This window comes from Ruegeria sp. HKCCA6707, assembly GCF_013033515.1.
In the GTDB taxonomy this organism is placed as follows: Bacteria; Pseudomonadota; Alphaproteobacteria; order Rhodobacterales; family Rhodobacteraceae; genus Ruegeria.
The window spans coordinates 1-115,343 of sequence record NZ_WQEG01000005.1; the positions used below are offsets into that span (position 1 = coordinate 1).

General features: G+C 54.2%; 105 protein-coding genes, 3 tRNA genes and 1 pseudogene (1 of these 109 running past the window's edge). 46 read left to right on the forward strand and 63 right to left on the reverse strand.

Annotation, left to right across the window (positions count from 1 at the left end; translation table 11 throughout):
* Positions 1-305 precede the first annotated feature (305 nt).
* A complete protein-coding gene (locus GOW40_RS12880) occupies positions 306-2,210 on the reverse strand; it encodes a hypothetical protein (RefSeq protein ID WP_171231002.1) in 1,905 nt (634 codons plus the stop codon).
* Between the two features lie 257 nt (positions 2,211-2,467).
* Between GOW40_RS12880 and GOW40_RS12885 the strand changes: the two genes are divergently transcribed.
* The 5 genes from GOW40_RS12885 to GOW40_RS12905 all read left to right on the forward strand — a co-directional run bounded on the left by GOW40_RS12885 (position 2,468) and on the right by GOW40_RS12905 (position 11,755).
* The gene (locus GOW40_RS12885) at positions 2,468-4,591 is read left to right on the forward strand and encodes a class I SAM-dependent DNA methyltransferase (RefSeq protein ID WP_171231003.1); all 2,124 of its coding nucleotides are present in this window, start codon (positions 2,468-2,470) and stop codon (positions 4,589-4,591) included.
* Positions 4,588-5,853, forward strand: coding sequence for a restriction endonuclease subunit S (locus GOW40_RS12890; RefSeq protein ID WP_171231004.1), 1,266 nt, complete (start codon positions 4,588-4,590; stop codon positions 5,851-5,853). The genes GOW40_RS12885 and GOW40_RS12890 overlap by 4 nt, the downstream gene beginning before the upstream one ends.
* Before the next feature lie 66 nt (positions 5,854-5,919).
* On the forward strand, positions 5,920-6,627 hold the full coding sequence (locus GOW40_RS12895) for a TIR domain-containing protein (RefSeq protein ID WP_171231005.1): 708 nt from the start codon (positions 5,920-5,922) through the stop codon (positions 6,625-6,627).
* A gap of 1 nt (position 6,628) precedes the next feature.
* Complete coding sequence (locus GOW40_RS12900) at positions 6,629-9,697, forward strand: type I restriction endonuclease subunit R (protein WP_171231006.1); 3,069 nt, start codon at positions 6,629-6,631, stop codon at positions 9,695-9,697.
* A gap of 153 nt (positions 9,698-9,850) precedes the next feature.
* Complete coding sequence (locus GOW40_RS12905; RefSeq protein WP_171231002.1) at positions 9,851-11,755, forward strand: hypothetical protein; 1,905 nt, start codon at positions 9,851-9,853, stop codon at positions 11,753-11,755.
* A 377-nt stretch (positions 11,756-12,132) separates the two neighbouring features.
* Here the strand turns inward: GOW40_RS12905 and GOW40_RS12910 are convergent, their stop codons facing one another.
* The 17 genes from GOW40_RS12910 to GOW40_RS12990 form a co-directional block, all read right to left on the reverse strand.
* A complete protein-coding gene (locus GOW40_RS12910; RefSeq protein ID WP_171231007.1) occupies positions 12,133-13,311 on the reverse strand; it encodes a DUF6538 domain-containing protein in 1,179 nt (392 codons plus the stop codon).
* Between the two features lie 63 nt (positions 13,312-13,374).
* Positions 13,375-13,449: transfer RNA gene (locus GOW40_RS12915), tRNA-Phe, on the reverse strand.
* Between the two features lie 79 nt (positions 13,450-13,528).
* Positions 13,529-13,711 carry a DNA gyrase inhibitor YacG gene (locus GOW40_RS12920; RefSeq protein WP_171130660.1) on the reverse strand — a complete coding sequence of 61 codons (183 nt, stop codon included), beginning with the start codon at positions 13,709-13,711 and terminating at the stop codon, positions 13,529-13,531.
* Positions 13,708-14,730, reverse strand: a complete 1,023-nt coding sequence (locus GOW40_RS12925) for a ribonuclease E/G (RefSeq protein WP_171130662.1) — start codon at positions 14,728-14,730, stop codon at positions 13,708-13,710. Before GOW40_RS12925 ends, GOW40_RS12920 begins: the two co-directional genes overlap by 4 nt.
* Positions 14,727-15,305: a nucleoside triphosphate pyrophosphatase gene (locus tag GOW40_RS12930; RefSeq protein WP_171130664.1), complete on the reverse strand. Its 579-nt coding sequence runs from the start codon at positions 15,303-15,305 to the stop codon at positions 14,727-14,729. Before GOW40_RS12930 ends, GOW40_RS12925 begins: the two co-directional genes overlap by 4 nt.
* A gap of 12 nt (positions 15,306-15,317) precedes the next feature.
* The gene (gene infA / locus GOW40_RS12935; RefSeq protein ID WP_005978431.1) at positions 15,318-15,536 is read right to left on the reverse strand and encodes a translation initiation factor IF-1; all 219 of its coding nucleotides are present in this window, start codon (positions 15,534-15,536) and stop codon (positions 15,318-15,320) included.
* 87 nt (positions 15,537-15,623) lie between these two features.
* Complete coding sequence (locus GOW40_RS12940; protein ID WP_171130667.1) at positions 15,624-16,502, reverse strand: carbon-nitrogen hydrolase family protein; 879 nt, start codon at positions 16,500-16,502, stop codon at positions 15,624-15,626.
* 118 nt (positions 16,503-16,620) lie between these two features.
* Complete coding sequence (locus GOW40_RS12945; protein ID WP_171231008.1) at positions 16,621-18,354, reverse strand: hypothetical protein; 1,734 nt, start codon at positions 18,352-18,354, stop codon at positions 16,621-16,623.
* A 98-nt stretch (positions 18,355-18,452) separates the two neighbouring features.
* A complete protein-coding gene (locus tag GOW40_RS12950) occupies positions 18,453-19,046 on the reverse strand; it encodes a GNAT family N-acetyltransferase (protein WP_171130671.1) in 594 nt (197 codons plus the stop codon).
* Entirely contained in the window at positions 19,039-19,437 is a 399-nt protein-coding gene (locus GOW40_RS12955; RefSeq protein ID WP_171130673.1) for a ketosteroid isomerase-related protein, read from the reverse strand. Before GOW40_RS12955 ends, GOW40_RS12950 begins: the two co-directional genes overlap by 8 nt.
* A gap of 2 nt (positions 19,438-19,439) precedes the next feature.
* The gene (locus GOW40_RS12960; RefSeq protein ID WP_171101162.1) at positions 19,440-19,892 is read right to left on the reverse strand and encodes a low molecular weight phosphatase family protein; all 453 of its coding nucleotides are present in this window, start codon (positions 19,890-19,892) and stop codon (positions 19,440-19,442) included.
* Between the two features lie 3 nt (positions 19,893-19,895).
* The gene (locus GOW40_RS12965) at positions 19,896-20,375 is read right to left on the reverse strand and encodes a UPF0262 family protein (RefSeq protein ID WP_171101160.1); all 480 of its coding nucleotides are present in this window, start codon (positions 20,373-20,375) and stop codon (positions 19,896-19,898) included.
* Between the two features lie 191 nt (positions 20,376-20,566).
* Positions 20,567-21,871, reverse strand: a complete 1,305-nt coding sequence (gene hisD / locus GOW40_RS12970; RefSeq protein ID WP_171130675.1) for a histidinol dehydrogenase — start codon at positions 21,869-21,871, stop codon at positions 20,567-20,569.
* 144 nt (positions 21,872-22,015) lie between these two features.
* Positions 22,016-22,402, reverse strand: a complete 387-nt coding sequence (locus GOW40_RS12975) for a GNAT family N-acetyltransferase (protein ID WP_254444441.1) — start codon at positions 22,400-22,402, stop codon at positions 22,016-22,018.
* A 40-nt stretch (positions 22,403-22,442) separates the two neighbouring features.
* Positions 22,443-22,919: a DUF2948 family protein gene (locus tag GOW40_RS12980; protein WP_171130677.1), complete on the reverse strand. Its 477-nt coding sequence runs from the start codon at positions 22,917-22,919 to the stop codon at positions 22,443-22,445.
* Positions 22,919-24,184 carry a UDP-N-acetylglucosamine 1-carboxyvinyltransferase gene (murA, locus tag GOW40_RS12985; protein WP_171130679.1) on the reverse strand — a complete coding sequence of 422 codons (1,266 nt, stop codon included), beginning with the start codon at positions 24,182-24,184 and terminating at the stop codon, positions 22,919-22,921. The genes GOW40_RS12980 and murA overlap by 1 nt, the downstream gene beginning before the upstream one ends.
* Before the next feature lie 6 nt (positions 24,185-24,190).
* Complete coding sequence (locus tag GOW40_RS12990; protein WP_171130681.1) at positions 24,191-24,346, reverse strand: hypothetical protein; 156 nt, start codon at positions 24,344-24,346, stop codon at positions 24,191-24,193.
* 83 nt (positions 24,347-24,429) lie between these two features.
* Between GOW40_RS12990 and GOW40_RS12995 the strand changes: the two genes are divergently transcribed.
* From GOW40_RS12995 to GOW40_RS13030, 8 genes are all read left to right on the forward strand, one after another.
* Positions 24,430-24,504, forward strand: a tRNA-Thr gene (locus GOW40_RS12995).
* Positions 24,505-25,205: 701 nt separating this feature from the next.
* Entirely contained in the window at positions 25,206-27,320 is a 2,115-nt protein-coding gene (locus GOW40_RS13000) for an AIPR family protein (RefSeq protein ID WP_171231009.1), read from the forward strand.
* Between the two features lie 52 nt (positions 27,321-27,372).
* On the forward strand, positions 27,373-29,004 hold the full coding sequence (locus GOW40_RS13005; protein WP_171231010.1) for an ATP-binding protein: 1,632 nt from the start codon (positions 27,373-27,375) through the stop codon (positions 29,002-29,004).
* Positions 29,004-29,828, forward strand: a complete 825-nt coding sequence (locus GOW40_RS13010) for an HNH endonuclease (RefSeq protein ID WP_171231011.1) — start codon at positions 29,004-29,006, stop codon at positions 29,826-29,828. The genes GOW40_RS13005 and GOW40_RS13010 overlap by 1 nt, the downstream gene beginning before the upstream one ends.
* Entirely contained in the window at positions 29,821-31,635 is a 1,815-nt protein-coding gene (locus tag GOW40_RS13015; RefSeq protein ID WP_171231012.1) for a DEAD/DEAH box helicase, read from the forward strand. Before GOW40_RS13010 ends, GOW40_RS13015 begins: the two co-directional genes overlap by 8 nt.
* Positions 31,635-32,066 carry an EcoRII N-terminal effector-binding domain-containing protein gene (locus tag GOW40_RS13020; RefSeq protein WP_254444442.1) on the forward strand — a complete coding sequence of 144 codons (432 nt, stop codon included), beginning with the start codon at positions 31,635-31,637 and terminating at the stop codon, positions 32,064-32,066. Before GOW40_RS13015 ends, GOW40_RS13020 begins: the two co-directional genes overlap by 1 nt.
* A gap of 466 nt (positions 32,067-32,532) precedes the next feature.
* Positions 32,533-33,759 (forward strand): DNA (cytosine-5-)-methyltransferase, encoded by a 1,227-nt coding sequence (gene dcm / locus GOW40_RS13025; protein WP_171231014.1) that lies wholly within the window; start codon positions 32,533-32,535, stop codon positions 33,757-33,759.
* Positions 33,760-33,790: 31 nt separating this feature from the next.
* On the forward strand, positions 33,791-34,207 hold the full coding sequence (locus GOW40_RS13030; RefSeq protein WP_254444443.1) for a DNA mismatch endonuclease Vsr: 417 nt from the start codon (positions 33,791-33,793) through the stop codon (positions 34,205-34,207).
* A 924-nt stretch (positions 34,208-35,131) separates the two neighbouring features.
* Here GOW40_RS13030 and GOW40_RS13035 read toward each other — a convergent pair.
* Both GOW40_RS13035 and GOW40_RS13040 read right to left on the reverse strand, forming a co-directional pair.
* Positions 35,132-36,490, reverse strand: coding sequence for an AAA family ATPase (locus GOW40_RS13035; protein WP_171231016.1), 1,359 nt, complete (start codon positions 36,488-36,490; stop codon positions 35,132-35,134).
* Between the two features lie 81 nt (positions 36,491-36,571).
* On the reverse strand, positions 36,572-36,784 hold the full coding sequence (locus tag GOW40_RS13040) for an AlpA family transcriptional regulator (protein WP_171231017.1): 213 nt from the start codon (positions 36,782-36,784) through the stop codon (positions 36,572-36,574).
* A 653-nt stretch (positions 36,785-37,437) separates the two neighbouring features.
* Here GOW40_RS13040 and GOW40_RS13045 point away from each other — a divergent pair.
* Positions 37,438-38,997, forward strand: a complete 1,560-nt coding sequence (locus tag GOW40_RS13045; RefSeq protein WP_171231018.1) for an acetolactate synthase large subunit — start codon at positions 37,438-37,440, stop codon at positions 38,995-38,997.
* A gap of 195 nt (positions 38,998-39,192) precedes the next feature.
* Here the strand turns inward: GOW40_RS13045 and GOW40_RS13050 are convergent, their stop codons facing one another.
* On the reverse strand, positions 39,193-40,314 hold the full coding sequence (locus tag GOW40_RS13050; RefSeq protein WP_171231019.1) for a helix-turn-helix domain-containing protein: 1,122 nt from the start codon (positions 40,312-40,314) through the stop codon (positions 39,193-39,195).
* A 38-nt stretch (positions 40,315-40,352) separates the two neighbouring features.
* Here GOW40_RS13050 and GOW40_RS13055 point away from each other — a divergent pair, with 38 nt between their 5' ends.
* Both GOW40_RS13055 and GOW40_RS13060 read left to right on the forward strand, forming a co-directional pair.
* Positions 40,353-41,162, forward strand: coding sequence for a class I SAM-dependent methyltransferase (locus GOW40_RS13055; RefSeq protein WP_171231020.1), 810 nt, complete (start codon positions 40,353-40,355; stop codon positions 41,160-41,162).
* Positions 41,163-41,240: 78 nt separating this feature from the next.
* On the forward strand, positions 41,241-41,987 hold the full coding sequence (locus GOW40_RS13060; protein WP_171231021.1) for an SDR family NAD(P)-dependent oxidoreductase: 747 nt from the start codon (positions 41,241-41,243) through the stop codon (positions 41,985-41,987).
* Between the two features lie 145 nt (positions 41,988-42,132).
* Here GOW40_RS13060 and GOW40_RS13065 read toward each other — a convergent pair whose 3' ends face one another.
* Together GOW40_RS13065 and GOW40_RS13070 are read right to left on the reverse strand one after the other, a co-directional pair.
* Positions 42,133-43,386: a site-specific integrase gene (locus tag GOW40_RS13065; RefSeq protein WP_171231022.1), complete on the reverse strand. Its 1,254-nt coding sequence runs from the start codon at positions 43,384-43,386 to the stop codon at positions 42,133-42,135.
* Between the two features lie 1,082 nt (positions 43,387-44,468).
* Positions 44,469-45,245, reverse strand: coding sequence for a hypothetical protein (locus GOW40_RS13070; RefSeq protein ID WP_171231023.1), 777 nt, complete (start codon positions 45,243-45,245; stop codon positions 44,469-44,471).
* A gap of 717 nt (positions 45,246-45,962) precedes the next feature.
* On the opposite strand from GOW40_RS13070, the gene GOW40_RS13075 reads away from it, so the two are divergent.
* Together GOW40_RS13075 and GOW40_RS13080 are read left to right on the forward strand one after the other, a co-directional pair.
* Positions 45,963-46,148, forward strand: coding sequence for a hypothetical protein (locus GOW40_RS13075; RefSeq protein ID WP_171231024.1), 186 nt, complete (start codon positions 45,963-45,965; stop codon positions 46,146-46,148).
* 19 nt (positions 46,149-46,167) lie between these two features.
* A complete protein-coding gene (locus GOW40_RS13080) occupies positions 46,168-47,139 on the forward strand; it encodes a DUF4238 domain-containing protein (RefSeq protein WP_256367857.1) in 972 nt (323 codons plus the stop codon).
* A gap of 515 nt (positions 47,140-47,654) precedes the next feature.
* On the opposite strand, the gene GOW40_RS13085 is transcribed toward GOW40_RS13080, so the two are convergent.
* Together GOW40_RS13085 and GOW40_RS13090 are read right to left on the reverse strand one after the other, a co-directional pair.
* Complete coding sequence (locus tag GOW40_RS13085; protein ID WP_171231026.1) at positions 47,655-48,545, reverse strand: hypothetical protein; 891 nt, start codon at positions 48,543-48,545, stop codon at positions 47,655-47,657.
* A 67-nt stretch (positions 48,546-48,612) separates the two neighbouring features.
* Positions 48,613-49,479, reverse strand: coding sequence for a hypothetical protein (locus GOW40_RS13090; RefSeq protein ID WP_171231027.1), 867 nt, complete (start codon positions 49,477-49,479; stop codon positions 48,613-48,615).
* Positions 49,480-49,703: 224 nt separating this feature from the next.
* On the opposite strand from GOW40_RS13090, the gene GOW40_RS13095 reads away from it, so the two are divergent.
* The 6 genes and pseudogenes from GOW40_RS13095 to GOW40_RS13120 all read left to right on the forward strand — a co-directional run.
* On the forward strand, positions 49,704-50,213 hold the full coding sequence (locus tag GOW40_RS13095; protein WP_171231028.1) for a hypothetical protein: 510 nt from the start codon (positions 49,704-49,706) through the stop codon (positions 50,211-50,213).
* 871 nt (positions 50,214-51,084) lie between these two features.
* Entirely contained in the window at positions 51,085-51,489 is a 405-nt protein-coding gene (locus GOW40_RS13100; protein WP_171231029.1) for a hypothetical protein, read from the forward strand.
* 1 nt (position 51,490) lies between these two features.
* Entirely contained in the window at positions 51,491-52,546 is a 1,056-nt protein-coding gene (locus tag GOW40_RS13105; RefSeq protein WP_171231030.1) for an STING domain-containing protein, read from the forward strand.
* 40 nt (positions 52,547-52,586) lie between these two features.
* The gene (locus GOW40_RS13110; protein ID WP_171231031.1) at positions 52,587-52,985 is read left to right on the forward strand and encodes a hypothetical protein; all 399 of its coding nucleotides are present in this window, start codon (positions 52,587-52,589) and stop codon (positions 52,983-52,985) included.
* A 654-nt stretch (positions 52,986-53,639) separates the two neighbouring features.
* On the forward strand, positions 53,640-53,822 hold the full coding sequence (locus GOW40_RS13115; protein WP_171231032.1) for a hypothetical protein: 183 nt from the start codon (positions 53,640-53,642) through the stop codon (positions 53,820-53,822).
* A 459-nt stretch (positions 53,823-54,281) separates the two neighbouring features.
* Positions 54,282-54,428: pseudogene (locus GOW40_RS13120) on the forward strand (transposase); the annotation flags it as partial.
* 16 nt (positions 54,429-54,444) lie between these two features.
* Here GOW40_RS13120 and GOW40_RS13125 read toward each other — a convergent pair.
* Positions 54,445-55,869 (reverse strand): S1C family serine protease, encoded by a 1,425-nt coding sequence (locus GOW40_RS13125; RefSeq protein ID WP_171231033.1) that lies wholly within the window; start codon positions 55,867-55,869, stop codon positions 54,445-54,447.
* A 526-nt stretch (positions 55,870-56,395) separates the two neighbouring features.
* Between GOW40_RS13125 and GOW40_RS13130 the strand changes: the two genes are divergently transcribed.
* Positions 56,396-57,748, forward strand: coding sequence for a hypothetical protein (locus GOW40_RS13130; RefSeq protein ID WP_171231034.1), 1,353 nt, complete (start codon positions 56,396-56,398; stop codon positions 57,746-57,748).
* Between the two features lie 175 nt (positions 57,749-57,923).
* Here GOW40_RS13130 and GOW40_RS13135 read toward each other — a convergent pair whose 3' ends face one another.
* From GOW40_RS13135 to GOW40_RS13200, 14 genes are all read right to left on the reverse strand, one after another.
* Positions 57,924-58,241, reverse strand: coding sequence for a hypothetical protein (locus GOW40_RS13135; RefSeq protein WP_171231035.1), 318 nt, complete (start codon positions 58,239-58,241; stop codon positions 57,924-57,926).
* On the reverse strand, positions 58,231-58,560 hold the full coding sequence (locus tag GOW40_RS13140; RefSeq protein WP_171231036.1) for a hypothetical protein: 330 nt from the start codon (positions 58,558-58,560) through the stop codon (positions 58,231-58,233). The genes GOW40_RS13135 and GOW40_RS13140 overlap by 11 nt, the downstream gene beginning before the upstream one ends.
* Position 58,561: 1 nt before the next feature.
* Positions 58,562-58,861: a hypothetical protein gene (locus GOW40_RS13145; RefSeq protein WP_217352304.1), complete on the reverse strand. Its 300-nt coding sequence runs from the start codon at positions 58,859-58,861 to the stop codon at positions 58,562-58,564.
* Between the two features lie 14 nt (positions 58,862-58,875).
* On the reverse strand, positions 58,876-59,319 hold the full coding sequence (locus GOW40_RS13150; RefSeq protein WP_171231038.1) for a DUF5681 domain-containing protein: 444 nt from the start codon (positions 59,317-59,319) through the stop codon (positions 58,876-58,878).
* A 146-nt stretch (positions 59,320-59,465) separates the two neighbouring features.
* Positions 59,466-59,993 (reverse strand): hypothetical protein, encoded by a 528-nt coding sequence (locus GOW40_RS13155; RefSeq protein WP_171231039.1) that lies wholly within the window; start codon positions 59,991-59,993, stop codon positions 59,466-59,468.
* The gene (locus GOW40_RS13160; protein WP_171231040.1) at positions 59,994-60,200 is read right to left on the reverse strand and encodes a transcriptional coactivator p15/PC4 family protein; all 207 of its coding nucleotides are present in this window, start codon (positions 60,198-60,200) and stop codon (positions 59,994-59,996) included.
* Positions 60,201-60,300: 100 nt separating this feature from the next.
* The gene (locus GOW40_RS13165; RefSeq protein WP_171231041.1) at positions 60,301-60,678 is read right to left on the reverse strand and encodes a hypothetical protein; all 378 of its coding nucleotides are present in this window, start codon (positions 60,676-60,678) and stop codon (positions 60,301-60,303) included.
* Positions 60,679-60,779: 101 nt separating this feature from the next.
* Positions 60,780-60,953 (reverse strand): AlpA family transcriptional regulator, encoded by a 174-nt coding sequence (locus tag GOW40_RS13170; RefSeq protein ID WP_171231042.1) that lies wholly within the window; start codon positions 60,951-60,953, stop codon positions 60,780-60,782.
* 82 nt (positions 60,954-61,035) lie between these two features.
* A complete protein-coding gene (locus GOW40_RS13175; protein WP_171231043.1) occupies positions 61,036-61,617 on the reverse strand; it encodes a hypothetical protein in 582 nt (193 codons plus the stop codon).
* A gap of 12 nt (positions 61,618-61,629) precedes the next feature.
* The gene (locus tag GOW40_RS13180; RefSeq protein WP_371731848.1) at positions 61,630-62,796 is read right to left on the reverse strand and encodes a tyrosine-type recombinase/integrase; all 1,167 of its coding nucleotides are present in this window, start codon (positions 62,794-62,796) and stop codon (positions 61,630-61,632) included.
* A gap of 726 nt (positions 62,797-63,522) precedes the next feature.
* Complete coding sequence (locus GOW40_RS13185; protein ID WP_171101150.1) at positions 63,523-64,434, reverse strand: glycosyltransferase family 4 protein; 912 nt, start codon at positions 64,432-64,434, stop codon at positions 63,523-63,525.
* A 13-nt stretch (positions 64,435-64,447) separates the two neighbouring features.
* Positions 64,448-65,434: a glycosyltransferase family 2 protein gene (locus GOW40_RS13190; protein WP_171130708.1), complete on the reverse strand. Its 987-nt coding sequence runs from the start codon at positions 65,432-65,434 to the stop codon at positions 64,448-64,450.
* Between the two features lie 20 nt (positions 65,435-65,454).
* Complete coding sequence (locus tag GOW40_RS13195; protein ID WP_171130710.1) at positions 65,455-66,369, reverse strand: glycosyltransferase family 2 protein; 915 nt, start codon at positions 66,367-66,369, stop codon at positions 65,455-65,457.
* Positions 66,366-67,604 (reverse strand): oligosaccharide flippase family protein, encoded by a 1,239-nt coding sequence (locus GOW40_RS13200; RefSeq protein ID WP_171130712.1) that lies wholly within the window; start codon positions 67,602-67,604, stop codon positions 66,366-66,368. Before GOW40_RS13200 ends, GOW40_RS13195 begins: the two co-directional genes overlap by 4 nt.
* A gap of 195 nt (positions 67,605-67,799) precedes the next feature.
* Between GOW40_RS13200 and GOW40_RS13205 the strand changes: the two genes are divergently transcribed.
* On the forward strand, positions 67,800-69,029 hold the full coding sequence (locus GOW40_RS13205; RefSeq protein ID WP_171130714.1) for a polysaccharide biosynthesis/export family protein: 1,230 nt from the start codon (positions 67,800-67,802) through the stop codon (positions 69,027-69,029).
* 1 nt (position 69,030) lies between these two features.
* Here GOW40_RS13205 and GOW40_RS13210 read toward each other — a convergent pair whose 3' ends face one another.
* The 4 genes from GOW40_RS13210 to GOW40_RS13225 all read right to left on the reverse strand — a co-directional run bounded on the left by GOW40_RS13210 (position 69,031) and on the right by GOW40_RS13225 (position 74,497).
* Entirely contained in the window at positions 69,031-71,481 is a 2,451-nt protein-coding gene (locus tag GOW40_RS13210) for an ATP-binding protein (protein WP_217352307.1), read from the reverse strand.
* A 132-nt stretch (positions 71,482-71,613) separates the two neighbouring features.
* The gene (locus GOW40_RS13215) at positions 71,614-72,120 is read right to left on the reverse strand and encodes a molybdopterin-dependent oxidoreductase (RefSeq protein ID WP_171118605.1); all 507 of its coding nucleotides are present in this window, start codon (positions 72,118-72,120) and stop codon (positions 71,614-71,616) included.
* 101 nt (positions 72,121-72,221) lie between these two features.
* The gene (locus GOW40_RS13220) at positions 72,222-73,103 is read right to left on the reverse strand and encodes a UTP--glucose-1-phosphate uridylyltransferase (RefSeq protein WP_170636891.1); all 882 of its coding nucleotides are present in this window, start codon (positions 73,101-73,103) and stop codon (positions 72,222-72,224) included.
* Positions 73,104-73,123: 20 nt separating this feature from the next.
* The gene (locus GOW40_RS13225; protein ID WP_254444445.1) at positions 73,124-74,497 is read right to left on the reverse strand and encodes a WecB/TagA/CpsF family glycosyltransferase; all 1,374 of its coding nucleotides are present in this window, start codon (positions 74,495-74,497) and stop codon (positions 73,124-73,126) included.
* Between the two features lie 252 nt (positions 74,498-74,749).
* Between GOW40_RS13225 and GOW40_RS13230 the strand changes: the two genes are divergently transcribed.
* From GOW40_RS13230 to GOW40_RS13250, 5 genes are all read left to right on the forward strand, one after another.
* Positions 74,750-75,364 carry a response regulator transcription factor gene (locus tag GOW40_RS13230; protein WP_171130718.1) on the forward strand — a complete coding sequence of 205 codons (615 nt, stop codon included), beginning with the start codon at positions 74,750-74,752 and terminating at the stop codon, positions 75,362-75,364.
* A gap of 114 nt (positions 75,365-75,478) precedes the next feature.
* Positions 75,479-76,960, forward strand: a complete 1,482-nt coding sequence (locus GOW40_RS13235) for a hypothetical protein (protein WP_171130720.1) — start codon at positions 75,479-75,481, stop codon at positions 76,958-76,960.
* The gene (locus GOW40_RS13240; RefSeq protein WP_171130722.1) at positions 76,957-78,234 is read left to right on the forward strand and encodes an O-antigen ligase domain-containing protein; all 1,278 of its coding nucleotides are present in this window, start codon (positions 76,957-76,959) and stop codon (positions 78,232-78,234) included. The genes GOW40_RS13235 and GOW40_RS13240 overlap by 4 nt, the downstream gene beginning before the upstream one ends.
* Positions 78,235-78,438: 204 nt before the next feature.
* Positions 78,439-78,720: an HlyU family transcriptional regulator gene (locus GOW40_RS13245; RefSeq protein ID WP_170752088.1), complete on the forward strand. Its 282-nt coding sequence runs from the start codon at positions 78,439-78,441 to the stop codon at positions 78,718-78,720.
* 378 nt (positions 78,721-79,098) lie between these two features.
* Entirely contained in the window at positions 79,099-79,998 is a 900-nt protein-coding gene (locus tag GOW40_RS13250; RefSeq protein WP_171130724.1) for a sterol desaturase family protein, read from the forward strand.
* 306 nt (positions 79,999-80,304) lie between these two features.
* Here GOW40_RS13250 and GOW40_RS13255 read toward each other — a convergent pair whose 3' ends face one another.
* The 4 genes from GOW40_RS13255 to GOW40_RS13270 form a co-directional block, all read right to left on the reverse strand.
* Positions 80,305-81,225, reverse strand: coding sequence for a hypothetical protein (locus GOW40_RS13255; RefSeq protein WP_171130726.1), 921 nt, complete (start codon positions 81,223-81,225; stop codon positions 80,305-80,307).
* Positions 81,226-81,327: 102 nt separating this feature from the next.
* On the reverse strand, positions 81,328-82,308 hold the full coding sequence (locus GOW40_RS13260) for a GTP-binding protein (RefSeq protein ID WP_171130728.1): 981 nt from the start codon (positions 82,306-82,308) through the stop codon (positions 81,328-81,330).
* Between the two features lie 14 nt (positions 82,309-82,322).
* Positions 82,323-83,789 (reverse strand): guanitoxin biosynthesis MBL fold metallo-hydrolase GntH, encoded by a 1,467-nt coding sequence (gntH, locus tag GOW40_RS13265; RefSeq protein WP_217352309.1) that lies wholly within the window; start codon positions 83,787-83,789, stop codon positions 82,323-82,325.
* A gap of 25 nt (positions 83,790-83,814) precedes the next feature.
* Positions 83,815-84,027 carry a hypothetical protein gene (locus tag GOW40_RS13270; protein WP_171231045.1) on the reverse strand — a complete coding sequence of 71 codons (213 nt, stop codon included), beginning with the start codon at positions 84,025-84,027 and terminating at the stop codon, positions 83,815-83,817.
* 98 nt (positions 84,028-84,125) lie between these two features.
* On the opposite strand from GOW40_RS13270, the gene GOW40_RS13275 reads away from it, so the two are divergent.
* Positions 84,126-85,466: a hypothetical protein gene (locus tag GOW40_RS13275; protein WP_171231046.1), complete on the forward strand. Its 1,341-nt coding sequence runs from the start codon at positions 84,126-84,128 to the stop codon at positions 85,464-85,466.
* A gap of 171 nt (positions 85,467-85,637) precedes the next feature.
* Here the strand turns inward: GOW40_RS13275 and GOW40_RS13280 are convergent, their stop codons facing one another.
* Positions 85,638-86,063 (reverse strand): GFA family protein, encoded by a 426-nt coding sequence (locus GOW40_RS13280; RefSeq protein WP_171130734.1) that lies wholly within the window; start codon positions 86,061-86,063, stop codon positions 85,638-85,640.
* A 278-nt stretch (positions 86,064-86,341) separates the two neighbouring features.
* Here GOW40_RS13280 and GOW40_RS13285 point away from each other — a divergent pair, with 278 nt between their 5' ends.
* The 6 genes from GOW40_RS13285 (at position 86,342) to GOW40_RS22455 (ending at position 94,835) form a co-directional block, all read left to right on the forward strand.
* On the forward strand, positions 86,342-87,904 hold the full coding sequence (locus tag GOW40_RS13285; RefSeq protein ID WP_171130736.1) for an arylsulfatase: 1,563 nt from the start codon (positions 86,342-86,344) through the stop codon (positions 87,902-87,904).
* A gap of 126 nt (positions 87,905-88,030) precedes the next feature.
* On the forward strand, positions 88,031-88,405 hold the full coding sequence (locus tag GOW40_RS13290) for a DUF4345 domain-containing protein (RefSeq protein WP_171130739.1): 375 nt from the start codon (positions 88,031-88,033) through the stop codon (positions 88,403-88,405).
* Positions 88,406-88,421: 16 nt separating this feature from the next.
* Entirely contained in the window at positions 88,422-89,279 is an 858-nt protein-coding gene (locus tag GOW40_RS13295; RefSeq protein ID WP_171130741.1) for a DUF302 domain-containing protein, read from the forward strand.
* Positions 89,280-89,614: 335 nt separating this feature from the next.
* The gene (locus GOW40_RS13300) at positions 89,615-93,199 is read left to right on the forward strand and encodes a PAS-domain containing protein (protein WP_171231047.1); all 3,585 of its coding nucleotides are present in this window, start codon (positions 89,615-89,617) and stop codon (positions 93,197-93,199) included.
* Complete coding sequence (locus GOW40_RS13305) at positions 93,196-93,582, forward strand: response regulator (RefSeq protein ID WP_171130745.1); 387 nt, start codon at positions 93,196-93,198, stop codon at positions 93,580-93,582. Before GOW40_RS13300 ends, GOW40_RS13305 begins: the two co-directional genes overlap by 4 nt.
* Entirely contained in the window at positions 93,579-94,835 is a 1,257-nt protein-coding gene (locus tag GOW40_RS22455) for a response regulator (RefSeq protein WP_171130747.1), read from the forward strand. Before GOW40_RS13305 ends, GOW40_RS22455 begins: the two co-directional genes overlap by 4 nt.
* 178 nt (positions 94,836-95,013) lie before the next feature.
* Here GOW40_RS22455 and GOW40_RS13315 read toward each other — a convergent pair whose 3' ends face one another.
* The 4 genes from GOW40_RS13315 to GOW40_RS13330 form a co-directional block, all read right to left on the reverse strand.
* Positions 95,014-95,250, reverse strand: coding sequence for a hypothetical protein (locus GOW40_RS13315; protein WP_171231048.1), 237 nt, complete (start codon positions 95,248-95,250; stop codon positions 95,014-95,016).
* A gap of 889 nt (positions 95,251-96,139) precedes the next feature.
* Positions 96,140-96,216 (reverse strand) — tRNA-Arg (locus GOW40_RS13320).
* 21 nt (positions 96,217-96,237) lie between these two features.
* On the reverse strand, positions 96,238-96,714 hold the full coding sequence (locus GOW40_RS13325; protein WP_171130751.1) for a GNAT family N-acetyltransferase: 477 nt from the start codon (positions 96,712-96,714) through the stop codon (positions 96,238-96,240).
* Positions 96,715-97,026, reverse strand: coding sequence for an ETC complex I subunit (locus tag GOW40_RS13330; protein WP_171101126.1), 312 nt, complete (start codon positions 97,024-97,026; stop codon positions 96,715-96,717).
* A gap of 267 nt (positions 97,027-97,293) precedes the next feature.
* On the opposite strand from GOW40_RS13330, the gene uvrB reads away from it, so the two are divergent.
* Both uvrB and GOW40_RS13340 read left to right on the forward strand, forming a co-directional pair.
* Positions 97,294-99,480: an excinuclease ABC subunit UvrB gene (gene uvrB / locus GOW40_RS13335; RefSeq protein WP_171130752.1), complete on the forward strand. Its 2,187-nt coding sequence runs from the start codon at positions 97,294-97,296 to the stop codon at positions 99,478-99,480.
* 90 nt (positions 99,481-99,570) lie between these two features.
* Entirely contained in the window at positions 99,571-99,999 is a 429-nt protein-coding gene (locus tag GOW40_RS13340; RefSeq protein WP_171130754.1) for a hypothetical protein, read from the forward strand.
* Positions 100,000-100,119: 120 nt separating this feature from the next.
* Here the strand turns inward: GOW40_RS13340 and GOW40_RS13345 are convergent, their stop codons facing one another.
* Positions 100,120-100,383 (reverse strand): hypothetical protein, encoded by a 264-nt coding sequence (locus tag GOW40_RS13345; RefSeq protein ID WP_254444446.1) that lies wholly within the window; start codon positions 100,381-100,383, stop codon positions 100,120-100,122.
* A 250-nt stretch (positions 100,384-100,633) separates the two neighbouring features.
* Between GOW40_RS13345 and GOW40_RS13350 the strand changes: the two genes are divergently transcribed.
* Complete coding sequence (locus GOW40_RS13350) at positions 100,634-101,341, forward strand: ORF6N domain-containing protein (protein ID WP_171130757.1); 708 nt, start codon at positions 100,634-100,636, stop codon at positions 101,339-101,341.
* A 6-nt stretch (positions 101,342-101,347) separates the two neighbouring features.
* Here the strand turns inward: GOW40_RS13350 and GOW40_RS13355 are convergent, their stop codons facing one another.
* The 3 genes from GOW40_RS13355 to GOW40_RS13365 all read right to left on the reverse strand — a co-directional run bounded on the left by GOW40_RS13355 (position 101,348) and on the right by GOW40_RS13365 (position 102,667).
* Complete coding sequence (locus tag GOW40_RS13355) at positions 101,348-101,788, reverse strand: excalibur calcium-binding domain-containing protein (RefSeq protein ID WP_254444447.1); 441 nt, start codon at positions 101,786-101,788, stop codon at positions 101,348-101,350.
* Positions 101,789-101,868: 80 nt separating this feature from the next.
* Positions 101,869-102,276 (reverse strand): universal stress protein, encoded by a 408-nt coding sequence (locus GOW40_RS13360; RefSeq protein ID WP_171131220.1) that lies wholly within the window; start codon positions 102,274-102,276, stop codon positions 101,869-101,871.
* A 73-nt stretch (positions 102,277-102,349) separates the two neighbouring features.
* On the reverse strand, positions 102,350-102,667 hold the full coding sequence (locus tag GOW40_RS13365; RefSeq protein ID WP_171101114.1) for an antibiotic biosynthesis monooxygenase: 318 nt from the start codon (positions 102,665-102,667) through the stop codon (positions 102,350-102,352).
* 13 nt (positions 102,668-102,680) lie between these two features.
* Here GOW40_RS13365 and GOW40_RS13370 point away from each other — a divergent pair, with 13 nt between their 5' ends.
* Complete coding sequence (locus tag GOW40_RS13370; protein WP_254444448.1) at positions 102,681-103,481, forward strand: hypothetical protein; 801 nt, start codon at positions 102,681-102,683, stop codon at positions 103,479-103,481.
* Between the two features lie 41 nt (positions 103,482-103,522).
* On the opposite strand, the gene GOW40_RS13375 is transcribed toward GOW40_RS13370, so the two are convergent.
* From GOW40_RS13375 to GOW40_RS13385, 3 genes are all read right to left on the reverse strand, one after another.
* Positions 103,523-105,808, reverse strand: a complete 2,286-nt coding sequence (locus GOW40_RS13375; RefSeq protein ID WP_171130759.1) for a glycosyl hydrolase family 28-related protein — start codon at positions 105,806-105,808, stop codon at positions 103,523-103,525.
* Positions 105,809-105,939: 131 nt separating this feature from the next.
* A complete protein-coding gene (locus tag GOW40_RS13380) occupies positions 105,940-106,341 on the reverse strand; it encodes a DUF4864 domain-containing protein (RefSeq protein ID WP_171130761.1) in 402 nt (133 codons plus the stop codon).
* Positions 106,342-106,389: 48 nt separating this feature from the next.
* Positions 106,390-107,964 carry a lysine--tRNA ligase gene (locus GOW40_RS13385; RefSeq protein WP_171130763.1) on the reverse strand — a complete coding sequence of 525 codons (1,575 nt, stop codon included), beginning with the start codon at positions 107,962-107,964 and terminating at the stop codon, positions 106,390-106,392.
* Between the two features lie 169 nt (positions 107,965-108,133).
* Between GOW40_RS13385 and GOW40_RS13390 the strand changes: the two genes are divergently transcribed.
* Complete coding sequence (locus tag GOW40_RS13390; RefSeq protein ID WP_171130765.1) at positions 108,134-109,885, forward strand: adenylate/guanylate cyclase domain-containing protein; 1,752 nt, start codon at positions 108,134-108,136, stop codon at positions 109,883-109,885.
* A 93-nt stretch (positions 109,886-109,978) separates the two neighbouring features.
* Complete coding sequence (locus tag GOW40_RS13395; RefSeq protein ID WP_171101105.1) at positions 109,979-110,401, forward strand: tellurite resistance TerB family protein; 423 nt, start codon at positions 109,979-109,981, stop codon at positions 110,399-110,401.
* Between the two features lie 18 nt (positions 110,402-110,419).
* Here the strand turns inward: GOW40_RS13395 and dacB are convergent, their stop codons facing one another.
* The 3 genes from dacB to GOW40_RS22460 all read right to left on the reverse strand — a co-directional run bounded on the left by dacB (position 110,420) and on the right by GOW40_RS22460 (position 112,866).
* On the reverse strand, positions 110,420-111,898 hold the full coding sequence (dacB, locus tag GOW40_RS13400) for a D-alanyl-D-alanine carboxypeptidase/D-alanyl-D-alanine-endopeptidase (protein ID WP_171130767.1): 1,479 nt from the start codon (positions 111,896-111,898) through the stop codon (positions 110,420-110,422).
* Positions 111,899-111,964: 66 nt separating this feature from the next.
* Complete coding sequence (locus tag GOW40_RS13405) at positions 111,965-112,585, reverse strand: nicotinate-nucleotide adenylyltransferase (RefSeq protein ID WP_171130769.1); 621 nt, start codon at positions 112,583-112,585, stop codon at positions 111,965-111,967.
* Between the two features lie 32 nt (positions 112,586-112,617).
* Positions 112,618-112,866, reverse strand: a complete 249-nt coding sequence (locus GOW40_RS22460) for an MOSC domain-containing protein (RefSeq protein ID WP_371731849.1) — start codon at positions 112,864-112,866, stop codon at positions 112,618-112,620.
* 442 nt (positions 112,867-113,308) lie between these two features.
* Between GOW40_RS22460 and GOW40_RS13415 the strand changes: the two genes are divergently transcribed.
* Positions 113,309-114,592 (forward strand): reverse transcriptase family protein, encoded by a 1,284-nt coding sequence (locus tag GOW40_RS13415; RefSeq protein WP_171231049.1) that lies wholly within the window; start codon positions 113,309-113,311, stop codon positions 114,590-114,592.
* Positions 114,593-114,668: 76 nt separating this feature from the next.
* Positions 114,669-115,343, forward strand: the 5' end (the start) of a protein-coding gene (gene ettA / locus GOW40_RS13420; protein ID WP_171130773.1) for an energy-dependent translational throttle protein EttA. It continues 981 nt past the right edge of the window; 675 of the gene's 1,656 nt are visible here — the first part of the coding sequence; the start codon lies at positions 114,669-114,671; its stop codon lies beyond the right edge, outside the window.

A 115,343-nucleotide genomic window follows, 5' to 3' on the forward strand; every position in this document is an offset into this window, starting at 1 on the left:
TGGTGCCCGGGGGCAGTGTTCTATTCCCGTTACAGGCACCCTCATCAGGTCTCCCGTCAGCAAAACAAGGGGTATCGCGACAACCAAGCCAAGGTCAACAGGCGCGTTGTGTACTACGGTTAGTACTACGGCAGCCCGAAGACCCCGTGCCAAGCGCTATGCCAGTGCGGTTCCCGGGGGCGTACTCACATTGCTTCTGCTGGAGCGGTGAACATAGTTGTCTGCTGGAGGTCTGAGTTGCATTGAGGCCATGGGGGGAAGTGCGAACGCCCCGATGTATGTTGAGGCGCTCATATTTTTCTGGCTCAAACATCCGCGATGAAGCAAGGGTCTTGCACAAGGCCGATACCTCCCCACGTCATTGCGAGAGCATTGCGGTATCCAGCGTTACCTGTGGTGACTTCCTCAATCCCCATATCTGCCAACCCGAGCTTGAAGGTTTCGTGGTTGCGGATGCGGCGTCGGAAGTTGGAAGCGTCATATCCAAGAGCGGATCGCAGTTCGGTGAACGGTAACCTCCCCTCAGGATGGCCATCGAAGAACCTCTCGATGTAGGTCAACGCTTCTTGGACCTTGCCTTTGGGCTTGCTCTTGCCGGGCCTCCATGACCTGATCGCGCAGCCGGGGAAAACCTTGGGTAGTAGAGTACGAATGCCTGACCGCTTCGGGGCGATGATATAGGCGTTGCAGGGACCGCACTCGGAGCCAGTGCCCTGCCTGACTGAGGATCGACACAAAGCCTGCAGGATGTGGTGCATGTGCTCTCCTGCTGCCATCTCTTCCACGAGGGTCTTGGAGACCTCCTGATCATTCGAGATGCCGCAGTAATATCGCGCTTTCACCTCATAGTCCGTCTCCGGGTGGTTGTTCAAACCTGCCAATATGACGTTCTGGACATGGCGGTACTCGTTCGTTCCCTGATGCTTGCCCCAGTTAAGGAAGCTGACACGGTCGGGGTTTGAACTGAGCAGCCCCCTAATCTGATCGGGAATGGCCCCATTCTTGACCCCTTTGTGATACACAACCAGCCACGGCTCCTCGGGCTTGCTGTCGATCAGTTGGGCGATCTCCTGCGCTAGAGCTTCGCCGTTCTTCAACCACGCATTCTTCCCAGACCCCTTGTTCATGACGTTGACAGTAAGGCTTCCGTAGCTCTTGGCCGCTGAGGGCAGTCGTAAAAGGTTCCCCAGATGCTTCTCCCACAGCTCATAGGTTGCACGAACACGCCCAGAGGCGTCGAGGATCACCATGGGGGCCAGATCGCCTGGTATCGCGTCTCGGCTGTCGAGCGCAGTGATGACCGGGGAGGCGTTGTTGGGCTTTCGCAGGAGAACGCATCGACCTGAAAGAGCGTACAGGGCGTCGAGATAGGAGGCATGTCGTTGATCCAGACCCCTCCGGACCGACAACAAGCTGATCCCAGTGGTTGCTTCGACGTCAGGCCAAGTACAGGTCCCTTGACCAAATGAGGCTTCAATCTCACCCTCCAGCTTCTCGATCAGTTCAACCAGCGCCGGATGTGAGAACCGAAGCGGATCACGCAAGGATGCAAGCTGATCCGCGTTGAGGGAGACAACCTCGCCTGGAAGCACCGCCTCGTCCCATACCCGGACAGCGCGGACCTTGCCTCGATACTGGAAGACACCAACATCCCCAAAACAACGGCCACGGCAACGGCTGATGACCATGGCGTGAGTGGTGAACAGAATACGGGCCTCGCTTGGCGGTACAGAACTCATACGGTTGACCTCTTCGTCAGACGTCAGGACCGCGAAGTCAGCCTCGTCGAGGTTCATCTCCTTGGCCAGGCGAGCAATCTCCTCCAGACGGGTGACGCAGAGCAGGACCGCCACGCCGTCATGGTGTTCGGACCTCAGAAGGTGCTGGACGAAATGGATCAACGTCGTTGTCTTCCCGACACCAGGATCGAGGCTCGACAGGAAGAAGTAGGTACGCGATGTCCCATCAGCCATAGCGACCAGTGTAGCAACAAGTTCTCGCAGGGCTATAGCGACATCCTGCGGTGTAGTACCCCCTGCCCGTTGAGCCAGTTCTTTCAGCAAGGAGGTGGTCGTCGCTTCAGCCAGGTCGCCCAAGCCATAGCTGGTACAATCTCTATAGAAAGGTCTTAATGGTGTTTGTACCACCGAGCTTGACCCATGCTGAGAAGCACAAGCCAGTCCAGTGGTCAAAGCAAATGCTTGAGCCATGAGCAGGTCCTTGATCTAGTTGTTGTCGAAGAAGAGGTTGAAGTAGAAACACTCCCACCGTCACCAAAGGATCACCTAAACAAAGCGGGTGATCTCAATGGTGGGCGGCTAGTTTGCTCTTGCAGTTGTCTTGATTTGACTGCGACACAAAAGCCTTTGAACGGCCTCGACTTGTTCGCTTTCTGGTTGCTAAATGGCCGCAGAGAAAAACTACCCGCTGTTTGCAGGCGGAATAACCATCTGAGGGGCAACAAGAATTGAACGTTCAGCAGCACAAAAAACTAACGGATGACATATGGGAGATAGCGAAGCGGCTTCGCGGTCCTTACCGCCCCCCTCAGTATCGCCTTGTAATGCTGCCAATGGTGGTTTTACGACGCTTGGATTGTGTTCTTGAAGATAGCATCGATCGCGTTCACGCGGAATACTCTCGCCTCAAAGCTGCAGGAACACCTGAAAAGGCGATGGAGCGAATGCTCGCGAAAGTCGCCGACCCGGATCGAAAACAGCCGCTCTACAACACGAGCAGGTACACCTTTGAAAGGCTGACCGCTGACGCTGAGAACATTGCCCCGAACCTAGTTGCCTACATTAACGGCTTCTCACCTACGGCCCGCGCTATCTTCGAGAAGTTCAATTTCGCCGAGCAAATTGAGAAGCTCGAAAATAGCAACCGACTGTTCAACATTGTGCAACAGATGGCCACAATCCCGTTGCATCCCAACGAGGTGGACAACCTTCAGATGGGATACCTTTTTGAACATCTGGTGATGAAGTTCAACGAGCAGGCCAATGAGGAAGCAGGGGACCACTTCACTCCGCGTGAGGTCATCGAGTTGATGGCAAACATCATCTACACAGGTGAAAAGGACGTTTACAAACCCGGCATCTACAGGACGATTTATGACCCCACTTGCGGTACGGGTGGGATGCTTTCTGTCTCAGAGCAGCATATCCGAGCGGGTAACGGAGCGGCAAACCTGGCGCTTTTCGGGCAGGAGTACAATGATGAGAGTTGGGCAATCTGCTGTTCGGACATGCTCATCAAGGATGAAGAGACAAACAATATAATCCTTGGAGACACCCTAGGTGACGGTAAAACCCGCGACGGTTTCGAGGGGCGCCAGTTTCATTATATGCTCGCCAACCCCCCGTTTGGCGTAGACTGGAAAGACCAGAAGAAAGTTGTCGAGAAGGAGCATAAGACGCTAGGTTTCAACGGTCGCTTCGGCGCGGGAACACCAGACATCGACGACGGCTCGTTACTTTTCCTTCAGCACATGATTTCCAAGATGCACCCGAACCCGGACGCCGGCGGAGATGGCTCCAAGATCGCTGTTGTGTTCAACGGATCACCCCTTTTCTCTGGTAGCGCAGGCGGTGGTCCGTCCAGTATCCGTCGCTGGATTATCGAGAACGATTGGCTGGATGCGATCATCGGTCTACCAGACCAGCTCTTCTACAACACCGGCATCCACACCTACATCTGGTTGGTGACGAACCGAAAGCCGCCTGAAAGACGTGGCCAGGTTCAACTGATTGATGGCACCTTGTTCGCCGAGCGAATGGACAAGAGCCTGAACAACAAGCGCCACTGCATCACTGACGACCAGATCGCCCAGCTGACACGCATCTACGGCAACTACCTCGACGGTGAACGGGCAGAAGTGGTGGTGGACAAGAAGACCGGCGAAAAGGTGAAACGCACTGTCTCTCGCGTTTTCAAGAACCACGAGTTCGGCTTTCTGCGTATCGTTGTGGAGCGTCCCTTGCGTATGAACTTTCAGACCTCACCCGAGCGCATTGCCCGGCTTGATCAGCTCGACCCAAACAAGCACCCCGTTGGCGACTTTCGCGAAGTGGCAGAGGCAATGGATGCAGATCATCTCTACATGGACCTCGCCGAATTCGACGCGGATGTTGTAGAGGCAGCGGCAAACCTGAGGATCAAGCTGAGCAAACCCGAGCGGAAAACCCTTTGGACTACCATTGGTGATAAGGACCAGAAAGCAGAGGAATGTATCTGGGTCGGTAATCGACCAGAGCCTGACGCCGAACTACGAGATACAGAGAACGTTCCTTTGCCCGATGCGACTGAATTACCTCTGCCCATGGCATTTGGACCCGACCCACAGAACAAGCTGAATGGCGACGTGGTCAACATGATGACCCCGGCCATTGATGCATACATGGAGGCCAAAGTTAAGCCACACGTGCCCGATGCCTGGGTGGACTACAAAAAGACCAAGGTCGGCTATGAAATACCGTTCAACCGACATTTTTACGTCTACAAGCCCCCGCGTGAGCTGAACGAGATCGAATGCGAGATTGAGACGTTGGAAGTTGAGATCGCCAAACTACTGGAAGGTCTGACAGGATGAGCTTTGTCGCCCGACCAGATAGCAGCCCCAAATGGGCCGACGACCTGCCAGAAGGTTGGACCGCTGATTGGGTCAAATGGTCCGTCGCTTTCGCGTCGGCCAAGCCCGATGGCGAAGACATAGAAAAGCTGCCCTATATCTCGAACGAGGACATTGCGTCGTGGACCGGAAGGTTGCTGAAGGAAGACCCGGAGCCTGCCGATAAAGAGGGGCGCCTCTTCCGGCGCGATGACGTGCTTTTCAATAAGCTGCGCCCCTATCTCGCCAAGGTCTATCATGCCGATTTCGACGGGATCAGCTCGGGCGAGTTACTGAACTTGCGGGCGTCAGAACGTGTCCTACCTCGTTTTCTGTTTCATTTGCTATCATCCTATCCGTTTGTCGACATCATCAATTCCGAGAGCTTCGGAACGAAGATGCCCCGCGCAGATTGGGAGATTGTGGGTCACCAACCGTTGCCACTTCCCGACCTGGATACACAGCGGCGGATTGCGGGGTATTTGGATAACAAGACGAGGCAGATTGATGCACTGATCGAGAAGAAACGGGCGCTGCTGGACCGTCTTTCTGAGAAGCGTCAAGCCCTCATTACACGCGCTGTCACTCGCGGCCTCAACCTCGATGTGCCTCTGAAAGACAGCGGTAGCAAGTGGTTGGGTAACATCCCGGAGCATTGGGCGGTAAGGCCATTGAAATGGCGTGTTCGGGTGCAGAGCGGGCAAGTTGATCCCGTGGCAGACGAATTCAAAAGCTTGCCGTTGATCGCGCCAGATCACATCGAACAACGTACTGGCAGGATTGTTGAGGTGAGGACCGCGGACGAACAATCGGCCATGAGTGGAAAGTACCTGTGTGCTCCGACGGCAGTACTTTACTCAAAAATCCGTCCGGCTCTACGAAAAGCCGCTGTCTTCGGCAATGAGTGCCTGTGTAGCGCCGACATGTATGCGCTCAATCCGGGCGACGAGGTTATGCGAGACTACTTGCTGTTCTTCCTACTTACCGAAGCATTCTCTGCCTATGCGGAACTCTCATCGCTGAGGGTGGCAATGCCGAAAGTAAACCGTGAAGCACTTGGCGTAGTCGAAATATGCATTCCTCCGCTCGATGAGCAAAGGGCAATCGCAAGTTACTGCAGCGAAGAGAACAGCAAGCATCTCGTTGCGATTGATACGGTTGAGCAAAGTGTGGAACGCCTGATCGAATACCGAGCTGCTCTCGTCACTTCAGCCGTGAAAGGTGAAATGGCGGCACTGCTATAAGATGAATATTTCAGTTATTGAAATGGGGTGCACTGCTACCCCTAGCTTGATTAAAGAGGAACCGAGATGTCTAAAAAGTTCTATGAAGGGATAGACGCGCTGAAAGGGCTGATTACGGCAAGCGGTATCCAAGGCGCGTGGCAAGAAAACAACGGCGGGTTTAATTTTCGCTCACAGAAAGGTGGTGTTTTGGGCTTTTGGCCTTCCACTTGCACTGTCAGTGTTCAAGGCAAATCGCCAGGCAAGGAAGAACTTGATGCTGTACTTGCTGGGGCAGATACAGCGGCTCCTGCAGCTGAGGCAAAGGCTGACAAACCCAATAGAAGGGTGTTTGTTGTTTATGGACATGACGACGGCGCTCGAACCCAACTAGATGCGATGCTGCGCCGTTGGGGATTGGAGCCGGTTATTCTCGACCAGTTACCTTCAAAAGGACAAACGATCATCGAAAAGCTCGAAGACTATACCGAAGATGTCGGGTTTGGTGTTGTTCTTGCGACACCGGACGACATGGGTCACGCAAAGGATCATGAAGATCAAAATGCATATAGGGCACGTCAGAATGTGGTGCTTGAACTTGGAATGCTCTTGGTGAAACTTGGACGTCCCAAGGTAGCCATTCTGCTTGGTGCTCAAGTTGAAATGGAACGCCCTTCTGACATCCAGGGCCTTATCTACATCCCATTCAAAGACAATCTAGAGAAAGAAGCCGGAACGCTCCTAGCCAAAGAAATGGCTGAGCAGGGTTACGAGATCGACGTGAAGAACCTTTGAAATGGCAGGACACACCGAAACGGACTTCGAGAAGGCGATCGAACATGGACTTACCTCCGCAGGAGGCTATTCCAGTCGTGCGCCCGGTGATTTCAACGAGGACCTGTGCCTTTTCCCGTCTGATGTCGTTGGCTTCCTCAAAGACACCCAAAGTCAGAAATGGGACCAGCTGGAAACCCTGTTGAAAGGTCAAACCGAAGATCAGGTGCTGTCCGACCTGGCCAAGGAACTCAAGACAAAAGGCACGTTGCATGTACTGCGCCACGGGTTCCGTTGCTATGGAAAAACCCTGCGGCTTGCCTATTTCCAACCGAACACGGGCATGAACCCAGAGACCACCGCGCTCTATACTCAGAACCGCCTGACGATCACTCGACAGGTTGCTTTCACATCGGTGAAGAAAGCACCAAGCGGCAAGCCGAAGCGATGCATCCTCGATGTGACACTTGCGGTGAATGGGTTGCCGGTGGTGACAGCTGAGTTAAAGAACCCACTGACCGGCCAACGTGCGGCAGACGCCAAGAAGCAATACGTGCGGGACCGTGACGAACGTGACCTGATGTTCAAGTTCAAGGAACGAGCCCTTGTGCACTTTGCCGTGGACCCAGACGAGGTGTGGATGACAACGCGGTTGAAAGGGGGAGAGACGTTCTTCCTACCGTTCAATAAAGGGCATGGCAGGGGCGCGGGCAACCCGCCAGTCGAGGACAACTGGAAAACCGCGTACCTGTGGGATGAAGTCTTGGCAAGGGATAGCCTTTTGGACATCCTGCAACGCTTTATGCACCTGGAGGTAAAAGAAAAGAAGATCGCCACCGACAAGGGGCCGAAGACTGTCAGCAAAGAAACGATGATCTTCCCCAGATACCATCAGCTTGACGCAGTGCGAAAGCTAGTGAGGCACTCCAAGGAGCATGGTGCAGGACGCAACTACCTAGTGCAGCATTCTGCGGGATCGGGAAAGTCGAACAGCATCGCGTGGCTGGCCCACCGATTGTCTGGGCTGCATGACGCATTTGACACCAAGGTTTTTCACTCGGTCATTGTTGTGACAGATCGGCTCGTGCTGGATCAGCAATTGCAGAACACGATCTATCAGTTTGAACACAAGACTGGGGTCGTGGAGAAAATCGACGAGAATACGCAGCAGCTTGCCCGCGCAATCTCAAACGGTGTGCCTATCATCATCTCTACGATCCAGAAATTCCCCTTCATAGCCCAGGCACTGCGGACGCTTGCTGACAAGGGCGAGGAACTGTCGCTTTCCACCGAAGGCAAGCGCTATGCCGTGATCGTCGATGAAGCACATTCTTCCCAGACGGGTGAAACTGCATCTGCTCTGCGTGGGATGTTGAACAAGGATGGTATCGAGGCCGCGATCGCCGAACAGTTGTCAGACGTGGAAGACGAAAACCTGACCGAAGAGGCCAAGCGGGCAATCTTGCGCGACACCCTGCGAAGAGGTCGACAGCCCAACCTCAGCTTCTTTGCCTTCACAGCTACCCCTAAGTTCAAAACAAAAGCGATGTTCGATGAGCCGGGGTCGGACGGACAATCACCGTTCCACGAGTACACCATGAAGCAGGCCATCGAAGAGAGCTTCATCATGGATGTTCTCAGGAACTACACAACTTTCAAGCGCTTCTATGGGTTAGTGAAGCAGGTCGAAAACGACCCACAGGTACCGAAACGAGCGGCAGCGAAGGCGCTCACGCAGTTCTTAACATTGCATCCGCACAATATCGATCAAGTTGTGACTATCATTGTTGAACATTTCCGATCCAACGTAATTCATGAGATCGGTGGGCGAGCGAAAGCAATGGTGGTTACTGGCTCACGTCTCGAAGCGGTGCGCTACAAGCTGGCTTTTGATCGGTACATCGAAGATCAAGAATACAGCGGCATTCGTTCGTTGATCGCTTTCTCAGGAACAGTTGAAGACCCAGAAATACCAGAAAGCTCATTTTCCGAAGTGGGGATGAACAATGGTCTACCGGAAGCCGAGTTGCCCGAAACCTTTGATAGCGATCAGTTCCGGGTCTTGCTGGTCGCTGAGAAGTATCAGACAGGTTTCGATCAGCCCCTGCTTCAAACCATGTACGTAGTGAAACGATTGGCGGGAGTGCAAGCAGTTCAGACCCTCTCAAGGCTGAACCGCATGGCACCAGGCAAGTCACGAACTTTTGTCCTCGACTTTGCCAATGAAGAGGAGGACATCTTCAACGCGTTCAAGCCCTACTATGAAGAAACGCCAGTCGGTGAGAACGCGGACCCACAAAGGCTCAACGAGTTGCAGCACCGTTTGTTGGAATGGGCGATCTTCACCCATGAGGATGTGAGTGCTTTTTCCTCTGTGTGGTACGGGAAAACAAAAGAGCACACGACTTCTGATCATCGTGTCATGAACGCCGTCTTGGATCGGGCGGTGGTTGCTTTCCAGGGGCGCGAAGAAGAAGAGCGAGAGGAGTTCAGAGGGCAGATTACAGCCTTTCGCAATCTCTACGCCTTTCTTTCGCAGATCATCCCTTATCAGGACAGCGAACTTGAGCAGTTCTACACGTTTTGCCGAAACCTGATTTCAAAACTCCCGCCTCCAGGAGATGGCTCATCGTTCACTTTGGATGATGAGGTAGCCTTGAAGTACTTTCGTATACAGCAAATGACGCAGGGTTCAATCGACCTCGATGATGGTGATGCGGACCCGCTCAAGGGGCCCACTGACGTCGGAACAGCGGGAAGAAAGGATGAAGAGGTCGGACTTCGAGACCTCGTCGACCGGTTGAATGAGCGGTTCGGGACAAACTTCACTCGTGCTGATCAGCTTTTCTTCGAGCAGGTCAGAGAAAGTGCAGAGAGTGACGAGCGCATCGTAGAGGCCGCACTCGCCAACAAATACGATAACTTCTCATCTTTCTTGGAGCGGATATTGGATGAGTTATTTATTGACCGCATGGATGGGAACGAAGAAGTGTTCTCGAAGGTCATGAGCGACCAACCATTCCGGGCCGAAGTACACAAAGGATTGTCGCGTGAGCTCTACGAGAGGATCAGAGCTGGCAGACGGCACTAAAAAGCCCCAACTAATCTGAACTACAAATATTACCCTTCGAATTTAGGGCCCACCATTGAGATCACCCGCTTTGTTTAGGTGATCCTTTGGTGACGGTGGGAGTGTTTCTACTTCAACCTCTTCTTCGACAACAACTAGATCAAGGACCTGCTCATGGCTCAAGCATTTGCTTTGACCACTGGACTGGCTTGTGCTTCTCAGCATGGGTCAAGCTCGGTGGTACAAACACCATTAAGACCTTTCTATAGAGATTGTACCAGCTATGGCTTGGGCGACCTGGCTGAAGCGACGACCACCTCCTTGCTGAAAGAACTGGCTCAACGGGCAGGGGGTACTACACCGCAGGATGTCGCTATAGCCCTGCGAGAACTTGTTGCTACACTGGTCGCTATGGCTGATGGGACATCGCGTACCTACTTCTTCCTGTCGAGCCTTGATCCTGGTGTCGGGAAGACAACGACGTTGATCCATTTCGTCCAGCACCTTCTGAGGTCCGAACACCATGACGGCGTGGCGGTCCTGCTCTGCGTCACCCGTCTGGAGGAGATTGCTCGCCTGGCCAAGGAGATGAACCTCGACGAGGCTGACTTCGCGGTCCTGACGTCTGACGAAGAGGTCAACCGTATGAGTTCTGTACCGCCAAGCGAGGCCCGTATTCTGTTCACCACTCACGCCATGGTCATCAGCCGTTGCCGTGGCCGTTGTTTTGGGGATGTTGGTGTCTTCCAGTATCGAGGCAAGGTCCGCGCTGTCCGGGTATGGGACGAGGCGGTGCTTCCAGGCGAGGTTGTCTCCCTCAACGCGGATCAGCTTGCATCCTTGCGTGATCCGCTTCGGTTCTCACATCCGGCGCTGGTTGAACTGATCGAGAAGCTGGAGGGTGAGATTGAAGCCTCATTTGGTCAAGGGACCTGTACTTGGCCTGACGTCGAAGCAACCACTGGGATCAGCTTGTTGTCGGTCCGGAGGGGTCTGGATCAACGACATGCCTCCTATCTCGACGCCCTGTACGCTCTTTCAGGTCGATGCGTTCTCCTGCGAAAGCCCAACAACGCCTCCCCGGTCATCACTGCGCTCGACAGCCGAGACGCGATACCAGGCGATCTGGCCCCCATGGTGATCCTCGACGCCTCTGGGCGTGTTCGTGCAACCTATGAGCTGTGGGAGAAGCATCTGGGGAACCTTTTACGACTGCCCTCAGCGGCCAAGAGCTACGGAAGCCTTACTGTCAACGTCATGAACAAGGGGTCTGGGAAGAATGCGTGGTTGAAGAACGGCGAAGCTCTAGCGCAGGAGATCGCCCAACTGATCGACAGCAAGCCCGAGGAGCCGTGGCTGGTTGTGTATCACAAAGGGGTCAAGAATGGGGCCATTCCCGATCAGATTAGGGGGCTGCTCAGTTCAAACCCCGACCGTGTCAGCTTCCTTAACTGGGGCAAGCATCAGGGAACGAACGAGTACCGCCATGTCCAGAACGTCATATTGGCAGGTTTGAACAACCACCCGGAGACGGACTATGAGGTGAAAGCGCGATATTACTGCGGCATCTCGAATGATCAGGAGGTCTCCAAGACCCTCGTGGAAGAGATGGCAGCAGGAGAGCACATGCACCACATCCTGCAGGCTTTGTGTCGATCCTCAGTCAGGCAGGGCACTGGCTCCGAGTGCGGTCCCTGCAACGCCTATATCATCGCCCCGAAGCGGTCAGGCATTCGTACTCTACTACCCAAGGTTTTCCCCGGCTGCGCGATCAGGTCATGGAGGCCCGGCAAGAGCAAGCCCAAAGGCAAGGTCCAAGAAGCGTTGACCTACATCGAGAGGTTCTTCGATGGCCATCCTGAGGGGAGGTTACCGTTCACCGAACTGCGATCCGCTCTTGGATATGACGCTTCCAACTTCCGACGCCGCATCCGCAACCACGAAACCTTCAAGCTCGGGTTGGCAGATATGGGGATTGAGGAAGTCACCACAGGTAACGCTGGATACCGCAATGCTCTCGCAATGACGTGGGGAGGTATCGGCCTTGTGCAAGACCCTTGCTTCATCGCGGATGTTTGAGCCAGAAAAATATGAGCGCCTCAACATACATCGGGGCGTTCGCACTTCCCCCCATGGCCTCAATGCAACTCAGACCTCCAGCAGACAACTATGTTCACCGCTCCAGCAGAAGCAATGTGAGTACGCCCCCGGGAACCGCACTGGCATAGCGCTTGGCACGGGGTCTTCGGGCTGCCGTAGTACTAACCGTAGTACACAACGCGCCTGTTGACCTTGGCTTGGTTGTCGCGATACCCCTTGTTTTGCTGACGGGAGACCTGATGAGGGTGCCTGTAACGGGAATAGAACACTGCCCCCGGGCACCATTCCCAACAGGTAAGCTACTGTTTCCCTTCAGCTTTCACTGGAGCTGAACAAGGGCGTAGTACATGCTGGAGCTATGCCGTTGCTTCCAGCCATTTGCTCAGCACTTCAAGCGGATAGCCCTTGCCATATCCATGCCCTACGCCTTCGGTTTGCCAGCCACCTATCTGGTCGACGATGTCGGACGGACACTCGACAGCGCGAAGCCTGTCACGCATCGAATGACGAAAGCTGTGCATGGTGCAACGGCTTGGTACATATGGCTTCATCCATTTGTTCAGCGCGGCACTGGCAGAATTAGCGTTCGTGGTTTTCGATTTGTTGTACCGGGGAAAAGCGAACTGGCTGTCAGTGTTCTCAGAGAGCAAGCGCTTGGCGGCCCATAGTGACGCCCCGACCAGAGGCACCTTTCGGTTGCTGCCTGATGTCTTCAGCCGACGCCAAGGATGCTCTTGGACAACTACGTGAGGCAATGGGTCATTCAGCTCGAAATCCTCTTTGAGCAAACCCGCAGCTTCTGCAAGCCGCATCCCTGTGTCCGAGACCAACGCAACCAGCCATCGCAAGTCGTCATCAAGGGACCGGCATTTGGATTGCAGAGAGCGGATCGCTTCGATTGGCATAGGTTCACGATCTTCGACACCGGCACTTCTGTCGTAGTACACACCAGCGAATGGGTTGGTCAGTGTGATACCGGCTTCAGAAGCAGCGAAGTTGATGACTGATCTGACGGTCCCAAAGATGCGGGTTATACTGCTACCCGCTAATTCTCGCTTCACCAGCTCGTCGCGAAACGCATTGGCATCCGCCTTGGTATAGCTTCTGATGTCTTTGTCCCCGCAGACATCCAAGACATAGCCACACGACCGCTCAGCAGCCCTGTGGAAGGTGATTGGACGTCCTTGCCCCTTCAGCTGCAGATAGACTGACACGGCTTCTGAGAGCTTTACGGCGTCAACGCTGGCTTGATCGGTGCATGACATCGAAGACCCAAAGTCGACCGCAGCTCCCATCCTCAGAAGATGCTTGCCCGGCAGGTCTACGTCTTGGATGCGTAGGTGATACCAGTGTTCATCCAGTTGCTGAGCAGCTCTTTGCGCTCGGGACTTTGCAACCGCTGCTGATCTTGTCCGCAGCGAGAACGATATTTTTCCGGTGGTGTAGTGGTGATCGAGGTCCTTCGGGATCCGTCGTGTGAAGTAGAAGATCCCTGCTTTTACAAATGAGAAGGGAACGGTTTTGTTCTCCAGCATGTACTACGCCCTTGTTCAGCTCCAGTGAAAGCTGAAGGGAAACAGTAGCTTACCTGTTGGGAATGGTGCCCGGGGGCGGAATCGAACCACCGACACGAGGATTTTCAATCCACTGCTCTACCCCTGAGCTACCCGGGCACGGGAACGGTGTTTGCCGTTGGGTGGACGCGTTCTATGATTTGCCACGGGGAGTGTCCAGAGGCTTTTTTACATTTTTTCAGTGTGGTCCTGTCACTGGCGGAACTTGTGCTTCGGGCTCAGCATCAAGGTCTTCTTCGCGTTGCGACGGAACTGCGTAGGAACCGTTCAACCATTTGGCCAGATCGACATCCGCGCAGCGTTTTGAGCAGAAGGGGCGGAACTTCTGAACCGTGTCTTCTTGGCAGATCGGGCAACTCATTTCAGGATCTCTGCAAGGGGGGCTCTGCCCCGTTTTCGATGCAGTTCAAAATGGCCCAGCGGGGTCCAGCCTGCAAGCGTTGTCTCGTCCGGGTCGGATCGGAACGCAGCTTTCAAGGCCGCTTCGAACCCGCGCCTATCTTTCTTGGGCATGGGGGCGAGATCCAGGGTAATTTGACCGGCCAACCCGCGCAGGCGCAAAGCGCGGGGCAGCCTCTTGGCGCAGGCGAAATTGGCCTTGGTACCTGCGGCCAGTGATGAATCAGCCCCCGTGTTCACGTCTACCGCAACCAGGGCACGCGTGGGCTCGATATAGAGCGTTCCGGCACCTGGGAGCGGTTCGGCGATGCCACGCGCCACGTCCAGCGCATCCAGAACCCCATGGGTTTCGAACCCGCCTGCCTTGGTTTCGACCTCTGCCGGATCGGTCCAGTCGCGCCAGGCCAGAAGATGGGGACCATCGCCTTCGCTGAGCAGTTCGGGTTCGGTTCCGGCGTCACCCATCACCTGCTCGGCCTGGGCCTGCATGGCCGAGATATCTTCGGCGATTTCGTCGTCATCCGCGCTGGCACAGCACGAGCGCAAGATCAGGCCATAAGCGCTGCCGTCCATCTGCGCGTGGGCAATCTCAATCAAGCGGTCCCGCGTGTTGTCATCCTTGATGCTGCGCGAGATATTCAGGCCAGGCGCGTCGGGTGTGACGATGGCATAGCGGCTTTTGAACAGGATACGATTGGTCACCGGGATGGCCTTGCCCGGCTCAGCATATCCGCTGACCTGAACCAAAAGCAGGGCACCCGGGGCCAGCCCTTTGACCTGACGCAAAAAAGCGGGGCCGTCGGGGGTGGTCAGGAACATGCCGCCTTGCCCCTTCACCGGGCGATCCGCGCGGGCGCGGTAGATCGTGCCCGGGGCGGGCGCATCCGCTTCGATCAGGAAGTCGTCGAGCTTGCCGTCAACCATCAGAGCCGCAGCTTCGCGTCCCTGTATATGGTCCAAAACGATTGTGCGACCTTTCATGATGCCTCGCGATACAGAGGATATCCGATGCCTTGCAACAGCGCTGCTGTTTCGGACAAAGGCAGCCCGACAATGCCGGTGAACGAGCCTGAAATCCACGGGATGAACGCACTTGCAGGGCCTTGAATCGCATAAGCGCCGGCTTTGCCCTGCCAATCATTGGTTGCCAGATAGGCGTTGATTTCGACATCCGACAGGCGTTTGACTTTGACCTGAGACACGACATCGCGCTGCAAAACGCGGTCTCCGCGTCGCACTGCGACCGATGTGATCACACGGTGACGGCGGCCGGACAGCGCGTGCAGGAACTCAGCTGCTTCGCCTGCGTTTTCAGGTTTGCCGAGGATGCGGCGCCCCAAGGCAACCGTGGTATCGGCGCATAGGGTGATATCGTCAGGATCGGCCTCAACCGCCTGCACCTTTTCGCGCGTTATGCGGTTGCAATAGGGCAGAGGCAATTCGGCCTTCAATGGCGTTTCGTCAATGTCGGGCGGGCGAATGGCATCCGGCTGCACGCCAAGCTGCGCCAGCAGGTCCAGCCGCCTTGGGCTGCCCGATCCAAGAACAAACGCCATAAGTTCAGAGCGTTACTTAAAGCGATAGTTGATCCGACCCTTGGTCAGATCATAAGGGGTCATCTCGACCTGCACTTTGTCGCCAGCCAGAACACGGATGCGGTTCTTGCGCATCTTGCCTGCCGTATGTGCGATGATCTCATGGCCGTTTTCCAGCTCGACCCGAAACGTCGCATTCGGCAGGAGTTCCTTCACGACACCGGGAAATTCGAGCGTATCTTCCTTGGCCATGTTGTCTCCATCTTTACGTTGCACTCGCAGAATCTGCGAGGATGTGCGCCTAAATGGGCCTATTTGCCCCTTATTTCAAGGGCGGAATCACCTCAACGAAGAGATTGTGACCGATTCGACTCGGGGCTGTTGCTCGTCCCAATGGGTGCGGTTCAGCACATGCCCGTCGGCGCGAACCTGAGAAATCGCCGAGAGATCAACCTCGGCATAGGTCCATCCCGGCTGGTTCAATTGTCCTTGGGCCAACACGCCGGTTTCAGGGAAACCTTTGTCAGGTGGACCAAAGACACCGCCCGCACCGGTATTCATATCCACGGCCTCGGACCAGTCATTGTCGCCCACCAACGAGGCCATGACCGTCACGCATTGGTTTTCCAACGCCCGGGCCATGGCGCCGATCCGAACGCGCCAATAGCCCGATAGCGCTTCGGTGCAGGATGGAACAAGGATCAGATCAGCCTCGCTCAGCGCGCGACCCAGCAAGGGAAACTCGCTGTCATAGCAGATTAGGATGCCGATCCTGCCCAGCGCGGTGTCAAACAGTTTCAGCGGACCACCGGGTACGATGTCCCAGGTCTCACGCTCGAACCGGGTCATGATTTGCTTGTCCTGATGATCCTGCGCGCCCTCGGGCGTATACAGAACCGCGCGGTTCGCAGGCCGACCGGGTCCGTCCAGCACTGGGGCTGAAGCCCCCAAAATGTGAACCTTATGCTCTTGAGCAAGGCGCTGGTGCAGCGCCTCTGCGGCCTCCATCCGATCCGAAACCGCGCGGATCGAGCGTTCGAGATCCCCTGCCGCTTCCGCGCCGTCCAGCGTCGAAAGCTCCATCGCGCCGTATTCGGGAAAGACAAGCAGGGCAGCCCCCTGCCCAGCAGCCTCAGAAACCCAGCAGTGCAACTTGTCTTCGTACTGCGCCCAGCTGTCCAGCCAGGTCAGATCATAAGCAGCAGTTGCGATTTTCATTGCCCGGCCTTTCCCGAATACACCGGGACAGTAAAGAACGACGCCGCGCGCTGTACAAGTTGATTGCGGTTCCGCGCGACGTCATCGGTGCAGCATTGTTAAAGCCGCAGGGTGGGAATCAAACCCAGGCAAACTCGTCAGCTGCGCCAAGCAACTGGGTTATCGGGTCTTCGACGAGATCGGCAAAGCTGTCTACAGCCCCGTTCCCAGCGCCCTCAAAGACAAGAACGGTTCCGGTGTCCAGCGTTACAATCACATCAGACCCATCGTCCTGAAAGGTTGAGATTGCATCCAAATCATCCACCAAACCCGGGGCGCCATTATCGTCCAGATCCGAAAACACCAGAATATCTTTTGATTTCTGGAAATCCCCCAGCGTTTTGGTTCCCTGATCCAAGGACGATTTGAAGATGAAGGAGTCAGCATGCTTGCCACCGAACAACCAGTCATCGCCCAACCCGGCATCCAGCTTATCTTTGCCGGCACCGCCTACCAAAGTGTCGTTGTTGTCACTGCCATAAAGAACATCGTGCCCCGAGCCGCCGTCCAGCAAGTTGTTGTTCCCGCCATTGGCAACAAGTTTGTCATTGCCCGCACGCCCCAAGAGCGTGTTCTTTCCGTCAGATCCAGCAGCGATTGTGGCCTTTAGCACATCATCTCCGCTGCCACCGTCGAGGTGGTTGAAGGCCTCTGCCAAGGCTGAGGGATCAAAGGCATTTGTTGCAGATGCATATGCGATTATTTTGTCGTTCCCGCTCTGGCCGAAGAGAGTGTTTTCGACCACCGAGCTTTCATCATAGAACTCAGCCGTGATCTCGGCACGAATCTTGTCGTTCCCGGAACCACCTGAGACATTGTTCGACGCGTCGACGCGAAGCGTGGCAAGAGTATCTATCGAGACTTTGATCTTGTCAGAGCCAGACCCACCATGAATGTCGTTGTTGGCGATTGCATCTCCTTCAAACGACAAGGCCAGAGATGTAGCTGTAATCCGGTCTTCCCCTGAACCACCGCGCATCTTGTTTGTGACGTCGGTCACGCCGTTCTCACCGTCGGTGTCCTGGCGCGCTTCGAGAATATCGTTACCCGCACCGCCGTAGACTTCGTTCAAACCGACAGGAACGCCAGTATTGGAATCAGTCAAAACGCGAGCGATGATGTGGTCATTCCCTGCTCCACCGTAGAGATAATTTGCCGCCAACTCACTGTTGTTCGTGGTAACTGAGGCCCCTGCCTCTATCAAATCGTCCCCTTGTCCGCCCCATACCTTGTTAACAGATGTTGCAGGAACGCCCTGCACACTACTGCCGGACGAAACACGGACAACATCGTCACCCGTACCTGCGTGAATTAAGTTCAGAGCCGAACCTTGCCAATAGCTGGCGCGAACCTCGATATCATCGTCTCCGCTTCCGCCAAACACGTAGTTTTCCATTTGGACATCGCCCAGTTGGTCCTGGCTACGAACCAAAATAAAGTCGTCTCCAATACCGCCGGACGTGTGCGTTCGCATCGTGCCGAACGAGAGAAATCCAATCGTGTCGATAAACGTCGTCAGTCTATCGGAACCTAAGCCTCCGCTTTGACTAGAATTTATGTCTAACGGATTTACGCCATCACCGGTTAGGTTGATATTGGTTTCCAGCTTATCTTCACCGGCACCACCGTGAAGGGCGGTATCGTTGAACATACTTGAAAGGTGGTCATTTCCTCGGAAGCCGAAAACCCCGGTTCCTGCGTTTGGCGCCGCCAGGGTATCGTTCTTGGCTGTGCCGAAGATAAATTTGGTAAAAGTGGAAGTATTTGCCCACGGGGCAATTGTTTTACGAAACATAACGAAATTCCAAAACAAGAAAAATTACACGACTAACAGGAAACAAACTTACAACGGTTTAGGGAAAACTCAAAACCGAAATCAAACCTGAGATGCGTTGACGCACGCAGATTGCGTCAAAGATCGCGGATCCAAAACTGCAGTGGCTTTGACGTCTCGCTGTCGTGTCCGACATCTTTCCACGAAAAATTCGCGATCACGCCCGGCAAAGGCTCGTATCCGCGCGCGCGCCAAAATGCGTCAAGCGGGCGATAGTTGTCAGGCCGCTCTGGGTGGTCTTCAGGGCGCTGAACCGCACAAAAGGCGCATTTTCTGAAACCGTTTTCGCGGGCATGCGCCTCGCGTAGATCAAAGAATGTGTGGCCCACTCCCTGTCCCCGGTAGTCGAACAGTAATACCGACTCGGCACAGTAGAATATGTCAGACAGATCAAGGCCGGTGCCCTCAAACGCCGCTGCAAAATCATCGGCGTGATCAGCCAGAGGGGCACCGGTAGAAGCGCCAACCAGGATGGGGCCATCAAAGGCACCCACGACTATGGCTTTGTCACTGTCCCGGTAGGATTGCAGATAGGTCCGCTCGTAAGCCAGATCGCCATCGTACAGGTAAGGCCAATCGCGAAACACTTCGATCCGCAGCTTCGCAACATCGTCCAAGACCGCCTCAAGCGCGGTTCCTGTCAAGGCGCGAACCTCCGAGATCTCAGCCATTTGCAACCTGCCTGGTCCAGTCGGCCAGATTGTAAAAGGTCGTCACACGGGTGATCTTGCCGTCTTGGAGGTCAAAAAACGATCCGGCGGGCAGGCAATAGCTTTGGCCATGTGCCTCAGGCAGCCCGTCATCGGTTTCAAGATAGGTTCCGTTGACGATGAATTCGGCGGCGGCCCGGGTACCGCCCTGGGCCTCGAACACCACGATATCCGTCAGGTGTTCGCGATAGCAGCGGTTCATATGGGCGCAGAAATCAGCAAATTTTTTCTTGCCGACGCGTACCCGACCTTCATTCACATGATGTGCCACATCATCCGACAGACACGCCAGCATTCCGGCAACATCGCCTGCATTGAATGCCTCGAAATAGGTTTTCACAGTCTGGTTCATGATCACTCCGTCGGTGGGCCCCAACGTTTGCTAAGATGTTGAATGATTTGATCCCGTGTTTGCCGGTAATGATGCAGCTTTTGCTCGCGGGTCTCACCCATCCCTGTCGGGTCCATGATTGGCCAATACTCGACATCCAGGTGGAAGATCCGGGTCAGTTCCAACGCCCGGCGTTGGCTTGCAGGCGAAAGCGCAACGATCAGATCAAACGAGCTTAGATCATCGCCCCATTCTTGCATCTCGTCGAACGAGCGCGAGCGGTGACGCGACAGCTCGACCCCGATTTCGTGGCAGACCGAAATACAGAAGCCGTCGATCTCAAGGTCGTTATGAACACCGGCAGATTGCACATAGGTGCCGGTGCCATAGAATTTCTTCATGATACCTTCGGCCATGGGGGACCGAACCGAATTGTGGTCGCAACAGAACAGAAGGGACTGTGGCAGAGGCGTCACCCGTCATCCCCCAAAGTGCAACACGCAAATCAACGTAAACAGGCGGCGGGCGGTATCTGTATCAACCTCTGCCTTTCCTTCCAGCCGTTCTTGCAAAACGCGGCTGCCTTCGTTGTGGATACCGCGCCGGGCCATATCGATGGTTTCGATCTGGCTGGGGGGCAGATTCTTGACCGCATTGAAATAGCTTTCACAGATCTGAAAATAGTCTTTGACCACCTGCCGGAAGGGCCCAAGAGACAGATGGAACTCTGCTGCTTTTTCTTCCGCCTCGGTCGCAATGTCGAAAACCAGTCGCTTGTCGCGGATCGAGAGCTGCACGTGATACGGCCCATCCGGGATCGCCCGATCATCGCGCGCCGGTAGGGTAAAGGTGTTGTCCTCGAGCAGGTCATAGATGGCAACCTTGCGCTCCTGCTCGATCTCGGGGGTCGGCGGGGGAAGGTTACTGTCGTCCAGTTCGATATGCGAGATTCGGGTCATGTGTGCTGCGATCTATTCAATTCGGCTAAGACCTATATCAACCCCATCAGATGGGCAACGGACAGTCAGACGCACCGGATGCATCACAGCAAACACTGAAGGCGCGCTTCGACCTTACAACTGCGCTAAGTGACAACTACCTCAAAGCCCAAGGTCTTTCCGCAAGGTTTCCGCCTTTCCTCAAGCCGCCATCACTGCTGATTCAACCGCTCGAGCCGCGCCAGGACGGATAATCCATGGGCTTCCAGGCTTTCCGATGCAGCCAGCGTTGCGGCTGACGGGCCAACACGGCGCAAGGCTTCGGGTGTCATCTGGCTGATCGTCGTGCGTTTGAGGAAATCCATCACGCTCAACCCCGAAGAAAACCGCGCTGAGCGGGCCGTCGGCAGCACGTGATTTGGCCCACCAACATAGTCGCCAATGGCTTCGGGAGTGTATTGACCCAGAAAAATAGCACCCGCGTGCACCGTCTTGGCGCTGAGCGCCTGTGCGTCGGCCACACAGAGTTCCAGATGCTCAGGCGCAATCCGGTTTGACAGGCTTGCGGCCTCTTCGAGATCGCGAACCGTGATCACTGCGCCAAAGTCGCGCCAACTGGCCCCGGCGATGGCACGGCGTTCCAGGGTTTGCAGACGCGCCCCGACCGCCTGCGCCACGGCGCGGCCAAACTCCGCGTCATCCGTAATCAGGATCGATTGCGCGCTTTCGTCATGCTCGGCCTGGCTGAGCAGATCCAAAGCAAGCCAATCCGGGTTGTTGTCTTTGTCAGCGATCACCAAAATCTCGGACGGGCCTGCGATCATGTCGATCCCGACCTTGCCGAAAACCCGGCGTTTCGCAGCCGCAACAAAGGCGTTGCCGGGCCCGGTGATCTTGTCCACCGGCGCGATTGTCTGAGTACCATAGGCCAGCGCCGCGATCGCCTGTGCGCCGCCGATGCGATAGACCTCATCAACGCCCGAGAGCTTTGCCGCCAGCAAAACCAATGGGTTGACCTGACCATCTGGCGTTGGAACGGCGATGGCCAGGCGACCGACACCGGCAACCTTGGCCGGGATCGCGTTCATCAACACCGAAGACGGGTAGGACGCCAATCCGCCAGGCACATAAAGGCCTGCAGCCGAAATCGCCGACCACCGCCAGCCCAGTGTTGCGCCAGCCTCATCCACCCACTGTTGATCCGATGGCATCTGACGTTCGTGATAGGCCTGGATCCGTTCAGCCGCCAGTTCCAGTGCGGCGCGTTCGTCGTCCGATACGCTGTCCACGGCCGCGTCGATCTCTGATGCGCTAAAGGCCATTGTTTCCGGTGTCAGCTCCAGCCGATCAAACTTGGCCGTCAATTCCAGCACCGCCGCATCACCCCGCGCCCGGACATCTCCGATGATCTCAGAGACAACAGCATCGACATCCGGGCTGTCTTCACGCTTTGCACCAAGCAGCGCGGTGAAACCCGTCTCAAAGTCGGGCGAGGTCGTGTCTAAGAAAACGGGCATGATCGGGCTCTCCAGGGCGTTTCAACGGGTCTTATCGCCCAGCCCGCATGCCCTCAACCCTTACTCGGCTGACTGCAGCGATTTGCGCATCGGGAATTGCGAGATACCATGCCAATCCTCGGGTGCAGCGGATTGGGTCCAGCCTTAGCGCAGATAAAACGCCCGCGCGGTTTGAGTTGCGACAAGACCGGCCTCAGAACACCCCTGCCCGACCAACTCTTCTTCCAGCCTCTGCAGCAGGGCCTGACCAACGCCAAGCCGGACATGCGCAGGATCGACATAAAGCAAGGTCACGAAATCACGGTCTTTCAGGCCACCCACGGCAGCGATCTGGCCGGTGCGCTCTGCCACCCAGATCTCAGCGCCCGAATGCAGCCAGTTGCGAACCGATTCCGGATCTTTGTTCCGGGTCCAAAGCGCAAGAAGATCGGCGTCGTTTCCATGATCCGCAACACAAAGTAGCGTTATCGACCGGATGAGTGTCTGGCTGATCCCGAACGCGTCGAACACGGTGGCGCGGCGTATTGCCAACCCTACCTTGGGCCGGGAAAACGCGCCGGCTATGCCGCGCTTATTCCGGATGGTGCGGGGCGTGACCCGATGGCGCCCGATACGGCCGGGTGACGTCCTTCAGAGTTGCGTCCAAGGCCTCGGCCCGCAAACGGATCGCACCGTCGCCGGCCAAGGTCAGCATAATATGACCCGCGCCGTCTTCACCTGCCTCGAAATCGACCGACAAGAGCGACAGGATCATGTCCTTGTCGCGCCGGTCTATCCCTTGGCTGGATACAGACAGCACATCATCGAATACCAAGACCGATTGCACCCGTTCAAATGGGCGATTGCGCTGCGCGGCAGCGTCTTTGTCCTCCCAGCGGAACCGGTTCAACAGCAACGCAAACCGGCGCTCGGATGGGCGCCAGGTCATTTCGGTCACCGGAAACACCGCATCCTGCACAAGTGTCGAGATCACCTGAAGGTCATCGCTGTCTTGCGCACCCAGATTAAGCGGGGCCTCGCGGCCATCATCAAAACTTGCGTCACTCATCAGCCTTTTATCCGTTCTATCTTGGCCCCTACGCCTTCCAGCTTGCGCACCACATGCTCATAGCCGCGATCCAGATGATAAACACGGTTTACCCGAGTTTCACCTTCTGCCGCCAGACCGGCCAGGATCAACGACACCGATGCACGCAAATCGGTGGCCATCACCGGTGCACCTTTGAGCTTGTCGACCCCGGTTACGGTGGCCGTCCCGCCCTGTACATCGATCTGAGCCCCCATGCGGATCAGTTCAGGCGCATGCATGAAACGGTTCTCAAAAATGCGCTCTTCCAGAACAGAAACGCCGTCCGCCGTGCACATCAACGCCATCATCTGCGCCTGCAGGTCTGTCGGAAAGCCCGGGAACGGCTCGGTCACAACATCCACCGCGTTCACGCGCCCGTTCTTGCGGGTCACTTTCAACCCCTGTTCGGTTTCACTGACAGCGATCCCGGCCTCATCCAGCTTGGCCGCGAAGGACTCGACCAAAGCCATGCGCCCCCCCAACAGCTCGACCTCACCGCCGCAAATGGCCGGAGCCAGCATATAAGTACCCAGTTCGATCCGGTCGGTCACAACCTGATGCGTTGCACCGTGCAATCGATCAACACCCTGGATCTCGATGGTCGAGGTACCCTCACCCGCAATCTGCGCGCCCATCTTGCGCAGACATTCCACCAGATCGACGATCTCAGGCTCACGCGCTGCGTTTTTCAACACGGTCGTTCCCTTGGCCAAGGTGGCGGCCATGACGATGTTTTCCGTTGCACCCACGGAGGCAAACCGCAACTCATGCACTCCGCCCTTCAGACCACCCGGTGCTTTGGCGTGCAAATACCCGTCTTTCAGCTCAATCTCGGCGCCCAGCGCCTCAAGCCCTTCGATATGTAAGTCCATCGGTCGCGCACCAATGGCACAGCCGCCGGGCAGAGACACAACGGCTTGCCCCAGCCGCGCCAGCATCGGGCCCAGCACAAGGTTCGAGGCCCGCATCTTGCGCACGATCTCATAATCCGCCGTGTGGCTGGTCAAAGCGTGGCTAGACATCGCCAGAACCTGCCCGTCCTGCAAGGCCGACACCTCGGCACCCAGCGATTGCAACAACAGCGTCATTGTCTTGATGTCACTCAGCCGCGGCGCGTTGGTCAGCGTCAGCGGTTCTTCGCTGAGCAAGGTCGCTGGCATCAGCGTCAAACACGCATTCTTCGCCCCGGCAATCGGAATCTGCCCGTTCAGCGGGCCATTGCCCGTCACCAGAATCGAATCCATCTGCTCTTAGTCCTTGTCCTGCTCCGGCCTTGCCTCCGAGGTCGCCCGCGCCTTGGCCTGCGCTTTGCGTCGCGCCAGATTGGCCTTCAATGAGGCCTTCAACCTGTCTTCGCGTGCATCCCCGGATTTGCCCTGTTTTTTTGGTGAGTTTTTGTCTGCCATTGTCTTTCTCTACAGCAGACACAAAAAACCGTCCAGACACCCTTGCGCCGCGTTTCGTTTGAGTCTAATCACCCGCCCACAGCGCTGCTGTAGCTCAGAGGTAGAGCACTCCCTTGGTAAGGGAGAGGTCGAGAGTTCAATTCTCTCCAGCAGCACCACCTTTTCAAAATGTTACGCTATCTTTTGGCTTTAGCCGTGTCGCCTTGGCGACCACATGGCGACCACGGACCAAGCTTTGATGTAAAGTTGTAGCGTTGGAGGACACATCCAGTGAAAAAGCCTCTTTGCCTCGTCGCCGATATCGCAACTTAACTGGACTGCTTGTAAGGGACTGACCTCCGCCCCCTAGCTACCCTCTTTGCTTGATGTTCCCGAACAAGCGAGGTTCTAATGGCAGCCGAGCCGTATTTTTCCTCAAAGGCCATCTACTCTGGGGTAAGCCCACTCAAGAAGATCGCGCCGACCTTCGAACCTCGTTTCGGGGGCGAAGAGTTATTCACAAGAAGACAAATGTTCATTGGCCCAGACAGATGGCCTTAGATGAGCAAAAGCCACAGAGTCTGCCGCTGTGTGTATTTTTTTGAACGGGCGGTTGGGAGCAAAACTCGTAAGCATCCCCGCGGTGCCGCCGGCTCTGTTCGGTAATGCATTGTTTTTATTATCGGCCATTCTTTTTTTACTTTCTGCCAATGCATTGAAATTTGACCATCAAATCTTCACATTTGTGTGAGAGCGACACAACCTGTGATTGGGTTGGGCTCAACCGGGTGAAAGGGTCCGGGTTCCGTTTACGACGGTTAGAAACGTTAAGTGTGTCCCACAATTTTGGTTGTAGGACGATGTGGTTTTGGATTGGGATATGCAAGAACTTCAAGAGTATTTCGAGTATCTATCTGCTGAAATTAGCGCAGAAGCCAGCGATTTGGGTATCGACGTCGAAGCAGCATTCCTCGAGCGCATGGGATCGCAGCTTGAAGCTGAAGGGGAATTGGTCACTCTGGATCGTGTTGGCTTCCAATGTACCCGCGCTGGTAAGACGCTTCGAATAGATGGAATTGGTGGGGACCCGAGAGAAGCCGAAAGCGTTCTTAGCGTTGTCGTAAGCGACTATCACTCGGATGCATCACCTCAAAAAATCAACGCTGCCGAAGCAAAGAGACGCTTCTCTCACCTAGTTAATTTTATCACCGCTGCTCTTACGGGTAAGCTTTCAAATGAACTAGAAGAAGGAAGCCTTGAAGCTGGGGCGGCGAGCATAATTGCCGACGCTTGGAGCTCGACTACCAAGGTTAAACTAATTGTTTTAACAAACGACATTTATAGTGCTTACACAGATGCGGTTCTGGCGGGAAAAATCGCGGATGTGCCAGTAACATATAATATTTGGGACCTTACTCGTTTCCACCGCTATGAGACATCGGGGCAGCTTCGAGAGAAACTTACTGTAAACTTCGCCGAGGAATTCGGAACTCCAATACCCGCACTGGCGGCGTCCTCGAACGAGGAGTCTCTTCAAAGCTACTTGACTGTTGTCGGCGGCGAGCAGCTCGCAGAGATCTATGAAAAATGGGGTGCCCGATTACTTGAGTCGAATGTGCGCAGCTTTCTCCAAGCTCGTGGCGCGGTAAACCGCGGTATCAGGGATACCATAAAAAACGAGCCTAGTATGTTCTTCAGTTACAACAACGGCCTTAGCGCGACCGCGGATAGCGTTGAACTTAAAAATACGCCAGAAGGACTCCAAATCGCGTCAGCAGTAAACCTTCAAATTGTGAATGGCGGTCAGACGACAGCGTCGCTGCACGCAGCACGGAAGACGTCCCCTGAGACTCTAAAAGACGTATTTGTGCAGATGAAGCTTACCGTCGTTCCAGAGCAAACCTCTGAAGAACTTGTTCCAAATATTTCCAAGTACGCTAACAGCCAGAATAAGGTGAGTGCGGCTGACTTCTTTTCGAACCATCCCTTTCACATGCGTATGGAAGAGTTTTCGCGACGTGTTTTGGCCCCAGCTGCCGAAGGCACCAACCGAGAAACCAAGTGGTTCTACGAGCGCGCGCGCGGTCAGTACCTTGTTGAACGATCCAAGAGATCTCAAGCTGCGCGGCGTCACTTCGATATGGAGTACCCGAAAGCCCAGTACTTCGTCAAAACTGACTTGGCTAAGGTGGAAATGAGTTTCAGAATGCACCCGGACATGGTCAGCAAGGGTGCTCAAAAAAACTTTGGAGCTTTTGCGCAGGAAATCGGCGCCGCATGGATAAGAGGCGAGCGGCAATTCGATAGAACCTGGTTCCGGCGGTTGATAGCCAAACTCATTGTTTTTCGCCACTTGGAGAAAGCTGTTCCAAAACAGGATTGGTACCCCGGTGGTTTTCGCGCGAACATTGTAACCTATGCGATTGCCAAAGTTATGGCTGATGTCGCAGACACCGATCTTGAGATCGATTTCGATGCAATTTGGCGCAAACAGGGCCTCCCAGACGAAATTGCTGTGATTTTTCTGAGAGCTGCGGAAAAGGCTGCAACTGTGATCACAAATCCAGAGGCGGGCATCAACAACGTTACTGAATGGGCAAAAAAGCAGGCTTGCTGGGCTACTCTGAAGCGCCTCGACGTTGATTACCAAGTGGACCTTAAGTCTTTCTTAATTGAGCCAAGCGAAGCCGAGGTAGAACGCCGCGATGAAATCAGGGAAGTAGCCCTCGTTACTGGAATCGAAGCCCAAGCAAAAGTAGTAGAATACGGTGGTGATTTCTGGAAAAGACTTAAACAATGGTCGGCTTCAAAGAAAATCCTCTCCGAGAAGGAAGCCGGAATCCTAACCACGTGCGGCGCGGTACCAAACCGAATTCCGAGCGAAAAGCAGTCCTTAATAGCTGTTGAAGTGCTGGGTAGAGCCCGTTCCGAGGGCTACCTGGATAGAGATGAGGCGCCCAAAATCAAGATTAGTGCCATGAGCAGAGTACACTAGCCACGGCTCAAAAAAACCGCCATGACACAGGTTGAACTATCAAGGTAAGACAATGAACGATCTGATAAACGAACCGGATGCAACCCGCTTGATATTCGGACTCCGGGATACTGGATACAACGTCCGAACCGCAGCCGCCGATATTATCGACAACTCAGTTGCCGCAAAGGCTGACAAGATTAATGTTGAAATCGTGCTCCATCAAGATGGTCGGAAACTCGTATACTTCGGCGACAATGGTGAAGGCATGGATGCGGCCGGAGTTCATCGGGCGATGCGGTATGGAGCGCCGGTAAGAGATAACCCAGAAAGCCTTGGTAAATTCGGTCTCGGGCTCAAAACCGCTTCGAGTTCAGTTTGCCGAAAGTTCACCCTTGTTTCTCGGGCGAGCGTTGATCAGCCTCTTGCGAAGTTGGCTTGGGATCTCGACCACGTGGCTCAACTAGACAGATGGGAAATGCTGCGGGAACCCGTAACTCCGGATGAAGACGAAATGTTCGAAGAACTGTGCGGCGAGACAGGAACACTCGTTGTATGGGAAAAATGCGACCGGATACTTTCTAAAGAGTACGAAGCCGGCGGCGCCCGTGAGCAGGCTGCGATAAAAAGACTAGCCGACACTCTAAGTAAGCACCTATCGCTAGTTTATCATCGTTTTCTAGAGAAGACCGATCAACGCGAACGTGACATTGATATTTTCGTGAACACAAGCCCCGTGGTGCCATGGAATCCATTCTACCCACAACGTTCCGACCAAGTTTTAACTGAAGCCAAACAGAAACTCATCATTGAATTGCCAGACGGCACTGAAGAAATCGCAAATATCAAAGCTTGGATTCTTCCACATCGTAGCGACATGACAAAAGACGAAGCGCGAGACTATGCAAGAATTAGCAATAGGGCGCAGGGCTTTTATGTATTCCGTGAAGGTCGCTTGATCCAAGATGGTGGTTGGATGGATGTATTTGGTTCACCCGAACCTCATACATCGCTCCTTAGAATTGAGTTTGATTTCGGGCACCGATTGGATGACGCGTTCAGAATAGACGTCAAGAAGTCTCGGATACTATTTCATAGAGACCTCGAGGACGGGTTGAAGGAGCTTTTACAACCCATCTATCGGGAGGCTGGAAACAGATACAGGCGAACAAGCCGTGCTCACGCAAACACGGCCAGACAAGTCGATCACAGTAGCGCGAACAACAACATCGCTGGCACGCCCAATGCAGCAAAGCCTTTAGTAAGCTCTGTGGATGTTAGCTCGCAGTCTGCAATTGTCTCAAACAACATGGGGCAACGGATACGAATTAAGTCGCCAATTGAGAACAACGTCAGCCCGCAAACGGTCCATGTAGAGGCTGTCGAGACAATCAACAGCGGAGAGCTGTGGCAGCCGGCGCTTCGGAGTTCAAGCGAAGATGGTCATGTGCCTTCTGTCTTGCTCAACAAACACCACGATTTCTATCAAAAGATTTATCATCGAGCAGCCGCCAATGGGTTTGCAGTTGAGGGAATGGATCTATTACTTTGGGCGTTTGCCGTTGCGGAGCAGAACAATACCAATGATGAATTGGAGCCAGTTTTTGAGGATATTCGGACTGAGATCTCAAATAATCTAAAAAAGCTTCTGCGTAGCATGCCGGATCCCGAGCCGAATGAACTCACCGACGACGCCAATTCCTAATGATCATTGAGAAAAAACGCCTGATCATTGACGAGCTCGAAAAAGGTACAGGTGCTGTATTCGACCTTGAACCGGACACTTCTGGCATTCGCTCAGCGATGAAAGTTTGGTTTGCGGAACTTGGAAAAAACGGAGGCCCAATTGCGTCTCTGAAACCGTACGGATTGAAGGGGCACAAAGTTACCCTCAGTTTTGGGTCATTCGCTGGGGGATTAATCAACCAGATTCAAAGAGCAAGTGCAGAGGACATCCACCTGGCTAGAGCCTTGGTGGACTCTATTGACGGTAGTTGCAGTCTCGAGATCGCCGGTCAGGAACGCCGGAACTGGTGCGTCGCCGATGGTAGTTTCCTTGTTGAAGCTACTGTCAGAGACTTAAATGCGCCCAATTCTGACGCTGCGGTTGTCAAGACTTGCCGTGAGATCATAATCCCTTTGATGGCGGCAATGGCGGAACTGATCGGTTATGACGTCATCGAAGAACCCGATGAAAACGATATTGCTCTTCTTGAAGGGGCCATCAAACAATCAGTGGTTACACGTCGCGAACGAAACCCAAGAAGCAGGCTGCTTTGTGTAAGAATGCACGGATATGATTGCACAGCTTGCGGGAAAGATCCTCGGAGCATCTATGGTAGTGCGGGTGACATAATTGAAGTGCATCACTTGGAACCTCTTTCTTTACTGAATGAACCCAAGCCTTACGATCCAAAAACAGATCTTGTTCCACTCTGTCCATCATGTCATCGAGCTGTCCACTCCAGACGCCCAATCCCATGGTCAATTGAAGAAATTCGAAATTTCTTAGAGACACAAAATGGTTAATTATTCTGACTTGCCACGTAGTTTCGAGGAACTGAAGGATTCTTTGCCAGCAGACCACGTTGTGTCTGAAAGACTCATAGAGCCCACTATTTTACTAAGTCGCAAAGCCAATAGACTAATTGCTTGCCTTGGAGGCACGCGCAAGAGTAAGGGTCAGAGATACGAGCTTGTTGCTCCCTCAAACGAGCACTGCTGGGTCGTAGACGGTGCCGTCGTTCGCCCACTGCCTCGCGACGCAGCAACGCTTTTTGCCGACATTCTTGCCGACGCGGATCCGACAAATCTGAGTTTCGCTAAAGCAATTCAGCTAATTCGGGCCGAGGATTCCCTTTTCTCGGTTAATGCTGCGAGAAATGTTCTCCAGACAGGCAACGAAGCTGCGAAACAAAACAATGGGGCAATTTCAATCGCTGGGCTTGAAGCCAAGCTCTTTCCGTATCAAGCTCGAGGTGTGCAATGGATGAATGACACCATTACTCGCACGAATGGCCTCATTCTAGCAGACGAGATGGGGCTTGGGAAAACTCTACAAATAATTGCACTTCTTTTGATTTCGCCTCCGCAGACTTCTTCTCCTGCCCTAATTGTTTGTCCGACCAGTTTGATTGCCAATTGGGTTCGGGAAATCGAGCGTTTCGCACCAACACTTAGCTACATGGTCCACAGAGGGGCGCACCGCACCGGCATCGTCTCGGGTCTTCAATCCGCCCAGGTCGTCATTACGACCTATGACACTCTGGTGAATGATGTAGCCGTATTTACCTCGATGGAGTGGTCTTGGGTGATTTGCGATGAAGCGCAGGCTATAAAGAACCCAAGCTCTAATAGGCGGAAGGCACTTGCCGCAGTTCCGCGTCGCTGTTCTATACCAATGACCGGCACTCCAGTTGAAAACTCACTAATGGACCTTTGGTCCCTTGCGGATTTCGCAGTTCCCGGTTTGCTCGGGACAAAGACCGAGTTCGAGTTCGAATTTCCCGACAGCCTTGAAGCTGCGCAGCAGCTAGGCCAACTGACCGACCCAATAATACTTAAGAGGCGCGTATCAGAAGTTGCTGCAGATTTGCCAGAACGCCTCGATATCGACATCCCGTTGGAGCTGGATGACAGACTAGTAGATCACTACCGGGAAGTGCGGCAGGCTACTCTTGCGAAGTACCCAGTGGCAGGGGCACTTGTAGCGACTCTTCAACTCCAGTTGCTCTGCGCTCATCCTTGGTTGAGAAAGGAAGACGACGGCGATGAGGAGAATGCTTCACTGATCCCTTCAGACTCCATGCCCATAACGACTCCAAAGGTCGAGCGCGCGCTTGATTTGCTATCTGAGGCGTTTCGAAATGGGCGAAAGGTTCTAGTCTTTTCGCTCTTCAACAAGATCGGCGAGATCCTGAAGACAGCTGGCAGCGAATTGCCTTCAGCGTTTTGGGGTGCAATCAATGGAGGGACAGCGCAAGAAGACCGCCAACAGATTGTGGACCAATTTGCGGAGTTTGATGGGCCTGCCTGTTTGGTTCTAAATCCAAAAGCGGCCGGCGCAGGATTGAATATTACAGCTGCAACTGTGGTCATTCACTTTACCCCTGTCTGGAACCCCGCACTCGAAATGCAGGCAAGCGCGCGTGCACACAGAAGAGGGCAAACTGAACCGGTCTCGATCTATCGGCTTTTTTACAAAGAAACCGTTGAAGAGGTCATGATCGAACGGTCAGCTTGGAAGCAAGATCTGGCTAATGAAACAGTCCCAGTGTCAACGCGCGATGCCGGAGATCTGAACAAAGCGCTTGAAATCATGCCAAGGAAACAATGATGAAAAAGACGTTCCGAAAGACACTTACCGCCAATGACGTCGGCGCGACTGGGGGGCACCAAGCTGGTGTGCATATCCCAAAGAAGGAATTGGAATTACTAGATATGTTGCCACCTTTACCACCTGAAGTTAAAAATCCGGATGCGTGGATATTATGTATTGACGACGCCGGTAACGAGCTGAAATTTCGCTACATTTACTACAATAACAAGCTGCACGACGAAAAAGGCACAAGAAACGAGTACCGCGTCACACATATGATGAAGTGGTTCAAAGATGTTGGGGCCAGTGCCGGGGATGAGTTTGAGATATCCCGTGAAGAAGAATCTGATCAGTTCTCAATTAGGTTGCTCAAGAAAGAACGCGCTGCAGCCACGAATGATGAGGGTGCTGTAAGAATTAGACTGACCAACTGGCGAAGAGTGCACTAAAAAATTACTCATTTTGCGAAACTAAAACCAAAACTGATTTGCTAGGCGGACCGAAGGTGGACAGGCTAGCAGTTTCCCGCCTACTTGGGAGCAAAGGTGTATCCTCGCATAGGCAAAGTATTCATCGTTGTCCCCGGTGAAAAATTGTCTTTCTTTTTGATTTGGATTTGGTACCACCCCCCAACACTGCTCAGACCGGCAAGCAATGTTGTTTTCCAACCGCCTTATGCTGATGGCTTTGGCCCTATCAACTTTGGCGCTGAGTAATTCGATGCTAAACTGCTGAAGGCATAAGACCCGCGTACAGGTTTAGTATTTTCGTCATCATTGAGCTTTCATGCAATCCTGGACCTTCCGCTAGATAAGGTAAGCGCACACAGCAAATCACTATATGTGCTCAGATTGTTCTTGTTGAGCGGGCAACTTACAGCCATAGTGTCAGAAAAATACCCAGGGTGGAGCAGTTATGACGGATTTCGAAATCCTTCTTCGGAAGGCGGGATATTCTGCCCCCGAAGCAGCGAAATACCTCGGTTACTCTGAAGGTCATATCTACAGATGGATCCGCGGTGATGAGAAGCCAAGGGATAGCATAATCCGATTGCTTAATATTGAAATCGAACAGCGCCGTCCGGTCGACAGCGAAGCCAGTTTTTCGTTTGTCGATCTCTTTGCCGGAATCGGCGGGCTTCGGAAAGCTATGGAAGGAGCTGGCGGACGTTGTGTGTTTACATCCGAATGGGACCGTTTCGCGCAGCAGACCTATATGGCGAACTTCCCTGACAACCGGTCGATAGCTGGTGATATTCGCGACATTGACGCAAGTACGATCCCAGCGCACGATGTGCTTGTTGCAGGATTCCCGTGCCAACCATTTTCGATCGCAGGTGTTTCAAAAAAGAACGCGCTTGGTCGCCTACATGGATTTGATGACGAAACCCAAGGCACCCTCTTCTTCGATGTCTTGCGCATTTTAAAGCATCATCGCCCCGCGGCATTCCTTTTGGAAAATGTCAAAAACCTAAAAAGCCATGACAAAGGTCGAACGTTTGAAGTCATTAAGCGGAAACTTAAGGACGAACTCGGATACTCAATCCATACACGGATCATAGATGCGGCCCACTTTGTTCCGCAACACCGCGAGCGGATAGTGATCGTTGGGTTTCGGGAAGAAGTGCCGTTCGACTTTGACGAGATACATCTCCCCGAGCGTGGGCATCGGTTAATGAGAGATATACTGCACCCAGAGAATGGGCTTGAAGACCCTGAAGCGCACTACACACTAGGAGAAAACGCGGCCGTCAGCGAGAAGTACACCCTTTCTGATAAATTGTGGCGTTACCTGCAAGACTATGCCGCCAAGCACCGGGCGAGAGGTAACGGGTTCGGCTATGGGCTTGTTGAACGGAATAGCATCGCACGAACATTGTCAGCGCGTTATTACAAGGATGGTTCAGAGATCCTTGTGAACCGGGGCAAGGCCCGGAACCCACGTCGGTTGACCCCTCGTGAGTGTGCTCGCCTCATGGGCTACGATGAAGACTTTCGAATCCCAGTCTCAGATACTCAAGCATACAAACAGTTCGGAAATTCTGTTGCAGTTCCGGTATTCGCTGAGGTTGCACGTATTATGCGACCGCATATTCTGTCATTGATAGAAATCGAAACGGAGTCCTTACTCAGATTTGGTTGATGTACACGACAACGCCGCCCGAAGCCGTAACATGGCTGCAATACGTGGCGCCGACACGAAGCCAGAAATGTTTATCCGTCGCGGATTGCACGCCCGGGGTTTCCGCTTCCGCCTACATAATCGGAACCTGCCTGGGCGCCCTGACCTGGTTTTCCCAAAATACCGTGCGACGCTTTTCGTGAATGGTTGTTTCTGGCATGGCCACGGCTGCAATCTCTTTAAGTGGCCGCAGACCCGGGTGGAATTCTGGCGTCAGAAGATCGAAACTAACGTCGCTCGGGATAAGACCAACACACTGATGCTAAAGGAAACAGGCTGGCGCGTAGGAGTCGTTTGGGAGTGTGCACTTAAAGGGCGCAAACGACGAAGCGTTGAAGATGTGCTAAACATAGTATCCGATTGGCTTAACGAACCGAGTGGCGATTTGGAACTAAAGGGGCTGCCTTAAAATAAGAAATTGGCGACATTCTCTTGAAGGTTAACGCGCTGCTAGGCCTTTCTGAAGCGCGGCTACCAAGTTGCCGACCGAGGTCCAAACAGTTTGCCACGGGTCAGTCTTATTGCACCGCGGAAGCTAAGGATTGTGAAATGCACAGCGTTAGGTTTTCTCCAACGAAGTACCCCGAATTGCAATGTACCGCCAAGTCCAAACGTAGTGGTAACCGCTGCAAGCGATGCCGGCGACCCGGATGGAACGTGTGCCGGATGCATGGAGCCGGGGGACGAAACCCTCGAGCGCGCCAGACACCAGAGCCTGCCAAAGGTCCAAACAACGAGCGCAACCGGATGATTAAGATGCAACGGCGCTTTGCGCGCGCGGAAACGGGACATGTACCAAGGGATGTCGAGCGTGAATTCGCTCGTAATTGGGCAACGCGAATTTCACACGCTGATCATGAGAGATTCTTGCTTTCGCTTTGGGCGCGCATGGAAGGCCGATTGCAAACACGTGATTGGATCGACGCTCAGAGGCAAGTTGGCCTCTTGGATGAGAGGTTGAAAGCTAGTTAGGGGGGCTTGCGGCGATGAAAGAAGCGCAGATGTGCCCATCACAATCGTCAGGTGGCGCAATTGTGGTGACACCGGCGCCTTCTTATGTCCCAGATCATAGGATGGAATGTCTCGAGAATGACCAAGAGAAATCAAAAGAATTTGGTTCCTAAATTCCTATTAGCGCGCTCTCAACTTCAAGAGACACTAAAAAACACATTTGATTGAAAGCAGATCGGCATGAACCTATCTGTTTTTCGCTAATTTTAAGCGGAAATTTTAGATACTAAACTAAATCCAGTGTTGATTAACTCAATATCGAACACACACAGAAACGCACACACAAAACCCTATAGGGTTTTTGTGTGTGTGCGTGCCCGTGTTAGGTCATTGACTTTCTTGTGGCGTAAAAATCGAGGGTGGTCCCACCTGACTTCACGCGCGGCCTTCCGTCCTTCCCATCACCTCTCACAATCGCTATGCGTCCTGCTTCCAGCAGCTGATCGATGCCCGCAACCACGTCCACCTTTTTTCGACCGTCGAGCCTCTGCATAACTATCGAAATTAGGCCACTTTCGGCGCGAGTTTGTGTCGTGGGGTGTTTACCCAGCCTCTCCTGCCCTTCAAGTATATCATAAACTTTGTTTGCGAGTTCCGCCCGACGCGTTTCGATATGCATGTGAGTGTCTTCGGGTAGCATGACATCAATGGCGCCATCTTCCCATTTAGCGAACAGCGCTTTGGCTTGTTGTGAGTACTGATGTTTTTTCTGTCGCAATTCCACCGTATGTGTGTCTCGGTCGAGCCTTGCCCAAATTCGGTAACGTGCCTTGTTGTTCCATGCGGTAGAACCAGAATACTCGCTGTCCTCTGACTTTCCAGGGTGCCCGATCAAGATGATGGCTATGTTTTGATCTAATGCCAGATTGTGCATTAGACGCATGAAGCTGCTGACCTGCATGCGGTCATTCTCGTTCAGCTCGAACAGATCGCTCAAAGGATCAAGGATGACGATGTCAGGAGCTTCCTGTTTTATCACGTTCAATAGAACGTGATAAAATGCAGATGGGACAACAGTCGATCTGGCACTTTTGTCATTGGTTTCCCTAACCATACTCATATTGACCCGTTCCACATCCGGCAGGCGCAGGTTTTCTTTAAGCGTTTCGTATTCTTCACCGTCTATCCCCAACCTTGAGATGATCGATCGCAGCCTACGCCCTGTTTGTTTCCGACCATCCTCAGAAGAAAAGAACAACACCTTAAATGGCAGCTGCGGTAGTTCATTGAAAACCGAGCGACCGATAGCGAGACGTGCGGCGGTAGTTAGCATAAGGGCCGTCTTGCCGGTTCCTCCGGCTCCGTACAACAACGTCAAGCACCCACGCGGCACCCAACCGGGAATCACAAACTCTTCTGGGACGCTCCCTGCCAATAAAAGCGCGTCCAAGTCCGGGATTTGCAACGGCTTACCGAACGCGTCTACCGATTTCAGCTTGCGTCTGGACAATCGCTCTTCCATTTTTTCCTGATAGTCCGGCAAAGCACTCAACCCGCCCAGAGGTTCATTGATGAAAGTAAACTCCTGCCCTTCTTCGTTGGTCAGGGTGATGGTTGAGTGCCCCTCGTATTGTCCCTCTTCACGCGTCCAACCGTCAGGCAGGTCGCGCCCTCCATATAGCGCTTTTATTATTTGTGTGGGTTTGCTCCACTGCTCTCGCGGATAACTCTTCTGCTGCATTCGCTAACTCCGCTCAGGCCAGTTTTTTTGGCCTTCACCGTATTTCAAAGTCTTTACCATTCTTTGAGAATTCCGATTGGTTCAAACGCCATCTTCCGAAATGGCATTGCCGGCTGGCAGCCCGTTTACCCAACGCATTATGTCGGTGCCGCGGTATCGGATCTTGCGCTGACCAATGCGTACGAACTGCGGACCGGTGCGGTTTGCCCGCCAACGACGAACAGAATGCACCGACACTCCACAAAATGCGGCTACGTCGTGATCAGCATAGAGATGGTCAGGTTGTATGGTCATGACTGTCTTCTCCCGGGAGGAAGCAGACAATTTCGGCATACCGCTCCTCCCCTCGTGTTGGGGATGGATGAGGATGCCGAACGACCTCTACAAGCTATCTAAACCTGACGTTAACGCTTCATATCCGGTTGTCAATGCGCGGAAGACTGCAATCAGTGGCGCTGAAATCGAGGCCGCCCGACCACTACTCATCTGAATACACTAGGCGTAGGTTCGATGGTCGCGCCGTGCAGGTTAGGGAACATGTGTTGGATGCGTTTCAGACGCTGTAGATCGAGCCAGAACAAGTGCGACATGGACAATCCTCCTACCGCCCTTGAAACATGATGGCGTCACCGATGGAGTCGGATAAACCAATGGCCGCTCAGAACGGCGAACCCGTCGTCCGACGAAAATCTTTAGATGACGGCAGTGAGCCCAAAGCGGCCGTGCTCGCGCGGTGTCTATCTCACCAAGTGTATGAATGCTTTCGCTCTAAGTTCTGGCCCCGCCAGAAGGCACGGCCTTAAGTCCGGTGACTGCTCTACGTCGCGAGCGGTTGCGGTGCCATGCGTCGTAAAGTGTAGTGTCGAGAGGAAAATATGTTCAGAAAGAAGGTCTTTTCGTGCGAGCATTGTCATCAAATGATCGCTTGAAATCAGGCTAGGGTTAAAATGAACGGCGCTCAATCACTCGTAAAAACCCTTTTGAACAATGGTGTGAATACGGTTTTTGCAAATCCCGGCACCTCGGAAATGCACTTTGTCGCTGCCTTGGATGAACACTCAGAGATGAATTGCATTCTTTGCCTGTTTGAAGGCGGCACGACGGGTGCTGCAGACGGGTATTTTCGCATGAAGCGAAACGTCGCGGGCACGCTCCTGCATCTTGCACCCGGCTTTGGCAACGCCTTTGCCAATCTGCACAATGCCCGAAAAGCGGGGTCCGGGATCGTGAATGTTGTGGGCGATCACGCAACGCATCACCTGCATTATGAAAGTCCTTTGAAGGGAGACATCCTAGGTATCAGCCAGGCGGTCAGTCATTGGACGCGTGTGTCGTCCAATGCCACTGACGTAGCAACGGACGGAGCGGCTGCGGTTCAGGCGGCCCGCGCGCGCAACGGTCAGATTGCAACGCTGGTCCTGCCTGCCGACACAGCTTGGAACGCAGCGAACGCAGCGGCAAACCGATTGGACAACCGAGAACGCCTCCATAGACCGTCAACAAGCGATTTAGAGGCCGCGGCGGCCCGGCTTGTGACGCCGAACGCCGCGCTGATGATTGGCGGATCAGCTCTGTTTGGACCCCAGCGTGAACTGGCTGGCAAGATCGCTGCCGCGACGGGGTGCCGTTTGTTGGCTGATACTCTGATACCGCGCATTTCCAAAGGCGCAGGAACAGCAAGGCTAGACCAACTGGTCTATCCGATATCGCCCAAGATCGCTCAGCTTGAAGCAACCTCTTCGATCACTCTGCTTGGCACAGATAGGCCAGTCGCCTTTTTTGCCTATCCCGGGAAACCGAGCGTGCCCGAACCTCCGCATTGCCCCATTACGGACTTGTGCAAGCCCACAGATGATATCGAGTGGACGCTGCAAGCGCTCGCCGACGCGGTCGGGGTCACAAGCAAAACGGCGACAGAAACCCATCCGCTCGACCTGCCAGACATTCCCATCGGACAGTTGACCCTCGAAAAAGTTGGTTTGGCGTTGGCCGCGTTGATCCCGGAAAACGCGATCATCTGCAATGAATCCGTGACGTCCGGGTTTCATGTCATACCACCGACAGCTACCGCCCACCCGCATGACCTACTCGCAGGCACCGGCGGCGCGATTGGGTTGTGTTTGCCTTGTGCGACGGGTGCGGCTATCGCCTGCCCCGACCGAAAAGTCATCGCCCTAACCGGCGACGGGTCCGCCATGTATACTCTTCAATCATTGTGGACCATGGCCCGCGAAAACCTGGACGTGACAATCGTTGTGTTTGCGAACCGCGGTTATCAAATCCTGCGCGATGAACTCACAAACGTCGGCGTGGCGAGCTATGGTCAGAATGCTCAGGCTATGTTTGACGTGGTGAACCCGACGTTGGACTGGGTTTCGCTGGCGAAAGGCCATGGTATTCCGGGGACACGCGCAGATGACATGGACAGCTTCGTAAAGGCGCTCTCCGCCGGTCTCTCCAGCGAAGGGCCATCGCTGATTGAAGTTGTGTGTCCACCGACCGCATGAGTGTTCTGACACGGTACCTGAAAAGCAGATGAGACTAGCGGTGCAAATCGCGGATCAATTTTATTTGATATTGTGAAATGACTTTGCGATGGACCAAACGGTGGCCAGATTACCGCTTTGTACACAAGGCAGCCATTCACACACCGCACAGCGAACGACTGGAACGAGCCCTCAGCTGACGTTGCCAAGGAGGCCTCAGCGAGCCGAAAGAAAGCCTCTGCTGGAAAATCGTCGTCGATACTCAGCAGGGCTAAGACCAGTCATCTTTTTGAACAGGCGCCGGAACGCTCGGGAATCTGAATACCCGACGGCCTCTGAGACAGCTTCGACACTGTGGTCGTCCATCTCCAGAAATTGCTTGGCCTCCTCGACCCTAAGCGACTGCACATAGTCTTTGGGGCTGTAGCCCGTTGCCGCGCGGAAGCGTCGGTCGAACGTACGTCGCGGGAGGCCAGAGCGAGAGATCATCCGCGCTACTGCGTCACGCTTTCCATAAGCATCGGCGAGCCAGGTCTGGCATTCCTGAATGACTGCGTCGTCGCTCTGCGACCTTCTCTTGGGAGCTGCGTAGTGTCTTTGGCCGTCGGGTTTTGGATCGACACAATAGAACCGCGCTGATTTCGCTGCGTGCTCCGGTCCGATGTAGCGCGCAATCAGGTAAAGCGCGAGGTCCTGCCAGGATGCCATACCACCTGACATCACGATGCAGTCTCCCTCTCCTGCAAAAGTAAGCGTGCGGTCCGGACAGAAAGCCACGCGCGGATAACGCTTCTCAAAAACCTCAGCCATGGACCAGTGCGCCGTTGCCTCTTGATCGTCAAGAAGCCCAGCGTCCGCCAAGAGCGCCGAGCCAGAACATGCCGTTGCCAGGCGCGCGCCTGCCGAATGTCGCTTGACGATCCAGTCGATCTCCGGCCCCAAAACTTCTTTCGGCGAGGTCATCATACCGATCCTGAAGTTTGGCAGGCAGATGATCTCTGCGTCGTCTGCTTCTTCAAGCGTCGCGTCAGGTGCCACTGGGACGCGGCTTATGCAGCGGAATGGCTCCTTGGCTCTGGCGACGATCCTAACTCGTGTCATCGGCGGGGTGGGGGCGCCCTCGGTGAGGTAGGACCACGCAGACCCTACTGACGTCAGCAAATCATAGATGCCGTAGAGAATGGCGCCCCGGCAACTCTCGGCCGCAAGGATGTCGATCCGCAGAGGTTCAGCGATGAAATCCCTAGTTGTCATTTTCATACTCTCCTCTTCGAATCCGATGGCCGATTTGGCCCTCTTGTGGCCGGTTCGACCCTGACAAATGCGTTTTTCGTCCACCAGTTTGGAGCAGACTACAAAAGCACGCGAGGAAAATCATGACCTACGAAGCTTTCAAGTTTGCGGAAAAAGAGGGATGGGACGCCCGCGCTGCCGCCTATGACGACTTCACCGGGCGGGTGACAACCAGCGCGATTCCGACGCTTCTAGCGATGGCCGAATTGGCCCCTGGCAAACGTATTCTAGACCTTTGCTGCGGCACCGGAAGGGCTGCGGGCGCAGCAATCGCACTTGGCGCTGACGCCGAAGGCGTTGATGTATCTGCGTCGATGGTCAAGGTGGCGCAAAGCGCTTTCCCCGCGGCACGCTTTGTAACCGGCGATGCCGAGGCGATACCGAAAGATGATGCTATTTTCGATGTTGTGATTTGCTCGTTTGGGATAATGCATGTGGGCAGCCCGGAAATCATGTTCAACGAGATTGCGCGCGTTTTGAAACCCGGTGGGCGAGTAGCACTCAGCCATTGGATTGGACCGCCACAGTCACCGTTGTTCCGGATCGTCTTTGGCACGATGCAGAGCCTTGCGGACATATCCGTCGTGCCTGCGTCACCGCCCCCATTCGCTCTTTCTTCGGAAGATACCATGCGAGAGAAATTGGAAGCGGCTGGATTTAGGGAGTTTTCAAGCTCCAGAGTTCCACTGGTCTTCAAAGCTCCGAAAGGACAGTTCGTTAAACATTTCCGCAACTTCGCTGCAAGGGCGGCCATAATTCTCGACAATCAGAATGAAGACGTCCTGGAAGAAATCTACTCCTCTTGGGATACCCAGTTAAAGGATTTTCTCGATGGCGAGGAATACCACGTTCCGATGCCTGCCATAGCAGCGACTGCCGTCCGAGGTGCGTAGATCCATGATGATCTTTCGACCTATGCTCGCACCGAACGGAGTTGGAGTAACCCGGCTCAAGAACAAGGAGCGCACGACATGGATATTGCGGGAAAGCCAGCTCTCGTCGTCGGCGGCAGCGGAGGCCTCGGCCGCCGATTGGTAGAAAGGCTCGCCGAGGCAGGCGCCGACGTCGCCGTGGGTTATAGCGGCGGCCAGGATCGCGTGGCCGAGGCCTGCGACGCTGTCGAAAAGCGCGGACGCCGGGCGGTTGCTGTTCGGCTCGACCTGCGCGACCCAGCCTCGGTCGAAGCAGGTGTAGCGCAGGCGGCAGAGGCACTGGGCGGCCTCGCAATCCTGATGAACGCCGCCGGCGCGGCCGGGGGGCCGCCGGCGGGCGATCTCGTCGCCTACGACCCCGAAACCTGGGACCGCATCAGCGACATCAACTTCCGTGGCCCCTTCCTCGTCTCCCGAGCCGCGGCACCGCATCTGCGTGCCGCACGGGGCGCTATCGTCAATTTCGGCTCGACTATCGGACACGGGACCTGGGGCGCCGACCGGGCCTTTCAACCGACGAAGGCCGCCGTCTCGGGCCTGACCCGGTTCCTTGCGGCCACGCTGGCGCCGGAAGTGCGTGTGAACTGCGTGGCGCCGGGTTTGATGGAGAACACGGTTATGAGCAGCGGGGCGCCGGAAAGCTTCGTTTCAACGTGGCGCGAGGCGGCGACACTGAAGAAGACCACTTCCATCGACGACGTGGCGGAGCAGGCGCTGACCTTTTGCAGGGCGGAGACTGTCACCGGGCAGACGCTGGTCATCGACGGGGGGCTGACCTTCCGATAGTTCCTCACTCAGTATCGAGAAGCTAACCTGACACTCAATTCACGGTGGCTTTGTCCCGCATTGCGGTCTTTGCCCCGTTTTCAGCCAACGTCCGCTTCTAATAAGAAGCCGACGTTGACGTTAAGCCTTTTTGTGGATCCTTACCCTAGGGAACTAACCAGAACTCGCCGAGTTCAGACAGCGTATCCTCCCATCGAAATTGGGCTTCGAAACGCCGGTCGATAATGGTGGATTTGTCATAGGTTCCAGCTAGCCCAGGGCGCTTGTGGCCGATCATTCTTTCGGCAGTGTCAAAGTCGATCCCAAGTTCGCTCAAGCCGGTACGGTATGTGCGGCGCAGGCCGTGGATAGACAGGCGGTCGTCGCCGAATGCTTTACGGACCGGAATGATCCGCTTTGACCAGCCGGACATTGGCGATCCGGGTTTGCGATGACTGGAGAAGATCAAGTCGTCGGTTTCACCGATGATCGCGCAAGCAACCTCCGCGAGATTTTCCAGCAACGCGCGGGACAGAAGACCCAGCGGGACTGTGTGTTCAGTCCCGCTCTTGGTACGGTCTGCGGGGACTGTCCAGATCGAGAGATTGGCGTCGAGCTCCGTCCAACGCATGTGAGCGACTTCGTTGCGGCGTTGGCCGGTCAGAAGTGTGAAGCGCAGAAATGCTTGGAATATCGGATCATGAGAGGAGCTGACAGCCTTCAGGAACCGCTTAATCTGGTCTGGGGTATTCATGGTCCATTGGCCGCCCGAGAGGCGCTGCGCGCGTGTCTGGCGCGGTCTACGGTAGCCTGCGAGGGGCGAGACAGGGATATGTCCCTTGTCTGCTGCGAAGTTCAGAAATCCAGTGGCGTTCTTGCGGAAGTAGTCGGCAGCGCCGGGACGACCGGATTTCTGGATACCGTCAATGATCGCGGTCAGGTCGAGGCGTGTCAGATCACCGATTGGACGCGAGCGGTGCGGGTTTAGGTTCGCGCGCAGCGATTGCATCATGTCGTTCGTACGGACGATCTGGCGCGCGATCAGGTCCTGTTCGTAAAGGTCTAGAAGCTGGGCGGTTCGGATCGCGCCGATCTGAGGGACGCGCGGATCGATACCGTTGCGCAGATCGAGGATATTGGCGCGTGCGAGGTCGCGCGCCTGTTTGAGAGTGATTGCGCGGGTGTCACCGATCTTGATCTGGACGCGCTTGGCTTGACGACCGGTCCCAAGGCGTGAGCGGAGGATGTAGACCTTAGTGTCGGTCCCGATGCGCACCGCGAGGCCGGGAACATCCGTGTCATTGATTTCGTGTCGTTGGGCGCCTGGTTTTGCTGCGCGGACCTTAGCTTCGGTTAGGGCCTCGCGCTGGGCGCTGGGTTTGGGGCTGACCGGAACGATCTTTAGGGCAGTTTGGGTCATAAACCGTTTTCCTTTTTTTGGCGACCACATGGCGACCACCGTTACGCTCACTTATCGCAACATAACATAACCTAACGCAATAAAATGATAAAGAATTCAATTGATTCTAACTACTCTACGCGACCCAGCGCATGTCAGAGCACTCCCTTGGTAAGGGAGAGGTCGAGAGTTCAATTCTCTCCAGCAGCACCACTTCAAACTGAAATTTTCATTTTTATCAATTAGATACTCTTTATTCTGACGATTTGACCCCCCTTTTCATCCCCCCGAAAGTGTGGCACTATGCCGATGCACATACTAATTCGAAAAGGCTTCTTGCCTCGCCCATACCGCATCATTTTCACCACAGCAAATTGGTCGGGGCATCGTGTTTGCGCTCTTTCAGATTGGGGAAAAAGCCCCGATTCCATACCAACAACCGGAAGAATACTCTGTTCCTTTCTATCATTGTGGAAAGCGACGCCGCCTGGATAATATGCCCCATCAGGCAGGCTTTGAAGATTTTGGGCGGTATCACTGCATTCAGTAAAACAACCCGAACATTCCTGGACCGGCTTGCAAGTCAGGTTTTGTCAGGCTCTCACGACAAACGCCCCTGTGATGTGTGATTGAGTTCAACATTCCTAAACAGCGTCTCGGCGTAATAGTTTTAGCATTGGGCAGTGTATCCGACTGCGCCCCTTGGGGTTTTGATGCAAATTGCACCGAAACTGAACGAGTCGCCCAAAGCTCGTTTCCCCTGGCTGGGTGCTATTCCATTTCGGCTATCCAGTCTTTTAAGGCCTCGCAAAATTTCATGAGGTGCAAAAGGTGATATCCGCTCGCCTTTACCGGCTGCTGAAAATTAAGCCCGATATTTCCCGTCATAAAAACGGCGTTCACGATATCCCGGTATCGGATTGCCTGGGTATTGTGTGTGACGCGCTTCACTGACGCACACGACAGAATCAGCAACATTGGGTTCAGTTAAAGAGTTAGCGCTCATGTTGTGTTACGAGCGCAAGGTTTTTCACTGTCTTCCCTGTCAACTAGGGCGCGTTTGGTTAGAGCGCGCCCTTTTTCTTTCTTCATCAGCAGTCACTTCACTCAACTCTTTGGTACGCCTTTCGGCGCTGAACGAATGGTATAGCCCCTTCACTACGTACGTTGACCAGTGCCGGTGGTATTATCGAGCGCTTGCCGTCGTAGAGAATCCGCTCGTGGGCACGTCTCAAGTGAGGCCGGGGGCTGGCGCGTGTGCCACCGCGATCCACGCTTTCTTTTGTGGAACTGAGGGCAGTTAAATACTCACTTGCATCAGTATTGTAGTGCGCAGGGATGGGAGCCTTGCCGAGTCGCTTACGCCTTTTATTCGTCACGCTTGGCGCGCGTTTCAAATCTACCTGGCAGCCCCGCGTGTTTAGGATGGCTACAGCGAGCGGGTAATACGGTATTGCCGCTGATTTCCCTGTTTCGCCATCTCTCATTAACGATTTTGAGACCTTTGTATACATACCCGTTTCGGTATGGTGGAACACTAGTTCGGCCATGAAGGGAGCACGGCCTTGCTTCAGTACAAACTGATTGACCAAAACACTGGCATCAGGTTGAGGTCTGACGACTTCCAAAATCGTAAGCGGCTTGCTTTCACCTTGCGCTTCTGAGGGGGAGTAGTCCAGCACGAACGCCCAGGGATGTAATCCGAACGGCTGCAAAACCTGATCCTTGAGTCCTTGCAGTACGTCCACCACGCGAGCGAGGTTCAGTTTAGCGCTGCTGAATGAGCCGAGAGCAAAGATTCGACCTTCATCAACGATGCCTTGCGGAACTACTTCGTTACCCAAGCTGGGAACTAGCTCTAATGCGCGCTTCAATTTCATGCCAGCATCAATGCTCTATGTCTCTACCGAGCGCCAGTGGGCAATTGGACAAAAAACCAATATCGGGGGCTTGGGCCTTCTAATCCCGCTATCTTTTTCAGCCTGCTTATGTTGCAGCCTGCAACACTATTCGACCGCGCCCCTCAAAACTGCGAAGAGCGTTCGTGGTTTCGACTGCAATCTGCTTGTTGCCGTTGCCCGGATAAAGTGGAACCGACAGTTCCACTTTTCTTACGGATCTCACAAAGCTCTTTGCGCTTCGCCGGATGCTCGGACCTCTGAAGTTGATCCAGTTTCGCCCGTATCAGGCAGGCAGGTGGAACTGGCGGTTCCACCAGTGGGAATAGTTGGCCCACTGCCCCGAGCCTCCCAAAGTTCTTTTCTTTTAGCTAGGTGCTCGGACCTTTGAATTTGATCCCACTCCGACCGCATCAGGCAGGCTGGTGGGAACAGATGGCCCACCAGTAACCCGTTGCTCCAAAGCCCTTGTTTTCACCCGGCCTACCACCACCAGCGGAACTGATGGTTCCACTGCTCCGCGCCCGGCTTCAATTGGCTCAACTTGAGCCGATTGATTTTGCCGTTGGTGTGAAAAACTTAGATTTGAACCTGACCCCCTGCTACATCTGCTACTTCTGCTACACAGGCCGTGTAGCAATTACGTGGATTCTTCCACTGCGGATTGAAAGAATTGTGTTATTCAAATAGCAAATCCGCATGAAACACGAACCAGCAACACCCGGCACGGCTGCCCTGAACGCATACTCAATGAGGGAATCCGATGAAGAGCGAAACGCCGCTATGTGGGCTGCCTGTGCTTTGATGGCCTTGCACGATAAAAGGTCAGACGTGTTTCAGGAATATGATGAAAGCTGGGCCAACAAGCTGAGGCCATTAGGTTAGCGGATCTGTAGTGCCCGAAATGTCCTCCCGAACTAAGAAACAGCACATTGTCCCGCGATTCTATCTGAGCAAGTTTTGCGACGCAGATGGGATGGTTTGGACCTACTCAGGTGGAGACAAACCGCGCGGGGATAGACCTGAGGCAACAGCCGTCGAAACAAACTTTTACAGCCCAATCGGCGCAGAAGGTGAAAGGTTCGATGAGGCTGAAAAACTTCTGGCACAAATCGAAAGTAACGCAGCGCCACTTTGGGACAATCTCTGTGCAGGCGAGGTATTGGTCGGTGAACAGCGCGAGCACATTGGCGTGTTTCTAGCTGCCCAATATTTGCGCTCACCTTCTGCCATCCGGGCGGGTGCTGAATTGATGGCCTCGTTGGCGCATCACACAGCTCAGTCCATCGCCGCAGATAAAGAAACTCATGACCGATCCATCGACAGTTTCGAAAAGGATACCGGCAAGAAGATTTCCCCCGAAGAACGTGAAAAGATGAGGGAGTTTGTGAGAGACCCGAACAACTTTTCAATGAACGTCCTGCGCTCAGCTGGACTACCGATGCTGACGGGCTTGGAACAGCTTGCAAATATCTTCTTGAACATGAAGTGGGCTGTTGGGCACAGCGGGGAGCAACATCTGATTACATCGGACAGCCCGGTCACAAGAATTTCCGATCCAACCACTCACCATCCGGTGCATGGTGACGGCGCTTTCGCCAACAGAACAGTAAAGGTCCAATTCCCGCTTACACCAAATCGGCTCATTGAAATGACATGGCGGGGAGAAGAAAAAGAGGGGGTCGCCGAGATACCAAAGGCGTTGGCTCGAGAATTGAACGGCATTAGAGCGGCTCAGGCCGAACGCTTCGTGTATGCCTCGGAAAAAGACTACGGCATAACAAAGCTCTGCAAAAAGTGGTTGGAGCGAGAAAAACCGCCCAAGATTGTTGCTGCTGGCGATTCACCTGTAATCAATGTGAAACGTAAGCTTTAGTGAGGGTCGTGTTTCCCGACCTCTCGCCAAGGGGCATTTATTTTTTGTTAACCATTGTGTGCAAATTCTAACTACGACACCCGATTAGGATTTCCCAAATGGATCATGAATTTCTTCGTCGAGCAAACGAGGTGGAGCTAAGGCTGAAGGCGGATGGCTTGCTTGGAACGGCTGCGTCAATTCGACAGTTGGTATTCAGTTCTGGGAACACGTTGGAAAGCCAAACTACACAAGCGAAAGAAGATGACGCGTTATGTGGACAAGTTACCTCAACTGGCTAGACCACCAAATTTCCGCATTTCTACAATCAGCTTCATCATACTACCGCGACCCAAACAGATTTTCTCGCAAGGCGGCGATGGCGCAAAAGAAACCCCACGCCGAAAATGGAGGATGGATCGGCATGGGGCTATTTGCGGGGTTTTCGACTTTCAGACGTAGGCCACTCTCACACAGACCTACGTCTTCATTCGTCCCCGGGTATTGCAACGCTCGTTGAGAAACGCACAACCTGTTCAGTATATGATAGTCTTAGCAAATTGTTGTCCGAGTTTGGCAAACCCACCAAGGAAGATAGCCAGATTGGTTAAAACACCTTTCTTGGATTGATGGAAACGCAGCAAGATGAGCATTACGGGCGGGAACACTAGTGGTTTGCCAAGCTTCAGAATGAACCTGATAATAAGGTATGCCAAATACGTTGCAGTCGGGAGACAAATTAATACGAGCGAAACGTATCCAAGCAGCTCTCTAACAGCTTTGTCTGGGTTGGCATCTCCAAAATCTATGAAATATGTGTGATTGATCAAATAGAAAATCCACTGCGATAGAACCAGCGCCATGGAAAGGAGTATGTCCAAAAGAAAGAAAAACATCTTCTTAAGACTGGACCCAGGAGAGTAAAGCCTTTTCATACAGAAAATTGTGAAAGACACTGAAAAGAAAAGCGAAATAATCCAGGTCGGGATTGAGAGAAGCACAGGCCGAAGGATATCAGTAAAATTAACATCGACTTTGACAGGTGGGCAAGGCGCAGCACTATTGCTGAGAATCTGATCCCAGCAAACTTCAGAGTAAGAAAGTTCTCTTGGAAGCCAAAAGAAGAAAAAAGCCAACAGACAGATTAATACAATCAGTATGAAAGCTGTTACGCGTAGCAATCGGTTCATGGAGAAAGCAGGCGTACCGAAAACAAGAAGTGCAAGACTGCGAACATACTGAATGTCCTCCAAGAATATTTCTCCATAACGTGCCTCTCCTAAGTGTAGCCAAGCAGAACCTACCCATTCCCGAATGGCTGCACGTTTTTCTTCCCCCAACAACCAATCGAGAAATACTAGGATTGAGACAATAGAAGCCACGGCAAAGAAAAACTCGTCAGCAAAACCCTCAAAGAAAGTTGCCATGTCTCATTTGCTCCAAGTACTGGGCTGCTTCGAGTGCAAATTATTGATAGGCCCGGGCATCTCAGTTTTATGGCTGTATAGAGAACTTCGCCACAACCGGTCTATGGTCTGGCCCTCCAACCTTTTCAGCATCGCAATACGCGCTTTCGGTTTCGTATATCGTGACATCGATTGTATTTATGTTTGGACCTTCCTTTAAGAAGAAGTGATCCAGCATGGAGTCGAAATCGTCACTGCATTGCGTTTTTATTGGGTTTTGCGGTCGCTCCCACGTCATCACGCTTTCAAGGGTTTTGAACGCGTCGGAGTCCTGATTTCCATCGGCGCTGGATGGTTGTACCGGAATGTTGAAATCACCGGTCAATATCACCTGCACATCGGACCTTTCGATCCATGCTTTGATGATTTCTGCTTGATGTGCGCGGGTATTCTTACCGTCACCGCAGCATTTCAAATGAACATTTCCAACGTAGAACTCGACACCAGTGTCTTTGTCCTGCAATCGTATGAACAATGCTCCGCGAAGGTTCCAGTCTGGCTCACCCAACCGTCCACCTATCGCTCCAGGCTTGGACCTTATGCCATGGAGTTCAACGTTTTCGACCTGCCTGAACCGGGATGAATTGTAGACGATAGCCAGTTGGTCATCTCTGCGGTGCTGCTGAGAAATCGTACCGCTTTCGCTCACGATGGCGCGGTAACTGCTTCTGCGCCCGACCGCTCCCGCCGCAACTGTGTATTCTTCCACTGCGCTAATGCCAGCCACCTCTTGCAATGCCCACACATCAACCTTCCCGACGCCGCGTATTGTGCGGCTCACCATGAATGGCTGGGTATCTGAGGCGGATTCGGTGTTTAGCGTGCCAACTGAAAAGTCTTGGGCGTAGGCAGATGTAAAAGGGAAAAGCATCAAAAATGCTGCTAAGAACCTCATAGAAATCTCCAATATTCATCAATCAATGGAACGACAATACATGCCTTTCGTTGGTTCTTCTAAGGATTTTTTCCGACACCTGACTGTCCGTTCATTGCGTCCTTCGCGGCGCAAGACGACAACCTAGATTCCGAAAAGTCGCTAGATTTTGGAACAAGCAGGTTTTGCTAGCTTAATCCGATAAGTGTTACGCTTGTCTTTGTTTAATACCTGGAAATTTGATTATGCCCCGAGAAGACAGACATCCCAACGCAGAAATAAACCCGCTGATTGCTAAGCTCCAGGAGCGGACTCTAACCATCCTTCAGGACCCATTGAGTGAAGAAACCCGCAAGGCTCGCCGGAACCTTCTCACCTTTTGTGCTGTGTCTATGTTCTTTGCATTGGGAGGAATTGTACCAAAAGAAATCAGTGCGCTGGGTGTTGAACTGACGGTCACGAACCAGAAGTACTTGTATTTGGTTGCCGTGCTGATTGTGGTCTATATGGCGGTGACCTTTTTGGTGTACGTCGCAGCAGACACCCAACGCCTCCTGATCGCCTACCGGGCTTTCAAAGGAGACTTCAACATGGTGAAAGACGCAGCGAATGACCGTTTCCAAGACAGGTTGCTTTTAAGAGGAAGGGCTTGGAAAGGAACTGTCTTGTTACGCGCGGTCTGGGAATTGCTTGTGCCTTTACTGGTCGCCCTTGCGGCGATAATCGCTCTCCAGAACACGACCATCCCAATGTGACTCTGTGCTGCACGCGCAGTTAAGAAATTAGGCAGCAGCTAAGGGATGAAAAGGTAGGTGAAAGTTGCAGGGAATTGGCAGTTCAATTCAGAAGGGCCTGAACTGGTATACGGGAAGGCTCGCAGTGTTTTTTGCGGCATTTGTGCTTTACGCAATTAGTCAGACGCTCGACGACCTGACCCGGTATGATTTTGACGGGCCAAAAAATATTACGTTTTGAAAATTCTTCTGGGGTACAAAACTCGACGAGGTCTGGACGGATGGCTACTGGATCACATCAAAGATATCCTTGCTTTTGTGCTACGCTATTCTTTTTCTGAATTTCTTTGCAGGAGGCTTAACAGTCACGGAAGTTATTCAAAGCAAGGCACTACGGTCCCTCCCAGAACACATTGCCGACAAGTGGGAACTGCTGATGTGGTACGCCATCGGTGTTCCAATGATGACAATTTTCTATTTTGAGTTGAGAATATTCAGCAACATCGGTGGAGCATTTGTTTCAGGGTTCGCAGGAGGGCTAGATTGGTAAATTTGCCGGTGAATCTTTGTTTGTGGCTATTGGCTGACGTGACCTCTATTTGCGCTGCTCTGAAGGCCCGCAGGTCAATCAACCACCAATTTGTTACCGACCGCCCATCTGGCCCCGCGTGGCCGTAGAACATCCAGTCTCAATGGTCGTTCACTATCTTGGAAAGTTCCGTCTCGGCTCCGGTGGGTAGCTTGGCCCGTATCGAGAATTGATGCGGGTATCTTGACGCATATTCAACCGTTGTAGAACAATGATCCAAATGAGTTTTGGCAATGACTGCCAGCTTTGTTCGTTGTGCAGCACATTTGCAAGGATTGTCAGATTGGTTTTGGAGTGAATGCGGTGAGCCACGAGAACAGAAACAAGCACCTAGACTTCATCATGGCTTCAATCTCCCGAATGGCGCAAAACTCCTTCCTTGCCAGAGGTTGGTGTGTGACGCTTACAAGTGCACTTTTGGCGGTGCTTTCCAGACTTGAGGAACCACCGACATACACATTGGTGCTTGTTCCAATCGTACTATTCTGGGTAGTGGATGCATATTACCTTAAACTGGAGCGAGAGTTTCGTGGATTATATGACATCGTAAGGCTTCTCCCCGAAGGTGAAATCGATTTCTCCATGAATGCTCGGCAAGCCCAAGGAAACGTATCAATCGCCAACACTTTGTTTTCTGGTATTCTCGTGTTCATCTACGGAGGTCTAATTCTCTTAGTGGTTTTCTTTATTTTTTTCTTGGAAAAGTGACATGCGCCCATTGAAAATCTTCGTCGTCGGCCCTCATGAACCAGAGCGCTACCGAGCAATCAAGCTATATGTTGAGAGGTTCGTCAGTAGAGCTCAAGGAGAGCACGAAGTTGATGTGGTCACACCAATCGACAACCCCACCACAGACAGATTCAACGATTGGATCTTCGGTCAAATTGATACCTGCGACCTCATTATTGCCGACATGACGGGCTTTAATCCGAATGTTGTCTATGAAGTTGCTTTTGCGCACACACTTGGAACACCATGCATTTACCTACAGTTCGGGCAGGACGAAAGCGACCGCGAGACCGCCCTACAGATAAGTCACTATTTCAAATTCAGTCTTATGGCTGAGGCCGACGAAGCCAGCCTATATTCTGAGATAGATGCAGCTGATTTGGAAACTGGTCGCGTAGATAGTTTAGATAGATCACTATCGCTTTTTCTGAACGAGAGCTCTATTTCAGGAGAAACAATAATCTCCGAATACTACGGAGCTTTTCCAGCCGACGCGGAGTTCATGCGTGGACTGGCAGAAAGCTACTATCGGAATTACCTCGGCTTCATACTGGAAGCCAGACCACCTGAGGAATTCAAAGACCTAGACTTCAAAATTGTTGTGCCCGACACGTTCGAGGTTACAGACGCGGACATAAACCGCGTAAAGGACGACAAGCTACCGAGCAAATATACCATTTTTCCGCAGGCGTTGAATTCAATGGAACGCGCTCTTGGGGTTAGTAGACACAGCAATGAAAAAGCCGAGTTCTTCTACGACATACCAACCATTATTTTGACTGTCACTTTGAGCTCAAAGTACAAGAAAATTGCTGACAGTGCCTACTTTTCCAGCGTCGATAGAGACGCGCTTACGGACCGTCTGGCAAGAAAATTCGTGTCTGCAATCTGGGACTCCATTCGCGACCATCGACGGTCGATTAGGTTTCCCACTAAGCAACTGCATTTTGTTTGGCTCAGCGAACTGACGGGATATTGGCACGACGATGTCGCTTTGATGAACGATGTTCCATTTGATAGACCTGATGGCTTCTAGCAAATGTCATTGCTGAACATCGAAAAACAGGAGACTTTCGATGAGTGAATTTGGCTGGAGTTACGGCAAAAGCGGGCTCGGATTGCGTGAAGACGAGTTCTCCTGGCAGGCGTCAATTGAAGCGGACAAATTCTTCTTTCTAAGACGCCTTAAGAATGAACCAAATGTTCTGTCGGACTTTGCCCTTGGGTCTGTCGACGAACATACGGCTTCCAAACATGTCGCAGAGTTTCTTTCAATTACTGGATCAAGCTCACTGGGCGAGAAAATAGTTCTGACTTCAATTGGGTCTGCGGATTCGGATAGACAACGGGCCTTGGCGGCATCCGAACCTTTGGTCAGAGTTCTAACGCACGCACTAAATAGGCTGAGTTTGGTTCCTAAACACGTTGGCATCGATAAGCTTCGCAGCCAGTGGTGTTTGGTTGTGTCTGTCTGATATCCAACGACTCGCGATTTCGCGACAATTGAGACTGTCTATCCTCAAATATGAGAAATAGCCGTCGATGCGCACGTGCTCCGGCAACCGGTCTGCATCAGCGCAGACTATAGCATTGAACTTGTTGCCAGTCAGGTCGCCTCCCTGTCAACTGGCGCGCGCTTGATTTAAGTGCGCCCTTTTCTTTACCAACGGAGCTCTGAGCTGAGCGCTCTTTCGGGGAAAAACCTCGATGCATTCATAGCCGCACTAACAGCAACCAACGAGTTCCGTATGCTAGCCAATTGGTCCAGGCAGGGACGCCGCTTGTAGTAGTTGCGAAACAATTGGGTCATTCTAACACAGATACGGTTAACCGGACCTATAGGCATCTTTGCTGTGACTCGATTGAATCGGAGATTGCTCGCAGATTTGCTCCGTTGAAGAAGGCTCATAACGATCCGCGTCTTAAAGACCTTAGAAATTCCTTGCAGGAGAAAGCTGAGCTCTGTTGGTCGTGGCCAGAGAAAAACAGGAGCCGAGCTACCGGATCCGTAGTCAAAGTCCTCAGACGCAAAGAAGACGAGTTGCGAGAATGAGGAAGGAAGGGGCATTTACTTTTTGTTAACCATTGGGTGCAAATTCTAACTACGAGACCCGATTAGGATTTCCCGAATGGATCATGAATTTCTTCGTCGAGCAAACGAGGTGGAGCTAAAGCTGAAGGCGGATGGCTTGCTTGGAACGGCTGCGGCAATTCGACAGTTGGTATTCAGTTCTTGGAACACTTTGGCAAGTCAAACGACACAAGCGAAAGAAGATGACAAGTTACTTGGGCAATTTACCTCAACCGACTAGACCACCAAATTTCCGCTTTTCTACAATCAGCTACATCATAACACCGCGACCCAAACAGATTTTCTCGCAAGGCCTCAGTGGCCCAAAAGAAACCCCACGCCGAAAATGGGGAATGGATCGGCATGGGGTTATTTGCGGAAATTTCGACTTTCAGATGTAGGCCACTCTCACACAAACCTGCGCCTTCACTCTCAAAACGTCGAACTCCAAATTGAGTTACTCGAAACATAGAACTCGTAAACAGTACTTGATACTGGCAGTAGCACCCTGCGACCAAATCCAAAGTAAAAGCTTCTGAAAGGGCAATATTTGCGCTTGATTGGAGTGCAATCCGGCAACAGTGGAATCATGCAGCGCTACTGTTCAAGTTTTGTAAACGGAATGGTGGCTGTTACGAAATGGCTTGTTATCGATTAACTACTTTGCGCAGGATAGAGTCTGGCGACTCAAATAGTGCCTAAGCTTCGCTACAAACGCCGCAATCGGATCGAGATCATGTTTGGCAGATTGAAGAACCGGCGCTGTATGGCGATGTGGTAAGACCGGAGCCCCAACGCCTTCCTCTCGGCAATCGCTCTCGCTGCTTTGGTCATCTATTGCCTATGAGTCTCGAGCCTAACGGTTAACGGCATTCTACGAATGTTGTAAAGCCGGCGGCTAGATCCGCAACTTCTTCTGGTTCTAATTTTTTATCGTCTAGGCTAAGAATGGGGATGATAGCATTCTGTGCTAAGAATAGTTTTGCAATTTCTCCTCGAACAGCAAAATTTACATTCTGTGGTGTGTCTCCTAGAGCGTCGGCCACTAATTGTTCGTTCAATTTTGAGACGACCACGCCGACGACCTCACCGTCCGATGCAAGCAACGGACCACCTGAGTTTCCGCTTTGAATCGGACTAGTAATTTGCATGGTGCTAAAGTCGCCTCCCACACCCTTCAAAGAAGAAACAGATCCGCGAGTGACATTGAGACCGCCGAGGAGGCCAGCATACGGGTAACCAACTGCGGTGACATCCGAATTCAATCTCGCAGGACTTGCCGAAAACACTGCGACACCCTTATCAACTGGTGCGTCGTATTTTAGTAGCGCTAGGTCGTAGTCTTCAGACGAAGCGACCACAATTGCTGGCCTATTATCAACGAACACTTCTTTACAGCCGTATACGACATGCTGGTTCGTAAGAACATGTCCTGCTTGCGAAACAATAAAGCCACTTCCAGCACTTGCTTTAGTGCTGGTGCCTGAAGCCTCCGGGTTTTCAATAGTTGGTTCATCCGCTTCTTCGAGGGCAGCGACAAGTTGCTGAATAACTCTATCAAGTTTGCCGTTGTTAGAAATATCTAGTGGATCGGCCCGACCTTTTGAAATGCTAGAGGCCACAGCTCCAAGAACGTGGCCGTCCAGTTTGCTCGCAGACAGCATAACGGTTGACCAACTCCCATTTACGAAATCCGACCTGGTATAAAGCGAAGAGCCATCTTTTTTTGTTGCTGAGGAGACGGCGAGGTCTTTTTTCCTAACTGTGTAGGGATTGCTGACCAACTGATGAGATTGGACGGTATAGTCATGAAGACGTTGGGCGGTTTCAACCGAGTGAATGCCCACGGAAATGGAAAAGCTGCTGTTTGTGTGACGGTAATTCAAAAAGTAGTCGGAATCAGTTTCGCGATCAATGGTATCTACCGGCCATAGGAAAGATAACCCCAAGCTCTCAAAGTACTGGATATCCCAACCGTCTTGGGACATGCGCTCGAATAGGGTCCAAGCCAGAAACGCCATGTGCCAGTCTTCGGGCGCTGAATCGAACACTTCTCGAGAATAGTCGTCAAGCGCTCGATTACTGATCTCGCCCCACGCCCCATCTAACAGGCCATGATAATAACCCTCAAATGCAAGTGCAGTCTGCAGAAATCGCCTGTCTTCGTAGCTAAGATTGGCCGCGTCAAACCCTTGTAGCAACGCTTCAAAGTCTTGCGAACGTGCAATTGAAGGAAAAAACACGCCGGCAAGAGTAATAACTACAATCAGCTTACGCAGTACTTTCATCAAACAACTCAGCAGTCCGAACGATTTTTGCAATAGTCTACATGTTAGAAAGGGTATTTCTAAGAGGGCAACGATTGATTTCTGAATCGCATGAAAGATCAAGCATTGCTTGAGCCCCGCGCCACAACGAAGGGCGGTTCTTTAGTAATCGACCTAAGGAAGAACCATTTGAAGCATGTTCCTTCAGCGTTTCGCTTGTCGCACATCACAAGTTTCGCTGCATTCGCCTCAGTAGTCCCGTGCCTGATCAGCGCCAGTCAGAAGTCTCGAAGGTCAATTAACCATCAGCTACCAACAACTTGCCCATCTGGTCCTGTATGGCCGTAAAACACCCTGACTCCGTGGGGCCGTTCGCTATCTTGGAAAGATCCGTCTCAGCGCTTGTCGGCAGCATAGCACGTATAGTCAATTGATGCGAGGTTCTAGTAGCGTGCCAGGATCGTCCCATCCTAGCGGTGCTACACATGGACACTAGCCAAAAGTTTGCGTAACACTCGAAGGTAGGGGAAGCACGTGTTTAAGAAAAATGACTGAATTTTTTTTGAAGTTTTCCAGTTTGTTCGCCGGCGCTGTTTTGTTGGGAACTTTTGTCGACTCGAAGCTGGCGGCGATTGACAATTCTATCGGAACAAAAAGAGCAACTCTCGCGGCAACGCTAAGAGCTGCTGAGAATGAGATATTTAAGAAATTTCTGCTTTCGGAGAATAGCGTCACCTCCTACCTAATTCGTTCCGTCCAAGTTTCATTGATCTTTTCGCTCTCAGTTATCGTCTTGCAATCAATTTTCTACTCGGAAACGCCTGATGAAATTTCAGCATTGTTGTATAAATTTATGGATTTTCCTTTGCTCTTCGTTCTGCTGTTAGTCGGGAATTGCCTAATAGACTCATTATCATATTATCAAACTTCAGTAGTTGTTTCCTTCATGACTGCTAAACAGAAGTTTGAAGAAGCGGTGCCGAAACAAAGGGTCCTTTTGCTGCACAGATTCAAGTGCTTCATTCTTGCCTTCTGTGACCTTGTGGCTTCAGTTAAGATATTCACATTGACTATGCCGCTGGTAGTTATTCTTGCGCTATTGCCCGCAGTGTCGAGTTTGAATTCGGAAGCTGACAACTTTGAGGTTGCAGTGACCTCAAGTGAAATGATTGACTACACCGGTCGTTCAGCAACTGCTGCAAGCAGTATTCGTCTCTTTGATGGAACTTGGCACACTTTCCATATCACGGTGGCAGCCTTGCCAAGCGGCATAGGTCGCGATTTTGTTAAAGGCATTCTGCTAAATGGCCACGACGCTGAATTACTGCGAACCGAATTTTCTACGCCGTCCCGCGATGAGTTGTTGGAGTCCTTCCCAAATATCGGATCTGAATTTGTTCCGACAGAGCAGGTGACGGATTATTTTTCAGTAGCACAGATGCAAATTGAAAGGACACCATGGCAAATCTATCAAACGTCTTTCTTTCAATACGATTTTCTTGAAAACCTCTTCTTAAAGGTACTGTGGAAAGAGTTTATCTTCATAGATGTACGGTATTTCTTAGGGTACGGAGACGGAATGTCCGCACCTCGCCGTGGGCTATGCATATACGAGTCGACAGACCATGAAGAGTGTTCCAGTGTAATATTGATTCAAGAGGACTCGCCTAGCGAGGAGTTGGTCGGGCTCCAGTATGCAGTTGATTTTATGTCTGCGGATGTACCCTACAGTTCGTTTTTCATATCATCTATTTTGGCTTCCATACTGTTTTATACCTCTGTTATTGGCCTATGGGTACGCCGGGCCGCTTTAATTAAAGTTCCTGTTTTAGGCAGCGTTATGAGTAGGCCGATAACGAGTTTACTCGTTGTATTGTCGTTTTTTTTAGCCATAGCTTAGGCTTAGAACCCACAGAAATCAGTACGGGCCGACCATTGATGACTCTTGGCGCTGCGGACAAACCCCCTTTTGAGGACTCAGCAAAAATCACCAACGCGCAGCCTGTTCCGCCTCCCCGATGCTTCCATTTTGAAGTGATCCGTCGTTGTCTCGATCAAGAACCCAAAACATGCGCTTAACTGGCATTGCTTTCGTCCCTTAATTCTTGCGCGGCGATTTCAAAGGCTTTTGCTCGCTCTGCGTCGGTCATTTCTTCGACGCGCTTGCCAATCGTTTTGGCGGCATAGGCACGGCGCTTGAACTCGAGCTCGGATTCGCCCTCGCTTCGCATAATTTGACCTAAATTGGTTCCAGCTATGATGGCATGGTGAATCACCGAAGGACCGCTCTGCCGCCCATCTTTTGCTGGAACTATGCAAGTGAAGAGAATTTTGCGCGGGAGGAAAGTGTGCGAGGCAGTTTCCAGTTTTTTCAATCTGTTTTTAATCGTCATCACCGCATTCCTTCAGTTCCTGATCCGCGACGGCATAGGCAGCCGTCAGTTCTTCCGCATTCATATTTTCAGTGAGCTTGCCGCCCGCCCTGATGGCATGGACGCGTCTCCTGAACTCAATTTCGGACTCCTCGTCATGGGGCTCTATCCACTCGAAACCGAACCCTGGGATGCTTGCTAGTCCAATGGATTTTTCGATAATTCGACTAGTTTCCTCAGTGCCCTCTTTGATGTCGTGAATCTGATAGAAAACGATGAGCGGAACAGTTGCGACCGTCGAACGTGCCTCCAGTTTCGTCAATCGACGTTTGATGCTCATATCAACTGTTCTCCGTCAGATTTGTTTGGCTGCACCCTGCGGCATCCAAGAAGCATTGGAAAAGTTTTGCGTTCGAGACTGATTGCTTAGAAAGCTCGATGCACTTACGAGCTACTTCCTCATCCACCCGGCCATCCAGAATAAGGGCTGCAACCTCAACGGGGGATACATTGGCCGTCAACTGACTCAATGGGGTATCACGCATCCGTTCTGCAGTATTTTGCAGCTGCTTGGTAAGCTGTTCCGCTGCGCCTGATTTCGATACCGCCGTCATCAGCTTTCTGCTTTCGAGCGCTGCCAATCTGTTCCTAATACTCATTTTGCTGCCTCCAATGCCGCTATCCGGCGTTCCAGTTCGGTTGTTTCCAGCACCCGCCTGTACTGCTCAACGAGCCCCATGACGGTCGCACCCTCCAGTGGTGTAATCTCACCATCTGAAACTGCCTTCAGCACCGCCTGCGAGGCTTTTGAGGCCTCGCCAGCAGTGCTGATAGGCGGAAGCTCAAAGCTAATCGGAGCGTCCTTTCTGGTGGGCGCTATCCGCTCCAGGCAGAGACGCAGGGCCGTGCTGTCACCCTCCAGCGCCATCTGAACCGCCTTTTGCGTGATTTGCTCAGATTGGCCCTCAAGAAGTTCCTCGACGGCCCGTGTAACCCTGTGCCGGGTTCCTCTGGGCTTTCCAGGGTTGCCTTGCGCAAATTTACCGCTCTCGTCCGTGTACGTATTGGCCACGTTTTTTCGTTCGGATTCATCCGTCATTGCTCTTGCCTCGCTGTGTTGGGTTGTTGGTGCAGAAGGTGTCCGTTTCCCCCAGACCCCATGGTAGATAAGGATGTCATCAATATTGAGCCGGGGACCCTTCCCCAAAGGGGTGTTTCCGGCGCAGATTTTGAGCCGCCCTGTCATCATTTTTGAGCCGCCTTTTTCTTCTCCGGCGCAAATTCTAAGACGGTGCTGTCATCATTTTGATGACGGGGTTTTTCTTTTCCATTAGTCCCTTTGGGGTTGTGAGTTGGGGCTTTCACCACAGGGAAATCCGCCCCCTCCGACCACTGCTTGTATAGCCGACGACCGCTGTCTCCGTGCGCGGTAGGCAGGGATATCTCTGTCAGTTCAAATAGGGGTGAAGTCGCAACACCACTCTCACCAAGCTTTGGAGGTTTGGTAACCGCTATGAAACCCTTGGCCTGCAATTCACGGAAGGCATTCGCGACCGTATTGCGAGCGACACCCTGACGCTCGGCGGCCTGCCGAACGCTTAGACTGATCCTGCCGTTGTTGTTTGCCTGAGGTCCGCGCCACTCAAGCTTAAGCCATGGATACAGCGCCTGCGCGGTTGAAGAGAGGGCCCGCCAAGCGGGCTCCTCCATCATGTTGCGAACAAGCTTTGTGAAGTGCTCGCCGCGTTTCTCGTTTCGCTTGTCGCGCCCCATCTACGCAGCCTCCACCTTGCTGAGCGCGTCTATGAACTCAGGCAGCAGCTCAGCCTTGAAGGCGACTCCTTGCTTCCCAGGCAGCATCTCTCCATCTTTTGAGATGAAGAACACGCGGATGTTGATAAGGTCATGCCCTTGGAAGTCGTCTCGGCTGACGCGGAATTCCTCACGGCTGTTCTTCGGGATCTGGGAGATGAGGGCCATTAGCGGCCCTCCCCATAGTACAGCGTTGCGACGATACGTGCAGCGGCTTCAGAAAGGCCGTGCTTGCGGCGAAGTGCGTGGATTTGAAGGTCGCGGGTTCTCATGCCGCCACCTCGCCGGTCTCAATCAGTTCCACTTTGCTGACGAGGAAATAGATGCCGAATTTCTGGCGTCCGGTGTCTGCATCGCCCCGATACATCCTGCATTCGATGTTCACGCCATCATCGCGGCGCAGAGGTAGAACCTGATCCGAAAGTCGGCAATAGCTGGCTGCAAAGAGCGGCGACTTCATCAGCCCCTCAAGGACTTGGCGCTTGTGCTTGGATGCGTAGATTTCGCGCGGTTCTTGACCCGGATCAGTGACCCGGTACAGCGCCGGGGCCGTGAGATTGGGAAGGTCTGCCCAGCGATACACGCGCAGTGCATTTGCGGGTGGAAGTTCAGTTTTGATTGTTTGGTTTTGCTCGAAAGTAACCATTTATTGTCCTTCTTTTGTTGAAAGACATCGGGCTTTCGGCTATCCTCTCAGTACCACCTAAAAGAATTCGCCTCCGCCCGTGCCTCGGGTGGGGGTTTCTTTTAGGCGGCAACCTGTTTCTCGATTGCGGTGTCGATATCGGCCTCATTCCAATAGAGACGAGAGCCGAACTTGATGGGTTCTGGGAGACGGCCCAGTTCAACGTCGCGGTAGACGCTAGAGCGGCTGCGACCGCCCAACTTGGCTTGCAGGTCTTGGAAGGAAAGCAGTTTCATTGCTGTGCTCCATGGTGGGTCATGGAGCAAGAATGGCAGATTGATTCAGTTTTTCATTGGTAGCTTGCTTAGACCGAGATACCTACAAGTGCGGAATTTCATTTTCATATTCTTGCAAATAAGCGCGACGTCTCCATGCGTTCTCCACCATCGTGTAAGAAACATCATATTCCAATTTGGAAAGACCAAGAACAACTGCGTCTATTGCACACTGCGACTCCGATGCCGGGTTCCTCGTTGCCGGAAGACCGAATGTCATTGCTATTTTTACTGCACTAACTAACAGAACATCTCGCGCCGTCGAAGCCTTTGGCTCGTGACCTCCTTTTGACGCGGGTATGGAGACCTCTTTCGTTAGTATGCCAGAAATCCAAGCTACCATCGCTTCGTTGAGTTTCTTACCTTGAGAAACTCGAAGTCCCAGCGCATAGTTTAAGCCCTCAAATTTACTTCTGTTTGTTTTTGCCACGGCCAGCATTTGGTAAAATCTTTCAACACTGACTTCTTCTTCCATCCACAAGGCGGCAAACTCAACTAGGCGAGTAGCCAATAGGCGGCATTTGGGGTCAGGGTCGAAAATCCCCACTTTTCGCAATAGCTTATATGCTTCATCGGTTGCGATTCTTTCCACTGCTTGGTCGAAGTTTTCGTTGAAGCGTCCCACTGTGTTGACGTCCTAAACTGATACAATCGGAAATTTTTGCACGAAGACTGCCCACTTACCCATCAACGCACGTCTCTGTTCCAGAAAGTCAGTACGCTTGTACGCGCGCTCGACTGACCCACCGACAACGTGACCCAGACAGGTTTCAGCAACTTCGAACGGTACACTTTGAGTCTCTGCCACCCAGTCTCGAAAAGACGACCTGAACCCGTGTGGACGCTCAACCATCCCTCGCCGCTCCATGTATCTTCCCATGGTTGCATCGGAAATCACCCCTTTTCGAATGCTGGGAAAGAGGAACCCATCACGCTCAAAAGGCTTAGCCTGTTCTATGACAGCAAGAGATTCATTGGATAACGGCACCCGGAAATCAACGGTAGCATCCCTTCGACCCTTCATATTCGCCGCAGGGATCGTCCAGACGTCGCCTTTGACTTGTTCAATGCGCAGATTTCTCAACGGGAATGACCGCACAGCCGTAAGTACAAGAAGACGAAGCGCCAACTCAGTGACGGTGCCCTTGTTGAGGCTCTGATAGAATTCTGGCACTTCCTGCCACGGTACAGCCGGTATGTTCTCTGTCTTGTGACGTTGCCTACCTAACAGCGCCCTAGCCTTCTCCGTCGCCTGCAAGTCAACGTCCAGACCGAGCGCAGCCGCATGCCGCATACAAATGCCAAGTCTGCTAATCGCCTTCTTCGCCGTATGCGCTTTGTCATGCCAGATTGGCGCGAGAGTGTCTCGAATATCCCTCTGATCGATTTGAGAAACAGGGACCTTACCCAGTTTTGGTAGCACGTGGTTCTCCAACGGCGAAAACCACCGCCCTGCCTCACCATCACCTTTGAGCTCTGCCTTACGGCTTTCAAACGCGTCCAACGCTATGTCTTTGAGTAAATGCATGTTGAGCGCATCCTCGCGGCGTTGGCGTTCCCGCTCTTTAATTGGGTCGAGCCCTTTCCTAACCGACGTCCTCCATAGCTCAGCTTGTTCTCTGGCCTCATTGAGTGAGACTTCGGGAAACCGACCCAAGCCCATTTCCCGTCGTCTGCCATGGACATGAACGCGAAGGACCCATTGCGCACCGCCGTCCTGGCGTTTGTACAGCCACAATCCACCTCCATCTGAATACTTGCCCGGCGGATGCGCCTTGGCAGCAGCAGTAGTCAGCTTGTTCAATGCTCGGGCCAACCTGATCCCCTCTCCAATCCCCCTTCAACATATAGTATACGCTGAAGCATGGTGGAACACCCTGGAGCATGTTTTATAATGGGTTAGCAAAAAACCTGAAGAAAATGGAGCGCGCTGAAACACCGAGATATAGTAGTTCAATTCTCTCCAGCAGCACCATGAAATCAAAGACTTATAGGATTGTCCGCGTGCTCCCACAGTGGACAGGCGACCACATGGCGACCACATGGGGCCATCGCACAGGATTGCTCATCCGATGGCTACGTTGCGCCGATTGGCTTGACCATTCGATGATAGGCTGCACCTACCTGACTAACCCGCCCCCCGGCCTACCCCCACAGTCAGCCTTGCGTGTGCCATTGAGGCTCGCCGACTTTGCGGGGCATGATTTTCAAAGGGCCATCCCCCCTGAGGTAAGGCTCTTGGTGATCTTTGAAGGCTGTCGAATTGGGGGCTAGGGACGAATGCCCGCTTCAGCCCGACAGTGGATGTTCACACAAGACGGAGCTACGTCCGAGGTGCGGACATAGCTGCCGTCCACTTGGCACAAGGCAATAACCGCTCGCAGTCCACAGAGGGCACCAAGATTTACTGCGCTAAATAGGCTCGCGCACAAAACGCAAAGCTGGCCTCAGGCAATTTCTTTGAAATCACAATTGATTTTGCAGCGAATGGCTCGGCTAAAACACAAAAGATCCAGTGTCAAATTTTGATTCAGCTGCTTTTCTCAATAGTGTTGGAAAGCAGAAAATTATTGATCGCAAGTCGCCAATCATAAGGGTCAAGGTTGCAGAATGAAACTCTCGTATCTCCTTCACGGTCACGTAACCCATCAACTTTACTGGCGATCACATTGCGCTTCGCGGCAAGCGCTTCGTCCAGCACAAGTCCGTAGGCCTCCCAACGCGACGGAATCGCAACGATATCGACGGCTTGATAGGCCTCTGCAGGGTCCTCGGCGTGGCCCCGAAATTCTATGCGCGGGTCACCCTCTGCCAGTGTCTCAAGGTATAAACGCTGACTGCCTTCGCCAAAGATCAACAAACGCGCGGCCGGCGTTCGGGTTAACCGAAAGCCTTGGATCAGGATGTCGAAGCCTTTCTGCTGCTCGAGCCGCCCGATGGCACCAATTGTGGTCTTTGACTTGGGAGGCATCGTGTTGCGCGACAACTGCTCAAGATCAACGGTCGGAGGAATGACGGTCAGCTTTTCCGAGGCGGCCAGGCGTCTTTCCTTCATCCAGCCCGACTGCGAATGGCTGACCGCGACCACCTGATCGAAGAAGGAATAGATCACCCTCAGCATTGCAAAGAACCGACGTTTGTGTGGGACATTCAGAGTGGTGAATGCCCGGGTGTAACTGTGCTCGACATGGACCAGTCGAGTGTCCAGATGCATTGCGCGAAGCGCCGAGAACGCGGGTAAGCTTCTCCAGCTTGGTACGACGTGGGACACGATGACATCCGCATTCAGTTTGCCCCAAGAAAATGCAGTCCGTTTGACCTTCAACACCTTTTGATCGACCGTTTCGGACAGATCTGATTGCGCCAAAAGATGGTCGAGCATCCGCATCACGCCGCCCGCTGTCGTGTCGTCCACCAGGTGGAGTATCTTTTTCTGTTCCATGATGACGCCTCTCTCAGATCGATTGCAGTTTGGATTTCATTTGTCCCAGCCGGGTGATCGGGCCGGGTCCAAACGTTTTCAACACAAGGGCTGCGGCGAAAGTGCTGAACGTTTTCATAGGTTCCTCAAACACCGGGCGGAGGCTTTCCTGGACGCTGCGTGCAAACAACTCCCAAGCTTTGTCCCGATCGAGGTTGGTGATAGCCCGCCGCGCCAGATAGCGCAGCTGATAAGCACGGGACGAGGGTTCGTGCTGGGCAAAGAATTCAGGGTTCAGCGGGCGCAGCTTCGCGACCATCCTCTCCCACGCCTCTAACTGGCGATCTAAAGCCGCCGAAAGCCCGCCTGCATTGATCCGGTAGTGGGTCAGCAGCCCCGGAACACCTTCGATCTGCCAATCGGTCTTCAACATCAGCCGCATCCAGCATTCGATATCTTCGGACTGCCGGAAGGTCTCATCGAAGACCCAATCCCGCTCGGTTTCAAAGCTCGGGCGGTAGGCCAAAGCCTCCAGCACTGTCTTTCGAATAACGGCCGCCGATCCGTTGCCGATCGGGTTGCGGTTCAGAACATGTGCTGCGGTCACATTCTTCAGGCGGGGTGCTTGTTTGATCCCCATCATGCACCCCGCTTCGTCGATCAAGGCACTGCCGGAGTAACTAACCCCCACGTCCGGTTCGGCCTTGAGATGGTGAACATGAGCCGCCAGCTTCTCGGGCATCCACAGATCGTCGGCGTCGCAAAAGCCGATTAATGTACCCCGCGCGGCAGCGATGCCAGTATTTCTTGCCCCCGCCAGCCCACGATTGGCTTGCCGGACAAGTCGTACGCGTGTGTCGCCTTGATGCGCGCGAGCAATCTCGGAGGTCGCGTCCTGCGATCCATCGTCGACGATGATGATTTCGAAATCGTCATAGGTCTGCGCCTGCAGTGAGGCGAGCGTTTCGGCCAAGGTTGCTTCGGCATTGTAAGCGGGTACGACGATTGATGCTGTGGGCATGGTGATCTCCTTCAGAATTCTTAAGAAAACAACGCGCTTTTGATCGCTTGCGGCAGGATCGGGGCCAGCGCGGCCCCTGCGGCGGTAGGCAGTCCTCGGCGCAGGGGCAGCAGAAAACTGCGCGCATGCAGGCTCAAGCCTTTGCGGGTGTAAGACAGCGCCTGACCCTGATGCCCTAAGCGCAACGCCCGGCGGGCGAGATAGCGAAGATAGACGGCCTCGGACGACCGCGACGGGAACACGCCATATGATGCGGCTGTTTTGACCGCGTAGGCCCGCCCAGCGCGCATGGCGGCCAAATCCGAGGACAAGCCCCGGGCGCTGGTGCGATACCAGACCTGAAATTGATCCACCCCTTTGATGGCGAACCCTTCGCCTGCTAGGCGGATCAACAGCTCCAAGTCTTCGTTATGCACCGTTCTCGCGTCCAACCCGCCAACGGCGTTAAAGACCTCGCGACGGATTGAAAGGTTGGACATGGTGCAGACCGGGTTCTCAGCCAACAGGTCCTGAATGGTCAGTGGTGCGTTAGGAACCCTCGAGCATGTCTGAGAATCTCCGAACTGATCGGCGAAGAACCTGATCTGCCCAAAAACCGCATCCGTCGAAGAGGATTGGAAGGCTTCGTTCAGCTGCGCCAGCTTGTCCTTGTGCCACAGATCGTCTGCATCGCAGAACGCCAGCATGTCTCCCTTGGCCAGTTCGGCCCCATAGTTGCGGGCGGCACTTGGGCCATCGAAGGGGCTGCTTGCGATCCGGATACGGTGGTCTTGGGCAATGTGATTCAGCACAATAGACAGGCACGCCTTCGAGGGACGATCGCCGACGCAGATCGCCTCCCATTCCGTGAAGCTTTGCGCGCGAATGCTGGTCAACGTGTCAGCAATTGTGTCCGCATCGGTGTGAAACGGCACGATGATGGTAAAGCGGGTCATTGGAAGCCGAACCTCTCTGTTGTCTTTTGATCCCGAGGCAGCAGAACCCAAGAGGCGATCAACATGAGGGCAGCACTGGTCATCAGGTATCCCATCGCCAGCGGCATCAGCCCGAACGGCGCCATGATCGCGGTGTTGAGGATCAATGCGAATGCAAGGGCCGTGCTGACTCGTAGCTCGGTGATCGCGCGGTTCTCGGACCGCAGCCAGCCGGCCACGGCGGACCAGATGACGCTGGGCAATGCGGCAAGGCACAAGACCGAGACCACCGGTGAAATCTGCTGCCACTCAGCACCCAGCAGCAGCGGCACGTAGATCGGTGCAAGCGCGGCTTGCAGCAAAACCAACGGGCTCAGCACCAGGAGGGACGTGCCGAGCCCATGACGCAGCGCCTTGGTTTTATCCGGGGCTGCGCAAAGATGTGGGAAAAGAACGACTGAAAAGGCCTGCGTGAACGATGTCGCCAAGCCGAGCCCAGCATTGAAAGCCATGAAGTAGATGCCAAGGCTCTCGGCCCCCAGCATCGCGCCAACCACAAGCTTGTCGGCCTGCAAACGCAGAACTTTGACAACCTCAACCCCCAGAACAGCCCAGCCAAAGTCAACAAAGGGGCGAAGGGCGGCAAACCCGCGCGGCGCGTTTGATGCCCAGGGACGTAGACGGCGCATCAGGACCAGCCAAATCGGGGCGGCCAGCAATCGGGGCAGCACCAAAGCCAGCGGCGAGGCCCAGAGCAGCGCCAGTAGCGCGGCCATAGCATTTGCGCCAACCACCTGCCCTCCGGCAACAGCGGCTGTCTTTTGTAGCTTGCCCTCACGCATCGCAAGCGCGGCCTGCACCAGACCGGCGGGCATGAACAGGTACTCTCCGGCCAGAATAGCGAGCAGCAGCGCCAGGGTCTGGTGCCCTATCGCATAGAGGGCAATGGCGATGGTCACCTGCAGCAAAAACAGCGCCCCGCACCAGACCCAGAAGATACGATGCGCGGTGTTGCAGCGCTGTTCCAGCTCGGAATGCGGGGCTTGGATGATCCTCTGCCCCACGCCGTTCTCGGTTAGCGCCTTTAGGATATCCCCTGCCGCGAGGGCAGCGGCAGCCAGCCCTATAGCCTCGGGGCTGAGAGTGCGGGCCACAACCACGACCACCGCAAGGCGTGAGGCTTTTGCCGCCACTTCGGACACCGCATAGGCTAGCAGGTGCCGCAGGAAACTGGAATGTACCAATCGCTGAGTCATATCGCCAAGTGTCCAAAAACAGTGTTGGGATAAGTTCTAGTTGGCAGCGACATCCCTGTCCCAGACGCGGGCGGACAGCCAGACGAACCATCGGGCGAGCGACCTATCCGATTGGGATAAACGGCAATCCCGATGCCGGTCTGACACACATCAAGACACTGCTGTAGCTGTGGATGCAGTTCAGGAGAGTTCAAAATGAAACGACATTTCAAAGTTTTGGTTTTAGGGGCCGTCAGCGCGATTGCTCTGTCGGGTTGCAGCAGCATGAAGACCCCGCGCAACATCGAACCCGTCGCAAAAGGCGAAAGCTATCAGGCCCAGTACCGTGCCCCATCACGGCGCCGGGCAAATGCGCCCTTGCTGCAAGCGGAACACTTGAACGGGCGCGCCTGTATGCCTCCGACCAGGGATCAGGGCAAAGATGCCTTTGCCAAATGGTCTAAACCCGCGCTTAGCCCTTTGCTGGGCGAGAAACTTTCGCGCAATGATATGGTGCAGATCACCATCGACGGGGATGAGCTTCTCAGCGACACCTATGTTGTGTCCCGCGATGGCGACCTGAAGCTGCCGTACCTGCCGCCGGTGCGCGCGCAGGGCAGAACGACCGAGCAGGTCGAGCGGGACGTGGCCCGGGTTCTGGTAGCCGCACAGTTCTACGACAGTACCCCGCGCGTCACGGCGCGCATCAGCGATTTCGCCTCGGTCACTGTCGGCGTGAAAGGCGCGGTGTTTGAACCCCATTCGGTCGAGATCGGAGGCATCCCCGGCGACGCACTGGATCGAGGGCGTCAGGGCGTGCTGGGTGCCTCGACCGAGGCGCGCAACCTCTCGGTCGCCATTCGCGCTTCCGGAGGTGTGCGCCCGGATGCGGATCTGTCAGCAGTTGAGCTGCACCGGCAGGGCACGATCTACCGGATGGACCTGCGCGGGGTGTTCGAAGGCTCGGATCCGACCGACATCATGCTGCTGACCGGGGATCAGATCGTGATCAACAGCCGAGGGTGTTTCCAGGATGATTTGATGCGTCCCAGCCCGATCAGCCCGCCCGGCGTAACGCTTTATATGTCCAACCTCACGCAACCTGCCACCGGCAACGCAGAGTCGGCCATTGGAAGAGACGTGCGTGAGGTACCCTATGGCACGCGCTACCTGCAGGCCGTAGTCGATACCAATTGCGTCGGTGGGGCCAAGACCACCAATGCCAATCGCAGCGCGGTCCTGTTCACCCGCAACCCGATGACCGGGAACTCGATCGTTATTGAACGCAATATCGAAAAGCTGCTGCGACGTGGGGATCGCGATGACTATGACCCCTATGTTCTGCCAGGAGATGCGATTGCGTGCTACGACAGTAAGGTTACCGGCCTGACCGAGGTCGCCCGCGCGGTTGGCATCGTCGGCGCAGCGGCACTGCTGGCGCCCTAAGTCAATCCCAAGCGGGCGATGATTTCGCCCGCTCCCAAGCAGTGGAGACTGCAGCGAGTTTGTTCGTGATGTCTTTGTGTTCTTTGGCTGCAGTCTCTACCGCAACTAACGCCTCTCGAAACTCTTCCACGCCGAAGGTTGCTGCACTCCCAGCCAGTTTGTGACAGGCCTGAGCTATTTGATTTAAATCTGTCTGGTCAAATGCCCCGGTTTCTAGCTGTTCAACCAATTCATCCCCTTCGGCAATGAACTTGGCATGCAGGCGGGCAAAGACTTCAGGGCCGAGGCTGCCTTTCAACTCCGCTAACGGATCTGGCTGCGCATGCTCCGAAATCTGCCCGTCGGTGCGCGTGACCACCGAAAGCGCCCTGCGCAGGGCATTCAGCGAAATCGGTTTTCCAATGAAAGCCGTCATACCAGCGGCGCGAAAGGTCTCAACCGCATCTGGCAGGACATTGGCCGACACAGCGATAATCGGCACATCGGTCGACTGCCCCTGACCGCCACGAATATGGCGTGCAGCGGTTGGTCCATCCATCACCGGCATGCTGATATCCATCAGGATCGCGTCGAACCGCTGACTGCTGGCCTTGTCGACGCCGACCTGCCCATTTTCCGCTGTCGTTACACAATGACCGTCCAGCGCCAGCATGTTGCAGATGACCTCGAGGTTGATCTCGTTGTCTTCGACCACCAACAAGTTCAGAGGGCGAACGGTCTCGGTATTGATCTGAGCAGCTTCTAGCAGTTGGTCGCGCGCCGACGGCTGCAACGGTATCCGCAGCCAGAAAACACTGCCTTCGCCCAATGTGCTTTCCGCCCCGACCTCACCGCCCATGGTCAGCGCGAACCTACGGGCAATTCCCAGGCCAAGCCCGGTTCCTCCGACCGTGCGACCGATAGAGGGATCGCTGGTGTAGAAGTCATCAAAAATGGCGTCGATCTCATCATCGGCGATGCCAGCCCCGGTATCGATCACACGCACTTCGTATACATGTGCCTTACCCTGATCTTCAGGTTCACATCTTTCGACCTCAATAGAAACACGGCCATTTTCGGTAAACTTGATCGCATTACCCACGAGGTTCAGCAGAATTTGCCGCAACCTTTGCGCATCAGTCGCGACATGCGGATAGGCTCCACCCACCCATTGCCAAGAGATTGAGTTGCCGCGCGAGGCCGCATTGCCGCTTTGACCATCCACTAGGTTCTGCAGCATCGCGTTCAGGTCGGTTGGCTCGTGCGCGACTGACAGCTTGCCGGCCTCGAACCGAGCAATATCCAGCACCGCATCCACATGGCTTTGCAGAACCTGGCCCGAGATCTCCATGTTGCGGACAAACTGAGACTGCTGTTTGGTCGTGCGCGTATTCTTGAGAAGGGTGAGGTTGCCCAGCAGCCCGTTCAACGGGGTTCTGATCTCATGGCTCATAACAGTCAGAAAATCCGACTTGGCCTTTTCCCCGGCAAGGGCACGGTCGCGGGCTGAGACAAGCTCTTTTTGATCCGCAACGCTTTGTGAGATATCGCGGACGAAACCGATGACGATTTCCTCATCCCCGGCCTGGGCGGATTGCAACGCGAGTTCAACGGGAAAGACATCCCCATTCTTGCGCATAGCCTCAAGTTGGACGCGACCCTTGCCAACGACGTGACGGTCGCCTCCGCTCTGCATCCGCTCCATGCCTTGGTTGTGGGCCTCGCGTAGATGCGAAGGCACAATCAATTCACCGATCGAATGCCCTTTGGCCTCTGCCTCGGAATACCCGAAAATCGATTGTGCAGCCGCGTTGAACTCCAGCACTGTGCCGGCGGCGTTCACAACGATCACGGCATCCAATGAGGTCGACAGGATTGTATTCATGCGTTGGTTTGCCTGCTGAATCGCCTGCCCCCGCCGATCAGCTTTGCGGTTGACCACCAAGAGGTAGGCGCTGACCGCAGTCAGCGTCAAAAACAACCCACCGGACAAAACGGCCAGTTGAAACAGGCTGAGCGCGGTTTCCTCACGGCGATGATCCGACTGGCTTGCAAAGTACGAGATCGCCGAGACCGAAAGCTCTCGCACCTTTGGAGCGATCCCCTGCGCGCCGTCATAGAGATCCGGCAGCCCCGCAATGAGCCCAGGATCCCTAGCGTCGATTGTAGGCACCGAGGCCTCCAGATAGGCGGAGACGTCACTCAGAGGTTCAGTGAATTTCGGGTCACTTCGCAGCGTTTCAAACAGACGCGAGGTGTCCAGAATATCGATACGGCTGTAAAAAAGATCGAAACGGCGGCGGATAAGGTCCAGGTTTTCGGTGCTTACCTCTGCATCCGATACACCAGCCTCTAGCGCGTTGAGGTAGAACAGGAACTCGACCTCGACCTGCGTCAGCGTCCATTGCACGTTGTCTGTCCGGGCTGACTGCCGGTCGCGCAGATCGGATATCACCTTGACGGACAGCAACACGACCAAAGCTAGGGCACCCAGAACGGCGATGCCGATGAGCCCGAAAGCCCACCGGCGACGCGAGTGGTTTTGGAAATTTCTTGTCAATGTTTGGCCCGCATCGCCCACTTCATACTGTATAGTAACCCCACGCTATTTAACGATTTCCAACCTGTCGAGTTGCCAAATGCTGCGAGAGTAAATCACCTCGGTCTGGTACTTGGTGTCACTGTCGTATGGATATACGATCCATAGCGGACCTTTCTGCCGCCGTGACATCGCCGCACCGTCCATCTCATAGGCGACAATTGGGTCCTGTTCCGAGATCGAATCCACAGGGATCTCAACCGCGTAGTCGTTGATCGCCGTTGCCCGGATCGTCTCACCTTCTGCTCCGATCCGTTCCAGCAATACAGACAGGGGAACGCCGACAAAGCTGGTCTCGCCTTCAGTCCAGATCGTCGAGGTTTCAAAGCTGCGTTGCGGCAGCGCCTGCAACATTTCCATATCGAACTGCGCCGCCCCGTCGGGCCTGGTCTGCGCGATGTTGCCTGAAATGGTCAGAATTACCTCTCCTGACGGAGCCGCCAAGTCTTCGGCGTGCGCAGACGTCAGGCAAAAGGTGAACGCCGCTGTGAGGATCGCAAAAAACAGACGCATCTTAGTCTCCATTTCTTTGACCGTATGAAACCAGAAAGAGGTCCACAGTGACAGATGGGCATGGGGATACGCACCTATCCGAACGGATAGGTGCCTCGGTCTCATGCAGCAGCAGACAGGAGGTTCATGCGCTGACGCAACATGGATTTGAACCCGTCCCGCAGCTCGGCACGTTCCAACGCAAAAACGGTGGTTGCCTCAAGGTATCCGGCGACCGATCCACAATCGAAACGCTCTCCCTGAAAGGCGAAGCCGTGGCATCCGGTCCTTTTGATATCGGCCGCGATCGCATCGGTCAGTTGGATTTCGTTGCCTGCGCCAGGTGCCAAACCTTCCAGCTGATCGAAGATCGACGGGTGAAGAAGATACCGCCCGACAATGCCAAACTCGGACGGTGCCTCATCGGCGGATGGCTTTTCAACCAACCCTTTGAGATGTTGCACCTGCCCTTTGCTATGCTCGATATCGACCACGCCGTAGGCACTGATCCGGTCGAATGGAACCTCTTCGGTCGCGATCATGTGGCTGCCTTCAAAGTTCTGGACCATTTGCACCAGGACCAGGCGCTGCGCGTGGATCACATCATCCGGCAGGATCACCGCGAAGGGTTCATCACCGACATAGTCTCGCGCCAGAGAGACTGCGTGGCCCAGACCACGCGGGCTCTCTTGTTGGATAAAGCTGTATGTCTCATCCTCAAGGTTCGTGCTGCGCAGACGGTTCAGCAGGGTGGTTTTGCCGCCATCCTTCAGTTTGCGCTCAAGCCCCGAGTTCCGCCCGAAATACGTCTCCAGCGCGGATTGGCCGGTTGAGGTGATGAAGATGAATTCATCAATCCCGGCGGCACGGGCCTCGTCCACTGCATATTGGATCAAAGGGCGGTCGATCAGCGGCAACATCTCCTTGGTCACCGATTTGGTGGCGGGCAGAAACCTTGTGCCCAGACCTGCGACCGGGAAAACAGCTTTGCGAATACGTGTCATATTAATGCTCCTAGGGTTGATTAGTAAGCGCCGCGCCCCGACACGACGGCACGTGCAGTCAATGCGATGAGGAAGAGATTCAGAAGGGGCGAGCGGGAGCGAACATAGGCTGTATCCAGTTCGATCATGCGGTCGAAGCCGATGCCCGCGCGGCCCGAAACCTGCCACAGGCCAGTGATACCGGGACGAACCTGCAGGCGCTCCAGCGCTTGGTCAGGATATGCGGCAACCTCTTCGGGCAAAGCCGGGCGCGGTCCGACCAGCGACATATCCCCTTTCAGCACGTTGAAGATTTGCGGCAGTTCATCCAGAGAGAACCGACGCAGAACCTTCCCAACGCTAGTGATGCGTGGATCATTTTTGACTTTGAAGCACACGCCCTCACGATCCGAATGGTTGAGCAGATCCGCACGCCGCGCTTCTGCGTCTTGCGTCATCGAGCGGAACTTGTACATCGCGAAGGGCACCCCGTTTCGGCCGATACGTGTCTGCCGAAAAAAGGCGGGGCCGCGACTGTCCAATCGCACCAATGCGGCGATTGCGGCCATGGGCAGGGCCAGAAGAGACAGCGCGACCACCGCCAAAGTGAGGTCCAGCAGGCGACATGCTGAGACCTTAGGGACAGAATTCTGCGCGGCACGCCCGAGGAATTCGAAATTGCCCATTAGATATCTGCGGGCCATGCGGCGGGGCTCCATCGCCAACCGCCATGCCCACTCCATTCGGGCGTGCCGAACGATGCGCGGTGCCCGACGTACATTGCCGGCCAGGAAGTCGAACAAAGCCCCCACGCCCAGCACGATGCGAGGGTCAAGCCGGTGGCGGTTCCGCGTTATCCACAGCTCCTGCAGTGGGACGCCCATTGCGACCATCAGAATGTCTGCGCCAGATTGGTTGATATCGTCGATCGCCTCATCAACCCGCGCGGCCTCTTCAAATCCATCGCGCGTGCCAGCCACGGCCAAATCGGGGATCATGTGCTGCAACCGCGCCGCCGCTGCCTGAGCTGTTCCGGGAAGGCCCCCCAACAGGTAGACCGACTGCCCAAGACGCGCGGCCCGTTTCAGCAGCTTGGGCACAAAATCAGTGCCGTTCAGATTCTCAGCCAGCTGGACACCTTGCAACTTTGCCGCGACCTCCACCCCAATTCCGTCAGGTAGGACCATATCTGCCCGGGCCAAAGCTGCTCGATATGTATGGTTGCGGGCCCTTATATTTGCGCAATGTGCATTCAGGAAAAACACAGTCCGGCGGGTCCCATCCAGCAGTTTTGAGATCACCTGTCCGGATCGGGCGTTCACAACTGGCAGACCCAAAATCTCAGGCTTTTCCAAAGTTGGTATGGGTGTTGGCTGCGCGCCTTTATGCATATCTTGGACTGACAGGAACTGCATGGAACTCTCCGATCAACGATGACAATCTGTGGCTTCAGACTGCCAATGAGACCCTGCAACCGATAGGCGAGCATCCGGAGAGGGATCGGAGAATAGGTCTATTCAAACGACCCCGCAGCACATAGCGTGGTGAAAACGGCCCGCTGACCTATCCGATTGGATATTCACCTGTCCGTCAGGAAGGCTTCATGCCATGGGTTCAATGTTTTACTAACGCATTTGGGTGTGTTTGGGGGCAGACGGAGATTTGAGATGAAAGTTCTTATTGCTGACGACCACGACCTTATTTTGGATACGCTCGTTGCCTTCATAGATGCAGCAGGCGGGATCGAGGTGGAGACCGCGCCGGATTTCCCAGCCGCGAAAACTTTGCTTGAGAACGACGGAGCCTTTGATCTGGTTCTTCTGGACCTGAACATGCCCGGCATGAACGGGTTGGCCGGACTTGAAACCTGCATCGCTTTGGACGGTGCCCAGCATGTGGCCCTGTTTACCGGCGACACCTCACGTGATCTGGCGCAACGCGCGCTAGAGCTTGGTGCAGCCGGTTTCGTCCCAAAAACTTTACCGGCTAAATCTCTGGTCAACGCGATCCGCTTTATGGCGATGGGGGAACAATACCTTCCTGCGGGTTTCATGAACGCAGAGCAGCCGGAAGACTCCCACCCCATGGCTCAAAAACTGACAGAGCGTGAGCGGCAAGTTCTGAAAGGGCTGACTGAGGGCAAATCCAACAAGGAAATCGCTCGTGATCTGGATCTGTCAGAGCCGACGATCAAACTGCATATGAAGACTTTGTACCGAAAAGTTGGTGTCAGCAATCGAACGCAGGCCGCACTGGCCGCGCGCGAGGCTGGGTTGTTCTAGGCCTAACTATCCGAAGGGATAGGGGACGCTCCCAATCCCCTCGGCCCCTAGCCTGCTGAGCGAATGATCAGCAATCAGATGCGGTGTATCTCCCTTGTAAGAAAGGGTTTTTCCATGCCGCAACAGATTTCGAACTCCTCTGAGTCCACGCGCGACATGCAATTTCTGCATTGGGTGCGCATTTCCCGATCCAATTTCAGAACGCTCGGGTGGCGCCGCATCTTAAAGGGCGGGCACCTTAGCGACGTAGGCCGCCTGCCTCGTTACGTGGCATTATACCTTCTTGGGGCGAGTTGCATCTGGGCCCCGATCAGCGGCTATTTGGCGACCGCGCCTGTAAAATACATCTCTCACGCATCATTAATCCTGCCAGGATCTGGCGCTTCGGCATCGGTCAATCTGGCCAATATCGGTCAGGCATCATCATACGCGAATTCCGCCTTTGCCAACGGGTCAATCAGCCCGACCGAGACGTATAAACGTTTGTTGTCGGCCGACCGTATACTCGACGCGGCAGCCAAGACGGTAGAGGCTGACCGGGACGCGTTTGGAAAGCCGCGGGTGCAACTGGTCGATCAAACCAGCCTGATCCATATCGAGCTTCAAGCGGCCTCTCCGGCAGACGCTCAACAATATGGAGACGCCTTGGTGGCCGCCTTTTTCGCTGAGATTGACGCCCTGCGCGCCGATGAAATTGCCACCCGTGAGGCCAGCAATACCGGCGCGATCGAAGACTACACGAGCGCAATTCAGGCCACGCGGGCCGAGATCAAACAGCTGCAATCGCAAGGCGGTCTGATATCAGTCGCGCAATACCAAGAGCAGGTCGCCGCTAATGACCGTGCAAAGCAGGAGCTGCGAACGCAGGAGAGCGAGCTGGCACGCCAATCGGAACGTGTCGCCGCGCTTCAAGTCGCGTTGAATCTGCCCTCTGACGCAGCGGCGGCAACGCTGAAACTCTATGCTGATGCGCAGTACCTATCGTTGCTTGCGGATGTGTCGGTGGGGGCTGCAAAGCTGGCGCAAGCCGACGCGACCTACGGATCGCGCCACCCAATCTATGTGAATGCCCAAAACGAATATGAAGGGGCGCGTTCGGTTGCTTTAAAGCGCGCGGCGCAGGTGACTGGTCTTGAGGTCGAGCAGCTCGGTGGACTGGATCGCGCGCCGGAAGGGCAACGGGCGCAGTTGCTCAGCGAGTTGGTGCGCGAAGATGCCTTGCGCGCCGGATTGGAAGAGCATGTCGCGACACAGCGCGCGCAAGTTCGTTTGGAAACCCTGCGCCTGTCAGACCTCGCCCCCATCGCCGCTGAATTGGAGGACCGGCAGAGAGATTTCGCCGTGGCAGAAGCCGTGTTCGCCTCTGCCATCGCGCGGTCCGAGTCGAAAAAGACCGATGTCTATGCCTCCTATCCCTTGATCCAAGTTCTGGAGAACCCGTCTCTGCCGACTCGCCCGTCTTCGCCGAACAAGAAGATCTCGATTGCCGCCGGGATCGTTGCAAGCCTTATGCTGCTGATGGGTTTGGTTCTGGCATGGATCCGAAACCCGCTGATCTCAAAGCTGCTGAAAGACCAGAAAGAGGCCGCAGTTTGACGCGTGTTGCCCCTCAAACGCCAGCCGAAAAGATCGTCTGGTGTACGCTGATCTGGACATGGCCGTTCTACGGGCTTGGCGCGCTGTATGTTGTCGGTCCAGTGCTAGGTTGGATGTTGGCTACGATAGCCGGGGTGTCACTTTATCTCGGCCCGGTGATCCGTTTGGATATGCGTGCAACGGGCCCTGTACCTGCTCTGGTCTGGATCTGGAGCGTTGGCATGCTGGTGATGCTGGTCTCACTTTGGGCAGGCCACGCGGACTGGAACCTTGGCACCACCAAAACGATCAAATCGAGTATCGGATGGGCAAAGGGTTGGGCGCTGATCCCGTTGTTTATCCTAGCAGGGGCGGTTTTGCCAATACGGCGCGAGGTTTTGGTTAGAGGGCAATGTGTAGTGGGCCTTTGGACCTTGTGCCTTCTGCCGTTGCTCATTGCCGCCCCCTATGCCGGTCTGCCGCATCTGCTGTTTACATCTCCCCTTAAAGCAGTGGGCGGCCCGGGACCTGAATATTTCTCGGTCTACCTGTATACAATCGACCCCGCCAGCGGCACGCCGCGGTGGCAGTTCTTTGCGCCCTGGTCGCCATTCGCAGCCTTGTTGGGTGTCTGCATGGTCCTATTTGCCCTGGAAGAAAAGCACGGCAGCTGGAAGGTCATCGGCTTGGCTGCCGGAGTTCTGATGATCCTTATGTCCAAGTCCCGAATGGGTATGGTCGGATTGGTGATCTGCTCGCTGTCACCCCGCCTCTTGCCAATTGTCGCCCGCAGCTTGGGGTGGATTCTATTGTCTGCAGTCACCACCACCGTAGCCGTTTGGGGCGCAGTCTTTGTCGAATTCGGCAACCGAGCCCTTTACAGGTTCAAATCCGCGCGCGCCGATAGTACCCGCGTACGCGAAACTCTGCAGCGTATAGCGTATGAGCGCTGGCAATCGGATGCGATGGTTTTCGGGCACGGCACAGTCAGACCCGGTGCGCATCTTGTTGAGTACATGCCGATCGGCAGCCATCACACCTGGTACGGATTGCTATTCGTGAAAGGGCTGACCGGATTTGCCGCGTTTCTCGTTCCTTTCCTCGGTCATTTAGCAATCGTCACCCTGGACGCCATAAGGTCGGAACGCGGGAGGCTGCCGCTCGGGCTGTTGCTCACAGTTCTCCTGCTGACCTTTGGAGAGAACGTTGAAATCCAAACCTATCTACTCTGGCCGACCTTACTGATGCTCGGATTGCATTTGCGAGAGGTCAAATCAGTGTGTCTGGGAAGCTGATACGCCGCTAGGATTGTTGCGACACCAGCGTAGTGTCAGACGTCACTCTTTTGGGTTGGTTCTTCACTGCTGATAGGGACATTTTGACCCTGTAAAGTGAGTACTTTCACATCGGGCAACCAACGAATTGACCGTGAAATGCTCTTCAGCCCGGCATTTAGTGGCACTAGTCGCCGACTAGAGCCGGCTGAAAGGAGCCGCTCGTTGTCTCTCTACTCAAAACTCTTCGGCGGCGTTGAGAAGTCCAAGCCGGACCCGCTCTCTTACAAAGGGTTCGAGATCTTCCCCGACCTGATGGCGGAAGGCAGCAAATACCGTCTGTTGGTCCGTTTGGAGAAGACCATCGACGGAGATCGAAAGACCCATACTTTGATCAGGGCGGACGTGTTTGACAGCCGGAATCAAGTCGAGAGCTTTAGCATTGCAAAGCCGAAGCAAATGATTGGTGAGCAGGACGAAAACGTTTTCGACTTGGCAAGCCGGTAGCTTGAAGCTCGATCTATGATCGGGAGCACTATATGAGCGGCACCGTGCGCGCCGCTAGGCATGCTTCTACGTCCAAGATTGAACGGACGGCTTAGGTTATCATTGGTCAACCATTTGTTGGGCAAAGGAGACTGTTTATCCGTCCTGTTGGTTTGTTAACGGATTCCGCAAAGCGCGGAAAGCGAACGTTCGCGTAAAACACTGTAAGACAGGTTTGTGCCGCATCGCAGTCATTAATGTACTGCAGAGAGAATGGCTCCTTTGCGGACCAAGCCGCTCTCAGATGGTATCGCTTGCATGTCTGCGTTACATTGGAGCGGTCGTCGCCTAGAACAGCTTGCAATTCTATCGCGACGGAAACCCGAATGGTGGAAGTCCATGTCCGACACAATCCTTGTTGCTGAACCAACTATCCGCCTTATTGCCTTCCTTTCCGTCCTGGCCGCGATGGCACTTTGGGAAGTGGCCGCACCCCGGCGAAGACGGGATATTCCGCGCGTTATCCGATGGACAAACAACCTTGCGCTCGTGGTGCTCGACACCGCCATTCTGCGGCTGACCTTTCCAATCCTCGCAGTCGGTCTCGCAGCCATGGCCGAGGATCGCGGATGGGGGCTCTTCAACAACATCGAGGCGCCGGTTTGGGTTGCCATCTTGGTCTCCATGCTGCTTCTCGATCTCGCAATCTACCTTCAGCATGTGATATTCCACGCCGTACCTGGGCTTTGGCGTCTACACCGGATGCATCACGCCGACCTCGATTTTGACGCGACCACTGGCTTGCGTTTCCATCCGGTAGAAATCCTGATCTCGATGGGGATCAAGCTGGCGGTTGTAGCAGCCTTAGGGCCGCCCGCTGTCGCCGTACTCCTGTTCGAGGTGATCCTGAACGCTACCGCGCTTTTCAATCACGCAAACATCGATTTGCCGCGTCCGGTGGATCGAATTCTCAGATGGCTCGTTGTCACTCCAGACATGCACCGAGTCCACCACTCCGTCGATCCAAGCGAGACCAACTCGAACTTTGGCTTTAACCTACCGTGGTGGGACCGCCTTCTAGGTACTTACATTGCGCAACCCGAGAAGGGGCATAAAGGCATGGAAATCGGCATCGAGCAGTTTCGCACACGCCGAGACCTCTGGCTCGACCGAATGCTGCTTCAGCCGCTGCGCGGCCCGGCGAGCGGAGGTGCCCTCGACGCCCCGAGCCAACGGAGGCGATCTTCATCTGTCTCGTCCGGGCGAACCAAGCTTGGCACTGACCAAATAGACCAATAGCGTTGAACCAAAGACTGCTTTGCCGCGCTTGAGTGTCCTTCGCAAGGCGTTCAGCATCGGCAGAAAAGTCCCGCAAAACGGTCATTCGTCGCAACTTTGTTCAATGTCTGCTTCGCGGACTTTGCAGACTTCCGCAGTCTTGCTCCAAAGGACCGCAGTCAGCCCAACCCGGACCTTCAAAACCGAGTTCGCAATGTCCGATAGGCGAACAATCCGTTCATTCGCGTTCACCACTGGAATGCCCGCAACCGGCCCGGCCAGGCATTTTCGGCTAAGAGTCCAATCGAACAAATTTAGAGCGGTCTCTTAATTGGGTTTTGTGAGAAATACGCTAGTTTCAGGGTTCAGATCATCATTCGGATCAGTCAAAATACCAGCCGGGAAGGAAACCGAGATAGGTCGATCCTTTGTATCAAGGCAAAGCATGTGGTTATTGTCTCCGTCACCCAGATCGGCAAGCGCCGCGGGTGTTAATATGCGCTGAGATCCATCCTCGGACGCTACAGTAATCCTGTACAGATCACGTTCCACATCGCCAGGCTCCTTGCCATTCGCCAGCGTAACGCCACCCGCCCACGTTACCCGAATGGCCTGTACGATGTTGTCACTTGGACAAAGGCTTCCTCTGGTTCGGCGTGGCCCCAAGTTTCCGATCAAAGTCCAATCTTCGACGACCTCGGCAAAGATCATTGACGGCCCGTCTTCCAGTGAAGTCACGGCGACAGTGGCACCGCGAAAATCAAGTGTCCCATCGATGGAATAAAGGTGTCCAATGACCTCGACTGCAACCGGTGGATCCTCGGAAACACTTCCAAAATTCCCGATGAGAAGCACCGTACGCAGTTCACCGGGATCGGTAGCGGGCAACACTGACGCGCAGTGCATTGTTCCGATCTGGCCAGACTTTGTTACGACTCTGAAGTCACCTGCCTGCAAAGTTTCCAGATCTAATTCGGTTGAAAAGATAACGGGCATCCCGTCTTTGCCCCTGGAACCTCTGCAAATAAGATTTGCTACGCGGGGCAACGCCTCGAGCCCGTGGAAAGCAGAAAACAACTCGGCATCTTGTTTTCCAGCTGAACTCGGCAATCCGAGGTTTGGGGTTGTATCTTCAAGTTCTCGACTTGAAACATCCTGCGCGCATAAAGCCGTTCCCGACAAGACAAATGCAGTGGCAGGTGCAAGCAATCTGATCGCTTGGCTCCATTTCCTAAACTGCTTCAGCAATTAGGTTTTTCTCCATATTTGGTCCGCGTTGCTGCGGGCTTTCGAGCTGTTGCGTGTTGGAGTTTTACAAACGCACGCAAACAGGTTTGGTCTGACTTGCCGTTATGCGGTTGACAACAACGCATCAGAAAGCTCGTTTTCCGAAAGGGCCCCTAGTGCACCTATTGCAACAAGCCTTGTTTCAGGTTTTCGGTGGCCCCATGCGCCATCCCTTGCGATGTCCATGCGCTTTCCGACAACCTGTACAAGAATGCGATGATCTGGGTCCTCCTCGCTAAAAACAAAACCCTTGAGGCGATAGACATCGCCCGGAAGCTTTCGAATTGCACTCCGAAGAGAAGATAAGCTTATCGGGCGTTCAGCCTTCATCATCGTTGTTGAGAAGCTGTCCGAGTGATCAGAGTGGTGGCAACCACAATCGGGCCCATGTTCATGATGATCGGGTATTTCTGTTTCGAGCTGTTCGGCGGCAAAGCGACCAACTGAAAGAAGTATATCCAGTGGGACATCTGCGTTGACGGCTTCGACGAGGCGATATCGACGAAAGCGAGACCCGAGCCAATCGTGCACCCTTTGAACAGCCGCCCTGTCGACGAGGTCGACCTTGTTCAAAATAACCATGTCCGAGAACGCAATTTGACGGAGTTTTAGTTCCATTTGTTCTGGTGCAGCAAAAAGTTGTTCCGCATCGACAAGACACATAAGGCTGTCTAAGCGGATCATGTCCCGAAACTTTTGATCAGTAAATGTCATCGCGATTGATGATGGATCCGACACTCCACTTGCTTCAAGGACGATATATTCCGGTTTCTCAGGCCGGGCGAGAACGGCTTCCACGGTTTCGATCAGGTCATCTCGTATCGAGCAGCACACGCAGCCGTTTGCCAGACTCATAACATCATCTTCCAAGCCAACTACGAGATCAGCATCGACATTAATGGATCCAAAATCATTCACCAGGACTGCCACACGTAGTCCGTGATTGCCGGTGAGGATGCGGTTCAGAAGTGTTGTTTTACCGGCTCCTAGAAAGCCGGTAAGGATCGTTACGGGGATCGCAGAAGTCGAACCAAATTCAATCATTGTTCGATCTCCTCTCAGTCTTCATCACTCGAGCCGATTACATCCGAAACTTTGATGGTAAAGTCCTGCGGCCAGTCCCCGCCGGGTGCTCGGAAAACGTCAGTTGGGTAGTATTCGCGTGGATCGATCTCCATATCACGGTACTTCTGGTCTTGTTGATCTGCTCGCGTAAGCCTCGGATTCGGCAGTGTTATTTCATCCGGAAGCTCAATGCGCCCAGCCTCGGCTGCCGCAGCAAGTTCACGAAATGGTGGGACAGTACCGGATTTTCCGGGCAGTGCGGCTTTCCTGTACCAAATCGCATCCTTGGTCACGTTCACAACGGCTACATCGAGACCCCATTGGAAAAGACCGTCGTAGTGGGCGCGAATACCAGCCAGCATTTCAGCGTCGATGTCTTCGTCCTGGGTATAGTGTGTGACCATTCCCAAACGCGGCCTTGTGTCAGCAAAGAGTTTACCTACGGCATAGTGGGAGGTGTGATGCGTATCGATAGTGTAGTTAAAGAGATCCTGTGGGATACCGTATTTGTAGGTCATCAACTGGCCAATATCTTGTCCCGACATTTCGGTTACAAAGACATCAACGCCTTCGCCGTATTTCCGTGAGAGCTCATCCGGACGACCATCGCCGGTCCATACAAAGCTCAGACCGTTCCAATCGAGCCGATACCCAACTGCTCCGTCCTTGGCATGACTGCGCGGCCAAGACCGAACAGTCACACCGTCTTCGTCATAAACGATGCCACCTTCCTGGCGGAAATCGAATTCATTGACTTCGATCTCGTAGCCGTCCCCAATCGGGAACACATCAAAGGCCTCTAGATGCCATTTGAGCATCTGTTGCATGCCTTCAACCATTCCAGCTGTGCCAAGTTCGGGTGTCCGACCAGAGGGACCATGGATGCGTAGTGGCGTGTAACCACCCGACCAGGCACGGAATGGGTATATATAGGGAATATCGGCGTAGTGGTCGACATGAAGGTGAGAGATGAAGATGTCGTTGATCAGCTGCCCCGGCACTTGCATAGCAATGATATTGCGTACACAACCGGATCCAAAATCGAAGAAGAACCTTTTTCCGTTACCCAGCTCGACCATAATACAGGTGCCCGCTTGATCTTCGCGCGGCGGATATGGTGTTGAGCCACAGAATGAGATTCGCATCTCATCTGGCCCCAACTCCTCACTCAGTGGAAAATAGTTCGCGTTTGAACCAGTCATGTACTTCGTAGGACGGAAGTACTCCGGCAAAGATATGCCGCCTGCGGGTCGACCACCATATGGGTTTTTGAGTGTTTCTCCTAGAGGGCCGTCTCCTTCGTGGGCCTCGGCACTTCCTGCCGCAAACCCAGCTGCCCCTGTCGCAGCCGCTCCAGTAGCCAAGCCCCTTAGAACACTCCGCCGCGACGGGTCTTCAATTTGGTCTGACGCCTGAGCCTGTTTGTCGTCCTGGTCTTTTCTATTGTCTTCCTTGGTCATGGATTGGTCCTCAGTTAAAAGTATCTCACAGTTTGCGCTTCAATATCCGGCGAAGCTCGTTGATGAGTTCAGATTTGATGTGGGCCCATTCGGCGCGCTCTGAGGCCGTGATCGATGCGTCTTTCGAAAACGCAGATGCTTTCTTCAGGTCTTCGATGACCTCGCCGAGAAGCGAGTCCGTTTCGATGCGCCTCGACAGCACATCGGAAAGTTCTGGAATTTCTTCAATCAGGTCCACCGTCACTGGAAAATCCGGACACCCACTATCTATTCTCAAATCAAGATGAGTGCGGTTGACCGCAAAGGCCAAGTGAGTCACCGTGAGTTGGGGGTGAGTTGACATTGAACAAATCCAACGAATTGCCAATAAATCAACATGTTGGACAGCCTTCTCCGGAGCTTATCCGGGAAGCTCTGAGTCGAATTGTATCGAGCGACGGGTTTCAAGCTTCACCCCGACTCACACAATTTCTCACCTACATAGTCGAGGAATCTCTATCTGGTCGAAGCAATCAGATTAGAGGTAAAGCTATCGCTGTTGAGGTCTATGGACGGCGCATCGATGGTACTGGTGGTCAAAACCTGGTTCGCGTTGAGGCTAGGCGACTGCGTCGTCTTTTGCATCAGTTCTACGAAGATCACTGGGACGGCAATGGAGTTCGCATCTTTGTTGACCCCGGCGGATACAAGCCGCGGTTTTCATACGTACCTACAAATGAAGATCGCACATCGAGTGCGTGGGACAGCAGTGAGCCTGAAGAGCGTCGGCGTTCGCTGAAACTGCTGCCAGCCGGACTGGGTGTTCTTGCATTAGTCGCAGTGTTTGGAATCTGGACGAGCCAGGATAACAGGGAGGTTGTGCCAACAACTCGATCCATCGAAGAAGCAGAACGTGTGGCGCTTGGTGAACAATCATTGACAAGACTCCAGGCCGCTAACCTTGCGGACCAAGCCCGAGGCATGTTTTTTCCCGTTTTTGATGTCAAACGTCAGCAAATAGCGCTGGGAATGTTCCAGCACGCGATGGAACTCGACCCGGCCCTGTCTGATGGCTACGCTGGATCAGCGCAGGTCCTGGCGATCCTAGCAGTGTTGTCGCCGGATGAAGCACAAAGGGAGGATCTCTTCAACCAAGCCTCAGAAAAATCTGAACAGGCGTTGAATTTGTCCCCCACCGACGCATGGGCCAATGCCGCAAAAGGTTGGGTCTTGGCTGTCATGGATGAGCCAGGCGAGGCTTTGAAATACGCAAGAATGTCCGTCGAACTGGCACCGAAGGATGGCCATATTCTCGACCTTGCAGGTATCACTGCCATCATGGCGGGCGCCCCAGATCTTGCGGCTGAGGTTAGCGATCCAGAAAGACTCAGGTTAGGTTCAGGCCGCTTTGGCGCACGAAACATCTGGGGTGTATCGCAACTGATGCTCGAAAATTACGAAGGCGTTGTGGACGCCTTTAAAGGAGCGCCCGCAACCGGTGCGCCTGTAAGTGCTCCTTCTCTCCTGTTCCAAGCCGTTGCGCAGGATCAGTTGGGATATACCGAAGAAGCTCAGCGACTTATTTCCGAAATGCGCAAAACGTGGCCGGAGTTTCCATCTGAGTTTCTCGCCGGCAGGATTTTCCAAAATAATGAGGTAACGCGGCAAGCGATACTGGATACTCTGATCAGATATTGAAGAAGCGCGTCGCATGTTTGTCGACGCAAAGTCTGCTTTCCGCGGATTGCTGTCATTGGTGCAACGCGCAGCACCGGCCAAAGTGGGCTCGGTGCGGTCATTCACCGAAATGTCGCGAGCGACCGCTGTGCGGACAAAGCCGTCAGTTGGTAAATTGGGTGGCTTCCCGATTTACTGATATCCGTCTGGGTCGTTGGGGGTGTTCAGTAATGTGCCTTCAAAAGCGTTGAGATCATCGGTCATTTGCAACCAAGACAACCTACTTTGATTGTTAACGTGAAAAGTCGGTTTGAAATCTTCCGGGTTTTCGAGCGATCCAGCATAGAGGTGCATACCACCCGGATAGTGATCGGCTTCAAATCCAATGGGTGACCCACACGTCCCGCAAAAGTGCCTGAAAACGCCTTTGGAACTTTCGTAAGTGCGGGTTTTTTCACCGGTCCACTCAAAGTTCTCTATCGGCACACCAAGCCACGCGACCACCGGCGCCGCACAATTCCGACGGCAATCATCACAGTGGCAATAGCATGCCCATGCTTTATGACCCTGGTAGACCCAGCTTGTTTTTTTACAAAGACAATACCCGCGCGTCGCCATTCGATTTTCCTCCCAACCTCCAACAACATAGGACGCAGGCGAGTTTTTAATATGTACTTAATTGGACGTTTCATCAGCTGAAAACGTCGAAGCTCAGGGTCAATTCGACTCTGCCGCAGACGTTCGGCAGAATTAAGCAAACGTCTGCTGCGCGGACTCGGTGGCAGAAGAAATTTTTTGCACCAAGGTGCAGTGCCCTAAAAGTTAACAAATTAGACCGTTCCTATAAGCCGATGTTTTTCCTATCGTTGGTAAAAATTACGTGTCGGGAGGTCTTAATGAACAAGCTTTTCTTAGTAGCGGGTGCGGTCTGTTTTGCTTTCACTGGAGCTTGGGCCGACGAACATACCCCGCCCAACATTCTTGTCATCATGGCAGATGACGTAGGTTGGGCGAGCGTCGGCGTTTACCACGGAGGTGTCAAAAGCATTGAGACGCCGAACTTGGATCGCCTGTCGTCTGAGGGTGCTCGTCTCACAGATTATTATGCCGAGCCAAGTTGCACCGCCGGTCGATCAGCCTTCATGACCGGACAGTTGCCTATTCGGACTGGTATGCACACCGTTGGACTGCCGGGAGATCCGATAGGTTTAAACCCAGATGACCCAACGCTTCCGATGTTCCTGAAAAAGTTGGGGTACACGACGGGGCAATTCGGAAAAAACCACCTGGGCGATCTCAATGAGTTCCTACCGACTACAAAAGGTTTCGACGAGTATTGGGGTTGGCTCTATCACTTGAATGCTATGGAATATACGTCTGATCCGGATTGGCCAGACGACCCAGAATTCAACGCGCAATTTGCGCCTCGCAACATTATTCATTCATTTGCAACAGAGGAAGTAGACGAAACAGTCGACCCGCGATTTGGAAAAGTCGGGAAGCAGCGCATCATTGATGACGGGCCTGCGCCTCCTGAGCGCCAAAAGACTTTGGATGACGAAGTGACATCTTACACGAAGGACTTCATTTCTCGTGCAGTAGAATCGGACACTCCATTTTTTGTCTGGATGGCTCCAGCCCGTGCACACGTCTGGACCCACCTCAGCCCCGAATACGAAGCTATGTTGGGCAATGGGCGCGGACTTCAGGATGTTGTCATGAAGGAGTTGGACAACAACGTTGGTAACGTTCTCAGCCACCTTGAGGATCTGGGAGTCGCCGATAATACCATAGTGATGTTCACCGCAGACAATGGCCCGGAAACACTGACGTGGCCTGATGGTGGTACGACACCGTTTCATGGGGAAAAGGGTACTACTTGGGAAGGTGGCTTTAGAGTTCCTGCGATTATTCGCTGGCCGGGCAAAATTCCAGAAGGTCAAGTCTTGAATGGCATCTTCAGCGGAATGGACTGGATGCCAACATTTGTAGCAGCGGCTGGAGGTCCGACAGATCTAAGAGAAAAGCTCCTAGAGGGATATGAAGGCTATAAAGTGCATCTCGATGGCTACAATCAACTATCTTACCTGACGGGTGAGGATGAAGAGAGCAATCGCCGCGAGCTGATTTACTATCAGGGTACGGACCTCCAAGCAATACGCTACAACGATTGGAAAGCGCACTTTGTCGTTCAAAACCACGGCTGGTCAGGCCCGAAGGAAGAACTGGTCGCCCCCTTGCTTTTCAACCTCCGCCGCGATCCCTACGAAAAAGCTGCGGAGGAAAGCGGTATGTACGTCCGCTGGATGGGTGAGAAAATGTGGGCATTCGGCCCAGCCGCCCGTTTAGTGCAGGCACATCTCGCTACTTTCGAGGAGTTCCCTCCGCGCGGGAAGCCGGTCGCCAATCAAGACCATGTTCAAGAACAAACATCAACCGAAGGCGGCATCTCTCAGTAGAGGAAGCGAGGCAACCAATACGCCTTTCCCTCCGCAGCGTGGGCATCCGGCTCGGATCATCGGATGCCCAAAATAACCGACTACGAATTTCGCAAAAAGCGAAACCTCTACGCGAAGGAGTCCTCCATGAGTGCCAGATTTGTCCTTCTGCTTGCTGCTGTCGGCCTCGTGCCAATTGCGTTATCATATGGCCTGATGCCGGGTAGTTCGATCCCAGTTTTACTGGGATTTCCAGTGGAAGGAACGAACCAAACCCACGTGTTCCGAGCGATTATGGGTCTTTACCTGGCAAACGCGTTGTTTTGGTTGGTGGCCGCTTCGAAACCAGAATTACAACGCCCTGCGCTGTGGGTTCTATTTTTGTTTATGTCAGGACTAGCCGTTGGACGCATACTAAGTATTCTCATCGATGGAGTTCCGAACGGGATACTTCTCTTTTACCTTGCGGCCGAGGTAGCTTTTGCGGCTCTGGCGGCGGTTTCCCTGAAAAAAGTACGATGAAATGGGAAGCGGTAAAATGGTGAGGTTTGGCTTTGTTCTCTCGATGATTGCAACTTTATTAGTTTCGGCATCCGCTTTTGCACAATCTTCATCTGTCCAGAAAGCCGTGGACGAAAACTTCTTAGAGCTTGAGACTGCCGTTGCCGAAGGGGGAGCTACTCCAATCGCATCAATAGATCATTCGCGTCTGGCCAAAGCCGAAGGCGTAGAAATGCCAGCGTCTCGTGTACTCATTTTCTCTGATCCAGAGATAAACACGCCTATTCTGGAAGAGAACGTACGAGCAGGTTTGGACCTTCCTTTTCGCGTGCTTTCCTTCGATCAGGATGGTAGCCCACAGAACGCTTACACAGACTCTCAGTTTCTCAAAGCCCGGCATGGACTCACGGACGCTTCTTCGTTGCGTGAGTTTCAGAGCAAGGTGCTTGAAGTTCTAAACGACTTGGATGCAACACCAGCGCCTACCAACGGGTTGTTTGCCGACTACGGGATCATCGAGCTGCGATCTCAGCTCAGCGTACCAGAGGCAGTCGAACGTCTCAGGACAGCCGTGATGGGGCAGGACGATACTGTCTGGTTTGGGGAGATCGATTTTGCGGCCGAAGCGTCCCAACTAGGGGCGGAACTACCGGATGCAGTTCTCTTACTGTTTGGCGGACCAGCACCCGGTGGCGTGGCTATGGCGGGCTTTCCGGCAATTGGTTTGGATGCCTTTTGCCAAAAACTATTGATTTACGCGAATGAAGAAGGCGGCTCCGTTGTCATTTTCAATGACATCGCTGCCTTGGCGGAGTTGCACTACGGTTCTTCGGCCGAACCTCATCACGGTTTGAACAAACGGCTTACCGAAACATTTCGCACGGCAATTGAGTAGCTTCTGTTTCGAAAACACAATAGAAGCCCGATACCGACTGGCCATCTTTTGGTCGTCCGCGTTGGGCTCGAAGTGGTCGCTCGCAGAGTTTGGGCGAATTTCTGCTCTGTGGGACAAAGCGGACCTTACGGGGATGTCGTAACTAACGCACGTGACCTAAAGGCTGGTAGAACGGGTTGGCCGGCTTGGTAAGCTCTGGAGCGGCAAGCTACGTCACCCTTTGAATTGCAAGAACTTTCTACAATAGCTCGTGTTCTCTAAAACCAAGCTTCTACGGTTGATTTTTTGACTCAACTCTTTGACTCAGTCATTCTTCTCCAGGGGGGGAACGCGATATGAATGGCGCTGACCAGAAAAGCCAAGCAGACAGGTACGAAGAAGGTATAGCGCTTCTGGATGTTGGTGTCGGCATATTCGATGACGCACTCCGACTGGTTTACTGCAACCCCGCATTTCGCGAGATGCGACGCTATCCACAAGAGCTCTGCCGCCGTGGTGTTAGTCTAGAAGATTTGCTGCATTTCAACGCCGAACGCGGAGATTTTGGCGCGGGCAAAACTGATCGGCTAGTGGCCGATCGAATGGATGAGATTGGTGCCTCTGGTGAGCGCGCGCTCGAGCATGAGATGGCAGACGGGCAGATTCTAGCGATCAGCTATCGCAGAACGGCCTCGGGAGGAACGATGGTCACCTATCAGGACCGCACCGCCGAACGAAAAGCAGAAAGAGCATTGCGAGAAAGTGAGGAGCGCTACGCGCTTGTTTCAGACGCTGCGGAAGAGGCAATCTACGATTGGCACATTACCGACGACCAGTTTTATGCGTCCCCACGACTTGAGACTTTCCTAGGGCTTGAGACCGGTCCTAAGGGAGAGAGAACGTGGGTATGGCAAGACATTATTCATCCCGACGATTTGCCCTCTTACTTGTCAGCGTTGGAGGCGCATATATCCGGCAAGAAGAAACGATGGGAATGTGAGTACCGACTCAAAGTAGCCAGCGGAAAGTGGCGCTGGGTATCGGATCACGGCACCTCGATTCGCGATACTAACGGCTACGCGACGCGTATGGTTGCCGCAATTCGGGACATTACACCCAAGATTGAACGGGATGCAGCCCTTGCCGCAAGTGAGGAAAGATACCAGTTGGTCACTCAAGCTACCAGCGATGGAATTTATGATTGGGACGTGACCAATGATGTTCTGTTTGTCTCTGCTGACCTGAACGATCTACTCAGTTTGGACGAGGCCAATTCGTCTTCGACACGATGGGCCGAGCAGATCCATCCGGATGATTACGACGCTTATGTCAAGGCAATCATTAACCATTTCAAGGGCGGGACTGATGCCGTTGAATGTGACTACCGGCAGAGGGCGCGTGATGGCGGTTACCGTTGGGTTCACGACCGAGGCGTTGGTGTGCGAAACGCCGAAGGCCGGGTCGTTCGGCTTGTCGGTGCCGTGCGCGACATAACTGAAATCCGGGATGCACGGGAACGAATTGCCCGAATTGAAGGTCGGCTACTCGGAGCAATTGAAACGATCGCCGATGGTTTGCTTTTGGTGGGACCTGAAAATCGCGTCGAGTTATTCAACGACCGCTACGTCCAGATCTTCAGCGACGCCGCTGGCGGCGCCGATTTGAGCAACCTTATTTATGAGGGCCGCGAATTCTTCGACATGATCCGCAACGGCTATGAGCTTGGGATGTTTACCGAACATCCAGACGGCGTTGACGGTTGGATCGCTGCCCGCCGCGTCGCTTGGGAGAAGCCAAAGGCGAACTGGGAACTAGAGTTGGGCAACGGTGTGTGGATCATGCTCAACGAACGTCGCCTGCCTGATGGTGGCCGCATCATGGTTTACAACGACATAACCGAATTCAAACGCAGGGAGGCAGATGCGCAGGCCGCACGGCAGCGGTTTGAAGACGCAATTGAAGCGATTTCGTCTGGTTTTGCATTGTGGGATGCCGAGGATCGGCTAGTTGTGTGTAACGAGCGCTACCGCACCTACATGAACGAACTCGCCGACAAGGTCGTACCCGGCGTGAAATTCAAAGAGATCATCGGTGCCGGCATCAAGCGCGGCCTATTTCCACTTTCCGAAGGAGAAGTAGAAGGGTATCTTGAGAGAATTGCCGAAAAACGCAAGAAAGCCTCGGGCGAACCACGCGAACAGCTAGTCGCCGGGTACTGGCTGCAGATTACGGATCACCGCACTTCGGATGGTGGCATCGTCTCGATCTATACCGACATTACCGAACTGAAGACCAAACAGCTGGAGATCGAACAACAATCAGCGATCCTCGAGTTAACAATGGAGAACATGGGCCAGGGGATTACGCTGGTGGATAAAGAGCTGCGCACAATTGCGTTGAATTCGAAATTTCTTGACCTCATGGAGTTTCCTCGCGAACGCTTTCGCCCCGGATTCACAATGGAAGAGGCATTTCGGTTCAATGCTGAACGAGGGGAATATGGGCCGGGCGACATTGATACCCAAGTGCGCGAGCGGGTGGAACTGGCCGCAAAATTCTTACCGCACAAATTTGAGCGTATTCGTCCTGATGGTACGGTGATTGAGATTATCGGCAACCCTATCCAAGGTGGCGGCCTAGTTGCAACTTACACTGACATTACGGACCGCAAACTCGCTGACGAAGCACTGAAAGCGGCACTGGCAGAATTTAACGCGGTCATCGATCACGTCGACTATGGAATTCTGTTCATGGGACCGGATTTACGTGCGCGTATAATAAATCGGGCATTTGCGCGAATTTGGAACATCGATCAGAAATTCATCGACCAGCGCCCAACTATGCAGGAGCTGATAGAGTACAACAAGGGCACAGGAGTCTATGATGTCGCGCCGAAGGACTGGGATGACTGGCTGTCCATGCGGGTCGAGGCAATACGGGCAGGAAACATGCCACCGGGCGAGTTGTGTCGGGCTGATGGCATGACGTTGAGTTTCCAATGCGTGGACCTGCCGGATGGCGGTCGCATGCTGACCTATTTCGATATCACCGAACTAAAACGGCGTGAAGCGGAGATTTCCAACGCGCGTGATGCGGCTGAGCAAGCCCTCAACGATCTGCGGCAAGCCCAAGAACGGCTCATCCAGTCCGAGAAGATGGCCAGCCTAGGCCAACTTACTGCCGGCATTGCCCACGAGATCAAGAACCCGCTGAATTTCGTCAACAACTTTGCCAAATTGTCTGGCGAGTTGTTGGAAGAATTACACGAGATATTAGAAGACCCGATCGCGGCTCTGGAGGAAGAGGATCGCGAGGAAGCTAAGGACCTATGGCAGACAGTACGCGGCAACTTAGGCAAGATAAACCAACACGGTCAACGTGCTGACAGCATCGTTAAAAACATGCTTCTGCATTCCCGTGAGGGGCCGAGCGAGTTGCAACGTGTTGCACTAAACCCGATCGCAGAAGAAGCGCTGAACCTTGCCTATCACGGTGCTCGGGCGGAGGATTCCAGTTTCAATGTCGAAATACGAGCCGACATTGATCCCGACGTTGGCCAAATCGATTGCTATCCGCAGGATTTGATGCGTGTTTTTCTTAATCTCATCAGCAACGGCATGTATGCGGCCAACAAACGTAAAGACGCGGAAGAAGGTGACTTTTCACCGACGATCTGGCTATCGACGCGAGCCAATGGTGACCGCGTCAACGTCACTATTCGCGATAATGGTACGGGCATTCCAGAAGAAATGAGGGAGAAAATTTTTCTACCGTTTTACACCACAAAACCCGCGGGTGAAGGCACAGGGCTCGGCCTTTCGTTGAGCTATGATACCATCGTCAAGCAGCATGGTGGAACTTTGACTGTGGACAGTAAGCCAGGGGATCACACGATTTTTGTCGTTTCGGTCCCGGTCCATTCTCAGGGGGACCCAGCATGACAGGACAAATTCTGATGGTAGATGACGAACCCGACGCACAGGACCTAATTCGACAAAATTTTCGGCGGGAGATACGAAAAGGAGTCTACAGTTTTGGGTTTGCCGGGTCTGGCGAGTCCGCCTTGGACGCAATAAGTCATTCGACAGAAGAAGTGATGTTGGTGCTTTCGGACATCAACATGCCCGGCATGTCAGGAATCGAGCTTTTGCAGGAACTGCGCGCTCGCTGGCCTGAATTACCGGTTATGATGATCACCGCCTATGGTGATGCAGCGACCGAGGCGAAAGTCCGGGAACTGGGAGCGGAACAGCTCCTGACCAAGCCCGTCGATTTTGTTGAACTGAAAGAGCGGCTCTCACGATTTGTCGGAGATGCGACGTGACGCCGCCACGCATTCTAGTTGTCGATGACGAGCCCGACCTTGAAGCGTTGATTTCGCAAAAGTTTCGGCGTCGCGTACGCAAAGGGGAACTCGATCTATTGTTTGCTCATGACGGCAAACACGCCCTCGAAGTTCTCGAAAAGAACCCTAAAATAGATATCGTCCTTTCCGACATAAACATGCCCAGGATGGATGGTCTCACTTTGCTTGAGCGGTTGAGCGAGATGGAAACTGATCTGCAAACTGTTATGGTTTCGGCCTACGGCGACATGAACAATATCCGCGCGGCTATGAACCGCGGGGCTTTCGATTTCGTGACCAAACCGATTGAGTTCGAAGATCTCGACCGGACCATTGCCAAGACGCTGGAACACCTTGAGTTGCTCCGCCAATTGCGCACGGCCCGTGATAATGCCGAGCAAGCGAGATTGACGCTGTCACGGTATTTCTCTCCTACGGTGGTTGAGACGTTGTCGCGTGATCCAGAGGCAATAGAGGCCAAGGGCGAGCGCCGCGTAGCAACCTTTCTATTTACTGATCTGGCCGATTTCACTCAGCTGGTAGAAAGCTCGGATTCCGACCTGATCGTCGAAATTCTCAACGAATACCTAGATGGCATGACCCGAACAATCTTTTCGCACGGCGGAACAGTCATGAAAATCATAGGCGACGCCATCCAAGTAATATTCGGTGCGCCAGTTGACGACCCGGAACATGCCGCGCACGCGGTGGCCTGCGCCTTGGCGCTCGACGAATTTGCCCAAGGTTTTCAGAAGAAACTACTGGATCGCGGCATCGCGTTGGGAGACACGCGCATAGGTGTGAACAGCGGCGGTGCGATTATTGGCAATTTCGGCGGCAAGAGCTATTTCGACTATACAGCGTATGGCGATGCTGTGAACACTGCGGCAAGGCTGGAACAGGCTAACAAGACGATAGGGACGCGCATCTGCACTTCGGAAAGTGTTGCCAAGGGGATCGTCAACTTTTCTGGCCGCCCAATTGGAAGACTCTTGCTGAAAGGCAAAACGCAAGCGGTGACCTGCTATGAACCCTTGTCAGAGGCGCTTGTCGACAGCGATCAAGTGAGAGATTACAAGGCGGCGTATGAGCTGCTAGAGGCGAGTGACCCCAAAGCGCGCCAATCCTTTGCGGCGCTTTTGGTCGAGTGCGAAGACGACCCCTTGATCTTGTTTCACCTTGGTCGATTGCTGGCCGGCGAAACTGGTGCAGACATTGAAGCAGTGGGTTGATCGCCAGACCTGTCCCAACGTCATTACCGCTATGCTTCCTCGTCAAACCGCTGATCGCGTCGATTGCTTGTCTTGTGATCTTGCTACCAGAGGCGCTCGCGATCAGGGCTAAACCTGCCTCGAAGCGCCTTCGACGGGACACGCGCGCCATCAGGACGACCTGACAGCGCGCCCGTATTCAGCCGCCTGAGACTTCGGTGCAGTTGCCCCTACCCCATCCCGATTTGCTGCCTGAGGCAGAATAGTCGAACGTTCCCTTTTCGGGATGCACGTTATAGCTCAACGTGTAGTCTTCGCCGATATACAGGTAGGTTAGCGTGTCCAACCCCGGGTAGACCGCGACTACCTTGTCGATGTCACCAATAGTGATGTGGCCTTTGTCCTCACCTTCGTATTTTACCAATCGTGCAGCCATTTCCGGATGTTGTGCATCTGGTGCGTCGCACTCGAAAACACGCTCTTCCGCGAAGGCGGCAATCGGTAGAAAAATGAGGAAAAGTGGCGAGAATTTCATTTGGAGTTCGGTCCATTTCTTATGTGGCATTTCAGCCGCGCATATTGACCGTTTCGGGCGGGAATTTTTCTAAATTCAGGCGGTTATACGTTGAATTTTTCTGTTACACGACAGAACGCCGCTCCACTCGGGTACCAAGCGGAGTGTAGAAATAGAAACAGGCACGCTGATGCGAATGGCGCTTTAGAAAAAGCGCAGTCTTTGGCTGTCTCAACTCGATGAATGCGATACCTAAAACACGGAAATCAAAACGCTCGCAGCTGCTGCGAAACCAGCAAATGCCGCCACGCTTGCTAAGGTAATACAAATTATTTCCACTGCCGTGAGTTTCATTTCGAACCTCGCCTATGCCTCGCGACCGAAATAGATCAACATGCACGTATCGCAAAGTGAGCTAAAACTAACGTAGCGGAAAGCTGCTGCGAATACGGCGTGTATTCGCTCAAACCGCTGACTGAGCGATTCCTCCCCGGTTGTTGAGATACAAATTGAACCTTGACCTGTGGCACATGCGCATCATCACTCGTTCCGCCAATGAGAAAAGGGCGTACTCGCATCGAGTACGCCCCAGTGACAGGGAGGACAGTGAAAAAAACTCGCGCTCGCAACACAACATGAGCGCTAACTCTTTAACTGCATCCAGTTTGAGCGAGTTCACCCGTGCGTTCAGTGAAGCGAATTACATAGCGCTGACTTTTTTGACGAGCGGAAAAATTCGCCAATTTGTGGCTTACCGCGATACCACCTGAGCAAGAACCTGCGACGCAATACTGTAACCCGCTGTTTTTGATGGCGATCCCTGAAGGACTCGAACCCTCAACCTGCTGATTAGAAGTCAGCTGCTCTATCCAGTTGAGCTAAGGGACCGCTGCGCCCTTCTTGCGGTTTTTACGATCCGGGTTCAAGAGCCAAGCGCATGAAGGCGCTGTTTGGGTCTGGGGCATAGCCATAGATCGGGTCACAATAGGAATATCCCAAGGCTTCATACAGCTTACGCGCAGCGTCGTATTCGGGCAGATGCGCCGCCCCGGTTTCTAAAACCAGTGCTGAAAGGCCTTCTCGCTGCGCAAGATCAGCCAAGTGGGTCATCATGACCCGAGCCAACCCGCGTCCCCGCGCCGCCGCGACCACATGTACGGATTTCACCTCGGCCGTTCCATCTGGCAGGGTTTTCAACGCGCCGCACCCCAAAGCTGTATTGCCCTCATAAAGGGCCCAAAAGCGGATACCCGGCTCGCGCAAAGCTTCTACATCCAAGGTGTGATTGGATGTCTGCGGTGTTGCGTCCCAGCTATGGGCCAGATGGGCCTGGATGATGGGGCGAAGATCCTCGGATCCCGGATCAGCTTCGCGAATGTCGATCACTTAATGCGTCCAGGGGTTGCGGCGGTCCGTTGCGAAATTCTCACCATACCCGCGCGGGCGCAGGTTCGGTTTGCGCTTATGCGGCTCGCTGACCTGCACCTCGATACCATTGTCCTTGGCGTAATCCAGCGCCTCTTCTTTGGTCTCGAATTTCAGGCGCACCTGAGTCTGAGTATCGTTGGACGACGTCCACCCCATCAGCGGATCCACCTCGCGCGAGGATGCAGGGGCATATTCCAGAACCCACTTGCGGGTCTTGGCCATCCCCGAGGTCATCGCGTTTCGCGAAGGCTGGTAAATCCGTGCGCGCATGTCGCCTCTCCGTACTCACTTGGCTGACCCGTTTATGCGTCAGCGGAAGCCTCGGGACAAGATGTCAATTGTCACAACTGGTCACGAGCGTTGATGTCAAAAACTGTCATGAGCTGCGCCTATCAAGGGCGCAGAATTTTGAAACATCGACCAAGATAGTCATTCATGCACACAGCCTCTGATCCCGGAAACAGACCTGAATCCCGATCCGCCCTTGCAGCCGGACAAAATAAGAACAAATGTAAGGGCCTGACTCGGAGCCCAACCATGCCCTATGCCCATTCCGACAAAACTCAACTGACCGCCGAAGACGTGCGTGCTCGCCTGAAACTGGAAGGCGGCAAGCAGTTCGTCATGCAGACCGAATTCAACCCTGCGGGTGATCAGCCGACAGCGATCAAGGAACTGGCGGGCGGTGTTCTGGCTGGCGAGCGCGATCAAGTTCTGCTGGGGGCGACGGGTACCGGCAAGACCTTTACCATGGCCAAGGTGATCGAAGAGACTCAGCGCCCGGCGATTATCCTGGCCCCCAACAAGACGCTGGCGGCGCAGCTATACGGAGAGTTCAAGGGCTTCTTCCCCGACAATTCCGTCGAGTATTTCGTCTCGTATTATGACTATTACCAGCCCGAAGCCTATGTGCCGCGCAGCGATACCTATATCGAGAAAGAATCCCAGATCAACGAACAGATCGACAGGATGCGCCACTCGGCCACACGGGCTCTGTTAGAGAGGGACGATGTGATCATCGTAGCCTCGGTCTCATGCATCTACGGCATCGGCTCGGTCGAAACCTATGGGGCGATGACGCAGGACCTGAAGGTGGGCAAAGACTATGACCAGCGGCAAGTGATGGCCGATCTGGTCGCCCAGCAATACCGCCGCAACGATCAGGCATTTCAGCGCGGCTCGTTCCGGGTACGCGGGGACAGCTTGGAAATCTGGCCTGCCCACCTTGAGGACCGCGCCTGGAAGCTGTCTTTCTTTGGTGAGGAACTGGAACAGATCACCGAGTTTGACCCCCTGACAGGGGAAAAGACCGACACGATGGAGCATATCCGTGTCTATGCCAATTCCCACTACGTGACGCCCAAACCCACGATGCAGCAGGCGATCATCGGGATCAAAAAGGAACTGCGGATCCGGTTGGATCAACTGGTGGGCGAAGGCAAACTGCTGGAAGCGCAGCGACTTGAACAGCGCACCAATTTCGACCTTGAGATGCTTGAGGCCACCGGCGTTTGCAACGGGATCGAAAACTATTCGCGCTATCTGACCGGCCGCGCGCCGGGCGAGCCACCCCCGACCCTGTTCGAGTTCATACCAGACAACGCCATTGTCTTTGCCGATGAAAGCCATGTCAGCGTGCCGCAGATCGGTGGCATGTACCGGGGCGACTATCGCCGCAAATTCACCCTGGCCGAACACGGGTTCCGCCTGCCCTCCTGCATGGACAACCGCCCGCTGAAGTTCGAGGAATGGGACGCCATGCGCCCGCAATCCGTCTTTGTCTCGGCCACCCCGGCTGCGTGGGAGCTGGACCAGTCAGGCGGCGTCTTCACCGAACAGGTGATCCGCCCCACCGGGCTTTTGGACCCCGAGGTCGAAATCCGCCCTGTCAGCATGCAGGTCGATGACCTGCTGGACGAGGTCCGCAAAGTGGCCGCCGATGGTTTCCGCACGCTGGTCACAACTCTGACCAAACGGATGGCCGAGGATCTGACCGAATACCTGCACGAACAGGGCATCAAGGTGCGCTACATGCATTCCGATATCGACACGATCGAACGCATCGAAATCCTGCGTGACCTGCGCTTGGGCGCGTTTGACGTGCTGGTCGGCATCAACCTGCTGCGAGAGGGCCTCGATATCCCCGAATGCGGCTTGGTCGCCATTCTCGACGCGGATAAAGAGGGGTTCCTGCGATCCGAGACCTCACTGATCCAGACCATCGGCCGCGCCGCGCGCAACGCCGAGGGCCGGGTAATCATGTATGCTGACAAGATCACCGGCAGCATGGAGCGCGCTTTGGGGGAAACCAACCGCCGCCGCGCCAAACAGATCGCCTATAACGAAGAACACGGCATCACACCTGAGACAGTAAAGAAGAATGTCGAAGACGTACTGGCCGGGCTTTACGAAGGCGACGTCGACATGAACCGCGTCACCGCGACCATCGACAAACCGATGCACGGCGCGAATTTGGAAGCGCATCTGGACGGTCTGCGCGAGCAAATGCGCAAAGCCGCCGAGAACCTGGAATTCGAAGAGGCCGCCAACATCCGCGATGAAATCAAACGCCTCGAAGCGGTCGACCTGGCCGTCGCCGACGACCCCATGGCGCGCCAATGGGCGGTCGAGAAAGCCTCAGAGGACGCTGTGAAATCGCGCGGACGGTCAACGGCGGGGCGACCGGGGCAGCGGGGCGGGAATGTGAAGCGGAGGAAGAGCTAGACTGACAACGGCTTAATTCAAAGATGCTGCGCTCGGTGTCATTTGATTCAGCCGCCTTGCCTAACTGAATTCTGTAGCTAGTTTCAGGTTATGCGAGCCGTTCTGTTATTAATGATCCTTAGCACCCCCGCCTACGCGTGGGATGCAACCGTTGGTCAAATTTGCACCCTCTCACACGAGTCCGAAGCGTCGACGATATTCCTCACCTACGATCCGTCAAAACCGCTTTATTCAATCACCGTGACCCAAACGAACTCCGTTTGGACACAGACGCCATGGTTCGCGATGCGTTTCGAGGGCTCGTCACCGATCGAGATTGCTACATCCCGCCACGTTCTTTCGGATGGCGCAACCTCTTTGACGGTTACGAATACGGGTTTCGGCAACGTGCTTGATGGGTTGGAATACAACCAAAAAGCTTACGCATTCACGCAGGATCAGGTGACCGAATTCTCGCTGGTCGGCGCTGCGGAACCGGTGAGGGTTTTCCGCGAATGCGCGGGAGCTCAGCTGTCCTAAGTCAGTTGAGATTCCTAGAATCCAGATAGATTTCGACGAACGCTTTCAATTCGTTTGCAACTAATCTCAGACGCTAGAAACGCTGTGACCCGAGCGAGTTTTTTTCGCTCGGGCACGTATTTACCCTTTATCCCAATGCGCAATCACATCGTACCCAACCGGCGTCGGCGGGCCTTCCATGAACTCGGCGAAATGGCCCCATAGTTCGGCCACTTTGGGCGCGTTTGCATTCGATGTCGCTTCGCTCTCGACCACAGAGATCACATAGCCAGAGCCATCTTCGTTCATAACATTGGTGAAACTATGTATCCCGGGCATGCCCATAATCTCGGATTTCAGTTCATTCATTTTTGCCGTCGCCGCCTCACGCGAACCAGGCTTCATTTTGTATTGAGTAATCCGTGCAAACATAACTTTCCTCCCTCGTCTGGCGAAATTGCCCTAGGGCGCTGCCGGAACGGCTTCGCCTCGTGAAAGTTAGCACGGCAGCACTAAATCTCGTATTGATACTTAAGGATTCAGCGTTTTTTCAACCTTATGCCTCAACCAATTTTGGACACCAACACTTCAAGGTTGCAGCCCAGCGCCCTCTCCGCCACGTTTGACATCACAAATTGTGATTCCAAACGCTGCCATGACGAACCCCAACACCCTGCCCAGCACGCATGAGGTCCAAAGCGCCATTCATAAGGTGCGCGGTACCCGCGTGGTTTTGGCCGAGGATCTGGCGCAGTTCTACGGAAAGTCCGTCAGCGCCTTCAATCAGGCCGTATCGCGCAACAAGGACCTGTTCGAGGGCTATCGCTTTCAACTGACCGATGCTGAGGTCGCCGATTTGCAATCACAGAATGTGATTTCAAAACCGAAAGGTCGCGGTGGGCGGAGGGTTAATCCGTGGGTCTATACGGATTACGGTGTGGCCATCGCCTCGGCCCTGTTCAAAGACCCGCGCGCCATCAAGATCACACGGATGATCACCGAAGCCTTTGTCGATGGCGCAAACGCGCTGGCTGAAACCCCGCGCAGTGTACCGGAAATTCTACCGCCCGAGGGAGCTCCCGCGCCGCTGCTGCCAAATGGTGAACAACTGCGCATGCTGGCCGAAAACATCCTCGATTCCGGCCAGCAGAGCCTTGTCGATTATATCGCCAACCCAACCACCAAGCGGAAGCAAGCGGTGGCGGTGATCATGAAGACACTGGCCGAAACAGCAGGGGAAGAAGTGCGCACCCAACAGGAGCGTCTGCGCCTGCGCATCGCCGAACGATTGGCGACCGGAGATTATGTCGATGATGCGGATCGCAGGGGCCTGTTAGACTTGCTGAACGCGATGAAGGGCTAGCCCTCGTTAATTCTCCGGGGTGATGAATTTAGCGCTGCCAACAGATCGGGGAGCTGGGGCTTGTGTGCTCACCGGCTTCAGAGCTTCGGCGGTCAGAGGAACCTGAGCGTGAAAGACCGACGGGCATGAGACACCGTCGCCATCGGGATCATATTTCTTGTGATACCCGGGCTCACCCTCGCGGAAATGCCCAAATCCAATAGCGGCAACAGCATCGCATCCGGCCATGGCGACCAGATGGATAATCGCCTCATGTCGTTCGAAACTGGTGGCGCGTGGATAGATCGCCAACACAAGCATGGCCGTGGTCAGCGGAAGCGCTACGATCATCAGAAGGATACGCAAGGGCGACAATGCCTTCCTGCGCAGCCTTTCCGCCTTGGCATGCCGCCGTTTGGCGGCTGGCCCAAGTTTTCGTGATGTCTTTGGTTCCGGGGCCGCTGTCATGACCCAACCGGTACAGCCCGGATGTGGCAACTCTAAGGCACAGCTTGCGAAACCACTGCCTTGGCGTCTAAGTGACTGTGTCAGCGCACCACATGAACCGCACATTTCGCGTGCCGGACAACATGCGCTGCAGTTGAGCCAAGCAAGAGGTCCTGCATACCCGGCCGGTGCGAGGCCATGATAATCAGGTCGGGCTTGTTGGCTTCGACCCAGTCCAGAATGGTCCGCCCGGAATGCCCTTCAACCACTTCGCCTTTTGCATTCGGCAACTGCGCCGCCAGCGTTTCCAGTTCGACCTTTACCGCCTTGCGCGCTTCGGTCAGATATTCCGAGGGCACATAGGTGATCGCATAGTCAGGTATATGTTCGACAACATGCAAAAGCGTGACCTTCGCATCCGGTGTGGCCAGAACCTGAGCCAGCTTCAAAGGGCCTGACGTGTCGCGTTCGGCGTCGAATGAAATCGGAACGAGGATATTGTGATACATGGGCTGCGCCTCCTTCATTGCGCCGCCACGATGCATCTTTTGCCGAATTTCAGCTTTGATTCAGGTCAGAAAGTCAAAAGGTTTCGGCCACATCGTACATGACCGGTTCAAAGCTTTTGCACAGCTCGTTGATCTTCCGGTTCCGCTCGCGCATCTCGGGTGTCCTGAGCATCGCAAGGAAATCATCACGATTGACCCATTGGGAATAATTCGCGATCCGCGTTTGGGCATCATTCACATGCAGCCCAGCGGATATGAAACCGGGTTGTTTCGAGATGAAGGACGCATAAGCATCGGTCAACGCCTCGAGCAAATCCTGGCAGGTGCCGGGCGTCATCTCGAAGGTTGTTATCACTGTCTGACAGCTGGCGTCTTTTGAGATTTTGGGCATCTGGATCCTCCTCTTGGCTGATCTCAGCCTAGCACAGCTTTGCAAACAACGATGTGTTTCCGACGGAATTATCGCATCGCAATGGAAATTTCTCGAAATCGAAACCTTTACTAACGATGCGTTAACCATGCTTGGTGATGCTGCACGAATGTGTCGTTTTGTGTCTCTTCTATTAGTATGTCTAGCGCTATGCGGTCCCGCCTGGTCAGGCGCCTGGCTGCGCGAGAAAGGAACAGCATTTACAGCGTTTTCAGCTACGGCATTCAAAGAAGACCACGGCATCTACTCCTACAAGACCAGTTTCTACTCGGAATGGGGTCTGCGGCCGAAACTGACCATAGGTTTGGATGCAGAAGAGAGGCACGACTATTACGGGCACGCGCTGGTTTTCGCCCGCTTTCCCCTGGTGGATTTCAACACAAAAGGCCGTCTGGCTGGCGCGATCGGCGTTGGCGCCCACCATGAGGGGCTGCGCGCGTGGGCCTTGTACAAAGCAACGCTGTCCTACGGAAAAGGCTTTGACTCAGCTTTTGGGAACGGTTGGATCGCAATCGATTCAGCGCTTGAATACCGTCACCATTTAGATCTGTTCCGTAAACTGGATTTCACCGTCGGGCTGTCCTCGAAACGTCGGTTCGACCCGCTCTTGCAGATCGAAACCACATATATTTCGGGGCAACCTCTTTATTGGGCTGCGAGACCTTCGCTGATGTACCGCCCAAAGTCGGGGAAGCAGACCTGGATTATTGGCATCGAAGCAAACGCAGTTCAAAATCGGCCAGGACTGAAATTCGCTCTATGGCAAACCTACTGAAAGGCTGGCCGCTTCTGTAAGGCGGCCAACCTCAACTTGCTCTATTGCTCGACACGCATGGTTACCGAGACCGTCCCGCGGACTGCTTCGGGCCACTGTAATTTCACGTTGTTTCCCGAAGATCCCTGCGCCAATTCCACATATGGCGAATAGAAAGTATCCGCATTCAAATTATTTCTCATGCGGCTCAATGAAACAACCGAGTCACAACTCCGCGCTTTACCCCCGAAAGGCAACCGACCACCAGAACCAATGGTCCACCCCTTGGCGTTTGAGCTCTGAACATGTCTGATCCTCAGCGGGTTCGCACAAAAAGTAGTAATCCCATGGAATGTGTTGTTATCAAAAGTGACGTTTGCATAGCGGTCTTTATCTAGACCGGCGAATGTCGTATCGACGCGATCCACACGAGTGATATTGCCCGCATTTGTACGAAACGTATTCCCGGTAACGGTCAACCCGTTCAGGAAGTGTCCTGAACCATAAGGTCGCACGACGATATAGCTGAACCATGGCGCTACGTCGCTGCAATAAAAGACATTGTCCGTAATACTCAACGCACTGAACGAAAAGCTCGAACTAAAGTTTGGATTGGCATCACGTTCGTTTGTCCATTGGATGAAGCAATTGTCGACATAGTTCTCGGCGACGGATGAGCTGTTATAAGCACCGATCAACACGAGCCCCGCGTTGCGAACGCCATTTGGTACTGAGTCACCTTGAAAGAAGTGGTTGCCCAGAACAAGGTTATTGCTGCCGCCCAGCACGGCGAAATGGTGGAAGCGATTGGCCCGGTTGTGGCGCAGCTTCACGTCGTTGCCATTGGAATTGACCGCAATCGAAGTTCTGTCCGCAACATCCTCGCCTTCTTCGCTGGACAGAAACTGGCACCCGTCGATCAGCATACCCTGGCACCCCGAACCGATCGAGGTGATGCCGCGATCCATGGGACGGCTGACAAAGCAGTCTTTCAAAGCAAAGGTATTACCCGTCGGCGCGAGACGGATCGCGCTGCATCGGCTGTTACACTGGAACTCGATGCTTTCCATGTTGAACTTCTGCACCATGCTGAAGCCGCTGAAATCCAACAGGTACTTGAAATCTGTGAACGTAAAGGTTTGGGTCCCAGCCGCGTTGTAGATGGGGGCGCTCAGCGTGATCTGAGCCGCGCCAACATTCTTGTCCCGCACATAGATCTCGCGCCCTACACCGCTGCCGGTGACCAGTGATCCCACTGGAATATTCGCCACGTTGGCCACATTGGACAAGCGCAAGGGATCACTTGTCGAATAGGTCGCGACCGAAGTGTAGACATCGGTATCCCAGGCGGAACTGCTTTTGACGTCGAACTGCCCGTTACGAATGACCCGACGTGTGGCATAGCTGTCGCGGTTGGGGACAGCGGCCTGCATATCAATGGGTTCGCTCACCGAAATCTTGCGCCCGCCTAAATCCAACGAGTCATGGTCGGAGTTGTTCAAAAGCGCCTGAAACGCCTTTTTGAACGCCAGCGTCTCGTCCCCGAAGGCCGAGATATAGGTGGGCAGATCAAAGCTCTTTGTCAGCAGCAACATTGTCTCAGGCGCCATGGTCACGGTGCCATCGAACACCGCCTCGGAATTCAGGCTGACGTCCTGCCCCAGGAAATAAACACCTTCGGGCACATAGACCTTCCGGCCATTCGCCGCCTGATCCGCGGCCTCGAACGCGGCGGCATCATCTGCAACACCGTCGCCGATTGCACCGAAATCGCGCACATCGACGATACCGATCATGTCGCGCAGGAATACGCTGGTTGCATCGGTGATCTCAATATCATCCACCCGCACAACCGCGCCATTTGTGCCTTCGATATCGATGCCAAAATGCCCATAAATCGCGGTAGGACCCCAGGGCATATCCACACCCGCACGGTAACCGGTACCAACGATCGCCGTGATCTCATGCACCGTCCCATAACCGCTGAGCTGCGTGGCCGACCCCTGCTGCGCAACTCCTGCAACGTTGACATCCCCGGCGGCCCCAGCCCAACCCGCAATCCGGACCTGCGGCAGCGGGCCACTGATCGCTTTGACCCGCGCCTTGATCTGCAAATAGCAACCAGGCTGCAATGGCGTCTGTCCCATATATCGCAGCTGCTGGGTCGGGTTGGTTTTGAAGATTTCCAGGCACCCGGCGAAATCCGCATCAGAGGGCACGAACGCCCCGCTACCCGATCCGTCATAGGTCGGGGTACCCGGCGTCCCGTCGCCGCTGGACCACACCCCCAGGCCATTTGCAAAAGCAGGTGGCATGAACACGATGCCGTCGGTGATTGCCTTGTTCATAGAAATCCCTTTCCCAATCGCGCCAAGCGCAGGCGCGCCAAACCATTTGCCCGAGGCATGCCCGGACGCGTTGGTTTGAGTAAAGGAAACGAGTTAACTGCCGCTCTGCCCACCGTGACGGTGGTGTTGCGTCAAGCGGCGGGGTCGGCATTCCCCAAAAGCTGAACCCCGTTGATCTTCCAGCCGTTTTCTCTCTGGATCATCTGATAATCCAGCAGGTGAACCTGCCCCGAGCCATCCGTGATCATGACCTTCTGCCAGAGCGTGCCCGAGATTTCACGCAGCTCCAAAAACCGCACATCGGCAGGCCGCCGAACCATCGGATAGCCGTTGCGCACCATGGCTCCAAAGTTCTCGGGCGTTTGGAAGAGTCTTTGAATATTCGGGCTGGCGAAGGTGAAGGCGGTGGCAAAGTCATCCGCCTTGAACGCCTGTATCTGGGCCGCGATATTCGCCTCGATCTCATCACTCTGGGCCAAGGCCGCGGATGTCAGTCCTGCGCTCAGGAAAACGGCTAACAATAGGTTTCGCATGGGGCTACCTCCTGCATCAACAGTAGCCCCTTGCGACCCCGGGTCAAATTAGACCAGCTCTCCGGCCAAGGCTTTGTCTATCAGCGCGATGGTCTCGGGCACACCATAGAGCGCGATAAACCCTCCAAACCGTGGTCCTTGTGAGGCCCCCAACAGCACCTCGTAGAGTGCCGTGAACCAACCCCGCAACGGATCAAACCGATCACGCCCCACGGCATAAACCACCGATTGCAGCGCCTCGTCCTCAATCGGTCCATCATAGGCTTCCAGTGCCGTTTTAAGCGCCTCTAGTGCCTCGCGTTCCTGATCCGTTGGCGCACGGTGTTTGCGCGTCGGTTTGACGAAATCGTTGAAGTAACGCACGGCAAACCCTGCGGCCTGATCCAGATCGGGATGCGTTTCGGCTGTGGCTTCAGGTGCATAGCGACGGATAAAGCCCCACAGCGCTTCTTTGTCTTCCGCCCCTGAAACAGAGGCAAGATTCAACAGCATCGCAAAGGGAACGATCAGCGTCGATTCAGGTACATCACCACCATGAATATGCCATACCGGGTTGTTCAATTGAGCCTTAAGGTCCTGGCCCGGATAGGCCCGCAGTTGCTGATGATATTCATCATAGGCCTTCGGGATCACATCGAAATGCATCCGCTTCGCCGTCTTCGGCTTTTGGTACATGAAATAAGCCAGCGACTCGGTCGGCGCATAGGTCAGCCATTCGTCAATCGACACACCGTTGCCGGACGACTTTGAAATCTTCTGACCATTCTCATCCAGAAACAGCTCATAGCTGAAATGCTCGGGGGCACGGCCACCCAAGGCTCGGCAAATTGCGTCATAGATCTTTTCGTTTGTCGCATGTTCCTTGCCGTACATCTCGAAGTCTACGCCCAGCGCCGCCCAGCGCGCACCGAAATCCGGCTTCCACTGCAACTTGACGTTGCCACCGGTGACGGGAACGGTCCACTCTTTGCCGGTCTCGTCGTCGAAGGTCACTGTATAGGTCTCGACACAGACCTTCTTCATCGGCACATACATCACCCGACCGCTTTCGGGGTGCAACGGCAGGAAGATCGAATAGGTCTGCTGGCGCTCCTCGCGCAGGCTTTTCAGCATGATCGCCATGATCTCGTCATAGCGTTCAACCGCGCGCTTGAGGATCTCGTCGAACTGACCAGACTCATAGAACTCCTTGGCCGAGTAGAACTCATACTCGAACCCAAAAGTGTCCAGAAACCGACGCAACATCGCGTTGTTATGCGCGCCAAAGCTGTCGTATTCGCCAAACGGATCCGGCACAGATGTCAGTGGGCGCTGCAAATGCTGTTCCAAAACCTCGGGATTTGGCACGTTGCTTGGTACTTTGCGCATCCCGTCCAGATCATCCGAGAAACAGATCAGCTTGGTCGGAATATCCGACAACGCCTCGAACGCGCGCTTGACCATCGTAGTCCGCGCGACCTCACCAAACGTCCCGATATGGGGCAGGCCCGAGGGGCCATATCCGGTTTCAAACAGCACATATCCCTTCTCGGGCGCACCCTGCCGGTAGCGTTTGAGCAACCGGCGCGCCTCTTCGAAAGGCCAGGCCTTAGACGACATCGCGGTTTCACGCAGTTCAGACATAGTTTCAGCTCCAAAGGGATAAGCGCCGATTGCCCCGTGCAACCGACCGCGCCCCTCCTATTGTGCTGGCGCAGCATGAGTCAATAAAGCGTCCACAAAATAGCCGGTAAACACCGCAAAACATCGATTTCATTAGGTGATAAACCATAGGGGGGATAGGGTCTGGAAAATGTCGGACCAGTATCAAAGAAAACTCACTTCGATCTTTGCTGCGGATGTCGTCGGGTATTCCGCCATGATGGCCGAAGACGAAACCGGAACCATCAACGCTGTTCGGGCGCTCAAAAACGATCTGATCGAACCGATTGTACAAAGCCATTCCGGACGGATCGTCAAAACAATGGGTGATGGGTTTCTGATAGATTTCCCTTCGGTCGTCGACAGTGTCGAAGCAGGAATTGCGCTTCAAAACAAATTGTCAGGCGCCGAGGGCGAGCGTCTGAATGACAAAAGTATCGCGCTTCGGATTGGCATCCACCTGGGAGATATTGTGATCGACGACGGCGATATTTTCGGCGACGGCGTCAATATCGCCGCGCGTATCGAACCGTTGGCCCAATCCGGAGGCATCAGTCTTTCAGACGAAGCCTATCGTCAGGTTCGGGACAAGGTTGACGTCACATGGGCCGACGGGGGCGAGCATACCGTCAAGAACATGAACCGCCCCATTCGCGTTTGGCATTGGGAAAACGGAAAAACCCTGCCCGCCAAAGACCCCGAGTTGAACTTACCGGATCTTCCTTCGGTCGCGGTGCTGCCCTTCGACAACATGTCCAGCGATGGCGAGCAAGACTATTTCGCTGACGGGCTGACCGAAGATCTCATTACCGACCTGTCAAAAATCTCAGGCCTGTTTGTTGTCGCGCGCAACTCGACATTTGTCTTCAAAGGGCAAGCCATCGACATTCCGACCATTGGTCGGCGACTTGGGGTGGCAAATGTGATCGAGGGCAGTGTGCGCAAGCTTGGTCAACGGGTGAGAATCAATGTCCAGTTGATCGATGCCAAAACAGGCGGCCACGTTTGGGCAGATCGCTATGACGGAACTCTGGATGAGGTTTTCGAGTTGCAGGATCTGGTTTGCAACGCCGTGGTCGACGCTATGTCCGTAAAGCTGTCAAAGTCTGAAACCAAACGGCTGGGTACAATTCACACCACTGATATTGATGCCTACGAGCTGTTCGTGAAGGCAAAATCAACGCCCTACCCGCCAATCCCGGCCCGTATGGCCGCTGCCAACGAATTGTTTAAACAAACCGTCCAGAAAGCCCCCGACTTTGCCGGCGGCTATGCCGGTCAGGCTTGGATTGTTGGGTTTGGCGCCTTGTGGGGACATGAGGATCCGCAACCGATTGGCCTGCGCGCCGAAGCTCTGGCATATAAGGCCATATCGCTTGACCCCGAGTTTGGGTGGTCGCAAACCGTCCTCAGCCTGGCCTTGCTTGCGCAACGCAGGTTTGACGAAGCGCAACAAGCTGCAGAAAAAGGTCTTTTGCTGCTGCCCGGCGATGCGGACGCCCATGTGTTTTCTGCCATTGTCAACGGAATGCGTGGGAACTTCGCCGCTGCGGTTGACGCTGCCGAAGCTGCGTTCCGTTTAAGCCCGAATTTCGTGAACGGGCCCTATTTGAACGTGATTGCCCACGCAAATTTCATGGCAGGAAACCATCACGCCGCACTTGCCGCATATGAACAGAATGTCTCCCGGGGTGGACCGGTAGGACCGCCTGCTTTGTGCTGGGCTGCGGCCTGCTATCATACGACCGGCCAAGCAGACAAAGCCAGCATGACCCTACAGGATTTGACGGCAGGGTTTCCACAGTTCCGTCTGTCGAACTGGAACTTCATCAAGCTGATCGAAACGGAGCACACACGCCGGGTGATCGAATCCTCGTTTAGGGACGCTGGCCTGCCGTTCTGACAGGCGAAAGGTCGCAAACGAAAACAAGCTGTTGAACCTGCCAGCGCCGCCCCATATCGTGCGGATGCAAAATTTGGATGCAGGACCAGCACTATGCCCGAACAGAACACTCACTCCTTGTCCCCGCAAGACTGCCTTGTGGCAATCATGGTCGCCGTTTCTGTCTCGGATGAGAAAATTCGAACCGCAGAACTGGTCAAGATCGAAGCAGCCGTGAACCTGCTACCGGTTTTTGCGGATTACGACATAGACCGCACACGTCGCGTGTCGCAGATCGTGTTTGATCTGTTCGAACAAGAAGACGGGTTGGACGCTCTGTTCGGATTGATCCGCGAGAATTTGCCCGACCGTTTGAATGAAACAGCATATGCTTTGGCATGCGATGTGGCAGCCGCAGACGGATCTTTGGCCGAGACAGAATTGCGATTGCTGGAAGAAATCCGTTACGAGTTGAACGTCGATCGCCTGCACGCCGCCGCTATCGAGCGTGGCGCCCGCGCGCGTCACGTCGTCTGATCCGCCCGCGCACGAACTCTAGCTACCGTACAAAGCGCCCCACCGCTCGATCAAAGCCCGTTGCATCTTTCGCGACCGACTGTTCCAACTGCGCGCTCCGCTGGGGCGTTCGCGTTGCGATCGTGGGATTGTGGCGCGATGTTCGACATCGGCCGTGAATATGGCAAAGGCCAGTTCCGAGCCACCCGCAGTGGTCAAAAACCCTCCAAGACCCGACACAAAGTTCAACGTCCCGGTTTTGGCATCCACCTTGATCGGATGATCCCGCACCACGCGCCCCTGACGATCCGTCAAAGCAAATGGCTTCAGCAACGGTCGCAAAGCTCCGGTTTTCCGTGCTATGACCAAAGCAGCGACCAGGTCTCCCGGGGCCATCCGCGACATATCACCAAGACCCGAATGATCAACCATTGCGATCCGGTCGACACCATAGGTCTCAGCCGCCCAACGGTTCATCTCCTGCGCCGAACCCTGCAAGTTTCGAATATCGGCGCCGCGTTTAATCGAAGCCGCCATGCCAACCATTTCGGCAGTGATATTGGTCGAGTATTTCAGCATTCCCCTCAGAATGCTCTCAAGCGGATCACTTTGATGAACCACGAGAACCTTGCCGCTGGGCATTTCACGCGTGATTTGCGCGTCTTTCAGAACAATACCGTTCGCCCGAGCCAAAGTGCGGAAAACATCGCCAGCATACCGACCTGGCTTTCGAACGGGTAACCAGCGCGCACCTTCCGCACCCAAAGCCGCGCGTGCGACGCTCCATCGGTCCTGTCGTGCGCTGCGGCTGTAGGTGTAGATTGGTGTTTTCCGAGGCTCGACGCGCATCGTCGCCATGTCCACATCCGGGCGGTACTTGGCACTGCGCGCATCCATGGTCACCGCATATGTACTACCGCTGCGTTTCCACTCAAAATGTACTCTGTTGAAGTTCAGTGAAATCCCGCTGATCGATGGGCTATACCCGACATGATCCGGCTGTTCAGGATCGATGCTGAAGACATAGGGCAAAGCCCCAACATAGACCTTAAGGGCACCGCGAACCTCAGTAATACCCGCCTCGCGCAGAGCAGTGGCCATTTTGGCCAGGTCATCAGTGTCCAGCAAAGGATCACCACCGCCGACAAGGATAAGGTCACCGTTGAGAATACCATTTTCAATGGCTCCGGTCGCCAGCAGCCGAGTTTCAAACCGATGGTCCGCCCCCAAAACGTCAAGTGCGTATAGCGCAGTCAGCGCCTTGGCAACGCTGGCCGGAGGCAGACCCATGTCGCCACCCATTTCTTCAAGTTGAAGACCGGTCGAGACGTCGGCCACCGCAAATACCACTTCCCCTTTCAACCCCGCCGCCTGCACAATCCGCTCTGCACCCGAAGGCTGCGCGCCTCGCAAAACCGGCCGCAATGACACAAGCGGCGCGTCGGCAAGAGCCGGAGCAGAGATCGCCATCGACCCAAGCCCGGTTAGAAATAATCGGCGTGACAGATGTTGAACCATGAAGAGATTAAAATCCCAGCGCTGAATCTCAGACAACAGTCGAAATTCAATATCAGCGAAAGGGGGCTATTCCGGCAACACTCCATCCTGCCAGATGCCGCGATTGCGAAGATCCGTTGAACTCAAGTTGATCATCGGAACGTTTACAAAACACCAGGCGGGGGCTTCGGCACGGCCCAGCAGGTGGCGCGCCTGCCCATCCACCCGGTATTTCGCATAGACCCGCGCTGCAGGCGACATACGGGCCGAAATCCGATCCCCGGGGCGCGCCACGACGCCAACGGGCACGCTGTCCATGATCAGCCGCCAATCCTTCCACTTGTGGAACTGCGCCAGATTATCGGCCCCCATCAACCACACGAACTTTACCTGTGGGTATAGCTTGCGCAGCGCGGCCAGGGTATCCGCCGTTGCCCGCGTCCTGGTCAGGGCTTCGATATCAGTGACCTCTACATCAGGGTGCTGCATCACTTCCTTTGCAGCGCGCAATCGCTGCGAAAGTGGTGCAGGCCCCCTTTGCTTCAGGGGGTTTCCAGGCGATACGAGCCACCAGACGCGGTCAAGCCCAAATGCTTTCATCGCCTCAAGCGTGACATGCACATGTCCGCGATGCGGCGGGTCAAAGGATCCTCCGAACAGCCCGATGACCTGCCCGGGTGCGGCGTATGGGATGTCAAATCGTTCCATCCCCCGCTGATGTTCAGAACTCTTGCGGCTTGTCAATCAACTGGTTGAACCGGATCACCTAACCGGGCCTGCCCTGGCTTCAGAACCTCAGCACACCAGCCGCCATGTCCGCGCACCGTAGAATACCCGCCCTCGCCCAACGCCTCCTCCATCCGGCTGCACGGCGCGCAAATGCCGGTGAACCGCAATACCGCTTGTCCCACCTGCACCTCTCGCCCCTTAAGCGCCGACAGATTGATCCCCGAGACCACCAGATTGCGCCGCAACACATCGGGTGCCACCGCTCCTCGCCCCAAATACCCGCCAATTGCACTCGCTGGATCAACGTCACTGCCCGTTTGCCCGCACGCGCCCGGTCGCCCTCGATCCCATCGGTCAGAATCATCGCGGCCTCCACAACCTGCATCCCGGCCCGGCGCTGGGGCCGCAGACCGATCCATTCGATACGACCCGGCTGTGCACAACCTGCGATAAGCTCTGACAGCGACATTTACTACTCCAACTGCAAACCGATTGACGACCAAACCAAGTTCTGTTGATCTGCCCGTGTCAGGCCGCCCCTCAAGACCGTGGGCAACCACATTCTGCGGGGTTTCCCCGTGGCTTACGACCTGACTGCATACATTCGGCGCATGACCCAGGCTTGCCGTTGGCAAGGACAGGTCATGCCGAACAGAGATATGGTTGAGGGACGGTTCTGATCAGACCAAAGCTATTAAAAAGATGCATTTACAACAAGCCATTCAGTCCCTTGCGGCTTCACTCTCTCAGGCGCAGTGGACCTATTTTGATACAAAACTGATCCTTCAGCAGCGCCTGCCACCCAGACTGCAACACCTGGCGCCAAGCTTGGCCCGCAGGGTAGTGTCTGCCCTGCCGCAACCCTATGCGCCATCCGCAAGGACAATCGCTCAAGCATTGGCGAGCTTTCCTGAAACGGGGCAGATTGCGCGATATGCTGAACCCCGCAAGCTTGTTGCGCCGTTTCCGATCGCGCCTCAGAATTTTGCCCCCATCGACATCTTTCAGTCGCTCAACCTGCCTGACCTGTCCAGTTGCGATGAACTGGCTGAATGGCTTGCAATCCCTCCGATCCAATTGGTGCGCTTTGCCGACCTGAACGGGCTGTCAAATCGAACCAAGAATGCATTTGCACCTCACTACCGGTTCCATATCATTCCAAAACGCGACGGCACATCGCGCCTGATCGAGGAACCCAAGCCCGTCCTCAAACGTCTGCAAAGACGCGTTCTGCGATCCATGCTGAACCAGGTTCCCGCCAGTCCCCACGCCTTTGGATTTGTGCAAAAACGAACCTGCATTCAGGCTGCGGCGCGTCATTGCGGTGAACCCTTGGTGGTCTCGTTCGACCTGAAGAACTACTTCACATCCATCACCTATCCACGTATCTTCGGCGTGTTTCGATGCTTGGGATACCCCGCCGACGTCGCTCGACACCTGACCGGCCTGGTCACCTTGGTGACCCCGGCACATGTTCGCGCCCAATTGGGGCGAACTGGCCATCACGACCTGCGCCGCCGACATCTTCCTCAAGGCGCACCGACATCGCCCGCACTTGCAAACCTGTGCAGCTTTAACCTGGACCGACGCCTTGCTGGGCTCGCACAGAGCCTTGATGCGACCTATACGCGATATGCCGACGATCTCACCTTTTCCGGTGAAACCCACATTGCGCGAACCCTGTGCAGCGCGGTCCCGGATATCATCCGAGACGAAGGGTTCACCACCAACCCAGACAAAACGCGCGTCATGCCAAGCCATAGATCTCAGGTCGTGACCGGGATCGTCGTCAATCACCATGTCAACATCACTCGCAAAGACTTCGACCGGCTCAAAGCACGCATCCATCGCCTTAGGTCGCAGGGCAAAGACCAGCCGGAAACACTCCAACATCTGGACGGCCAAATCGCATGGGTGGAACAAGTCAATCCACACAAGGGTGCAAAGCTGCGCCAGCGCTTCGAACACGCATTGTCTTTGACCTGACCAACTCCATTGCCCCCACCAACCGCATCCGCTATCACACCGGCCAATTCAATTTCCCCGACCCAGAGGACGCGACATGGCCGCCTATCAATATGTCTACCACATGCAAGGTGTCTCAAAGACCTATCCCGGTGGCAAAAAGTGTTTTGAAAACATCCACCTGAGCTTTCTGCCCGGCGTGAAAATCGGTGTTGTCGGCGTCAACGGCGCGGGTAAATCGACCCTGATGAAGATCATGGCCGGGCTCGACAAGGATTTCACCGGTGAGGCCTGGGCGGCCGAAGGCGCCAAGGTCGGATATCTGCCGCAGGAACCGCAGCTGGATGAATCCCTGACCGTCCGCGAAAACGTGATGCTGGGCGTGGCCGAGAAAAAGGCCATCCTGGATCGCTATAACGATCTGGCCATGAACTATTCCGACGAAACCGCGGATGAGATGGCCAAGCTGCAAGATGAGATCGACAGCCAGAATCTCTGGGATCTCGACAGCCAGATCGACGTCTCGATGGAGGCGCTGCGCTGCCCGCCGGACGATGCCAATATCGCCAACCTCTCGGGCGGTGAGAAACGCCGCGTGGCGCTCTGCAAGCTGCTGTTGGAAGCGCCCGACATGCTGCTGCTGGACGAACCGACCAACCACTTGGACGCCGAAACCATCGCTTGGCTGCAACAGCACCTGATCGACTACAAAGGCACCATCCTGATAGTCACCCACGACCGCTATTTCCTGGACGACATCACCGGCTGGATT

Excerpts from the sequence above, each read along its gene's own strand:
- GOW40_RS13160 (WP_171231040.1), bottom strand. The coding sequence starts at position 60,200 with ATGGCCCTCATCTCCCAGATCCCGAAGAACAGCCGTGAGGAATTCCGC.
- GOW40_RS13155 (WP_171231039.1), bottom strand. The coding sequence starts at position 59,993 with ATGGGGCGCGACAAGCGAAACGAGAAACGCGGCGAGCACTTCACAAAG.
- GOW40_RS13045 (WP_171231018.1), top strand. The coding sequence starts at position 37,438 with ATGAACGGCGCTCAATCACTCGTAAAAACCCTTTTGAACAATGGTGTG.
- GOW40_RS13065 (WP_171231022.1), bottom strand. The coding sequence starts at position 43,386 with ATGACCCAAACTGCCCTAAAGATCGTTCCGGTCAGCCCCAAACCCAGC.
- GOW40_RS13035 (WP_171231016.1), bottom strand. The coding sequence starts at position 36,490 with ATGCAGCAGAAGAGTTATCCGCGAGAGCAGTGGAGCAAACCCACACAA.
- GOW40_RS12890 (WP_171231004.1), top strand. The coding sequence starts at position 4,588 with ATGAGCTTTGTCGCCCGACCAGATAGCAGCCCCAAATGGGCCGACGAC.
- GOW40_RS13285 (WP_171130736.1), top strand. The coding sequence starts at position 86,342 with ATGAACAAGCTTTTCTTAGTAGCGGGTGCGGTCTGTTTTGCTTTCACT.
- GOW40_RS13075 (WP_171231024.1), top strand. The coding sequence starts at position 45,963 with ATGAAACACGAACCAGCAACACCCGGCACGGCTGCCCTGAACGCATAC.
- GOW40_RS13020 (WP_254444442.1), top strand. The coding sequence starts at position 31,635 with ATGAAAAAGACGTTCCGAAAGACACTTACCGCCAATGACGTCGGCGCG.
- GOW40_RS13415 (WP_171231049.1), top strand. The coding sequence starts at position 113,309 with ATGCATTTACAACAAGCCATTCAGTCCCTTGCGGCTTCACTCTCTCAG.
- GOW40_RS13215 (WP_171118605.1), bottom strand. The coding sequence starts at position 72,120 with ATGCGTCTGTTTTTTGCGATCCTCACAGCGGCGTTCACCTTTTGCCTG.
- GOW40_RS12910 (WP_171231007.1), bottom strand. The coding sequence starts at position 13,311 with ATGCTGGAGAACAAAACCGTTCCCTTCTCATTTGTAAAAGCAGGGATC.
- GOW40_RS12920 (WP_171130660.1), bottom strand. The coding sequence starts at position 13,711 with ATGAGTTGCCCGATCTGCCAAGAAGACACGGTTCAGAAGTTCCGCCCC.
- GOW40_RS13280 (WP_171130734.1), bottom strand. The coding sequence starts at position 86,063 with ATGGCGACGCGCGGGTATTGTCTTTGTAAAAAAACAAGCTGGGTCTAC.
- GOW40_RS12930 (WP_171130664.1), bottom strand. The coding sequence starts at position 15,305 with ATGGCGTTTGTTCTTGGATCGGGCAGCCCAAGGCGGCTGGACCTGCTG.
- GOW40_RS12925 (WP_171130662.1), bottom strand. The coding sequence starts at position 14,730 with ATGAAAGGTCGCACAATCGTTTTGGACCATATACAGGGACGCGAAGCT.
- hisD (WP_171130675.1), bottom strand. The coding sequence starts at position 21,871 with ATGCCCGTTTTCTTAGACACGACCTCGCCCGACTTTGAGACGGGTTTC.
- murA (WP_171130679.1), bottom strand. The coding sequence starts at position 24,184 with ATGGATTCGATTCTGGTGACGGGCAATGGCCCGCTGAACGGGCAGATT.
- GOW40_RS13005 (WP_171231010.1), top strand. The coding sequence starts at position 27,373 with ATGAACGATCTGATAAACGAACCGGATGCAACCCGCTTGATATTCGGA.
- uvrB (WP_171130752.1), top strand. The coding sequence starts at position 97,294 with ATGCCCTATGCCCATTCCGACAAAACTCAACTGACCGCCGAAGACGTG.
- GOW40_RS13170 (WP_171231042.1), bottom strand. The coding sequence starts at position 60,953 with ATGAAACTGCTTTCCTTCCAAGACCTGCAAGCCAAGTTGGGCGGTCGC.
- GOW40_RS13295 (WP_171130741.1), top strand. The coding sequence starts at position 88,422 with ATGGTGAGGTTTGGCTTTGTTCTCTCGATGATTGCAACTTTATTAGTT.
- GOW40_RS13375 (WP_171130759.1), bottom strand. The coding sequence starts at position 105,808 with ATGAACAAGGCAATCACCGACGGCATCGTGTTCATGCCACCTGCTTTT.
- GOW40_RS13220 (WP_170636891.1), bottom strand. The coding sequence starts at position 73,103 with ATGACACGTATTCGCAAAGCTGTTTTCCCGGTCGCAGGTCTGGGCACA.
- GOW40_RS12980 (WP_171130677.1), bottom strand. The coding sequence starts at position 22,919 with ATGAGTGACGCAAGTTTTGATGATGGCCGCGAGGCCCCGCTTAATCTG.
- GOW40_RS13080 (WP_256367857.1), top strand. The coding sequence starts at position 46,168 with ATGTCCTCCCGAACTAAGAAACAGCACATTGTCCCGCGATTCTATCTG.
- GOW40_RS13185 (WP_171101150.1), bottom strand. The coding sequence starts at position 64,434 with ATGGAACAGAAAAAGATACTCCACCTGGTGGACGACACGACAGCGGGC.
- gntH (WP_217352309.1), bottom strand. The coding sequence starts at position 83,789 with ATGACCAAGGAAGACAATAGAAAAGACCAGGACGACAAACAGGCTCAG.
- GOW40_RS12990 (WP_171130681.1), bottom strand. The coding sequence starts at position 24,346 with ATGGCAGACAAAAACTCACCAAAAAAACAGGGCAAATCCGGGGATGCA.
- GOW40_RS13060 (WP_171231021.1), top strand. The coding sequence starts at position 41,241 with ATGGATATTGCGGGAAAGCCAGCTCTCGTCGTCGGCGGCAGCGGAGGC.
- infA (WP_005978431.1), bottom strand. The coding sequence starts at position 15,536 with ATGGCCAAGGAAGATACGCTCGAATTTCCCGGTGTCGTGAAGGAACTC.
- GOW40_RS13070 (WP_171231023.1), bottom strand. The coding sequence starts at position 45,245 with ATGAAATTGAAGCGCGCATTAGAGCTAGTTCCCAGCTTGGGTAACGAA.
- GOW40_RS13360 (WP_171131220.1), bottom strand. The coding sequence starts at position 102,276 with ATGTATCACAATATCCTCGTTCCGATTTCATTCGACGCCGAACGCGAC.
- GOW40_RS13130 (WP_171231034.1), top strand. The coding sequence starts at position 56,396 with ATGACTGAATTTTTTTTGAAGTTTTCCAGTTTGTTCGCCGGCGCTGTT.
- GOW40_RS13365 (WP_171101114.1), bottom strand. The coding sequence starts at position 102,667 with ATGCCCAAAATCTCAAAAGACGCCAGCTGTCAGACAGTGATAACAACC.
- GOW40_RS13030 (WP_254444443.1), top strand. The coding sequence starts at position 33,791 with ATGGCTGCAATACGTGGCGCCGACACGAAGCCAGAAATGTTTATCCGT.
- GOW40_RS13105 (WP_171231030.1), top strand. The coding sequence starts at position 51,491 with ATGCGCCCATTGAAAATCTTCGTCGTCGGCCCTCATGAACCAGAGCGC.
- GOW40_RS13290 (WP_171130739.1), top strand. The coding sequence starts at position 88,031 with ATGAGTGCCAGATTTGTCCTTCTGCTTGCTGCTGTCGGCCTCGTGCCA.
- GOW40_RS13235 (WP_171130720.1), top strand. The coding sequence starts at position 75,479 with ATGCCGCAACAGATTTCGAACTCCTCTGAGTCCACGCGCGACATGCAA.
- GOW40_RS12900 (WP_171231006.1), top strand. The coding sequence starts at position 6,629 with ATGGCAGGACACACCGAAACGGACTTCGAGAAGGCGATCGAACATGGA.
- GOW40_RS13135 (WP_171231035.1), bottom strand. The coding sequence starts at position 58,241 with ATGACGATTAAAAACAGATTGAAAAAACTGGAAACTGCCTCGCACACT.
- GOW40_RS13000 (WP_171231009.1), top strand. The coding sequence starts at position 25,206 with ATGCAAGAACTTCAAGAGTATTTCGAGTATCTATCTGCTGAAATTAGC.
- dacB (WP_171130767.1), bottom strand. The coding sequence starts at position 111,898 with ATGGTTCAACATCTGTCACGCCGATTATTTCTAACCGGGCTTGGGTCG.
- GOW40_RS12905 (WP_171231002.1), top strand. The coding sequence starts at position 9,851 with ATGGCTCAAGCATTTGCTTTGACCACTGGACTGGCTTGTGCTTCTCAG.
- GOW40_RS13395 (WP_171101105.1), top strand. The coding sequence starts at position 109,979 with ATGCCCGAACAGAACACTCACTCCTTGTCCCCGCAAGACTGCCTTGTG.
- GOW40_RS13260 (WP_171130728.1), bottom strand. The coding sequence starts at position 82,308 with ATGATTGAATTTGGTTCGACTTCTGCGATCCCCGTAACGATCCTTACC.
- GOW40_RS13110 (WP_171231031.1), top strand. The coding sequence starts at position 52,587 with ATGAGTGAATTTGGCTGGAGTTACGGCAAAAGCGGGCTCGGATTGCGT.
- GOW40_RS13190 (WP_171130708.1), bottom strand. The coding sequence starts at position 65,434 with ATGCCCACAGCATCAATCGTCGTACCCGCTTACAATGCCGAAGCAACC.
- dcm (WP_171231014.1), top strand. The coding sequence starts at position 32,533 with ATGACGGATTTCGAAATCCTTCTTCGGAAGGCGGGATATTCTGCCCCC.
- GOW40_RS13315 (WP_171231048.1), bottom strand. The coding sequence starts at position 95,250 with ATGGCTGCACGATTGGTAAAATACGAAGGTGAGGACAAAGGCCACATC.
- GOW40_RS13230 (WP_171130718.1), top strand. The coding sequence starts at position 74,750 with ATGAAAGTTCTTATTGCTGACGACCACGACCTTATTTTGGATACGCTC.
- GOW40_RS13125 (WP_171231033.1), bottom strand. The coding sequence starts at position 55,869 with ATGAAAGTACTGCGTAAGCTGATTGTAGTTATTACTCTTGCCGGCGTG.
- GOW40_RS13195 (WP_171130710.1), bottom strand. The coding sequence starts at position 66,369 with ATGACCCGCTTTACCATCATCGTGCCGTTTCACACCGATGCGGACACA.
- GOW40_RS13340 (WP_171130754.1), top strand. The coding sequence starts at position 99,571 with ATGCGAGCCGTTCTGTTATTAATGATCCTTAGCACCCCCGCCTACGCG.
- GOW40_RS13115 (WP_171231032.1), top strand. The coding sequence starts at position 53,640 with ATGGATCATGAATTTCTTCGTCGAGCAAACGAGGTGGAGCTAAAGCTG.
- GOW40_RS13385 (WP_171130763.1), bottom strand. The coding sequence starts at position 107,964 with ATGTCTGAACTGCGTGAAACCGCGATGTCGTCTAAGGCCTGGCCTTTC.
- GOW40_RS13250 (WP_171130724.1), top strand. The coding sequence starts at position 79,099 with ATGTCCGACACAATCCTTGTTGCTGAACCAACTATCCGCCTTATTGCC.
- GOW40_RS12895 (WP_171231005.1), top strand. The coding sequence starts at position 5,920 with ATGTCTAAAAAGTTCTATGAAGGGATAGACGCGCTGAAAGGGCTGATT.
- GOW40_RS13085 (WP_171231026.1), bottom strand. The coding sequence starts at position 48,545 with ATGGCAACTTTCTTTGAGGGTTTTGCTGACGAGTTTTTCTTTGCCGTG.
- GOW40_RS13200 (WP_171130712.1), bottom strand. The coding sequence starts at position 67,604 with ATGACTCAGCGATTGGTACATTCCAGTTTCCTGCGGCACCTGCTAGCC.
- GOW40_RS13205 (WP_171130714.1), top strand. The coding sequence starts at position 67,800 with ATGAAACGACATTTCAAAGTTTTGGTTTTAGGGGCCGTCAGCGCGATT.
- GOW40_RS12950 (WP_171130671.1), bottom strand. The coding sequence starts at position 19,046 with ATGGCTGAGATCTCGGAGGTTCGCGCCTTGACAGGAACCGCGCTTGAG.
- GOW40_RS12955 (WP_171130673.1), bottom strand. The coding sequence starts at position 19,437 with ATGAACCAGACTGTGAAAACCTATTTCGAGGCATTCAATGCAGGCGAT.
- GOW40_RS13090 (WP_171231027.1), bottom strand. The coding sequence starts at position 49,479 with ATGAGGTTCTTAGCAGCATTTTTGATGCTTTTCCCTTTTACATCTGCC.
- GOW40_RS13330 (WP_171101126.1), bottom strand. The coding sequence starts at position 97,026 with ATGCGCGCACGGATTTACCAGCCTTCGCGAAACGCGATGACCTCGGGG.
- GOW40_RS13225 (WP_254444445.1), bottom strand. The coding sequence starts at position 74,497 with ATGCAGTTCCTGTCAGTCCAAGATATGCATAAAGGCGCGCAGCCAACA.
- GOW40_RS13355 (WP_254444447.1), bottom strand. The coding sequence starts at position 101,788 with ATGACAGCGGCCCCGGAACCAAAGACATCACGAAAACTTGGGCCAGCC.
- GOW40_RS12965 (WP_171101160.1), bottom strand. The coding sequence starts at position 20,375 with ATGACCCGAATCTCGCATATCGAACTGGACGACAGTAACCTTCCCCCG.
- GOW40_RS13010 (WP_171231011.1), top strand. The coding sequence starts at position 29,004 with ATGATCATTGAGAAAAAACGCCTGATCATTGACGAGCTCGAAAAAGGT.
- GOW40_RS13380 (WP_171130761.1), bottom strand. The coding sequence starts at position 106,341 with ATGCGAAACCTATTGTTAGCCGTTTTCCTGAGCGCAGGACTGACATCC.
- GOW40_RS13405 (WP_171130769.1), bottom strand. The coding sequence starts at position 112,585 with ATGGAACGATTTGACATCCCATACGCCGCACCCGGGCAGGTCATCGGG.
- GOW40_RS13390 (WP_171130765.1), top strand. The coding sequence starts at position 108,134 with ATGTCGGACCAGTATCAAAGAAAACTCACTTCGATCTTTGCTGCGGAT.
- GOW40_RS13015 (WP_171231012.1), top strand. The coding sequence starts at position 29,821 with ATGGTTAATTATTCTGACTTGCCACGTAGTTTCGAGGAACTGAAGGAT.
- GOW40_RS13165 (WP_171231041.1), bottom strand. The coding sequence starts at position 60,678 with ATGGTTACTTTCGAGCAAAACCAAACAATCAAAACTGAACTTCCACCC.
- GOW40_RS13040 (WP_171231017.1), bottom strand. The coding sequence starts at position 36,784 with ATGACCATACAACCTGACCATCTCTATGCTGATCACGACGTAGCCGCA.
- GOW40_RS13150 (WP_171231038.1), bottom strand. The coding sequence starts at position 59,319 with ATGACGGATGAATCCGAACGAAAAAACGTGGCCAATACGTACACGGAC.
- GOW40_RS13300 (WP_171231047.1), top strand. The coding sequence starts at position 89,615 with ATGAATGGCGCTGACCAGAAAAGCCAAGCAGACAGGTACGAAGAAGGT.
- GOW40_RS13350 (WP_171130757.1), top strand. The coding sequence starts at position 100,634 with ATGACGAACCCCAACACCCTGCCCAGCACGCATGAGGTCCAAAGCGCC.
- GOW40_RS12940 (WP_171130667.1), bottom strand. The coding sequence starts at position 16,502 with ATGAAAATCGCAACTGCTGCTTATGATCTGACCTGGCTGGACAGCTGG.
- GOW40_RS12880 (WP_171231002.1), bottom strand. The coding sequence starts at position 2,210 with ATGGCTCAAGCATTTGCTTTGACCACTGGACTGGCTTGTGCTTCTCAG.
- GOW40_RS13140 (WP_171231036.1), bottom strand. The coding sequence starts at position 58,560 with ATGAGCATCAAACGTCGATTGACGAAACTGGAGGCACGTTCGACGGTC.
- GOW40_RS13055 (WP_171231020.1), top strand. The coding sequence starts at position 40,353 with ATGACCTACGAAGCTTTCAAGTTTGCGGAAAAAGAGGGATGGGACGCC.
- GOW40_RS13305 (WP_171130745.1), top strand. The coding sequence starts at position 93,196 with ATGACAGGACAAATTCTGATGGTAGATGACGAACCCGACGCACAGGAC.
- GOW40_RS13095 (WP_171231028.1), top strand. The coding sequence starts at position 49,704 with ATGCCCCGAGAAGACAGACATCCCAACGCAGAAATAAACCCGCTGATT.
- GOW40_RS13345 (WP_254444446.1), bottom strand. The coding sequence starts at position 100,383 with ATGAAGCCTGGTTCGCGTGAGGCGGCGACGGCAAAAATGAATGAACTG.